We start from the raw sequence: 115,343 nt of genomic DNA, 5'->3' as shown, positions 1-115,343 counted from the left end.
CATAAAGGTAGAGTCTCAAACTTTTAAATTTTTATTACTTTATGTGAGCCATCAAATGTATAAGATAAATTGGTCAATTCAGCTAGAAAAGAAATACCATAATGATTCATGTAATAGAGAGCATTTAAAATTCTTTCCTGAGGTGCTCCTAAAGGATGTAATTTGTGATTTACTCTACTAAATTTCTTCAAAACTACATCATGCTTTTCCATTAACATAGAGGACACTTTTTCTTCCATGAATTCAATTTGCTTCAATATATTAGCTTGGTTTTTTTCAAATAGCGGAGATAAACCCTTATCAATCCTAAGTTCAATCAAACGATAATTCTCAAGCAACTGTTCTTTTGTATGTTGAAATATACACTCGAACTCTGGATCTTTCACAGATAATAAATAGTCATCCTGCTGTTTTTCCGTCCCTTTTGCTAACACATCCTCAAGTGATAACCCGAGTTCTTGAAGATCTGTTTGAACTGATCGATCTAATAGTGTTATGTTTAGTCTAGGGACAATTGGTGGTAATTTTATGGAAAATCTTTCAAACGCTTGCTTTAATTCCGCCCAATAAGCGATTTCACCAGGACCGGCAATAAAAGCAAGAGTTGGAAACAACAATTCTTGCGTCATCGGACGAGTCACCACATTATTGCTTAACTTATCTGGAAATTCAGATGCAATCTGCAGTAATTCAACTCGCGAAAATTGCAGCTCTCCATTCTTGCCGATAAAGCACTGTTTTACTGAATCAAATTCAAGTAGGATCCGTTCTTTATGTTGTTCATCATAATAAAAAAGATTAGCCGCTTGATCACTAATATCAATTGAACGATGAAAACCCTCATCAGCAAGTTCGTGTTGAACTTCTTTCACACAGCTTGTAATTTGGGTAACTTGTTCAATTTGTGAAACGAAAATTTCCTTTTCTAGACTACGAAGTCCAGAGTCAGCAGAATCAATCACGAGTAAACCATCGTCTTTAAATAATGCCATAACGATATGGGCAAAAAAATCAACGAATGTATTGGATTGCGAAATAGATGTTCTCATAAACGCCAGCAATTCTTTTGTATGATTCGTCTCACCTAATGCTTCAATAATTTCTTCTACCCATTCGATACAGATTTCTTTATCTATCGTAATATCAGAAACCATTTTCTTCTCGAGTACTTTTTCTGGATAAACGACCTTTTGGACATCCCCCTCCTTTTCTAAATAGATATGATTCACTTCCTGAAAATCATGATCTTCACCGGCAATCCAAAAGACCGGAACGACCGGTATATTCAATTCAGCTTCCTTCTGCCGTGCGAGAGCAATGATGGATATAATTTTATGTATAGAATAGAGTGGTCCTGTTAAAATTCCCGCCTGTTGACCACCAATCACAACTACACTATCCTGATTTGTTAATTTTGTTAGTGAAGCTTTCACTTCTTTTGAGCTTGGAAAACGTTCCATATATTTTTCGATACACCCAGCAAGTTCTTTTCTCATAAATGTACGATTTTGTAATTCTAATAGTCTAGCTTCGTAATCCGTTGAGTCCTGATAACGATAATGAAAAAAACGTTGTATCTCAGGTGCACCAGCCAAATATCCAGTGGCAAAACGATTTGTCGCCGGTAGCGAGAGATTTAACATCTCCATTTATGACTTCCTTTCTCCTAACCATATTTCGATAAATATCATGTCTTACATCTTATTATCGATTAAAAAGGTCAAAATCCATTCTTATCATGATAAAATCAGCATCTATATTTTCATAAACAAGAATTCATTATGATGCCGCAGCCGTAATAGATAGACTGACACGTAGAATAAGACCATATACAAGTAAAATAATATAAACAAAACTAAATAGCAAAAAATTAAACCGCCAAAACCCTTTAAATATCTTTTTAAATTGGATTTCATGTTTAAGTTTCCAATGGACAAGGACAAACACGATAGCAATTATAATCATGATTAGTAGGATAACCCAAAGAAGGGACCTGTCCCAAATAGTCATAATAAAATAATGAACAGAAATAACTAATAATAGCGTAGTGACATCAATCGCAATTTGGACGGAGATTCGGTGCTTTTTCGTCACCAACTTACTAATTACAAACACGATTATATACCCTAATAGTGGAATAGTCACGAATGTTGCAATGATTGAAGAAAAAAATCCTGGCACATCTATTGCTCCTCTACCTTACACTCCTTCCCTTTGACTGCTCGATAGAAAGTTTCAATGATCGGAGTGTTTATTTCTCTTTCTGCTGCTTTTTCCAAAATATAGCCGAGTATTGCATCCACTTCTGTTGGTCGACCTTCCTCTAAGTCGCATAACATGGATGAATAGTTGTGAGCTGTTTTCTTACATACTAGAATAACATTTTCAAAGTACTGTGCTTTATTTTGTAATTGTAAACCTTGTTCAATTTCAATAAATATCATTTTAACTAATTGATAATAATATGGATTTTGTATCAATTCACCATTTTCCACTTGTAAAATAGCCGTTAATGGATTAATAACAGCATTCACGATCAACTTTTTCAAAAGCATTACTTCATAATCTTCTTCTATGATAAAAGGAAATCGTTCATGATCGATCGATTGAGCAAACTTTTGAAACTGTGAATGAGAATTTTGATAAAGAGCTATTTTTGTCAATCCATCCCCTGTATGAATGACGTGATTAAAGTTTGTTCGCATCGCTCCGTGTTCTACTGTCCCTATATATACTTCCCCTTCTATTCGGTCAAACCATTTTAAATGACCCATTCCGTTTTGCAAAAATAAAATGGCCTTATTTGACCGACTGTAGGCGTAGAGTAACTCAATTAATTCTACTAAATGATATTGCTTAACCGCTATTAACGATATATCTTCATCTCCACGCCATTCGGAATATAACTTTACATCGAGAAACCTTTGGCTTTTCTCACCATCTCGTTCTAAAAATAATCCCTCTGATTGTAGAAGTTCCATTTGTTCTTTTGAACGTACATATAAACAGACAGACTGCTGTTCACTCAAATAGTAGGCGTATAATAGACCAATTGAACCTCCACCAATAATTCCTATTTTCATCGAATACACAAATTCCCTTCTTCCCAATTTTAACAGAACTTTATACTCATTTTGTTAATCCTCTTATTTTATTATAATGTATCTTCTTGTATTGGAATAGTCCATTAGAAAACTAGACGAAACCAATGATTAAACTCCCAGTTCACAAAGTAAAAACAGGGCTTCTTGGATTATACAGGATAAATAGGATGTTTCCGTGTGCTAAAATTCATTTCTTTCGTTTCATACATAGAGAAGCGAGAAATGAGTACCTTTCTTAATTCATTTGGTGGCACAATATCATCAACAATGAGCTCTGCTGCTAACGTATAAATATCTATTGATTCTTTGTATTCTTGCTGTTTCCTCATCATAAAAGCAACTTTTTCCTCTGGATCTTTGATTTCATTCATTTTATTTGCATAAACGGCATTGACTGCCGCCTCAGGTCCCATAACAGCAATTTGAGCAGTTGGTAAGGCAAGGCAACAGTCAGGCTCAAACGCCGGTCCTGCCATTGCATACAAGCCAGCTCCATATGCTTTTCGAACAATAACAGAGATTTTCGGTACTGTTGCAGAACTCATTGCTGCAATGAGCTTTGCACCATGGCGAATAATTCCAGCTCTTTCTACTTTTGTTCCAATCATAAAACCCGGAACATCGGCTAAAAAAAGGAGCGGAATATGAAACGCATCACAAAGGGTAATAAACTTTGCTCCTTTATCTGCAGAGTCAACAAACAGGACTCCCCCTTTCACTTTTGGCTGATTCGCCACAATCCCCACCACTTTTCCGTCCATTCTTGCTAATCCTGTAATCAATTCAGAGGCAAACAACTTTTTTATTTCAAAAAAGCTGTCTTCATCAATCAATGCCTCTACACAATCATACATATTAAATGGAGCATTTTGATTAGGCGGAATTAGTTTTTCTAAATCGAATCCTTCTCTCGGGCTTACTCCTTTTATAATAGAAGGCCTTTCTTGAAAATTAGTTGGAAAATAACTTAGGTATTTTTTTACTTGGATGATGGCTTCTTCTTCATTATCCACTAACACATCCCCGCACCCACTGACCGTACAGTGCATTCGCGCACCGCCCATTTCTTCTAAAGTAACTTTTTCGCCAATTACTTTTTCTGCCATTCTTGGAGAACCTAAATACATAGAAGCATTTTGATCAACCATAAAAACAAGATCACAAAAAGCGGGAATATAAGCGCCTCCTGCTGCTGATGGACCAAATAATAAACAAATTTGTGGAACGATACCGGAAAGTTTCACCTGATTATAAAAAATTCGACCTGCTCCCCGTCTATTAGGAAACATCTCAAGTTGGTCGGTAATTCTTGCTCCTGCTGAATCAACTAAATAAAGAATTGGTACTTTCAATTTTTCTGCCGTTTCTTGAATACGAATAATCTTTTCAACCGTTCGCATCCCCCATGATCCAGCTTTAACAGTCGAATCATTAGCCATTACACAAACAGTCTGCCCGTTCACTCTCCCGGTTGCTATTACAACCCCATCAGCTGGTAGATCACTATCTGTACAATTAGCAAACATTCCATCTTCCACATATTCTCCCTGATCAAACAATAGTTCGAGTCGCTCTCGGACAAAAAGCTTATTTTGCGATTGCAACTTTTCATGGTATTTTCTATTTCCACCTGTTTCAATTAGTTCTTTCTTTTTTTGTAAACTTTCTGTTAAGGATCGTTTCGAAGACAAACTATCCCCTCCTTATTAAGCGTTCTTCTAAATGTGAGTCTTCTATCTACTCCAAGTTCATTAATACATCATTTTCATTAACAAAATCACCTATCTTCACGTTGATTCTAGCAACTTTTCCTGTTTCATTGCTTTCAATCGGAATGGCCATCTTCATAGACTCCAAAATTAATACTTCTTGACCTATGGAGATTTGTTCACCTGAATGTACATGTATGGATAGTACAGTGCCTGCCATGATCGCTTTAATTTCTTTCATCTTCATTCCTCCTACATTGAATCATTCTATCAAGTGAATATTCTAAGCCGTTAAAGCATTGTAAACGTTTTCTTTTATATTACTGACTTTTTTTAATAAATGTTATATAATCATGTTAAAAATAATTAAAATTTTTAAATTTTAAAAAAGAAATTATTACTATACGTATTCACGCTAACTAATGATCATGCAATTTAGCTTTAAAAAAGGGGGATTATAAATGCCATTGGAAATCGTAAAATTAAAAGTAAATTACAAAACACTTGAGGAATTTAAAAAATTTAAAGAATACGGAATTCAAGAACTCTCTATGAGTGAAGATCTCGAAGCTAATATTATTGAGAATGATAGCGAATCACCTTTTTATGGAATTTACTTCGGTGATAAGCTTGTTGCAAGAATGAGTATGTATCAAGTCAATGCCAAATACAATCGTTATTTTGAACCACCTTTAGATTATATCGAGATTTGGAAGTTAGAGGTACTTACTGAATATCAAGGAAAAGGCTATGGCACAGCACTTGTCGAATATGCAAAAGGATTTAATATGCCGATCAAAACAAATCCTCGTGTAAAGTCAAGAGAATTTTGGGGGAAAATGGGTTTTCAATCCGTTAACTATGAAATGGAACGTGATCTAGGTGAAAATCCGCTTGTTTGGTTTCCCGATGGTGTAAAAGAAGCACATTCATAGAAAAGTATAATTACATTCAGATCAAAACGAACTTCATTCTACTCCAAGAACATTTTTAAGAAAGATTTTCTTTAACAGTTCTGAATAGTTATACTTTCTATAAATAAATCCAAAAAACAAGCAGACAAGGCTATTGTCCGCTTGTTTTTTATTTATCCATTTTTTCCAAATTTCCGTTTTTATCCATTTGAAACCTTGCCTTTTGGGCATCTTCCTTTAAAACAACCATTTTACGGGCTCTCTCCATAATTTCTATCAATGCTTTATAATCATGCTCCATCGAATGCATTTCTTTTTCCAACCTCTTATTCTCAACAGTCATATCTTGTATTTGTTGTTCAAGTTGTTTCACTTTTTCTTCATATAACGAAAGACTCTCTTGATAGTCTGTTGAACTTTTTGCTTGATCATATAGCTTATTCAAATAGACTAACAAATCTTCAAAGGTTAATTCCTGCACAACTGATATAGAACCTTCTTCTGTTTTCATAATAGGATCGAAAGAAGATTCTAGCTCGTCAACGTTGTCAACAGTCTCTACAACACTTTTCTTTATTTCTTTTCTTTGTTTCTTTGCCAGTTCTATTCCAGATTTATATTGTTTTCTAATAGATGAATTCCAGCGAAACCCACATGCTGCAGCCGTTCTCGACAGTCTTTTTCCAACTTCTTCAAACGCTTGAAGCTGTGTCCCACCTTCACGAATATGACGCAGTACAACCTCTGCAAGAAGTAAATCCTCATCTTGTGTCCAAGCATCCTGACGTGTCATCGACATCTGAAAATCCCTCCTAGTGTTTTTATTATTCATACATATGCTTCTACTAGAAAAGATAGACTGACATCGCGTCAGTTTCGAGAATATTCACTTAAATACTAGAGACCCGTCCAAGTATTTTTATACATAGACAGCTCCAACTTCATCCCTTCCAATTGTTATATGCCTATATATTGATTAGATTTTTTTATATTTATTCCATTTGAATTCAAAATAATTTACTAATAAAAATGACAAAAGCACAAGAACAATTTGTTCTTGTGCTTTTTATCCCCAAGGGAAAATTAGTTGTTTACTATTTCTTTTCCTTTGTATGTTCCGCAAGCTTTGCATACGCGGTGAGCAAGTTTCATTTCACCACAGTTTGGGCATTCTGTCATACCTGGCACCTGTAATTTAAAATGCGTGCGACGTTTTCTTTTCGCCGTTTTTGATGTTCTTCTAAAAGGTACAGCCATTATTCCCACCTCCTTAAAGAGTATTAAGAAAGTATGAAGGCGTGTATAAACGATGCCTTCAATTGCTTCTTATAAATCCCCTGATTATGTATCAGAAGATTGATCGTTTTGATCGAAAAACTTGGCAAGTTCAGCAAGACGCGGATCGATTTTATCTGTCTTATCTTGCTCGTGAATTACTTCCCAATCCTTACCAGATTGAGGAGCACCTTCTTCACCGCTATCTTCACAGAAAACTTGCATCGGAACTTCAAGTAATAATATTTCATGAATAACCGGCATTACGTCGATCACGTCACCTTTTACTTGATGTACCTCCTCTTCGCTTTCATAATCGAAGCCATTCAGAAGGAAAGTTTCTGTTGTGTCAACATTAATTGGATACTTCACGTCAACTAATGTACGAGAACAAGGAAGAATTAGATAACCTTTTATCGTTAAATGAAAAGTCACTTTCGTTGAATCAATGTCAGCCTTACCTGTAATATGCATCGGAGAAACACTTCGGATCGTTTGATCAATCTTCATAATTTCATCAGCATTAACCACTTCATCAATTGGAAATTCCTTGCTTCGATACTTCTGTAACTGACTTAATGTCCATTTCATACAAATCACCCCAAGGCAACAAAAGTAATTATAGCTTTCAACTAATTATTTGTCAATATTTTTTCTTTACACCCAAAAGGACATTTTGTCCGCTCAATTACCTGTTTCATAAAGATACTCTTAGTATTCTATCCGATTTTAAGCAATTTGCAAACTTTAATAGTTTAAACTTTATTATCTTTTGCTAAAATAAATAAAATAATCCTGTTACAATGAATAAAGGAGTTTTTACATTATGAAAGCTGTTGGAGTGATCGTTGAATATAATCCCTTTCATCATGGTCATGCTTACCATATTAAAAAGGCAAAGGAGGCTACCGGTGCTGATATTGTCATTGCTGCAATGAGTGGTAACTTTTTACAAAGAGGTGAACCTGCCCTTGTCTCCAAATGGACGAGAACAGAAATGGCGTTAAATGGTGGAGTTGATCTTGTTTTTGAGCTCCCCTATTCATTTGCCGTACAAAAAGCAGATACATTTGCTAATGGGGCTGTTTCAATGCTCGCTGCAGCCGGTTGTGATTCGATCTGTTTTGGCAGCGAATCTGGAAACATCGAAGATTTTCATCACACCTATCACTTTCTCGAAAACCACCAGTTACAATATAATCAGGCAATACGGCAATACATCGACCAAGGTCACAGTTATCCAAAAGCATTATCACTTGCTTTTCAAAGTCTAGAACCCAGAAAAAACATCATTGACTTATCGATGCCAAATAATATTCTTGGTTTTCAGTATGTAAAAGCAGCTGAAAAACAACAGTCTTCTCTAAAAATGGTCACGATAACAAGAAAAAGCGCCCACTACCATGATGAGCATTTTACCTCAGCTACTATTGCCAGTGCAACAAGTATTCGAAAAGCCCTTTTTTCTAAGAATAATGATATTGCGACAATTCAATCATATGTAGCTGATCACACATATAAATTATTACTTCAATATAAAAAAAACTATGGCATTTTTCATGATTGGAACCTATATTGGCCTTTCATTAAACTGCGGCTTCTGCAGATAAGCTCGGATGAATTAAAAGAAATTTACGAAGTGGAGGAGGGGTTAGAAAACCGCCTGATTTCTCTTGCCATAAAATGTGAAACTTTCAATCAATTTATGAAGGAATTAAAAACAAAACGCTATACATGGACTCGTCTACAACGGACTCTGACCCATATCCTTACTCATTCAAAAAAAGAAAAGATGCAAATGAATGAAGAAAAAGTGTCCTATTTACGTCTGCTTGGGATGACAGAAGCAGGACGCATGTATTTAAACCGTTTAAAAAAAGATTGTCCTTTACCGATCATCGCAAAACGTTCTTCGTTTGACCATCAGCAACTTGCAATTGATACGAAAGCAGCACGGATTTATGCAATGGGAATACCTGCCCAGTACAGACAAAAAGCCATTGAATTAGAGTTTACCCAACAACCCATATATGTACGAAACTAATATAACAATAAAGCGACTAACTGGTCGCTTTATTGTTTCATTTCTAGATTTTCTAGATAATCGATCGCCTCATCAAACGTATTAATCGGAATAATTCTCATATCCGTACCAATATCCTTTGCCGTTTTAACAGCTTCTTGATAATTGGAATCCTTTGCATCATTTTCATTTGGAGCGAGAAAAATATCGGCACCCGCTTTATCTGCTGCAATAATTTTTTGCTCAATTCCTCCAATCTTCCCAACCACACCATCCGGTGAAATGGTTCCAGTTCCTGCAATCTCATACCCTTTCGTCAAATCTTCTGCCGTTAGTTGATTATATATTTCAAGTGAAAACATAAACCCAGCGGATGGACCACCAATTTCATCCGTTTTCACCGTAACATCCGGACTTACATTTAATTCTTTATCATCGACAAGCCCAATTCCAATGCCAACTCGATCTTTATTTTCAGGGTCGTTAAAAGCAGCAACATTTACGCTTACATCCTCAACCTCACTATTTCGCTCATATGTAAGATGAATACTTTCACCCGCTTTTTTACTACTCACATAATCAATAAACTCAGCGGAAGAAGTAAATTCAAGCTCATCTACTTTAAAAACACGGTCTGCTGGTTCTAATTTCCCATCTGCTGGCATTTCAGGAACAACATTTAACACATAGACCCCATTATACTGATAATCGATTGGAATAGCCGCTTTTTTATAGGCCACTTCAATGGCAGCAGATTTAGAGGAATCCATTAAATGCAACTGGCGGACGTTATACTCTTCATCTGTTTCATCCTCCCCTTTAATTTCATCCATCGGATAAATTTCCTGATAGTCACTAAACTTTGCTATCAGATATGAGTAGATATTCGCTCTTCCCATTCTGACAGTTGTCAGCATAAAATTTCCTTCTTCATCATATCCATCTTCCACTTCTATAATCGGCCGTAATTCCTTTGCCATCCCTGGCTTCGAAACATAGTAGGGTAGATAATAAAAAGAAATTGCCAGTAGAATAATCGCAATCCATAATAAGTACCGTATCCTTTTTTTATTTTTCATTCCTTATGAAGCTCCTTCCACTGGTCCATCGTCTGTTTTATTTGATTAATGTGTTTTCTGGCTTCCTCTTCTCCAATTGAAATCAATTCATCAATATTCGTAAAAGCTCGTGAACTGTACATTTCAACATGGGGGCGAATCATGACATCTGAAGCTATTTGGCGATTTTCCATAAGCTCCATCTGCATGATATCTAAACTTTGCATAATCACATCATAAATAGTCGTAATTTCCGCATTCGTTTTTACACGAGAAACATCAACAGCAATTACAAGATCTGCTCCCATCTTTTTCACAACTGATACAGGCACTCGATCAATCACCCCACCATCAACGAGGAGGCGTCCGTTTAGTTTTTCAGGTACAAATATCCCTGGTATCGAAATACTTGCACGGACTGCATCAGCAATTGATCCTTCCGTAAAAACAACTTTCTCGCCTGTCATCAGATCTGTAGCAACAACTGAAACTGGAATCATTAGTTCTTCTAATCTTTTCCCCTTTGTAAAAACACGAATGAGTTCCTTTACTCTTTTTCCTGAAATAAAGCCCATTTTAGGTACGGTAAAATCTAAATAATATTTTCTTTTAAAAGCTGTCGATATTTTATAGAGACGATCCATTTCTATCCCGGCTCCATAAAAACAAGCAACTAATGACCCCATACTGCTCCCCGCAATATAATCAATGGGAATTCCATTTTCAATTAATACCTTTATGACTCCAAGATGGGCGAACCCACGTGCCCCTCCTGATCCAAGTGCCAAACCAATTTTGGGACGAACCATAAAACCCCTCTTTTCACTAAAATGCGTAGGTGACTTGACCAGGGGAGACACAGCTTAAGACCTCGAGCTCCTAGCCGCCGAAGCTGGACAATTCGAAACGCACAAACGACTTGATCAAACCCTACAAGATTTTTTCACCTTAATTAATCTTATGGTCTATTTTGATGTTCTATGAGTATATTGATTTATACGAGGACAAGTCCGACACAGGTAGTTTATTCTTTGATTATTTTACCATTGTTTGAATAAGATGAACAATTCGTTCACCTTGAGGGAGGAAAAGCGAGTGTTTCGTTCTAAATTAAAAACAATCATACTAGCTTTATCTGCCACATTGATGGCGTTGTCACTTATTGCCTTTCCTCAAGAATCCGTATCTGCTTCCATTCGAGGATTGGATATGTGGCTTGAAATTGTGTTCCCTTCACTTCTACCCTTTTTTATAGTATCTGAAATGTTAATAGGATTCGGAGTTGTAAAATTTATGGGGATACTGTTAGAACCACTTATGAGGCCCTTATTTCGTGTCCCAGGTGTTGGAGGGTTTGCTTGGGCAATGGGTATGGCTTCTGGTTATCCTGCTGGTGCCAAGTTAACAGCTAGGCTTAGACAGGAGGGACAGTTAACAAAAACAGAAGCAGAACGCCTCGTCTCCTTTACCAATTCTTCTAATCCACTTTTTATTTTTGGCGCAGTTTCTGTTGGATTTTTCAACAATGCAAAGCTTGGAATTATGTTAGCTTTAGCTCATTATCTAGGTAATATTACGGTCGGTCTCATCATGCGGTTTTACGGAAAAAATGAGCCTCCAAAAAAATGGGATAAAAAACAAAATTCCCTCAAAAGTGCATTCTCTGCCCTTCATCAAACAAGAATTAATGACAATCGACCTATTGGAAAACTACTTGGCGATGCTGTGATGTCTTCTGTACAAACGTTATTAATGATCGGAGGATTTATTATTTTGTTCTCCGTTATTAACAAGCTGTTATTTCATCTTCATATTACAGCTTTTTTCGCTGAGGCCACCGAAGTTATTTTGAAATTTTTCCATTTGCCTGTTGAATTAAGCATCCCATTCATTTCAGGCTTATTTGAGATCACTTTAGGTAGTCAATTGATCAGTCACATTCAGGAAGCTACTTTAATGGAACAAGCCATCGTTACAAGTCTAATCCTCGGTTTTAGCGGTTTAAGTGTTCATGCGCAAGTTGCCAGTATTCTTGCCCAAACGGACATTAGATTTAAACCCTTTTTCGTTGCTAGAATGATGCAAGGTATTTTTGCAGCCTTTTATACTTTTATACTTTGGAAACCAATATATGAGCGTTTTTACAGTAATGAACAGCCATCCAATGCAATTCCTGTAAGCTTTTTTAGTGAAGGATCTGTACTGCATAGACTGACGACCGGATTAGCAGACATAGGTGCTTTGATTACCATTTGTATGCTGGCTCTTTATGTTATCATTTACGGAAAAAGAATCGTATTTATGAAAAAGTAAGAAAGACGAGCACACTATGAACGTCTTTCTTACTTTTTGAGAGTTATTGTATCCCATTTTAAAGAGCTAGATTATTCATAGCTGTTTTTCTTATTTCTAAAATGACTATGAATCGTTCCTCCAAATGTAATAAAAATCAGAAGGAAGAACATTTCATGACTAATATGAATATCAACCACACTTAGCAACATCTTTACAGCAATAATTAAAATCAGTATATATGCTGATGTTTCTAATTCTGGAATATGATCAATTAGTTTCAGAAAAACTCCAGCTACTCCGCGCATCATTAAAACACCTATCATACCACCCAATAAGAGAATCCACACTTGATTACTAATCCCAAATGCCGCTAGAACACTATCAACCGAAAAGGCAATATCCATTAATTCTACAGAAACAACAGTGCCCCAAAAGGTTCCAAATATACGAATAAGAATACTATTTTTGCTAATCCCCTTTGCTTCCATACCTTCGGATGGCTCCTCTTTTTTATGATCTGAGAAATACTTAATCGCTAGCCAACCTAAGTAAGCTGCACCAAGCACCTTAATCCACCATAGTTTGATCAGGAATACACCGACTCCAATCGCAATAAAACGAAAAGTATAGGCACCAAGAAGACCATAAAATAAAGCTTTACGCCTTTGTTTTTCTGGTAGATGTTTCACCATAACCGCTAATACAAGTGCATTGTCAGCTGATAATAATCCTTCTAAAACCACAAGTGAACCAATTAACCCCCAACTAACCGGATCTGTTAAAACCTGAACCCACATCTCCCAATCAAAAAACTGAGCATATGTATCAATAAAACCTTGTAACATTCTAGATACACCCCTAACAATAATGAAGAAAAGCGCAAGACTCGAGTCCCTAGGAGTCGCAACTAGCCATGCTTGTGACCTCGAGCCGGTGGCGTCTCGAGCTAGACCGCTATCTCAGTTCAGAAAAGCTATACTTTTTTATTAATGAAGAAAGACCCGCATATGCGAGTCTTTCTTGTACATTAACCTACTTGTAAACCAAAGTTTGTTGCTAGAGCACCTAATCCACCTTGGAATCCACTACCAATCGCACTAAATTTCCATTCAGCATTATGTCTGTATAACTCACCTACAACAAGTGCAGTTTCTATAGAAAAATCTTCACCTAAGTCATAACGAATTAATTCAGAATCAGAGTCCCCATTTAAAATCCGTACATAAGCGTTTGAGACTTGTCCAAAATTTTGACTTCTTGACTCGGCATCATGAATCGTAATCGTGAATGTAATACGCTGAACACTGGCAGGTACATTTTGCAAGTCAACATTAACTTGTTCGTCATCACCGTCACCGGCACCTGTACGGTTATCTCCTGTATGTACAACAGAACCATTTCCACCAGTTGTATTATTGTAAAAAATAAAATCGCTGTCAGAGTTAACTTTTCCAGTTTCCCCAAGTAAGAAAACAGATGTATCTAAGTCAAAATCATTTCCACCATCATATTTGTTCGTATCCCAACCTAGTCCTACTACCACTTTTGTTAATCCTGGATTTGTTTTTGTTAAGTCAACTTTTTGCCCTTTTGATAGACTAATGGCCAAATTCATTACCTCCATTTTTTTACTTTTTTTCAAATTATCAGAAAGGGTTAAGATACCCTATTCTATCTTTTCATATTTTTCCTTTTGTTTCAAATCATATCAACTCATCCAATTAGGAGGAGTATTTTTGTTCCAATTTATGATACCTAAATCGTAATGAGATTGAAATTGATCATGAACAGTATGATAATGGAAATTAAACGCAAATGATTCTTGGGGTGGATGATCCCTTCTTACATGAAAACGAATAACATCTTTTTTCGTTTGTTTATTCAAGATATGGAAAATTTTTTCCGATGTACCACCACTTGGAACTTCACTTACAATTAATTGACTTAAATCCTCTTCAGGGTACTGCAGCGCTACTTCGGCAATCACTTTTTCAATATTAGGTAGTATTGCTTCTTTAAATTCATTTTCAATTACGGGTTTAATTCTCGTTCCAAACTTCATAAAAGATTGTTCTTCGGCTTTTTTAACCATTTGATCGATAAACTTGTCCCGATCTAGAATTTCTTCAGAGTCAAAATACGATTCTTCTTCAATAGATGGGGTAGATTCATAAATATCTCTTTTCGCCTGTTTATCTTCATTTGGAGGATCAGCCAGAAGCGCTTGTGGAGTTACAAGTCCGAATGTTGCAACTGTAACCACAACCAAAAGCGATTTCCGAAGCCATTTTGGCATATGTACTCATCTCCTAATTACTCCAGCACCAGAGTCAGTATGGTCTGTTTCTATTATACAGCGATGAATAGAGCTCTGTCATCTTACAACTATAATTGTTCTTCTTCTGACGAACTTCATCACAAGTGAATATAGATCTCTATCATTCTTGTATGATATTACACTTATTTACTACGAATAAAATGAAATATGGTTTCATTTTATTTACTTTTGACCATAATAATTAATATAGAATAACACTTTAATCTAAAATTTTTACCTCGTATGAATCGGTAAAATGAAAAGGGGGTTTTTTAATGGATTGGATGTTAGAGATTTCATTTGTTTTATTCATTTTGTTAGGGTACTTTATATGGCTCTGCATAACTGATTAACCATTATAAATTAAATGCCAATCGGTACTTTACTTTTCTAAAATACCAAAGTGGAATCTTGCTGTTTTTCGAACTTGTACACAAAAACCAAATTGTTCAAATCTCGAACTACGGTAATGATCTTTTAGTACAACACGTTCCTTGGCTACTCGATGAGCATGATAAATCGTTTTTTCGGATAGGGACTCGTAAACAGCAAGTCCCTTAATCCCTTTAATGCCATTAGATTCAGAAATATCTTCTTCAAACATCGGATCAAAATAAACGCAATCAAAACTATTATCAGGTAATGATTGTAGAAGGTTCAATGCTAAGCTAGTTTTTAGTTCGATGCGTTTCATAGCATTTAATATGGCTGATTCTCCATCATTCCATGTCTGTAAGCCTATTTTCATCATATAGGCAAGAAAGCAATTGCCTTCACACCCCATAGTATAGCCCTGTTCTCCAACAATATAGCTTGCAGTAATACTGTCAGAACCTAGACCAAATGTACAGTCAAGAAATTTCTTTCCTGATGATAATTTTGTAGCATCGATAAATGGATCACTTTCTCCATTTTGGAGTCGTTTTATACGAAACATGGCTGAATTCGGATGAAAAAAGCATGGTTCCTTTTCACCAAAGGGATATAATTCAAGTCTCTGTTTACCGACAACAAGGCAATCGTCACCGACCTCTTGTTGAATCACATGAATAGAACGTTTTCGTCTTGGGATAAAAGCGATTTGAAGCTGTATAGCTATTCCCTTCGCTTCTTCAATCATAGCCATATTTGTTCTTCCAGCAGTTGTTATGATCATTGTATTCATCCTTTTTAATATCAACTTTTTCAATCCCCAACTAGTTTGTTACCAAACAAGCATGTTTAACTAAGTATAGCTGATCATTACCTCTCTAAAATAAAAAAAGAGCGCTACAAGAGCACCCTTTTTATTGAACCTCGTTACTATTGTTAATTAACAGTTTCCCGCAAATGCTACTTGTAAGTTTTCCATGATCACTTCTAAAGGTTGACCTTCAATATCATGACGGTGTATAAAGTGAACGACTTCTTTTCCTTTTAATAAAGCCATTGAAGGAGAAGATGGTGGAATGTCACCAAAATACTCACGCATTTTAGCTGTTGCTTCTTTATCTTGACCAGCAAAAACGGTTACTAAATGATCTGGTTTATGTTCACTGCTTGCAACAGCATGTGTTGCTGCAGGACGAGCCAAACCAGCAGCACATCCACAAACGGAGTTTACAACAACAAGTGTTGTTCCTTCTGCGCCCTCCATATACTCTTCTACATCTTCAACTGAAACCAATTCTTTAAAACCAGACTGCACTAATTCTTCACGCATCGGTTTAACCATTTGTTTCATATATTCTTCATATGCCATTGACATACATTTATTCCTCCTCAAAATCCTTTTTCCATCTTAGCATACTATAAAGTATTGTTAATAAGCAATGTTCGCGACTCATTCTAAAAGGTACGAACATTAAAATACTTCCTCTCGATTGTTACTGTTTCGTTCTCACATCGGTCATTTGCTTCCAAACTGATCCTTTTGCTTCTTCTCCTTGCTCAATTCGTTCAATCGCCAACTTAATTTGTAAACTTACTTCAAATTCCGGATCATTTTCAGCCTCTTTTAAAGCGACTAGAGCTTGCTCATTTCCTACTTCGTATAAAAACATCGCAGCTCTCCAGCGAACAAGCTTACTCTTATCCTGCAAGGCTTTCATCATTGCATTCATTGCTTCAACATACCCTAGATCTGACAGCGTATCTCCTGCTGTCCGTCTAACCGTTACACTCTTATCCTCTAGGGCCTTATACAGCAATGCTAATACTCTTTTATCTTCTATCATGCCTAAATAGACAACAGCTAATCTTCTAATGGATGCTTTCTCATCCTGTAAGGCTTTTTCGAGAACAGGTAAATCTGCTATACTTGGGTCATCCATTTGTTCTAACAACTGATAACGAATTCTCCAATCAGACTCGCCAAAATCAGAAAGACTAACTTTTAATCTATTTCGGGGTTGCTTCATTTTTTTACTTTCTGGATTTTTAACTTGCTCAACAATCATATTCAAACGTTCATTTGGGTATGCCGCAAGTAACTCCTCTACAATGATGTCTCCAACTTGCTCTAGTCCACTTTCCCCATAGCGGTTACCATAATCTTTCCATCTTCTTTCCATCACCACATTATCGCCTGGAAGCTGTACTTGTTTGACCGCTTCCACAAATTGTTCAGGTAATCCGAATCTCTTTTCTTCCTGTCCGTTCGTTAATTTCACTTGCATGGGGATTCCTTTGTATAATTGAACGAGCACCTTGATTTCACCAAAATGTTCATTTATTTTAGGGCCTTCATTTAGGTCTGCTATGCTTTCACCAAAGGCCTGCCTAATTTTTTGTAAAAGCTCCTTCCAATCAAACTTCGCATTTCGTTCCACTGCCAAAAAATCAGCAACATGGTATACGCCTTTAACGCCTTCTATTTGTAAAATATCCTGAATGATACTAGGGGCACCTTCTGCCTGACCCTTTTTATAGTTATTACTTTTTCCCATAGACAATTCCTGATCTAGATTTATTTTCATTGTATTAGGGCTTGGAGTGGGTTCAATCGACTTTATTCTCAAATTCAATCATCCTTTTTCAACATTATCATATTGTTAATTACATTAATTCTAACACAAGCTATTTTTAGGAAAAAATAAACAGCCTGAGTTACATCAGGCTGTCATTCACTTTATCCTATTCAAAATAGAATGATTCGTTGCTATGAACAGAATCAACGAAAGATTTATTTATAGATTAACTTTCCGCTAATTCAGTTAAATACGTCCATCTTTCCATCATATATTCAAGTTTCTCATTTAATTCTGTTTCCTCATCCGCTAGCTTTTGCGCTTTTTCAAAGTCACTCCCTGTTTTGTTTAATTCTGTAGCGATTTCCTCTAGTCTCTCTTCCACCGCAGCAATGTCATCCTCAATTGTTTCAAATTCCTTTTGTTCTTTATAAGTCATTTTCTTTTTCTTTGGTTTTTCCTGAACAGAAGCTGTTTCCTTCGTTTCTACTTTCTTCTTTTCGATGCTTTGCGTTTGCTTTTCAAGAAATTCAGAATAATTACCATAGAAGAAATCTATTTTACCTTCCCCTTTTAATACAAGTAACTGCTGAGCCACTTTATCAAGAAAATAACGGTCATGGGACACAGTAATCACGACACCTGAGAATTCTTCCAAATAATCTTCTAGTACTGTTAAGGTTTGCGTATCAAGATCATTCGTGGGCTCGTCCAATAAAAGGACATTCGGTTCGAGCATAAGAATTTTCAATAAATATAATCTTCGCCTTTCCCCACCCGATAGCTTACGAATCGGCGTACCATGCATATAAGAAGGGAACAGGAATCGCTCAAGCATCTGTGCAGCTGAAATTGTCTTTCCATCAGATGTCTCAACAACTTGAGCCGTTTCCTTCAAGTATTCGATCATTCGTTTATTCTCATCCATATCTTCGCTTTCCTGTGTATAATAAGCGACTTTTACCGTTTGACCGATGACTCGTTCACCAGTATCAAGAGAGATTTTCCCAGCTAAAATATTTAAAAGTGTTGACTTCCCTGTGCCATTCTTTCCGATGATTCCGATCCGATCTCCTGGTTTCACAAGCAAATCAAAATGGTCAATAATCGTTTTCTGCTCGTACCTTTTCGAAGCCTCTTTTAGTTCGAAAACTTGTTTCCCTAACCGACTACCTTTAAGAGTAATATCCAGTTTTTCAGTCGATTTTACTGACGATAGATCTTCGTCAAGCTGATCAAAGCGCTGTATTCTTGCTTTCTGCTTTGTGGAGCGTGCCTTTGCTCCTCTACGAATCCATTCAAGTTCTCTTCTAAATAGATTCTTTTGCTTATCAATTGTTGCTGCTTCATTCTCTTCTCGAATTGCTTTTGCTTCCAGAAAAGCCGCATAGTTACCGTTATAGCTATAAAGATTCCCACCATCAAGTTCAAACATACGATTAGTAACACGATCAAGAAAATAACGATCATGGGTAACAAGAAGGATGGCACCTTGGTAGCGGCTTAAATATTCCTCAAGCCATTTTACAGACTCAAAATCAAGGTGGTTGGTAGGCTCATCTAAAATCAATAAATCGGGCGATTGAATTAAAACTTGAGCGAGTGCCACCCGTTTTTTCTGTCCACCAGACATTGCCCCAATTTTATGATTGAAATCTTCAATCCCCAATTTTGTTAATATCGTTTTGGCGTTTGTACTAACGTCCCAGCCATCTAATGCATCCATTTCTTTTTGTAGCTGAAAAAGCCTTTCCTGAATAGCCTCGTTTTCCGGTTGTTCGTTTAAGTCCATTAACGTCTTTTCGTAATTCTTTAGTAATCGAAAAACGGGAGCATCTCCAGCAAATATCTGTTCTAGGATTGATAAATCTGGATTCAGATCAGGATGTTGCGCTAAATAAGAAATACGATAATCCTTTGGAAAGATAAATTCTCCCTCGTCAGGGACATCAAGACCTGCAATTAATTTTAATAAGGAAGATTTCCCTGTACCATTTACACCAATTAGACCAATCCGCTCTTTTTCAGAGATTGTAATAGAAATATCATGAAATAATGTTTTCTCACCATATGTTTTTGAAACATGTTCAATCGAAATTGTTTTCATCTGGACCATTCCATTCGTTAAGATTAAAAAATATGCTTAGTCCTTCCATTATAACAGTTCGTAACGAAAGGAGCGCAAATACCCTGAATTTCTTATAAAGAAGACTTCCATCAGTGGGGGTTAGTCGCACTTATCGGATCTTTACGGGCAGTAAGACGGGATAAAAATAACAGCAATCACTACTGCCTCAATAAATTGTATCATTTTGACTTTTCTTGTGTCGTTTAGAGTCCTTGTTTTAATAAGGATACCATGCCCATATTAAAAAAGGCAGGAATAGGTTTCCTGCCTTTGCTATCATTCTTGCATTCTATTAGTTCATGACTCTCATAACACGACCATTAAATGTGTCAGCCCAATATCCGCTTGACATATTGGCAACCGCTACACCAGTTGAACTCTGAGAACCAATAAATTTCCCGCCGCCAATATAAATTCCAACATGCCCGTCCGTTTTATATGTGTTAAAGAATACCATGTCACCCGGTCTCATTTCACTTACTGAAACACGTGTACCAGTATTTTTCAATATATCCGTACTTGCTCCTACACGAACACCAGCTTGTGAAAATGCCCAAGAAACAAAGGCAGAACAATCAAAACGTCCATTAGCAATATCAGATGCTGTTCTTCCACCACCAAATACATAAACGGAGTTTCCAATATATTTGTAACCAGCATTAATGACAGTTGAAAGACTACCTGAAGCTACGGTTGTGTTTGATACACTCGATCCACCGCTAGATTTTTTAGGTGTAGATGAAGTTTCTTGTGAACGGCTCGTTTCCTGTGAATTACTAGTTTCACTAACAGCATCTCTAGTAGCAGCTTTAACTGCTGCTTTTTGTGCGGCTAAGTCAGCATCTCGTTGTTTTAGACCAGCAAGTTCTGATATATTCTCTTGCTCTTGCTGTACTAATTGGGCCTTCATTTCTTCACTTTGTGCTTTTTGTTCAGTGATTTGCGCTTGCATTCCTTCGAGCTCAGTTTTCATATTATTCAAATCAGTTAGTTTTACCTGAACTGAATGTTGTTTTTCTTCTAATTCGTTTTTATCCGCTTCATGTTCTTTTAAGATTCCTTGGTCTGCTTCTACAATTGTCGCAACAGCTCCAACTCGATCAATAAAATCACTAAAACTTGAAGAACCAAGAATAACTTCTATATAGCCTATTTGACCACCGTTTTCTTGAAATGAAACAGCACGCCCCTTCAATATTTCCCTTCGGTTAACAATTCGTTCTTCAATCACAGCAACCTCACTATTTAAACGTTCAATTTCTGCTTGTGTTTCTGTTATTTGTGCATTGGTCTCTTCCATTTTTAAATTGTTATCTTTTATTGCTTGTTCAATACGATTAATTTGTGCTTCTATATCAGTACGTTGAGCTTGCAAACTGCTAAGTTCATTTTCTGCTTGATCAATACTACTTTGAATTTGTAAACGCTGACTATCGACGGATTCTGCTTTTACGGCTGGAACGGAAAATAAGCCTCCCATTCCTATCATAACTGTTGCACTAATTGTAATAAATTTTGTTTTCAATTGTTATCCTCCTACTTCTTTGCGGCCAAACCCTGTACTACAAATCAGGTATTTGAACATTCAAACTTCTTATTTATTCAACAATTTTATGTATTTTCATCATCAAGCTATGTAAAAAATCAATCCTTGTCTATTAAAAAACGAATCATCTCATTAACTTTTAAACTAAAAAGCTATTTATTGCACAAGCCATAGTATAACATCTCAATTTGTCAGTTATGTAATAGAAATATTACAATTATATTTCAAATTCTACTAGATTCGACAAAATGCGTCATAATTAAAAGCTTGAACGGTTGATGTTCAAGCTTTTCACTAAAGAATTATAGGTAAAAAGTAATCAGAGGATATGTTCCAATTTATGAAGTGTCTTCATCATGTATTCAGTCATTTCTGTCAAATCATCTACCTGATCTTCTCTAATGATTCGTCCAAATGAAATATGAGCAGTATATTTTGCTTTTTGTAATGAGATAAGAGGTTCACGACAAACCATCAACTTAATCGTCCTTTCCTCCCCCCATATTTGTTTTAAAACCCGTTCTATTTCAATTAAGAAAGACTCATCATCATTATGTTCAAATAAAAATTCAATGGTTACCATGCAGCCAGCTACCTTATTAGAAAATGCAGATGAAAGTAACTCAGCTGTAAGATTTTCAATATCTGCCTTTAATTTCATCCTACAGATTACTCGAGATGAAGGAGATGTAGATAATTGAAAAGAAAGGTCATATATCCGTGACAACTTCGCCGTATTTATGATATCATTTCGATCAACAATCATGATCTCTCCACTTAAATCCTTATCATAAAAAATCCCTTCCAACACTACTCTCATGTTTTCATACGCGGTTGGATCAAACATTAAAACCCCTCATTTACTTGATAGTTTATGCTTACCTAAAAGAAATGTAATTCCTCTATTTTCCTCGATTGTAGCATGCTAAGCAAAATGAACAAACGTTTTTGGATGATTGTGATTGCTACATTTAATAAAGCTTATTATAATGAATTTATTGAAAAACGGAAAAGAGGGATGATACTTTGCCTATAAAACTGCCAAAACTTCTCCCAGCCCGGGAAATACTTGAAAAAGAAAATATTTTTATTATGGATGATGAACGAGCAAGCCAACAAGATATTCGTCCATTAAATATAGTTATTTTAAACTTAATGCCAGAAAAAGAAAAAACGGAAACACATTTACTACGACTGCTTGGAAATACTTCCTTACAGGTAAATCTTTCCTTTCTCAAAACAGCAACATATGATTCCAAAAATACTAGTCCCGCTCATTTAAAGCAGTTTTATACTACTTTTTCTAGCATAAAAGAACGGAAATTTGATGGGATGATCATTACTGGAGCTCCTGTTGAAATGATGCCTTTTGAAGATGTTGAGTATTGGGATGAACTAATGGAAATTATGAGCTGGACAAAAACGAATGTAACCTCCACTCTCCATATTTGTTGGGGAGCCCAAGCAGCCCTATTTTATCATTTTGACATTAATAAATTTGAGTTGCCGCAGAAATGTTCTGGCATTTATTCACATGAAGTAAATGATCGATCAGAAAAATTATTGCGTGGGTTTGATGATGTATACCTTGCTCCCCATTCAAGATACACAGATGTTTCAATAGAAGCATTAAAAAAATGTCCGGAAATTAAAATATTATCTTCTTCCCCTAAGGCTGGTCCATTTATCATGTGCGCAAATGGTGGTAAACAAATTATGATTACAGGTCATTTAGAATATGAGGCACAAACTTTAGCGGAAGAGTACAACCGTGATCGTCAAAGAGGAATTAATATACAAGTACCAGAGAACTATTTTCCAAACAATAATCCAGAGAATCAACCATTAAATCGTTGGCGTTCCCATGCCCATCTCCTATTTTCAAACTGGCTCAATTACTACGTTTATCAACAAACTCCATATGAATGGAATTAAAAAACGGTCCGGACTCTCGGACCGTTTTTAATTAGCCTTGCTAGCTTGTTATTAAGATTAAAGCAGTTTTAACTTTGTTTGACAGGCTTTCTTTTTATGATTGCTGTTGCAAATAAACTTCTTCAAACGGTTGTACGACAACAAACCCATTACCAGTAAATTTCATTTGAATCGATTCACCACTCCCTCTTCCAATAAACGTTTTAAAGGAAACATCGGTAACAAATTCAGGTTGCAGATTACCTGACCAAGCAACCGTTGCATTAGGATCTGTAAAAACAGGGCTATCTGGTGTCACAATTAACGTCAATGGCTCATAATGAGAAGTGATTGCGACCATCCCTTCCCCCTCCAACTTCACATTAAATAATCCACCTGATAACATGCCGGCAACCCGTTTCATTAATTTAATATCCCAATTGATCGACGGCTCAAAAGCCAATAAATCATTACCATTCACAAATAACGAATCACCGTTTAATTGTAAAATGGAAATTTTCTTTCCTTGATCCGCTATATATAACTTCCCTTGACCTGTTGCTTTCATTAACGTTGCTCCTTCGCCAGTCAAAGCCTTTTTGAACAGTTTCCCCAACCCATGTTCAAAGACACCTTCTCTTTCAAACTTAATATTTCCCCGATATGAAACCATTGCACCTGCTTTCGCCCATATCTGATCTGTTAAATTGATTTCTAATAATCTCGCTGTTTCTAATTCAAAAAGCCCTTCTCCTTTATCTTGTTGTTTTGTTTCATTAACAAACTCTTGAATTGAATATCGTTCCATATTAATGCCACCTTTTCTATAATAATCATTTACTCTCACCTAATAAAACACAATTAGTTGTTTAGCTTTCATCTCTTACCTTATATATTCGTTAAGCAATCATTTTCTTCCTTTATCGAATGAACCTAAAGATTTTTGTCCAATATAACCTAATGAATAGTTCAAAAAGAAAGAAGGAGAAACAATGGCTGAACAGTTAGTGGCGATACAACGAAATTATATGGGTGACATTATCAGTTTTCAAACATCAGGAGGAAGAATTATCTCCTATCGGAAAGCATTACAAGAAGTGGAAGAAGGAAATATTGACGGAGTCAATATTCTAGAGGGTCATGATGGGAGTGCCTATCTAACACCTGGGATGATTAGTTCTTTTAATGAATATCCTTTATTTTAATCTGCTTTAACATCTGAGTATGATGTCAAATGAAAAAATCCACCTTTTCTAGCTGAAAGGCGGATTTTTCATGTAGGAATATTCACTTAACTACTCATGATGCTCTTTGTTTTTATGTTGAATTTTTCTTAATTCAAGGACTCGATTTTCATCTTCTTCAAAATATTGTACTAAATCAACAATACGATCAATGGACTCCCAACTTAGATGATGTTCAATTCCTTCTACATCTTCATAAATAAGTTCTTCCTTCACCCCAATGACACGCAAAAACTGTTCAAGAAGTTCATGTCTGTATACTAATCGTTTCCCTATTTTCTTTCCTTTAACCGTTAGATATAATCCCCTATATTTTTCATATACAAGATACTCATCTTTATCTAACTTTTGGACCATTTTTGTTACGGATGAGGGATGAACAGATAAGTTTTCAGCAATATCAGAGACCCGTGCATAACCTTTTTCTTCAATTAATATGTATATTTGTTCTATATAATCTTCCATACTCGGTGTTGGCATCTGTACCCCTCCAAATTAGAGCCAGATCTCCTTTGAAACTAGAAGTACAATTCAAAAGAAGTAATCCTCTATGCTCTACCCTGACATTCTTTCTATACTTTAAATATTACTATAGAAGCAGAAACGAGACAAGATAATATCCAATTACTTAATTATAAGAAAAATGCTATCATTATTCTTATTATAAAGCTATGTGAATAATGATAGACTGAAAAATCCCCTCTAGTATGTGTACAACATGTGTTTTATTCAAATGAAGAACTCATCGCCAAATATACTAAAGGCTTTTAAAGCATCAACACGATTGTTTAATAAAACTAATGATACAACAAAGAGGTTGACTCACACGCCATGAGTCAACCTCCTTTCAACATTGGTTACAACAAAAATCACTCTCAAGAAAAGCTTGACTCTAACCGGTCTCTTCCTAGACATATTTACTCCATTTTATCTGAATGATGCTCTTTTGGTTCCTCAAACCTAAAGTGCATTTCTCCATTAAAAGGAAATAATTTTAATTTTTTTGCTTTTTCGTGGTGATTGGCTAGGATTTCGTCCACTATTTCATGTGTTGTTTTATCCTTTGTCTCAATTCCTAATTTTTCAGCTGCTTCCATAATTCTTTTTTCTCTAACCTCATGGGCTATTTGATGTAACTCTTTACCTTCTGTTGTTATTCCCAATTCCTTGGCTTGCTTCATAATAGAGGCTTGGTGTACTTCATGTGCAAGCTCACGAAGCTCCTTCCCTTCTGTCGTAATCCCTAGCTCTTTCGCTTTGTTTTTGATAATCGTTTCCTTCACTTCTTTTGCTAATTCTTGAAACTCTTTGCCCTCTGTTTCAATTCCCAATTCCTTGGCCTTATCCTTGATATAGACTTCCCTCACTTCTTTTGCTAAGGTGTCAGTGTCTTTTCCAGCTATATCAATGCCTAGTGCTTGTGCTTGCTTTTTAATATAATTTGCTTTTATTTCCTTGAGAATGGTCTCTGTATCCTTTCCTTTTGTATCAATCCCTAATTCCTGAGCCCGTTTTTGAATAAACTCACTATTCCGCTCAAATTCTCCTTTTTGAAACGATTCTTCGCTCGATTTTTCACTTAATTCCTGATTGGTTGTGGCATTAGTAACTTGTAAAAATGGGGCTCCCAAAGACAAGCTACCAACCAATATAAACAAAATAGACAATCTTCTCATTCTGTAAAAAACCTCCTGAATTTGGTTTATTGATTACAGATGATAGATTGCCCAAAAATGGTGAATAAATGATAAATAAAGTGTTAAATCTTATATTTACATAAAGAAGACTTCCATCAGTGGGGGTTTTCTTCATCCACACTGATGGTTAGTCACGCGGAGCCCGATTGAATTTTCTAAGGGCCTAAGCCCAAAGAAAATTCTTATCGCACTTATCGGATCTTTTCCCCAACAATCCTTCCTCGATTTTCTCGAAGTCTTGAGGTAGGGGTTTTACTGCCCGTTAAGACGGGCTAAAAAATGCTGTTAATTAGCTGTTAGTGTATTCTCAATTTCAAGGCTCTCTCTTTTATCAGTAATCCAACTCGTATACTCTGTTTGAATCGCTTCATCAAATAAAATTTGTTTTATTTCCTCTTTGTGATCTTCATAAACAGCTTCTGTTGCCTCTTTTTTATCGGTTACATGTATTATATGATATCCATAATCTGTTTGAACGGGTTCACTGATATCACCAATATTCATCGAAAAAGCAACGTCTTCAAATTCAGCAACCATTTCTCCTTGTCCAAAAAATCCGAGTTCTCCCCCATTTTCTGCGTTTGACGTATCAGTAGAGTATTCCCTCGCTAAATCTGTAAAATCCTCTCCAGCTGATAACTGTTCTTTTACTTCTTTCGCAGTCTCCTCCTCTTCAACAAGGATATGACTTGCTTCAACTTGCTCCGCTTCATTATAAGATTCCTTATTTTCCTCAAAGTACGTTTCCATTTCTTTATCCGAAATTTCAATATCTGATTCTAACAGTTTCACGATTTTTAAATAATTAACAATATCAGTCTCAATATCCTCTTTCGACACACCAGACTGCTCTAAAATCGAATTAAAAGATTCTTCTCCTCCGTATGAATCCATATAAACTTGCATTTCCTCATCGATTTCTTTATCCGAAATTGCGATATTTTGCTTATCTGCCTCGATATCAACAATTTTATTATCAATTAAATAGCTAAGCGTTTCGGTTCCATATTGCTTGACTAACACATTATATAAATCATCTTTACTAATCGATTCACCATCGATAATTGCTACTACCTCACCTTTTGAAAAAGCAGTTCCAAATACAATTGCTACAATAATCAAAGCAACTGCTGCTAAACCTAAATACACTTTTTTATTTGCTAATTTCTTAAGCATTCTGTCCCTCCATTTATTCGTGCTTTCATTTTTAAGCTTGTTTCTATCTTAACGTGAAATTATGAATAAACGATTAACAAGCTTTGAATAGGATATGAAAAAAAGTGTCTAGTACCTATTTTATTTTTTCTATACCTTTTTATTAACCGAGTCACTTTATCTTATGGGAAAAGCCGTGGGAAAAGTAAGAAGAACCTCTTCTTTCACCACGGCTTACACGATCCAAATTCCTTATTACAACGTTTCGATTTTTGTCTTTTTTGTGGAGCCACTATAACAAAATAAGTTAATGCTGCACATGCTTAATTGGAAAACGAATCACAAACTTTGTTCCTTTTCCTTTTTCACTCGTCACTTCAATCTCACCATAATGAAGCTGAACAAGCTGTTTAACAATCGATAAGCCTAATCCAAATTGTCCGTACGGATTTGTCGTTCGGGAAAGATCAGCTTTATAGAAACGGTGCCAAATATTTTCTACTTCTTTTGGATCTATACCAATGCCCGTATCTTCAATTTCAATAATCGTTTCTTTATAGCCTGCTGCTCCTCGCAAAGAAATAATTCCATTTTCTGTAAATTGAATACTATTTTTCGTAATATTAATAAGAATTTGAACGAGCCGATCATAATCAGCGAAAACCCTCAAATTTTCTTCCACTTCAACGACAATCTTATTATTCTTTTCCTCTGCAAGGATTTCTAATTGATCTTGAATGATTTCCAGTATTTCAACCAGTTCGATGTCTTCTTTCATCAGTTTTACTTGGTTCGATCGGATTTTTTCATAATCTAGATTTTCGTTCACAAGTCGTATTAAGCGATTTGTTTCTTTGCTCACTAACTGTATACTTTTTTCTTTTTCCGTCTCTGGTATCATGTCATTTCTAATTCCTTGAATCACACCGTTAATGGTCGTTAGTGGTGTGCGAAGTTCATGAGACACATCTGCCATAAACTGACGTCGTTTATTTTCAAGACTTTCAATTTCTTCATTTGATGTATATAACTTCTGGACCATATTATTAAAGTCCTCCGCTAATTCACCAATTTCATCAAAGTTGGAAGAGGGGAGTCTGACAGTATAATCTCCTGCTGATACTAAAGAAGTAGCCTCTTGGAGCCGTTTGATGCGATTCACATGAATTTTCGATAATAACCAGCTAAGCAATAGGGATACGATGAGGGCAATTAAAACAGCATACAATAAATATTGATTGATTTGTGAAACCATCTCCCTTGATCCACTAATCGGAGAGGCAAGCAATATTCCTCCGATAAACAACCCATTTCTTATATATGGCAACAAGACAAAGGTAACCGCTTGATCAAACCGATTCAGGTCTTGTTTCACTGTTACTGTCTGTCCTGCTTTTATCTTATTCCATTCTTCATCTTTTAAAAAAATCCGTCCACCTGTGGGGTAAATGATTCTCCTATTTCCATCAAACATCATATATTCAATTTTCCTGCTATCTAATACACGACTATACTCATTTAAAGTTCGTTCTCCCCCGTCTCTACTCCGCTCTATATCTCTAATAATATTTTCACCATAATCTGATAATTCTTGCGCTTTATTCGTATAGACCAATGTTTCCACATAATGAGCAAACAACAAACTTAAGACTAAGAATGCTACAATAATAATGCTAATATGACTACTAATTTGTTGATAGATATACCTAAATTTCATTTTCAACAACTACCTCGTCAAATTTATAGCCTATCCCCCAAACTGTATGAAAAAAGGGCTGATCCTGTGTACCCACTTTTTTCCGAAGTCTTTTTATATGTACATCAACCGTACGTTCATCGCCGTAAAACTCATAACCCCAAACTTGTTCAAGCAGTTGTTCTCTCGAAAATACTTGTTTTGAGTGCTGAGCGAAATAATACAATAGATCGAATTCTTTTGGCGTTAGATTCTTAACGGATTCCCCATTAAGCAAGACTTCTCTTGTATCCTTATTAATCTGAAAATGTTGTGTTTTTAAGAGACCACTTTCAGCTTGATATCCATTGTTAGACTGATAACGCCGTGTAATAGCTTTTATTCTCGCCATCAAGGCAAGAGGGCTAAATGGCTTTGTGACATAATCATCCGCACCCATTTCAAGACCAAGTACTTGATCCGATTCTCTATCTTTTGCTGTCAACATAATAATCGGAACTGTGCTTTTCTCTTCTCTAATTTTTCGGCAAATGGTAACCCCATCCATTCCAGGCAGCATCCAATCAATAATTAATGCATCCCATTCACCTGACTTGTAGCGACTATAGCCTTCCAAACCATCTGCAACAAACTCTCCCTCAATGCCTTCTTTTAAAAAGAACATCCCAATCATTGAAGCAACACTTTCATTATCCTCTATCACTAAAATCTTCATAAGACTCCATCTCCTGTCTAAAAATCAAACAATCACGTCTATATTATCATCAAACTAAAACGAAATGGAGAATTAAAGGACTACTTCTCAATCAAAAAAAGGAAGCAGGATTTCCTATTTCCTCCTTCTCCTACCTCTTTACTTTTCGCATTTATTTCTTTTAACTCTATCACTTTTCCCCTAATTCGAACTACTACTGCTTGTCAGTGTAAGTTCAATCGTCATTTGTTCACTTCCACGATAGATCTTGAAGATTGCTTTGTCACCAACTTCAAGTTCTGTGTATAAATATTTTCTTAATTCATCAGAGCTCTTTACATTTGTATCATTAATCGAAACAATTACATCTTGTACTTGTAGTCCTGATTTTGCAGCAGCTGAGTTGGGGTCAATATTCTTTACGATCGCTCCACCTTCCACACTATTAGGGAGATTTTGTACATACGTTTGTGGAATTTGTTCAAGACTTGCTAACCCTACTCCGATATAAGGTCTATCCACTCGACCATTTTCTATCATTTCATTAATGATTGGAACAAGATCATTACTTGGAATGGCAAACCCTAAGCCTTCCACTCCATCTTCAGAAATTTTCAAGCTATTCATTCCAATTAATTGACCTGATAGATTGACTAGCGCACCACCACTGTTTCCTGGATTAATCGCAGCATCTGTTTGAATAACGTTTAAGTCCCAATTACCAGCTGATGTCGAAACAGCAACCGTACGGTCAACCGCACTAACAATCCCTTGTGTCACAGTATTCGATAAATCAAGACCAAGCGGATTCCCAATCGCGAGTACTGTATCACCCGCTCTTAAACTACTAGAATCTCCAAACTCTAATACAGATGTGGCATACTTAGCATCAATTTTTAACACTGCCGTATCTGTCAATGGATCTGTACCGATCAACTCGGCTGTCGTTTCCTCTCCTCCATATACAGTAATATGAATTTCTTGTGCATCTTCAACTACATGATTATTTGTTACGATATAAGCACTGTTCCCATCAATTTTAAAAACAACTCCAGTTCCAGAACCACTTTCAACTACATTCGAACGATTCGTATTTAAATTTGGGAAAAAGTAACCTTGAGTTTGAGTTTGCATATTAACAATCCCAACGATCGATTTTGAAGCCTCGTCTACCATATCCGCTACCGATGTAGTAGCATCTGAAGTGCTTGTAGCGGTTTTTTGCGCAGTTATTTCTCCAGATGAAATACTATTATTCTCAGTTTGTCCTGAAATTTGCGCTACTTTGTTTTCAACCGCTGAAAATAAAACCTCCATATAATCAGTGTGTGGAATAATTGTTAAAGTAAGAGCAGATCCAATAATTCCACCTGCGATCGTTTTCATAAACCCTTTTAGTCTTGATTTTCCTTGTCTTCTTTGTTTCTTTGGCGCTTCAATTGAATTAGGAGTGTGGCCATTATAATCATTCATGTTTGTTTCCTCCCCATAAGATTCAAGTTCTATCTTGAAAGTAAATGTATATTGATTAAGTTACCTTTATCTTACTAAGTAGATATGAATAAATTGTTAACAAACTTTTACTAGAGAGAGAAAAAGTAATAGAATGTGGACATTTTATTTCATTTATAAAGAAAATGACCATTTCAAAAATTTTTAGCAAGTTCTACCTCGTCTTTATTCACTTCATACGCACAAAAAACCGGATAGTCTCATATCCGGTTTTTTCGATTCTTTTATTAGATTGATAAGCAACCTATTTATTTACGTAGTTCACTTCATCATTCACACACTGAGGTAATCTTTTCTTTGTTAATCCTGCCAGCAAATTATCTGCTATCAATTCAGCCATTTTTGTTCTCGTTTCAACGGTTTCACTTCCAATATGTGGATTAATGAATATATTGGGTAACGAAAGAAGTGGATGATCTGGGTTAATTGGTTCTGGATCTGTTACGTCTAATGCGGCATAAACAATTTCTTGATTCACCAACGCTTCATAAAGAGACTCCGAGTCCACTACACCCCTGCGTGAAGTATTGATAAAATAAGCAGATGTTTTCATTTTAGAAAACTGTTCTTTACTTATTCTCATTTCTTTAAGAAATCCCCTTTAAGACATTATGTTCTTTGTTTTTATATTACTATTCTTTCTGATCTTGTCCTTGAGAAAGTCTTTTTTCCATCAAGAAAATAAAAACTGAATTTTTTTCTGTTTTTCATCCCATGTAATTTTGGCAGAAAAGTCTTTTTCCTTTCCTTTAAATCCCTCAATAATATCGGATGTGCCTTCGCTGAGCAGTTTTTTTACTTGTTTTTGTGTGATTGACTTTCCTTTTATTTTTTTCGATACCGTAAACTGGCAGCCTGTTTTTTGGTAGTTGGAACACCCATAAAAACTACCTTTATCAATAACCGACCCACCACAAAGTTTACAAATACCCAGTTTAGTTGGGACCGTTTTTTTATATTGTCTTGGTACAAAGGAAGCCTTTAGCTCACCATCAAATGTCCATCCATCAGACGCCTTAACGGCTACCGATATAAGATGTGTGATCATTTTATTGGATTGATCCATGAATTGTTTTGGTGAAGCGAACCCTTCCGAGATTTGTTTCAATCGTTGCTCCCACTTTGCCGTCATTTCTGGCGATGCAAGTATTTCGTCTCCTACAGCATTCATTAATATTTTTGCTTTCGCTGTTGCATAAACAAGATTTTTTTTGACATCTATATATTTTCTATCCTTTAGCATCGTAATAATCCCAGCACGTGTTGCTTCCGTTCCAAGACCTTCTGTTTTCGTTAACACTTTTTCAAGTTCCTTATCTTCCATATGTTTTCCAGCTGTCTTCATTAACGTAATCAACTGTCCTTCGGTGTAGCGTTTAGGTGGCTGTGTTTTACTCTCTTTCACTGACACTTTCGCCACTTTTCCTTTTTCTCCTTTTATTAATACTGGAAGAATAGGATCTCCTTCCTTTTCATATGGTTTGATCACCTTACGCCAACCTTCTTGCAGCTGAACCTTCCCCTTTGATTGAAATGCGGCCCGTTCATCCACAAGAGTAGTAACTGTTGTATACTCTGTAATTGATTTTTCATAATGTGCTGCAATAAGACTTTTGACAATTAAATCATAGAGTTTTTGATCGTCCGCACTTAAAGCCGCCATATTCGGGACTTGTTCAGTGGGAATAATGGCATAGTGATCGGTTACCTTTTTTTCATTCACGTAACGCTTGTTATTTAGGATGGACTTGTTTGGTAACGGAAAAAGATCTTCATACTGTGGGATGACTGCTATTTTTTGCAAAATATCAGGAAACATGTCTGCTTCTCCAGGCGTTACATACCGAGAGTCAGAACGTGGATAAGATACGATCCCTTTTTGATAAAGCTTTTGTAAAACATCCAACGTTTTTTTGGGTGGAAATTTAAACAAACGGTTTGCTTCAGCTTGTAAAGCAGATAAGTTATACAACAATGGAGATAAATAATCTTTTCTTTCTGCTTGTACCTCAATCACTTCTGCTGGTTTTTGTTCACAAAAGTGAGCAATTTTTTCTGCCATTTCCTTTGTTTTAATACGTGTTTCTCCGTCTTTCCCCCACTTCCCTTTATATTTTTTTCCTTCCATATTAAAATCCGCTTGTACTTCCCAAAAAGGTTCTGATACAAATTTTTCAATTTCTTGCTCTCTTTTTACGATTAGAGCAAGTGTTGGAGTTTGAACCCTACCAACAGAAAATACATCTGAAAAGCCTTTTTGTTGTAGAAGGAGGCTGTATAACCTTGAGGCATTCATTCCAACTACCCAATCGGCACAGGCTCGTGTATATGCTTCATAATACAAATTTCTTGTATCAGCTTCAGATAAAAGGGACTGAAATCCTTCTTTAATTGATTTTGGTGTAAGAGAGGAGATCCATAATCTTTTCATGGGTACACGGGCATTTGTTACTCGGAGTATATTTCTGACAATTAACTCACCTTCTCTCCCAGCATCTCCTGCATGAATCACTTCATTCACTTGTGGATTGGAGAGAAGTTTTTTAATGATAGCGAACTGCTTTACTTTATCTTTTGTTACTTCGTATTTGAATTGATCCGGAATAATAGGCAGTGCTGAAAGCGACCACTTTTTCCATTGAGGATCATATTGCTCTGGAGCCACTAGTTGACATATATGTCCAACCGCCCAAGTAACATAGGCTCCATCTGTAAAAATTTCATTTGGAAGAATTTCAACAAAGCCCTGCGATTTTTTCGTTTTAAAAATAGATGCAAGCGTAAGTCCTTGGTCAGGTTTTTCTGCAATTATTAATTTCATTGCGCGATCTCCCTATTATTTTAAAGTGATGGATATGATTATAACTGATTCATTCTAGCATAAGTTATACGATCTATGTAACTTGGAAATGAATTTTTGTTTTATCATGTCATTAAAAGTGAAAAAAGAACTGTTTGTCCAACAGCTCCTCTGTATCTAGCAAACATTCACAGTTAAACATCTTTGTTGATAGCTAATTTATTCTCGATTTATTTTTTATATAATAACATGAGCCGTTTAAAAACCCACCTCAAATAAACATATGATGTTTGTTTGAGGTGGGTTTTTCTTGTTTTTTGCTATGTTGAATGTTTTGTAATTTCATATGTAAACCTTGACTGTAAGCGGTTTTTTATGTATAATGTAGTCATCATTTAACAGAATATATTTCCGCTATTTCTAGATTTAGCCATGTTATATTTTGTATAATGGTAATATTTATTTTTTTAGACGCTCAGGTGTCTTGAAAGGCTTAGGAGGAAATGTTAATATGCAAAACGGTAAAGTAAAATGGTTTAATAACGAAAAAGGTTTCGGTTTTATCGAAGTTGAAGGCGGAGACGATGTATTCGTACACTTCACTGCTATTCAAGGTGAAGGATTCAAATCTTTAGAAGAAGGTCAAGAAGTTTCTTTTGAAATCGTTGAAGGAAACCGTGGACCACAAGCTTCTAATGTTACAAAACTGTAATCATACCATACAATGAATGATACTCCAGGCTGACGAAATTTCGTCAGCCTTTTTTATTTTATAATCATCATATCAGCGTGTAAGTTTTTCACCATATTGTCTCAGTTTCTCACCTACTGTACACGATGAAATACAAAAGCGATGAGCAGAGCTACGCCCCTTGTCTTTTCTATTTTGCTTATAAAGAAAACAACCGTTGCAGTAGTTATTCATAATCGCTTCCACTTTATGATAAATTTCCTTACGCTTCATATCCTTACCATCTCCATTTTTTGTATAACCTGTTCTATTCATTATAGTACGTTATTCTTTTATTCATTTTATAAACTCGTTTTAATCACACAGAATGATTCTGTATTATATAATCTGCATTTTACTATAAATCGTCTTTCCTTCTAACGCCTGTGTTGCAAGTTTATCCGCCTCTTTATTATCATTTCTAGGAATTGGTTGATAACGTGGTTTAAGTCCTAAACCCTTCATTCTTTCTTCAATCCGGTCCAACCAACGGTTTAAATTTTCTTCATAACAAGGCCATTCTCCTTCAAGCTGTTTCAAAACAACTTGTGAATCTCCCTTGAAATCACAAGGAACATGGTGAACACCAATCTCATTCAATAAATTTAAGGCATAATGCAGAGCTGCATATTCCGCTTCATTATTCGTTTCCATTTCATCGATTAATTCATTAGCTCGTAAACGATATTTCTTTTTTCCTTGTCTAAAATAGATCACTACTCCAAGTCCAGCTTGATAAGTATCTAGGTTAAATCCCCCGTCAAAATAAACCAGGACGTCATGGGGATCCTCTTCCACTTCCACAACTAATTTTTTGACTTCCTTTAAATTCCATGACTGCCCCATTTCATCATAAAAAATGAGCTCACTTGCTTTTCCTGTTTTTTCAATATCCTCTCCACCTATTATAGCTAATTCTGTATCCACCCAATCAGACGTAAAATAAATGCCTTCTTTTCCTTTTAACTTATAGGTCCATTCTATTTTATATTTCATCTATTCGTGACCTCCTTCTCTATAAACGATCCATAATTAGCTATTTCCTATATATTCCCTGTCATGCTTCACTGCTATTATTTATCAAGATTTTCACTTTCATTATCCAGTATGTAAAATTAGTTTCCCATTATGTTTAAAGTTTTACTCTTTTATGATCATCCTATTTAGTTTATACTTTTTTCATTAAGTAAATGCCCTATAATATGATGATTTCAAGATTTTATTCTAATGGCATTATAGAGAAAGCATATTATGATCACTCTATTATTCTCCTTTTCAGCACTTGCTATTGATTGAATACTGTACTAATAACAATAAAGGGGGCTTTTTAATTTGATTGAAGTTTATTTTGACGGTGCTAGTGCAGGTAATCCCGGTCCAAGTGGTGCTGGCGTTTTTATTAAAGAAAACGGTCAAGTGGAACGATCCTCTATTCCATTACCAGTCATGAGCAATCATGAAGCGGAATTTCATGCCTTTATCTCGGCCTTGGAGATCTGCTTACAAAAAGGATTTAAGACCGTGTCTTTTCGAACCGACTCCGACCTTGTTAATCGAGCTATCGAAAGAGAATTTGTGAAAAACAAAGCGTACACTCCATTACTTGAAAAAGCTTTAAACTTAACAAAGCAATTTGACTTATTTTTTTTAAAATGGATACCAAGTAATGAAAATAAAAATGCTGATGAGTTAGCAAGAAAAGCGATTCATCAATCACATAAATGAAAAGTCGAAACTTTCAATAACGCCAGATGATTGTCATGCTACTGTTGATTAATTTGCACAAGGATAATCGTATATTTTATCCTTCTTATAAAGTTATATATGAAAAGACGTGCTAATTAATTAGCACGTCTTTTCATATATAACTGTGGAATCAATTAAAAACAATTCAGATGACCCAGTCATTTTTCTTGATTAGATCGCTATAAGTTCTTGATCCTTTATGAAACGAATCGCAGCCCCACGTGTGCTAATTTTGCCTTTTACAAGCGTTTCCAATAATGAAAGGTAGAAACTGCCATCAAATTCTTTTTGTGCTTTTAATGTTAATTCGATCGCTGTGTTTGTTAATTCATCTGATGCATTCGTATACTGCTTTCCGAAGTGGATGAAATTAATTGCATCCTCTTGTAAATGAAATCCCTTACTATCAAGAAAGTCGACATACTGTGCTACTGTTTTCAATGTTTTATCCATTCCCCTCGATAACATTTGTCAATTAACATATTACCCGAATTTTAGACAAATTTCTACCTTTTTTTCGTTATTATATGACCTATTGTACCGGTTATTATTCCTAGGAGTGCTCCGCCAATAACTTCTTCGGGTTGATGGCCGAGCATTTCTTTTAACTTTTCAGGTGTTTTTTCTTCAAATTTTACCGTTTCATCCTTATGGACTTTATCGATTAGATCACCCATGCTGTTGACTTTTAAGGTTAATTCACCAGTTTGACGGCGGATTCCCTGTGCATCATACATGACAATAAGTCCATAAATGAGTGAAAGTGCAAAATCAATTGTGGGGGTGCCTCTTTTTAACGCAATAAAAGTAGTCAGTGATGAAACTCCAGCAGAGTGAGAGCTTGGCATTCCACCCGTTTGAAAAAATAAACCTGGTTTCCATTTCCTTGTTTTAACAAAATGTATCGGTATCTTTAATGCTTGTGCCATTCCAATACTTAACAAAGCAACATATATCCCCTTATTCATATATCCTTCACCTCTATCATTAGTGTGAAGAATGAAGAGTGAAATTATTCTTGATGGAGATACTAAGTTCGGAGGTGAAGGAAGATGGGTAAAAACGATCATAAAAATCGAGGAAAAAAAGCCCCTGGTGTTACTCCACAAGGGTACGGTCAAGATGCTGAGTTCGCAGAAGAACCAAAAAGCAAACTCGAAAACGCAGCAAAAAAGAAAAATACTAAATAATACATCAAAAAAGACAGATTTGCCAAATCTGTCTTCTTTGATGTATATATTATACTTATGCTCCGATGAAAAACATATGGTTACGTTTCCTAAGCTAATTCTTTTTCAAAATTGATAAAACGATAAAGTCCTTTCATTTCCACTTCATTGAATTTATCAAGAACCTTTTGTTGATCAAGTTTAAAAGTCGCTTGTTCAAGATCATATTGAACAGGTACGTCACATTTGATCTCAGCTAATTGCTTACTTAAATAAAGCATATCAAGATCCGATTCAATTTTTGTTTTCTGAGATTTTGTCAATTGATCTAGATGTTTGACAACTCCATCCACATGTTCATATTGCTGTAGCAATTTGAGAGCCGTTTTTTCACCAATGCCTTTAACACCTGGATAATTGTCGCTTGGATCGCCCATAAATGCTTTCAGATCAATCATTTGTCTTGGCCTAATTCCTTTTTCTTCATAAAAAGTATCTTGATTATGCACAAGATAGTTACCGAAGCCCTTTTTTAAAAGAATCACAGAGATATGATCATCAATAAGCTGTAAAATATCTTGATCCCCAGTCAAAATGGATACATTGGCTTCACCTTTAGCCTGTACAGCAATTGTTCCTATACAGTCATCCGCCTCAAAACCTTCCATACCGACGTTTGGAACATCAAAGGATTCTACGACTTCTTTTACAAGATCAAATTGTGGGATTAATTCCACTGGTGCTTCGCCTCGATTCGCTTTATAACCGTCAAATAACTCATTTCGAAACGTTTGGCTCCCCATATCCCAACAAACAACTACATGGCTTGGTTTAAATGAAGAAACGGCCGTAAAAAAATGCTTCACAAAACCATTAACCGCATTAGTCGGAACCCCTTTTGAATTAATCATAAATTGGCCTGACACAGATGTTGCAAAAAAAGCCCGAAACAAAAGCGCCATACCATCGACAAGCATTAATGAAGGTTTATTATTTGAATCCAATCATCTCACACTCCCTAAACAGATCAAGTTCACTTAAACATGAACACTATTATAACATGATTCACCTTAAGAAGGATTGGTAATCACCTAGAAGATTGGGTGAATTAGGCAAACATTGCACCCCTCCCATTTTTATATGTTCTTTACAAGTGGACAGATATAAGGAAAGTGTCTTTTTATGGTGCCTGACACCGAAGTTAATTAGTTTATTAATACGTTAGCCTTTTTATTCATTTCGATGATCTCAACAAGATTCCCATCTTTATTGATAATCGTTTCTTCTTTTGAGATTTCGAAATCATAAGATCGATAAAACTGTACATTTTGCGGAGTATCCTTCCGAACACGACAAAATATTTTATCTTTCCCCTTCTCTTGTGCATATTCCCCCAACCACTTGATCATGGCTTTAGCAGTCCCTTTTCCTCTTGCCTCAGGTACAACAGATAGTCTCGAAAAATAGAGTGAGTCTTCATTCATTTTAAAGCGAACAGATCCTAAAGCTTTCTCCTCAACGAAGCAAAGAATTGCCTTTTCAGAACCATTTTGAATTAATTTTTTTATAGAAGAAACGGGTTCATTCATAGCACTTGATGGAATATCATAGCTATCATATTCAGCAAATGCTTCCAACATGATTTGATGAACACTGATAATATCTTGATCTTCTTCTGCTAATCTAATAGTAAAATCCATGTTGTCACCTCATATTCTATTACATTGTTCTTGTTTCATTAGGAACCGAGTTAGGTGTAACATTTCTCGATTCCTAACGATCTTCTTCACACATACAATTATATCAATTCTGTCCTTTTTCGGTAGCTAACACCAGATTTTCTTCAATTTTTTTAAGCTCTTCTATTGGTAGTTCATTTGAAATAGAGGCAAGTGCTCCTTGATAGTACTCTTCTACCTGCTCTGTCAAACGGGCCAACAAGAGACTAAAATGTGCTTCCAGCTGTTCACCATAATGCTGTTTCAAACGTTCTTTTCCTTCTAGTAAATAATCCTCTGCTGGCTGCTCTAAATTCACTTCTAATTCATCACTTAAGAGCTTGCGTTCATTTTTCTCAAAAAATGTTTTTGGGTTTTTAAAATAAGATAGTGCTTTTTTGAACCTTTGCTGATCCAGCGTAACAAAAGCTGTTTGGAAATCAATACTTGTTGGTTTCCCTGCCTCATACGGACTAAAAGAAAGCTCTGCATTGTGTTCCTGTAACGCAGTAATGATCGATTGATCAGTCTGTGCTAAAAGCTTTATAATAAAAGCTTCTATTCGTAATGTCGTTGCCCGTAACTCCTGAGCAAAATCATAACCAAAATCTCCTAGAAATCCATCGAGTGCAGATTGCAGTGCTTTCTTCAAATTTCTACCGTCATCCTTCAGCAGTGCTGGATTGAAAGCTTCCTTCAAAAAGTCGCTAAATCGTAAAAATACACGTTGCTTTATATAAAAGACAAGCTCATCTGTTTCTTGTTCTAATCTTTGACGTAAAATTGTACTAGGTTGATTCTGAATATGTTCAATCAATTGCTCTTTTTCTTCTTCTAGTAAAACTCGTTTTTTTGCCTTTGTTTCTTGATCAGCCTCAGCAGAATGAATAAAGCTTTGTAACTGCGAGAGTACTCGCTGCCACTCCAATTTTGCCGAATTAACAGCGATCTCCATTAAATCATGCTCGATAAAAGAATAAAATCGTTCTTCAAACTGTCCAATACCAGAAGTGGTTGTCAGCCCACTCTCAAGTTTTTCTTTTATCGCCTGCAAACTTGAAACTGGATATAAATGAGGCTGTCTAATCCCATAAGTCACAAGTTGATCTTCCACGTAGTCAAGTACCGCATTCATTTCTTCTTCGTCTTGCGCTAAATCAATCGCATTTACAATAAAAAACATTTTATCAAGTGCAAACGTATCTTTGACGCGCCCTAATTGAATTAAAAACTCACGGTCTGCTTTTGAAAAAGCATGATTATAATACGTGACAAACAGAATCGCATCCGAATTTTTAATATACTCAAAAGCTACCCCTGTGTGACGAGCATTAATCGAATCGGCTCCTGGAGTATCAACGAGCGTAATCCCCTTTCGAGTTAATTGACAATCATAGTATACTTCAATCCACTCTACAAGACATGATTGCTCTTCATTGGCAACAAAACCAGAAAACTCGGTCAAATTGGTATGAATCGTCTCCCCTAACGTGTTCCGATAAGTATCAATCCCACGAACAAACGCTTGCAAAAAAGCAAGATGTGTCTTCTCAAAGGCATCAACATTACTCCTATTCCCAATAACATGTTGAGCAAAAGAAACTGCATCATCGAGGGTGTTCGCTTTCATCTCAAACGCTGCTAATGATCGATTCACATCTTCCATTAACGTATCATAGCCCTTTAACTTTACTAATACAGTCCCATGATGATGTTCGGAATCAACCGGCATAATCTTATTTATAGCTGCCGTTGTAGGATTAGGCGAAACTGGTAATAACTTATCACCGATTAAAGCATTAGCAAACGAAGACTTTCCAGCACTGAAAGCACCAAATAAAGCGACTGTAAACGATTGATTCTCAAGCCTTTCTGCTTTTTGCTTAAGTTCTTCCGCTATTTTTTTAAATCCAGGCACGCTTTTTACTTGATCCGAGGCAAACCGTAAACTAGGAATAAGTCGATCTAACTCCAAATGATTCTTCTGATCATTTTCAACAACCGGACGAGCCGAACGATTCGAAGCTACCTTTTCACCAGCCTTCACATTTTCCTCCACACTAGTAACAATTACTTCTGCCTCTTCTGTTTCATCGATTGCTAATTTTATAGCCTGATCTTGTAAAGCTTCGACATTTATATGTCCTGTTACTATTTGTTCAAGTTGAATATTGACAATTGTTTGCTTTTCTTCAAACTCAGCAATTTCTTTAAATGCGGTTAAGTAAACATTAAGTCGTGACAATTCCTTCTCAAGCTTTTGTTGTTTTTCGATTTGTTTTCCCTTTAGATGATTGAAGAAAGCCGAAAGATGGGGTGCTAGCTGGTCTTTCGCTATTCTTTTAATCGCATCCACAACATCCTTTGTATAATTCAATACATAATCACCAGATAAACGGGCACCAGTCTTAACCGTATTCACTAGTAATTCTTTATCAAAATGAACTTGAAAACTTTGTACATCTTCCAACAACTGTGCGTCTTCAACTTCACTTTCTCTCAACATTTTTATGAGCAATTCTTTCATATGCCAATCGATTTGCGATGTGACTTTTTCTGCAAAGTCAGTATAAAACTGATCCAGCCTACTCTGTCGCTCTTGTTCCGTTTTCTGCTTTGAAAAAAATAACCCCACTTTGAAATCAGGTTGTCTTGCGGCAAGATATTGTTCAGCTAAATCTCTTGTTTGAAAAGGCATTAAATACGCATTATCTAATACACGATCAATCTCATCATACATACTCTTTTCTTTACGTTTGAGTAAACCATGTAACTCATCTAGTCTAGTGGTTATTTCCGCAACTGTTTCTGGGAGGCTCCTCTTCTCCTCTTCCGAAAGTTCTGCAAGGATCTGATTCCGTTTATTAATCTCTTCTTCATCTTTTGAAGCTAAAAAGGTCCTATGCTCTTCAACTAGTTTTTTTAACGATTGAAAAATAGATTCAGGTAAGGCATGCAACCGATCCCCCACTTTTTCTTCCATAAATTGTCTCAAAATCGCAAATTGATTATACGGATGATCTAACTTTTTTAAAGAAGTGTAGAAAATTTTTGCTGGTTTTACGCCCCATGAAGCAAAAGAGTTTTTGACACTTTCCTGAAATTCTGTGAAACTCAATTCCTCATCGCGATGCTTATCAATCTGGTTAATGACTAAATAAACGTCCTTACCTGCTTCAGTCAATTCTTTTGTAAATAAAAAGTTCAATTCACTCTGAACGTGATTATAATCCATTACATAAAAAACCAAATCCGCAAGATGCAAGGCAGACTCCGTTGCAATTCGGTGAGCATCATCTGTTGAGTCAATTCCTGGTGTATCCATAATAATGGTATCTTTCGGAATTAACGTTTTTGAATAGCTAATTTCAATTGACTGAATCTGGTCTCCATCCTTACAATATGATTTCACTGCTTCATAATCATATGGAGCAGGGTACAGACGAGGACGGTCTTCTTTGAAAAAAACCTTGGCATAATCATCCCCTGACTTGATTTTCACAAGATTAGCACTCGTTGGTATTGGACTTGAAGGTAAAATATTCTCGCCCATTAACTGATTAATCATACTCGATTTTCCAGCTGAAAAATGACCACAAAAAGCAATAGAGTATTCTTGCCTTTCAAGTTTAATCGCTAAATCCTTTGCTCGCTCCGCTGACTGTACATTTTCTTGTTGATAAAACTTTTCATAAAGCGCTGCTATTTGTCCACTTAATAACACTGTCTCTTGTTGTATTCCAATTTTGACCATGAATTGTTATCCCCTTGTTTTTTCAATATACCCACTATTTTAAACGATTTTATGTCTATTTCCTACTTAAAAAACTGAAAGTATTTTTAATAATTCATAAAATAAAAATAAATCTTGAAAAACTAAACATCTTCACCCCTTACATTGTCATATGTTATTTACCTTAAGTGTATAGATGTATTTTTAAACTTTTAAATCTCCTAAAAGTCAGAGTTCGAAAAATTCAATAGTAAGAGGAAATTATCTACTTTCCCAAAAACGAACCATTTTAAATTTATTTTAGATATGAATTTTATGGTATGATGAATAAAAAGTAAGGACAGTTAGGAGAGTGTGCAATGTTAATTGGGTATATTAGACCTTTTCAAGAAGACCTAAACTGTGAAATACAACATCAGAATATAACAAAAACCAATTGTGACACGATTATCATAGAGGATCATTCATCCGCAAAAAAGAGAATAAAGCTGAAAAATATGATCGACAACCTTAATCAAGGAGATAAAATAGTCGTTACTAAACTTTTTACCTTTGCTGATTCCACGCGACATCTAGTTGAGCTATTAGATGCTATTGACGCTAAAGGCGGCTATTTTCAATCTCTTAAAGAGGGGGTTGATACAAGTAATGATTCTGGATATTTTTTCAAAAACACCGTCAAACACCTTGTAGAATTCCAAAGTGATGTCATTAGTGAAAAAACAAAAAAAGGATTATATGAAGCAAAACAAAAGGGAGTTATTACAGGACGACCAAGAAAATCTGACGAAAATGTGGATCGTGCTATTACGATGTATCAAAGTAAAAAGTATACTCTGGCTGAGATCAAAAATGAAACAGGAATTAGTAAATCTACCCTATATCGATATTTAGAAAATTAAAATAATCCATAAAAAAAGCTCCCCTCCAGTACACAGATTTTTATTTTTTCATCTGTCTACCTTATCGGGAGCATATCAAGAGAAGAATCGACTTTTTTTATGGATTCTCGTTGAGTGAATGTAACCCTTGAATAGCTATTACTATTTAGTTGGCTGTGTTCTTCATGATGATTGTTGATAAATGACCTTTATATGTGATCCTGTGTTTGATTCAGTATGAATCACTTAATGGACGCGTATACCAAAGTCCATTGGAGCATCAACACGATTGTTTAACACAGCCATTTCGTTTATAGTTACTTAACAACTTTGTGTTTTCAATGCTGGTTGCTTTAAACACGTATTTAAGGATTTAAAGGTATTTCTGATAACATCCCCTCTACTAATGATACCAACTAATACTCCGTTCCGCTCTACCGGTAATCTTTTGATTTGCTTTTTCCCTAAAATCGCTGCGATATTCTCGATTTTCTCATCCCATTTAACTTTATATACCGTTTTTTGAGCAATCTCCATAACGTTTAATTCCCTTACTTTTTGTGCCCTTTCCTCAAACTCATCTTCATCCACTTTGAATGCCTGTGCAAAGAAAAGTGTACCAATGACAATATCATTAGGCTTTCCGATAAAACGCATGATGTCTCCATCGCTGATATAGGCAACAATTTTATTCCTATCATTAACAATAGGAAGACCGCTAATATCGTATTCCATAAATTTCCTAATAACTGATTGTACACTATCGTGTTCCTTCACTTTAATTACCTGTTTTTTCATGATTTCATGAGCTCGCATGTTTACCCCTCCACATTCGTTAGATTTGGTATCCTTCTACATACACAATGATAATCGTTACATTCTATCAATCACTTACCACTGATGTTGTACATAGTTGCTACGCTCGTTTAATTCCTTCAAATGTGTTATATTCACCTTTAACTTTTGCTAAATAACGGACACTTTAAAGAATCTTTTCATCATCATAAAAAACAGAAACCTATTGTTATAATCCATAGGCATAATTAAAATGCAAAGGGGTATGAAGATTTGAATCTACTAGTTAGACTATCTCACCCATTTCAAGCACTTGTTTCTACTTTTACGTCTTTCGTTTTATCTGGCTTTGATCGAAACGTAAAATGGTCTTTTTCAACTAAAAAAGAAACGAATAAACTTCCGATAATTGCCCACAATGGAGCACCAATGTTGAAAAAATTCACACCTGACATCCCAATAATTAAGGCAAAAAAAGCACCCATTTGAAATTTACTAGCGGAAAAAGCTGTTTTTAATGAATTGATAAGAACACCTAACATCGCTAGTCCGGCTATTACAGTAACAATCACACTCGGCATAGCGATAACAAATGGAACAACTAGTGCTGCAAATAGGCCAAAAATAGAGAAGAACACTCCATTCGCAACCGATGCTGCATAACGACTTTCTTTCTTTCCTACTTCTTTTGCCGAACAAATAGCTGTCATTGGTCCCGCGATATTGATCGCATGAGCACCGAAGAGTGAAGCGATAAGACCAACGATAGAACCGTAAGTAGCCATTGCGCTATTCGGTGGCTTGTACCCTTGAGCCATTAATACCCCTGTTGCTTGAGCATTTTCTGTACAAATGATGAGCAACGCAAGTGGAATACCAATTGATACAATAGCATCAAGACTAAATACTGGCATCACTAATTGTGGAAGTACAAATGTATCCTGAATATTTTGAATTTGAAATGCATTTGTAAAGATAGCCAACAAAACAGCTACGATTAAAGCAGATAAAACAGGTGGGAATTTTTTAAAGAATCTTGATGAAAGTAAAAACACTAGAATAGCTGAACCTGCTAATAATGGTGAAAGGGTAACAGATGTGATCATTTCCGTCGCAAAACGGATCATCACTCCAACAATCATCCCCATGACAATTGGAAGCGGTATCCATTTCATCACTTTGTCGATTAAGCCTGATGCACCAAGAATAATCACAAGGATATTAGCTACTAGATAAGCCCCTATTGCTTCATTTAATGAAAAATGGGTTAAAGACCCCGCAACTAATACAGCTCCTGCAATGGAATGTGCACCTGAGATCGGCTGACGATACTTTAGCGCTAAAAATATACCAAGTAATCCACTAAAAAAATAAACAGCGAATATCCAGCTTATCGTTTGAGCATAAGTCAATCCGCCACCCGTAGCGCCTCCAATAATAATTAATGCTGGGCCCGTACACCCAAAAATAGCTGAGACTAAACCGGCGCTAATTGTATTTACATTTAGATTCTGACGTAAATCTTTAAGATTTGTACGTAAATGGTTCTCTCTCATTGCTATCTCCTTTCGATAAAAATCGTTTAGTGTTAATCTGTAATTATTATAATAAATCAAAAAACTCTTTTTGTACTCATCCAATCGGATTATTTAGAACTAATCCAATTATAAAGAAGACTAACTATCAGTAGGGTTTTCTTCATCCCCTACTGATAGTTAGTCACGCGGAGCCTGATTGAATTTTCTAAGGGCTCAAGCCCAAAGAAAATTCTTATCGCACTTAGCCGATCTTTACGGGCAGTTGATCCCTAACAATAATCCTTCCTCGGTTTTCTCGAAGTCTTGAGGTAGGGGTTTTACTGCCCGTCAAGACGGGATAAATATATTAGCATACCAATCAATGATTAATAGTGCAGAGGTGGATCAATAATGGAATGGAAAGTGAATCGCGAGGCTACTAAACCTCTCTATCAACAAATCTTCGAATATATCGAAGAAAAAATTTCATATGGAGAATTTCCTCCTGGCAGCTTACTGCCTTCAGAACGCAAATTGGCTGAACAATTAAACGTCAATCGTATGACCATTGTCCATGTGTACGACGAACTTCAAGCATCCGGTTTAGTAGAAAGAAAAAAAGGAAGTGGAACCCGTGTTAGCACACATAAATGGGGGATTCTTCCTAAAGGAGTAACAAATTGGAGAAAGTATATAGAAGGTGGCTCATTTTTACCTACATACCCTTTAATTAAGCGTATTCGTGACGAAGCCAAGCAGATGAAAAATGGCTTTAATTTGGCAAGTGGTGAATTGTCAGCTGACTTATTTCCAACTCGTTTTTTACAAGCTTCTTTTACTGAACAAACGTTTTCTAACGACTTAGGCTATGTGCACCCGCAAGGACATTTAGCCTTCCGTGAGACGGTAGCTGAATATGTGAAGGATTATCATAATATTCATACAACCAGTTCTTCCGTTTTGATTACATCAGGAGCTCAACAAGCTTTACATCTCATTACCCAGTGTTTGCTTAATCCAGGCGATGCTGTCGCTATTGAAGCTCCTTCTTACTGTTATTCACTCCCACTGTTTCAATCAGCTGGTCTGCGTATATTTGGTTTACCAGTCGACGCTCATGGAATTAATCCGGACGATATCGTGACTTTACATCGCAAACATCAAATTCGTATGATTTTTTTAAATCCAATATACCAAAGTCCAACTGGGACCACACTTACAGATACACGTCGAAAAAAAATATTGGAAATTTCAGCAGAGTTAGGAGTTCCCATTGTTGAAGATGATCCAGTTAGCCTACTATCCTTCGAAGACGCGGGTCACTATCCGATTAAATCTTTTGACCGAAGTGGCAACGTTCTGTATATTGGATCGCTTTCCAAAGTGATTGCCTCTAGTTTACGAGTTGGCTGGATTATTGGTCCTCAATCGGTTATTAACCGTTTAGCTGATGCAAGGCAACAAATTGATTTTGGATTAAGTATTTTTCCACAGTTAATTGCGAATCAGTTTTTACAATCGACTGAATATCCGAACCATCTTACATTCCTGCGTCAGGAGCTAGTGGAAAGGCGAAATGAAATGATTTCTGCTTTACAAGACACTTTAGGCGAAAAAGTCGATTTTATCATCCCTCAAGGTGGTCTTTTCATCTGGTGTAAAATAAACCAGAAAGTTGATGACCAAAAGTTAGTAGAGGAAGGAATCAAAAGCAAAATTCTGTTTATGCCAGGAAGTGTATATGGTTCTCCAAATGGATATGTTCGTTTCACTTATGCCCGATTAAAACGGGAATCAATAAGGGAAGCGATTTTGCGATTTGCTGATGTTCTATCTCGTGTATAAAAGGTACTATAAAAGGTGCCAAGCACCTTTTTCTTCCTTCTTCATTTACATATAAAAGGATTTAAAAATCTATTTTTTAATTGTTATCCTTGTTATATTCGGAAGGGAAATATTTATATCCCTAAAAGGAGAAATGCTAGATGAATATTGTTACGTTAAACAATGGTTTAAAAATGCCTCAGTTAGGATTTGGTGTTTGGCGCGTTGAAAATGACCAGACAACTAACGCTGTTGTGAAAGCGCTCGAATTAGACTACAGATCTATTGATACATCCATAATTTACCAAAATGAAAAAGGAGTTGGAAAAGCTCTTCGACAAACATCTATTCCACGTGAAGAGCTATTTATTACCACGAAGGTTTGGAACAGTGATCAAGGCTTTGAAAACACATTACGTGCCTATGAAGAGAGTCTAATATGTTGATTTATATTTAATCCATTGGCCTACTCCAAAATATGACCGCTATATAGATACATATAAAGCATTAGAAAAGCTCTATCATGATGGACGTGTGAAAGCGATCGGTGTCTGTAATTTTGACATCGATCACTTGGAACGCATTTTAGCAGAGTGTGAAGTAAAACCTGTTTTAAATCAAATTGAATGTCATCCGTATTTTTCACAAAATGAAATGAAAGATTTCTGTGCAAAACATGATATTTTTGTAGAAGCATGGGGTCCACTTGAACAAGGTGGAGATGTATTAAAAGATCCTGTTATTCAAAAGATCGCCGAAGCACATGGTAAATCACCAGCAAAAACGGTATTACGTTGGCACTTACAAAACAACACAATCGTCATCCCTAAATCTGTCACACCTTCCCGAATGGAAGAAAATTTTAACGTTTTCGATTTTGAGCTATCCCCAAATGAAATGGAAGAAATCAATCAATTAAACCGTAACCGTCGTAAAGGAAGAATACCAAGCGAAATGAATTTACTACAATTATGATGAAAAAAGGAGCGATGATTACGTCGCTTCTTTTTTTCATCACTATACTAACCTAAATCCGCACTAATATCGAACTCAGGATGTGCGGACTATTTTTTATTCTGCTCCTACTTGATTGATTCACTTCACTTTTAAGTATCCTTTATTACTAGAACTCTTTCGCCCATCTATAACTACTTTTAACAACTTAATCTATCTCTAAGTTGTTCAATTCAATTCGATATAAGTCACGTCGTCGATCGCGTAACTGTCGTACAGAACCACTGTTCCTAGAACGCCTTAACTTCTCAAGGTCCACATCACCGACAACAACTGTATCAACATTAGCATCACATTCTCCTACAATTCCATCTCTCGCAAACCCAAAATCCGAAGGAGAGAAAATTCCAGATTGTGCGTACTGAATATCCATGTTTTCGACATGTGTCAAGTTACCTACGGTTCCTGCAATACACGTATATACTTGATTCTCAATCGCTCGTGCCTGGGCACAGTAACGAACACGAAGGTATCCCTGACGGTCGTCCGTACAAAACGGAACAAAAATAATATTTGCACCTTTATCGACGGCAATACGTGCAAGCTCCGGAAACTCAATGTCATAACAAATTTGGATAGCAATTTTTCCACAATCCGTGTCAAATACATTAATTTCGTTTCCTTCTGCAATCCCCCACCATTTCCGTTCGTTAGGCGTTACATGAATCTTCGATTGTTTCTCAATCGTACCATCGCGACGGAATAGATACGCTATATTATAAATATTCTCATCCTCTTCCACAAAATGCGATCCTCCGACAATGTTTACATTATATCGTACAGCCAGTTCTGTACACAGTTCAATATACTGATCTGTATAAGTTGCAAGCCTGCGAATAGCCTGATCTGGCCTTTTTTCTTCGAGAAACGACATCAATTGGGTTGTAAATAGCTCTGGGAAAACAGCAAAATCCGAACCGAAATCAGCCGCAATATCAACATAATACTCAACCTGCCGAGTAAAATCTGTAAACGAATCAATTTTTTTCATCATATACTGTATGGCGCAAATTCTCACAGGGAAAGATGTGCGATAGACGCGCCTGGACTTCGCCAAATAATCAATGTTATTCCATTCCATCAAAGTTGCAAAAGCATCAGATGCCTTGTCGTCTGGAAGATACCTCGTGTTGATACGTTTAATAATAAAACCCTCAAGGAGTTGGAAGGACAATACCGGATCATAGATGCTGTGCATCTCAACTGCTGATACATACTCACGTGGTGTCATTTCATTCTTGTATTTATGGTAATTTGGAATTCGTCCACCGATAATAATGCTTCGAAGATTTAATTGACGAGCAAGTTCCTTGCGCACCTCGTAAAGACGATGTCCAATTTTCATACGACGGTATTCTGGGTCAACCATTACTTCAATTCCATATAAGTTAAATCCATCGGGATCATGATTAGTAATATAACCATTGTCTGTGATTGCATTCCAAGTGTGTTGGTCGTCATATTCATCAAAATTGACGACGAGACTTGAACAAGAACCAACAATTTTGTCCTCATATTCTACACAGAACTGACCCTCGGGGAAAATCCGAATATGACTTTCCAATTGTTCTCGCTTCCACGGCACCATACCGGGGAAACACTGGCTCCATAACTTCATAATTTCATCAATATCATCCATCTTTATATTGCGAACAATAATTTTCTTTTCGTATTTCGACATATCTGTCTCTGACATGTTCTCACGTCCTTGTCTCTCAGTTATCAAACTTACCATCTTACTCGTTTTTCTTCATATAATAATCAACGTCTTTCCCAATTGACTCGTTCATGATTATGATACCTCATTTCCCATTACCTTTTCATCTTCTAGCCATCCCTCTTTGAGTCATGTATGATTTTGATGGAACTCTTTCAGTGCTTCAAATTGTTCAATTGTACCTAACTTTACATTCACCTTTTTGCCTCACCCTTTCATTCTTCTTGTATGGACTTAGAGTGACCAAATGACCATAACACTTTTCATTTTTTATTACAGTTTTATGTACATATTCCTTTTTTATTCAAAATAGTGGATAATCCGACTCTTCAGTTTATTTGTTCATTTAAAAGTTGTTATGTTACTTATTTTCTGATAATATATTATTATGTAACATTATATTTTAGGGGGATGTCCCGTGGAATATGTTAATCCCATTAAAGATGTCGAACAAATCAATGCTATAAAAGTCATTTTACAGAAACAATCACAAAGAGATCTATTGTTGTTTGTATTGGGCATTAATACAGGTGTTAAAATTAGTGATTTACTTTTCTTAAAAGTTGAAGATGTATGGGATGGAACACAAATGAAGGAATTTCTTTATATTAAGGATGAGAAAAGCGAAGAAAAACAAGCATTTTATTTAAATAGTCGGGTAGAAGTAGTACTCGAAACTTACTTATCTCGTTTCAATTATAGTAGTAAGGATTTTCTTTTTAAATCAAAAAAGAATGATCAACCGATTACAAGACAGCAAGCCTATCGAATTATTAATCATGCTGCTAAAGAAGCGGGTATTATAGGAAAGATCGGCACCCATACCCTCCGAAAAACGTTCGGCTATCATGCTTTACGCAAAGGAATTGCCATATCTATCCTAATGTCTATCTACCATCATCAATCACCAGCAGAAACTTTACGTTACTTAGGAGTAGATAAATATGAAAAACACCTCATAAAAGTAGATGTCAACCTTTAAATATTTGAAAGCTACCTAAACTAACCCACCCTTTTAATAAAAAATCTCCCCATGTGAATATATGAGGAGAAGAATAAAGGTTTAAAACAATCTATTTGCTAGTAATCTAATGATTAAATATCATCTATTTCATCAGGGACAGTTATTTTTACATTTGTAAAATCTTTAACATAGTCCTCTGTTACATGAACATATATGGTTTCTTTATTTTTCATAAATTTGAACAAACCATTATTAAAATCTGTACCGATATCCTTGAAGAAAATCCCTTCAAATTCAGCATTCTTTGTATGTTTAAATCGAATACGGTATTCTTCGTTTTCTTTCACAAGATAGGCACGAACCCCCTTCTCAAACTGGCCTTCTTGATCTCTAACTGAACGAGAAACAGAAATAATATGAAGGTCTACGAATGGGATCTCCTGCAACAACGTGTTAATAATCGAACCCTTTGTCATTTGCTCCCAACGACTTTGAGCGGTTTGACCGAGTACAATTTGCGTAATATGTTTCTCTCTAGCTACATCTGCTATCACTTTTGAAATAGGGCGTTTTTCATTATCCAAAACAATAAATTCTTCAGCGTTATGCTTTTCCGCTAATTGTTGCCAACTACTAATATAGAAGGATTTCTCAGCATCCAGTTCATCAAAAGGTTTCCGGTCAATGGTCAAGATATAGAGTGGGCAATCAAGCATACTCGCTATCTTACACCCACGCTGAATAAGTCGCGCACCATTTGGCCCATAGTATACGCAGACGAGGATGCTTTCGTCCATACGACCTTTTATTTTCTTCATTATTATGGTCACCTCAATATCAATGTAAAAAACAAGTCTTATTCTATCAAGCTATGTACGACTATATCTTATGCTACAACTTCAGTCAATCTTTATAAAGAAATCTTCAATAATGCCTAAACTCAAAATTAATGAATGAATATTTAACATAAATCATTTTCATAAAAAGTGAAGAGTTATTAGAGACTTCACAGTTAATAATAAGCCCACAAATGACTATAAAGAAAAAAGGAGGGAACCTGCTTGTCTTGGTTACCAATCATGATTGTCATTCCATTTATCACTACCATTTTTATTCCCATACTGTATAAGTTGTTTATACCACGTATTCATACGGGTTGGTTTGTATTTCCAATACCATTACTCATATTCATCTATTTATTAACCTATATCCCTGCTGTTTCTAGTGGAAACATGGTTAAACACACTCTACCTTGGATACCTTCTCTCGGTATTAATTTCACAAACTACTTGGACGGTTTATCGCTTGTTTTTGCTTTACTCATTACAGGAATTGGTGTGTTAGTTATCCTTTATTCTATTTATTACATGTCAAAAATGCGTGAATCACTTCATAACTTTTATGTGTATTTAATGCTCTTCATGGGTGCAATGCTCGGTGTTGTTTTCTCTGATAATATTCTAGTATTATATGTATTTTGGGAACTAACAAGCATCGCTTCCTTTTTATTAATCGCCTACTGGTACCAACGAAAACAATCTCGTTATGGTGCACAAAAATCATTACTGATTACCGTTTTTGGCGGACTCGTTATGCTAACGGGATTTATTATGCTGGCGATGATGACAGGTACATACAGTATTCGTGAAATGATTACATTAGTAGAAGGAATTCAGACAAATGCATTATTTCTTCCAGCTATGATCTTAATTCTTGTAGGGGCCTTTACAAAGTCTGCTCAATTTCCATTCAGCATTTGGTTACCTGATGCGATGGAAGCTCCTACTCCAATTAGTGCTTATCTCCATTCTGCAACGATGGTGAAAGCAGGAATTTATTTAGTGGCTCGTTTCACACCTATTTTTGGCGGACATGCAGAATGGTTTTGGCTTGTTTCAGGAATCGGAATTCTGACTTTACTATATGGTTCTCTTAATGCTGTGAAACAAACAGATTTAAAAGCATTACTGGCCTATTCCACCATAAGTCAACTTGGTTTAATTATGAGCCTCCTCGGTTTAGGATCTGCCTCCATGTATTTTGGATTAGGTGACGAATCAACAGTGTATGCTGTAGCAGTCTTTACATCCATATTCCACTTGATTAATCACTCAACGTTTAAAGGTTCTCTCTTTATGCTTGTTGGGATTATTGATCATGAAACCGGAACCCGAGATATTCGAAAGTTAGGCGGACTCATGAATCTCATGCCAATCACTTTTACACTGACACTTATTGGTAGTTTTTCAATGGCAGGCTTACCTCCATTTAATGGCTTTTTAAGTAAGGAAATGTTTTTTACTGGTTTGTTAAATGCTTCCCAATTAAATGTGTTTAACATGGACACATTAGGTATCCTATTTCCCATTATCGCTTGGATAGCCAGTGTCTTTACCTTTATTTACTGTATGATCCTTGTCTTTAAGACGTTTACAGGGAAGCATCAACCTACAAAACTTGAAAAAAGTGCTCATGAGCCTCCAATTGGAATGTTGATTCCACCAATGATTCTAATAGTTTTTGTTATCCTTATTTTCTTTTTCCCGAATGTGCTAGCTAAGTATATTATTCAGCCTGCTTTTACTTCTATCTTACCCACCTATGTGGGGAATGGTGGGATCGACATAAAAATTAGTGCTTGGCATGGCTGGACACCAGAATTATTTATGACCATTGGAGTGATTGTCCTTGGTGCTCTCATGTACCGATATATTAGAAAATGGATTGTTATTTATCGCTATTACCCAAAGGCATTAACACTGAATAACCTATATAATGAAGGAATTACTAAAATGGAGTCATTTTCATTCGGGTTAACCAATCGTTATATGAATGGCTCTATTCGAAGCTACTTCATTTATATATTTGCCTTCTTCATTCTAGTACTCGGTAGTGCAAGTTGGTTATTAACCGGAATCTCCTTTGATTCCTCACAGGATGCACCCATTAATTTCTATGAAGGTGGTCTAATTGCTGCAATGATGATTGCCGCATTTACCGTGCTACTGTCAAAAACAAGAATCGTCTCCCTTATTGCAGTCGGGGCACTAGGATATCTTGTTTCTATGTTCTTTGTCCTGTTTCGGGCACCTGATTTAGCCCTTACACAATTGGTTGTTGAAACCGTAACAACCGCACTATTTCTATTATGTTTTTATCATCTACCTGAATTTAGCAAACATATGGGTAGAATGCGTTTTAAAGCTACGAATCTTATTATTTCAATCGGTGTGGGAACTATTGTTACATTACTGGCTTTGGCTTCAAATGGACACAAGCTTTTCGAACCAATTGTTAACTATTTTGAAAATGCCTATGAGCTTGCAGGTGCAAAAAATATCGTAAATGCGATTCTTGTTGATTTTCGGGGCATTGATACAATGTTAGAGATTGCTGTTCTATGTATTGCAGGCTTAGGCGTTTATACATTAATCAAACTTCAATTAACAGGGAGGGATAAAAATGAAACCAAATGATGTCATCTTGCATACAGTTACGAAAATGGCAGTTATTATCATTTTCACATTCTCCGTTTATTTGTTTTATGGTGGTCATCATAATCCCGGTGGAGGATTTATAGGCGGTCTAAGTGTTGCTTCAGGTATCACTCTTTTATTTCTGGCGTTTGATATTGAGACTATTAGAAAGAATATCCCATTCGATTTTAAGAATGTTGCTGCGATCGGTGTATTAATTGCGATTTTCACGGGGATGTGGGGACTCTTCTTTGGTCAGCCCTTTTTAACGCAAACATTTGGATATTTTGACCTTCCTATTTTCGGGAAAACTGAGCTTGCAACCGCCCTCCTATTTGATACCGGTGTTGCATTAGCTGTCATTGGAACCGCTGTTACCATCATTTTAACGATAAGTGACGATCGTTCATGATGGAAACGATTATGTCTATTCTTGTCGGCTTATTTTTTGCGATTGGCACCTATTTAATCTTGTCAAAAAACATGTTAAGAATCATCTTAGGCACGTCTGTCATTAGTCATGGGATTAATCTACTGATTATGACGATGGGAGGACTTAAAACGGGCTCTCCTCCATTATTAAGCGAGAAAATCCTCTCGTTTACAGATGCAATACCACAAGCCTTAATACTAACCGCCATTGTTATAAATTTTGCTGTGACAGCTCTTTTATTAGTGTTAGGTTACAAAATATATAAATTATACGGCACGGATGATTTGGAACAGTTGAGGGGAAATGAAGATGAATAATTTAGTCTTAATGCCTATTCTTATACCACTAACGATTGGGATGATTTTAGTTCTCTTTCGAAAAAATATCGAACTGCAAAGAATAGTAAGTAGCGTAGCAATTATTGCCATCGGATTTGCTTCAGTCTTGCTGATGAAGCAAATCCAAACAGAAGGAATTCAAACACTTCAATTAGGCGGTTGGCAAGCACCATATGGGGTAAGTATGGTAGCAGATATGTTTTCTGCCTTGCTACTTCTAACAACAAGCCTTGTCGCATTCTGTTGTTTAGTTTACGCCTTTCGTTCCATTGGTAAAGAACGAGAATCCTATTATTTTTATCCATTATTTTTATTCCTTATTACAGGGGTAAATGGCTCTTTTTTAACAGGAGATTTATTTAACTTATACGTTTGTTTCGAATTGATGCTCATTGCCTCTTATGTATTAATTACACTTGGAGGAACAAAAATACAATTACGTGAATCTATAAAATATATTTTCGTTAATGTCGTTTCTTCCTTTCTATTTCTGGTAGGTATTGCCTACCTATATTCAATCACAGGGACGTTAAATTTAGCCCACCTTTCCGTCCGTGTCGCTGAGGCTGGACAAGATGGTTTATTAACAACAGTGTCCCTCTTATTTTTAATTGTCTTTAGTCTAAAAGCGGCCCTTTTCTTATTTTATTGGTTACCTGGATCGTATAGTGCACCACCAACTTCTATCTCTGCCCTGTTTGCAGCTTTGCTAACAAAAGTAGGAATTTATGCGATGTTTCGCATGTTTACGCTCATCTTTTATCATGAGCAACAAATCACACACCTATTCATTGGAATACTAGCAGCGTTAACCATGCTACTTGGTGCCATCGGTGCGGTAGCTTATTGGGATATAAGAAAAATACTCACTTATAATGTCATTGTTGGAGTAGGATTAATCCTCGCAGGATTAGCTTCCTTCACTACCCATGCTTTCGTTGGATCCATTTACTACCTCATTCATGACATTATTATTAAAGCGCTCCTCTTCCTTTTAGGAGGAATCGTTATTCATTTAACTGGTACTAGTAAGCTTAAAGACATAAGTGGACTTATTGGCACACATCCCTATCTAGGATGGATCTTCTTTATCTCTGCCTTATCTTTATCAGGTATTCCCCCACTAAGTGGCTTTCTAGGTAAAGTCTTTATTACAAGAGGCACGTTTGAAGCCGAATACTTTTGGTTAGGGGCCATTGGAATATTGACCAGTTTAATGGTTTTATATTCTGTCATGAAAATCTTTATGAACGGATTTTGGGGTGAAACAATTTTAAGTGAGGAAATGGAAAAAGGCACAACAAAAGGACTGATGTTCCCAATCGTTCTTTTAACCGTTGCCACAATAGCACTTGGTTTTGGCGCTGAAGGAATTAATGAGTACATTCAAATAGCAGCTGAAGGCTTATTAAATCCTGATCTTTATATTAGCGCCGTATTTGATGGTCATTCAATACCTTAAAAAAGATCTTATTTTTTGAAAGGGGTGGTTCTATTGCCCATACAATTATTAATCAATTTATCCGTTGCTCTATTGTGGATGTTTTTTCAAGATCAGTGGAGCGTATTATCCTTTTTCAGTGGATATTTAGTTGGAGTATTTATTGTTTTTAGTATGCGTCGTTTTTTTCCAACCCGTTTTTATTTGCTTTCTTTACTTGCCATCTTAAAATTGATACTCGTTTTTATACGCGAATTGATTTCTTCTAGTTTACTTGTTGTACAACAAGTAATACGACCAAAAATTAACATTACACCTGGTATATTTTCACTAGAAACGGAATTAGAAGATGATTTGGAAATCACTCTCCTATCATTACTTATATCATTGACACCAGGTTCTGTCGTAATGGAGGTTTCAGACGATGCAAAAGTCTTATATATTCATGCCATGGATATCCCAGAATCTAGTAATGCCGTAATAAGATCAAAAAATGCATTTGAAAAGGCCATTAAGGAGGTGACCCGTTATGTTTGATTTCATTTTGATTACTTCATTAGTTTTATTAACCCTATCTATTTTGGCGGCGATTTATCGAATGGTAAAAGGCTCTTCCGCACCTGACCGTGTACAAGCATTAGATTTCATCGGGATTAATTTAATTGCAGGAATTGCGATTGTTTCTGTTCTTCTTCGAACCCATGCTTTTCTTGATATTATTCTATTACTTGGGATTCTGTCTTTCGTTGGGACCATTGCCTTTGCTAGATTTATCGAAAGAGGTGTAGTTATTGAGCGTAACAGCAAGTGAAATCATCGCAGCCTTTCTTATTCTGATTGGAACCCTTTTCAGTTTCTTGAGTGCAATAGGACTCATACGTTTACCTGATGTATATACTCGCTCACATGCAGCATCAAAAAGTTCTACTCTAGGAGTGCTTTGTACTTTAGTTGGAACATTTGTCTATTTTTTAATCACTGATGGGTATTTTAGTATCCGACTACTTCTTGGTATTTTCTTTGTCTTCCTAACAGCACCTGTGGGGGCACACGTTATTTGCCGCTCAGCCTATCGTTCACATGTTAAGCTTACTGAAAACAGTGTGCAAGATGATTTAAAGCACTATTTAACAGAAAAACAATCAAATTGCATGGATCGTGAATAATCATGAGATATGAAAATAAGAAATAATCTTTTCTATAAATAAAGCCAAGTATTCTTATCATAAGAATACTTGGCTTTATTGTGTACTTAACAAAATCATAATCTTTTAGCATCCTTTCGGTAAAAAAGATTGGAAACGCTTACGAGTTATAATAAATAAAAAGGTAATTTAAGATTATTTATGAACTGGATGTGGTTTTGATACATGATTCAGCACATGCTTCATTACTAAGGAATAAACACCAACGGTCATTACAATTAATACGGCTGTCATATTTATGCACCATCCTTTTATCATTTGTAATGATAATAACTATCATTTACAATTAAAATATAACATGAGTGATAATAATTTTCAATAGAAGAATGGATATTATCAAACTTTTTTGAGACTTTTAAGATTCAATCGTTTCTTCGTTAATAAGGAGATTGGATACTCTGTTAACTCGTTTAACGCTTTCTCCTCTGCTGGTATGCGGATGGATAAAATAATTCCATTTAAAATGGTAAAAAAGAATGCTGTAAAATAAGCTTCAAATAGCATAGGAATGACGATAAATTCAATTGTAACGACCAAGTAATTTGGATGTTTCAGAAACCGGTAAGGTCCTTTTTGTACAATCGTTGCCTTAGGAAGAACAATAATCTTTGTATTCCAATAATGCCCTAGTGAAGTCAATGCCCAAATACGAACGACCTGAGTGACGATAAAAATACTTAGTAAAACAGGCCAAAGGGCTGACAATTTTGTTTGCCATGCCGTTACTTCAAGAAAATAAACAACAAAGAACATCGCATGAACAAAAACGATAAGACGATAATGGGCTTGACCAAACTCAATGGCTCCCCTATTTTTCATCCATCGTTCATTCCATCTAGCTATAACTAGCTCACAGAGTCGTTGAATCACAATCATCAGAAAGAAAAGATAAAATATGGACATTCTTATTCCCACCTCAACAATAGCAGTTCTGAGCTAAACCCAGGACCAAGCGCTGTACAAAGTCCCCATTCGCCAGGATTGCCTCTTCGTAAGAATTGTTTTAATACAATAAGCACTGTTACGGATGACATATTCCCATAATTCCTCAACACTTCAAGTGACAATTCAATCATCGATGGATGAAGCTGTAATGATTCTACATAGGCATCCAATACCTTCTTACCTCCTGGATGGGCAATAAAATGATTCATCTGCTCTATAGCAAGTTGATAACCCTGCAGAAAATCCGAAACATTTGGCTTTAGCCATTTTTCTACAATCGCAGGAATGTCTTTCGAAAACAAAACATATAACCCCTTATTTTTCACTTCCCAGCCCATCACATCAAGAGAATCACGCATCATCGTTGATTGGGTAGCTATTATTTTGGGTAACGATGCCGATAAGCTTATTTGACCGATCTCTACTTCATCACCTGTGACAAGCACACAAGCAACACCATCAGCAAACAGTGAAGTCCCTATTAAGTTACTTTTCGAGAGATCATCACGCTGGAATGTTAAACTACAAAGCTCGATCGCTAAAACAAGCACTTTTGCCTTAGGATATGCCATGCAGTATTCGAATGCTCGTGATAAACCAGATGCCCCACCCGCACAACCTAGTCCCCAAATCGGAATTCTTTTTGTTCGTTCTGAAAACGGTAGGATATTCATAAGTCGCGCTTCAATGCTTGGCGTCGCAATCCCTGTACTTGTGATGAAAAAAATAGCTTCAATTTCCTCACAAGCAATTTCTCGCTTTAAGAATTCTTGATTGTTCAAACAGTCTGTAATAGCCGCAGTTCCAAGTTGAATCGCAGAATCAATAAACGCATCATTTTTCTCAGAAAAAGTATGATTCTCTTTATACCAATCCAAATTTTTAACAAAGTATCGTTTTTCCACCTGTCCATTGTGGAAAGCTTTTAACAATCGGTCAATGTCTTTAAATGACTCAGAAAAGAGCTCTTGCGAAAAATTTTTTACATCCTTTTGCTCTAACACATGAGGAGGAACTGCTTCTCCTACAGAAATAATGGCTGGCATCTCTTTTTCTCCTATTTTTGGTTTCATACCATTACTTTCTCCAAATAAGGGATTCATATACTAACACATCTTCACTAGGAAATGACTCATTTTTACAATAATTTAGTAAATTTTTTATAAAAACTGCATATTCTTCAGCGCTATTATGCTAAAATTATGGTGAATTGATTGAATGTTGGGGGAATGTAAAGTGGCACTAACAAAACATGTAACCGATATTTTAAACGGTACAATTGAATCAGTAAAAGGCGTTCTTCCATTTGAAATTTCAGTAGAAAAACCATCCTTATTTACTCAACCCTATTTACAAAAAGGCGTTGGTGTACTCATTGGAATGACCGGTGATGTGAGAGGGCGACTTATGATCGATGGGGACGAGCAGACTTTCGGGAAAATTGGTGAAGGAATGTTTGGCATGATGGTTGAAGGAGAACTGTTAGAGTCCTTTGCTGGTGAACTAGGTAATATGGTTGCCGGAACGTTATCGACGTTTATTTCACAGCAAGGGATGGAGATGGATATCACTCCTCCTACTGTACTCGTTGGACAAACAAAAATATATGGATTTGAAAAAGCCTTTCGCTTACCCGTTACCATTCACAATGCCGGTAACCTTACGATCGTCCTTATGATTGAGCAATAAATAAGGAAAAGCCATAAGGCATCCGCAAAAAAAGGAACTCTCTCAGTTATTGGCAGAATTCCTTTTTTATTGCAGACCTTTTTCATTCTTCCTTATCGATTCAACTGATAAACTCGACTGTATTTTTCTGTTAAATACTCTACTAAATATTTTGCATTAAGACCTTCTCCAGTGACGTCATTCAAAATTTCAAGTGGCTTTTTCATTTTTCCATATTGATGGATATGTGACGTGAACCATTCCTTAATCGGCAGGAGGTTACCCTCTTGCAGCAACTGATCATAATTCGGCAAATCCTCAAGCATCTTCTGTTTAAATTGGGCAGCGTACATATAGCCTAATGCATAGGATGGGAAATAGCCAAAGCTTCCACCTGCCCAGTGTACATCTTGCAGTACTCCTTCCCCATCATTTTCTGGCCTTACACCCAAGTATTCTTCGTATTTATCATTCCACACTTGTGGAAGATCCTTTACTTCAATTTCATCATTAAATAAGCCTTTTTCAATTTCATAACGAATCATGATGTGAAGTGAATAGGTAAGTTCATCTGCCTCAATCCGTATAAGCGATGGTTTTGATTCATTAATCGCTCGATAAAATTCATGAACCTTTACATCATCAAATTGTCCATTCGCAAATTGCTTTAGCGATGAATAATTTTTTTTCCAAAAGGAAGGGTGACGACCGACAAAATTTTCATAAAAAAGTGATTGTGACTCATGAATCCCCATTGAAGTACCTGTGCATAGTGGTGTTCCGATTAACTCTTGTGCAATGTTTTGTTCATAAAGGGCATGACCTCCTTCATGGATGGTACCAAAAACAGCCATACGAAAATCAGATTCATCGTACCTTGTTGTAATACGTACATCCCCACGATTGATCCCTGTTGCAAATGGATGTACGGTGTCATCAAGACGCCCTGCCTCAAAGTTATATCCCATTTGTTTTAATATTTTTTCAGTAAATGCACGTTGCTTATCCTTTGGAAAAGGTTTAAATAAAAAATCTGTTACTGGCTTATGTTGAGAATCAGCTATTTTTTGTACAAGCGGTACGATATTCGCTCGTAATTCACTAAATACTTTATCTAATACATCCACTGTCATTCCTGGTTCATATAAATCGAGTAAAGTGTTGTATTTATTGCCCTCGTAGCCCCAATACCCAATAAAACGCTTATTCGTTTCAACGATCTTTTCTAAATACGGTTTGAATAGATCAAAATCAGCCTTTTCCCTTGCCTCTTCCCAAATACTTTCTGCTTTTGATTGCAGGATCACATACTCTTTATACTCTTCTGATGGAATTTTTCGCTTGAAATCGTATTCCCTTTTACATTCTTCCACTAATTTTTTTGTTATCTCAGAAATGATCGGTTGGGCGTCTGCACTTGATAAGTTTGTTATGTATGTGGCCATCTCTTCTGATACAGACAAATGATACACTTCTGATGATAACACTCCCACCACTTCTGAACGCTGCTGTACCCCTTGTTTTGGTGCGCCTGTACGTAAATCCCAATAAATAAGTGCAAGAGCTTCATGATAAGCACTTATTTTTTTCGCATATTCGATAAAGTCCTTTTCCATCTGTAAAATAGACTGACTCATGTTATAACCTCCAATAGTAAATAGTTTCCATCATATTAACATATTCCACTAAATTTAGTGTTAAAACTAATCTTTAATAAAAAAGACAACAGCCATGATAACTGTTGTCAAAAATTTGAGAAATAGGTTTATCGTTCATTATTTCTTACTGATTGTAACCTTCCATATTTCAGGACCTTCTTCAGTGTACTCCCATGTAAATTGATCGGCGCGTTCTGCCATAAATTGATAGTATAATGGCTTTGGATCGTGATCATTTATGAGCTGCATGGACTCCCCTGATTGTAAAGAATCAAATGTATTAAAAATAATAGGATGTTTTTCACGTGGTGGATAATCTGGCGCCATCACAGTAGCTGCAAATGTACTCATATGCTTCTCCTCCTTTTGATAAGCCTAGTTTACCTTTTTTGGCTTATCGATAGAGTGATTACCCTCACAGATAAAAAAATTTCTGATTCAAAATATTTCCTATTTATATAAAATCTAGTTGCTTGTTTCTTTTCATTCATGTGAAACCTTTGTTGGTAGAATGGACTCAACAGCCCCCATCACATGTCTATTTTCCTCTTTGTTGATCAAAATATGCACAAACCCTTTGTCTCCATGCGCTCGAATCAAGCGACCAATTCCTTGTCGTAAACGAAGCAGCATATAAGGTAAGTCAACTTCAGAAAATGGATCAAGAACCGCTTCTCTTTTTGCCGTAAATACTGGATCATTTGGAGGGAATGGCAATGAAAAGATAATAACATTTTCAAGTGCCTCTCCTGGTATATCAAGACCTTCCCACAAATGAACCGCACAAAGCACCGAATCTACTTCATTTTGAAAACGGGAGACAAGTGTACTCATTTCTGCATCTCCTTCAAAATAGACAGGTACGGAAATTTCCCCTTCACAAAACTGTTTAAACGCCGTTAATTCTAACTGTGTATTGAATAGAACAAGCGTATGACCGCTCGTTTTCTTAATTTGTTCAAGTGTATAGGTCCATTTTGCCTCCTGTTCATCCTTTGCGAATGCAGGCATTACAATCGTCATATTCTCATCATAATCAAATGGTGAATTCACCGTAAAAGAAAGATAATCCTTAATGCCTAACGAATTAGCAATATAATCGTAGGACTTATTTTCAGAAAGAGTCGCTGAAGAGAAGATATAAGGTTTCTTTTGTGAAAACACTTCATCCTTCATAATTTCTTGTACGAGTCGTGGCATAATGACTAAAGTTCGTTCACCATTCTGATCTTCAAACCAGGTGATACCATTTAATTCCTTTAAAAATAGCGATAAAGAGTAAGAAATTTGTTCAAGATATTCTTCGACAATTCTAAGTTCATACTCATTAATCGTAAACATTTCACTTTCTAATACAAGCTCCTCTTCAAGAGAGTTAATCAAATCCCACAGCTGTTTTCCGGAAGACTTTACAGCACCTGTTTTTTCAATTGTTAGCTTGTCAGATCCTTCATGCACAAAGGATACCTGAGATAACTCATTAAAGAATTGTTCATTTTGTAAAATAGTATCTTCAATGATATATAGCGTTTTTTCTCTCACATCATTAGCCAATAATTTCGTTAACAACGTCTCCAAAATCGATTCGCTAAACCGGTAGGTAAGTGCCTTTTGACTTGCGTATTCCAATAAATGACCTTCATCAAAAACAACACAGGAATGTTCTGGTAGCAAAGCTAACTGTCCTTCACGTTTTCGTGATTCCTTTGTCCATACATGTTCCATATAAAAATCATGCGAGCAAATAATTAAGTCGTTTGCATGTCGATACCAATCACGATGTAGCGTTTGACCACAGCGATGTCTATTTTCACATGTAAAACAATCCTCAAGAGAATCCCAACCAACCTTTTCCCATTGTTCATCTGTTAGTTCGGGATAATCTTTGCGATCTCCATATCGTTCGAAGGACTGCATCGAATGTCCCCCATGAATAAAACTAGGAAGCCGCTCATGAATATTATGGAAATGCGGTTCATCACTATCTATAATAAACTTATCCAATTTATTCAAGCAGAGATATTGATCCCTCGATTTAGCCAATCTAACATCTATATCTAATCCTAATGCTTTTTCAAGCTTCGCGATGTCTCCTTCTTTTTTCACAAGTTGTTCAATTAATGTTTCATCCGCACAAGCAATGATTGCAGGTTTGTTCGTATAACGAGCGTAACAAATGGCGTACAACAAATACACAATTGTTTTCCCTGTTCCAACTCCTGCTTCAGCAAACATCACTTTTTTCTCTTTAAACGCTTTTTCAAGCTGAAAGGCCATATAGATTTGTTCATCTCTTAATTCGAAACCAGCTTCTGGAAGCAAATCATAAAAAACATCTCCAATCCAATCACCTAATTGGTCAAAAAATGATTCTGTTTTCGTTAACTCAAAAGGTATACGATTCTGCATATCAATTCCTCCATATATGAAAAGCGAAAGCGCTATGTTAGTAGACGCTTATCTTCTATATTCAAAACGAAAGCGTCTTTCCCTGAAAGACGCTTTCGTTCGCAACTTTTTTATTATAACAAACTGGTGAATGGAAATACATGTTTTGAGTGTTCATTTTTTACTTTCTTTCTTTTTTCCGTTTCGCATGTTTTTACTTCCACTATATAGACCCGTTGCCGATAGCCCTGTCATAAGGCCTATAATAATTCCCGCTTTAAATGACTCTACGTAAAAAACCCCAAAAAACAAGCCTAAAACTAGTGACACCAATGGGGAGTACTTTATGGGCAATCCTGCCCTTTTTATGACTTCTACAATTCCAATAATTATAGGGATTACGACTAAGTTAAAGAACTCAAACATCTTATTCCCTCCATCGATCATCTTCCAGGTTTTCTCTTAATTTATTATAGTAAGAAAAATCGAGAAGGGAATGGCATATACCCATTTTTTAAATAAAGGCTTTGTTAAACAATATTGTTGATGCTTTAAATGCCTTTGATGTATGCTCCATTAAGTGATTCATACTGAATAAACACATAGCCACATCTACCAAAGGTCATGTATCAACATTTAATATTAATATAGACAATAGAAAAAGCGATACACAAAAGGCATCACTTTCTTACTTGTCACGAGGTGGTCGTTTTCCCCAGTATTGATAATAATCTGTCCGGATAAATCCATTGAAAAGTTTCCGTTTTTTTGTCGCTTTTTTTCCATAAACCATTTCAAACTCTTCATCAGATGTCAACATATAAATAGACCATGTATCAAGCTTAGCAAATGCTTGTCCCATTTCACGATACATCTGTTGCACCGCTGATTTCTCACCTAAACGTTCCCCATATGGAGGGTTCCCTACGATGACCCCATACTCTTTTGATGTAGTAAAATCTTGGACTCTCATTTGTTTAAAGTTAATTAGTTCCCCTAAGCCCGCTTCAAATGCATTTTCTTCAGCGGTTTTAACGAGACGGTGGTCAATATCACTTCCAGTAATATCTAATGGTTGATCATAGTTAGCTAAGTCCTCTGCCTCTATCCTTACTTCATCCCAAACCTTCGTATCCATCCAATTCCATCCCTCTGAGACAAACTCACGGTTAAATCCAGGCGCAATATTTTGCCCGATTAAAGCTGCTTCAATAGGCAATGTTCCTGATCCGCAAAAAGGATCGACAAACGGACGATTTGGAGTCCAGTTGGTCAATAGAACGAGAGCCGCTCCAAGAGTTTCCTTTATTGGTGCTTCCCCTTGCCCCGTTCTGTAGCCTCTTTTATGAAGCCCACTCCCACTTGTATCAATCGTGAGTAGTACAACATCCTTATGAAGACCGACTTCTATTTTAAAAAGTGGGCCATTCTCTTCAAACCATCCTACCCTTTTATAATGATGTTTCATCCGCTCAACGATTGCCTTTTTTACAATGGCTTGACAATCAGATACACTAAAAAGCTTCGATTTCACAGACTTCCCTGACACCGGAAACTCTGCATTTTCAGGCAAGAAGTTTTCCCATGGCAAGGCTTTTGTACGTTCAAATAGTTCATCAAAACTAGTTGCTTTAAATTCTCCAACCTTTAGTTTAATCCGATCTGCTGTTCTTAGCCAAAGATTACTTTTTGCTATCGCCTTTTCATCGCCTTTAAACGTAATACGGCTGTTTTCCACTTCACATTCATAGCCTAAAGATCGCACTTCTTTTGCGACAAGTGCTTCAAGCCCCATCGCCGAGGTTGCAATCAAATCATATTTTGTCATTATTTCACCCTTATCCTATTACTTCATTTTTTATCAATGTTTCATATGTATGATCTTTTGATTCTTTCCTTTTTCAGTGTACCAAAAAAACATCCGTTCATGAAGAAGCAATGCTGATCTTAACATTATTTCTTATAATAGTTACTTTAAACGCAAATCACACTATTTTTCACTAAAAATAGTCATATGAATAAAATGCTTAATCATAAGAAAAGCTCTCCTATACGGGAGAGCTTTGAGCTTTATTCATCAGTCATTAATAACGTTCTGTAAGCCATGTTTTGTTCCTTTGTACTGCAAGCGACCCAAAGTCTCGTACTCAGGTGGTAATCATCTATCTACAGATGAAAAGTCATCTGTCCTTCTCTTTGTTCATTTTCTCTGAGAAAGTGCCCCTACCATAATTTGGGTTTCTCGCTCGTGGGGTTTACCTCGTTCCACTCTTTACATTTCTGTAAAGACTACGTCACTGTGGCACTTTCAAGGTATTCATACCATATCCATATCGGACTTAGATATTTTCCCTGCCGTCAACCCGTACAAGACCGGCTGCCCTGGCTTATGACTTCGCCAGGCACGAACACTACAAGCATCTCAGCCTGTGCGAGCATGGACTTTCCTCTGCATATTCAAGACATACAGCGATTACCCGAACGCTATTAATGATCACAGTGAACATTATAATGAATCTCTGCTAATTTAGCAATGGAAATTCTTGTTACTCGTACAATTTACTTCCAAAAACATGTTTTTCTAAATTAGATAGTCGTTTTAAAATATCAAAATTTGTTGTACCAGCCGTTTGCGTTTGCATTTGCGGACGTTTAGCAGCATCCTCGACTTGCTTTTTCAAACGCATATTTTCCTGCTGTAATTCTTCAATTTCTTGATGAAACGTTTCATAATCTTTTATGATATAATCAAGAAACTTATCAACGTCTTCCGGTTTATAACCCCGCATCGCTGTTTTAAATTCTTTCTCCAATATATCCTTTGCCGTTAATTTCACTTTATCAGAAAGCATTATTCTCACCTCAACAATAGCCCATCATCACGTATATTTTCTCGAATATATCGTCTTTTGTCAATTTTTCTTTACTATTTAAGATAGAAAGCCTTTAAAAAGAGTCATTCCCAGTGCTCTTCTTCTACAAGAGTCTGAAGATCATCAAATTGAATTAAACGAATATCATAATCATATTTTTCTTTATAGTTTCGTGCTGTATCGTACAAAAACTTAGGACTACCTTCTTTTTCTGTATCATAAAACAAAAGAAGTGCATCACTTTTTTCTACAAGAAATTTATTTTTTAAACGAAATTGCCATGGTTTCTCGTATGGCTTATGGGTGACGGAATCAATAAAATCAGCTTCTAATAAAACCGACTCATACCATTCCTTATTTGGCTCACTCCAGGACACTTCTTGATCCAAGAAAGGAGTAGTCACAGCCAACTTTAAATCACTATATTCACCTGCACGTAAATCATAAACGACTTCAGCTGCCCATAATTCCGTACCGAGCTGTCCTGAGATCAATACCCATTCAAGACCTTCATCAAGCATCACTTGCAAACTATTACAAATTGCTTTCTTTATGTATGGCACTGCCGGATGATTTTGTCCGAAAACTCCAAGTTCAAATGGTTTATATCCCGATATTGTCGCAACCTTAACCAACCCTATCCCCCTATTCCTACCTAATTTATACCATGTCTAAATAGAAAACACTAAAATGGACCTTTAAAAGAAATTTACTCTCATCTATGAAGAAACAAGGGCACAAAGAGCCCTTGTTGCTTTACACTATCTGAAAAATCCCGGCCTTGGTCTTGGTCCGAATCCTGGTCCGAACCCTGGTCCAGCACCCGGTCCAAATCCTGTTGTTGGAGCCGGGACCGGCCCTGGAACAGGACCAATATCTGAACTCGTTACATTATTCACTACAGACTGTGTGTGCGGATAATGATGTTGATGCTGATAGTTCGTGTGGTTAACATTTGTTGTGTGTGAAGGATGGACAACTGGAACGACGATATTTTCAAATTGATGGTTTACACAACACTTTGTCGGACAAACAATTGCTGGTAAAACCTTGTTAGGTCTACAATGCATATTATTATCTCCTCTCATCATAATTTGCTTTACACTAACAACCTATGATAAAAGAAAGAATCTTGTACTAATGAATACACCTAAATTTAGTGAATAAATCTACTTTTCAGTCAACGATAACCGCTTCTTAAAATAGTGAATAAAAACTATCTTTAAAGCTTGTAAAAACAATCGCTGTTAAACCAATAACCACAAAAAAGAGATACAAAATTGCTTTATACATTATTTCCCGCCTCACTCATTTATTACGTACGACTTCATACAATTCACTATTTTACTATTTAACAGATATCCAAACAACTTATTCATTAAGAATATTGACGGGAATTATAGAAATGACACTTTTCAGACATAATTATTCTTTTAATGCCGCTTGTTTCTGATAGAGACGGGTCATTCTTTTGGCTAATTCATCATACCGATGACCTCTTTGCTGTGAATGAATATCCAGTGCCTTTTCAGTATATCCAATAGCTTTCTTAATCTTTTTTAAACGGTGCTCAAATATTTTAGCTAACTCAATACATGCTTCAATTTGTACAAGCGAACTACCTCTTTCGACAACCTCCTCAAATAAGAGGACAGCTGTGTGCCAATCCTGTTTCTTTTTTGCTTGAAAACCAAGAGCGTGCTTTGCCTTTATCGCTTCTTCTTCGTCCCCCTCAGCTAACTTAGAAAAAACAGTCTCCGCTACTTCCTTTTCACCAAGATATGAATACCAGCGACCTATTTCATACGTTTCTTTTACCGTTTGCTTATGATCTATACCTAAAAGTTGAAAAGAAAGATGAGTATATAATGTAATTAACGATAAAATATCCATTTCATTATGTTTAATAATTCCCAACATGCCCTCTGGATCTTTTCGTTCGATAAAATCAAAATAAATCATAGGTGCCAAAAAGCCAGGGATATCGTCTTTGCGTTCAAATTCTAATATTTCTTTTTCGACCACCGAGAGCTTTAATCGTTCAAGTCGATGCTTCCACATCCTTCTTGAAGCATGGTACAGATCAAAATGTCCAAATGGCGGCAATTTTGGTACATGCTCCCGAATGAGCGTATGCCTTGTTTTCACTTGTGGCCAATCGAATGCTTTTCCATTGTACGTAACTAATTTTGCATAGTCGATGTTTTCTAGAAAGCTTTTATATAGCGGTACTTCAGATCCAGGATGAGGAAGGATATGTTGTCTTAGTACGATTTCCTTTTCCTTCACACTAGCTTGTCCCAGCAAAAAAATAGTATTTCCTGTTCCACCACTAAGCCCCGTTGTCTCTGTATCAAAGAAAAATAAATCTTCAGGATGATGACCAGAAGAAGATAATGGATGGTTGCGTTTACTTTTATTCCAAGCATCTACCGCTTTTAGAAAATCAGCAAAACGGTATTTTCCATGTATCGTATCTAGTGGGTAAGATACTTCTCGAACAAGACAAAAGTCATTATCCATATAATAAGGCACTACCCCTGCTTGCTTCCATACATCCATAAACGGAATCTCATCCTTCTTGATGGCAGATGCAGACTCTTCCTTTTTCATTTTGTCTTTTTCATTGCTTAAATGTGGTTTTAACCGATTTAATTTATTTTTAATTGACATCATTTCTATCACCTAGGAAAGATGAGTCGACTGAAACAGGGAAAGTAACCTCATTGCATCACTTTTCACTGTCCTAGTCGTTGCATCTGTTCCAATACAAGAGGGACAGCCCTCCTCACACGGACAATTCGTGAGCATTTTCTTCGTTTCCCAGAGTACGGTTTCAATCCCCTCATAAATTTTTTCACTCAATCCAATGCCACCTGGATAACGATCATAAAAAAAGATCGTCGGCTTCTCATTATGAGCTGCCTTCACTTGTGGGACAACATGAATATCTTGTGAGTCACACATCACAAATAACGGAGCAATATGCTTTAAAGCATGAGCCATGCCCATTAATCCTTGATCAAGTCTTTCTTCATTAAGATCACTGCTTTCTCGATTTAAAGAAATCCATGCAGAACTTGTATGCAATTCTTCTTCTGGTAAGGATATAGGACCAGATCCGATATTTTCATGTGTCTCAAATTTAATTTTTTTAAAAATCGTTGCCATAGCCACTACACTAACATCGCCATAACCTATTTCCATTTCTTGATTCATGCGAACCTTATCCACTTCAAGCACCTTTAGTTCAACTGCTAAATTAGCATCCGTGTAGTAATCAACTGCGACTTCACGGACAAACGCCTTTTTTTCCTCCCAATCAAGCTTTTCTACTTGATATTGAATCCCTTGATGCAGATAGATTGCTTCCTCATGCAAAAGAGTTAAGGCAGAAAAACGATCCATTTCTCCAATCACTTTTACATTTGCGATATCTGAATAATCAATGATTACAACATTTTCTTGTGAAGCCGATCGAAGTGAAATATTATGGGCTGGAAAAGAGTCATTCATCCAATACCATTTATCTCCATTTTTAAACAGTACTCGTTCCTCACTTAAATACTCAAGGACCTCTTCTGTTTCAAAACGACCAAAACTTTCACCTTCTGTAAACGGAAGCTCATATGCTGCACATTTCATATGATCAATCACAATAATCAAGTTATCAGGATTGATTCTCGCCATTTCCGGACTGCGATTGAAAAAATAATCTGGATGTTGGATGATATATTGATCAAGAGGATTTGAGCTAGCTACCATGATAACGAGAGATTCACTATGACGCCTTCCTGCTCTTCCTGCCTGTTGCCAAGCACTTGCTATCGTTCCAGGATATCCAGTCATAATACAAACTTGAAGTTGTCCGATATCAACACCTAGCTCTAAAGCGTTTGTACTCACAACACCATAAATATCGCCTGAACGCAATCCATTCTCAATCTCACGCCTTTCTGTTGGTAAATAGCCACCCCTATAGCCCCTAATTGCTTTTGGTCCAAGCTGATACTTAACAAGTTCCTTTAAATAAGTTAACAAAATTTCGACTCGAACCCTACTTCGGGCAAAAACAATCGTTTGAATTTTATTTTTTAATAGTTCAGAAGCGAGTTTTCGCACTTCAAGAGTTGCACTTCTACGAATATTAAGCGCTTTATTCACAATAGGAGGATTATAAAACAAAAAATGTTTTACTCCACTGGGTGCCCCGTTACGATCAATCAGCTTCATTGGCTTTTCCGTTAAATTCTCCGCAAGTTCTAGTGGATTAGCGATCGTTGCCGACGTACAAATAAAAATCGGATCACTTCCATAAAAATGACAAATCCTTTTTAAACGTCTAATCACATTTGCCACATGGCTCCCAAACACACCTCTATAGATATGAAGTTCATCAATAACCACGTATTTTAAATTTTCAAAGAGTGAGACCCATTTTGTATGATGGGGTAAGATAGCTGAATGAAGCATATCTGGATTCGTAATGACAATATGTCCAGCCTTTCTTACCTTTTGTCTGATGTTCGCCGAAGTATCTCCATCATACGTATAGCTATTAATATTTAAACCCGTTTCTTGAATTAATTCATTTATTTCGCTTTTTTGATCTTGTGCCAGTGCTTTTGTCGGAAAAATATATAAGGCCCTTGCATCAGGATTACGAATAACCGTTTCAAGAATGGGAAGGTTGTAACAAAGAGTCTTTCCAGAAGCTGTCGGTGTCACTGCGACGATGCTCTTGTTCTCCATGACCGTTTCATAGGCCTCTCGCTGATGGGAATACAATGCATGAATGCCTCGTCTTTCAAGTGCAGCTAGAAGTGAAGGGTGAATAGATTCTGGAAAATCAGTTGTCTTCGCATCCTTGGATTCCAAAACTTTCCAATTGACGATATTTTCATTATATTTATCTGTCAGTTTCAGTTGTGTTAACAAGTCTTTTAAACTTTTTCGCATATTCATTTATTCTCACCTCATACATTTTATTTTAACGAATAAACGTTCGCAATAAAAGAACTATGATTATTTTACAAGAAAATAATTATTAACATGAAGTATAAGACGTGTCCTATCTTTTTTGTTACAATGATAGAATGATTAATATTGAGGTGACAAGATGAACAAAGAACAAATAAAAGATGTACTATCTGAGTTTTCATTGTTTCGTGAATTAAGTGAACATGAAATTTATAAAATCGTTGATATTTCTATTTCAAGAGAATGGAATAAAGGGAGCCACGTTTTTTTACAAGATGAACCTCTTGAAAATGTTTATTTTATTTATGAAGGTAGGGTAAAAATATACAAAACTGATGCAAACGGGAAAGAACAAATTGTTTCCATATTAAAAAAGGGTGAAATGTTTCCTCATGTAGGCTTTTTCAGGAAAGGTAGCTACCCTGCATTTTCTGAAGTATTGGAGAATGCGATGCTAGTCGTTGTGCCTATTGCACCATTTGAAAAAGTATTAATTGAAAACCCCGAGCTGTGTATCAAAGTCTTTAAAGTATTAGGTGAAAAAATTGTTGATTTACAAGAACGACTTGAGTCACAAATCTTAAACAATACGTATCAACAAATTATTAAACTGCTCATTAAACTTGGAAAAGACCATGGACAAGAACTAGCAGACGGTCGCACCCTTCTAAAAAGTGAATTCACAAATCGTGATCTTGCCAATATGATCGGAACAACAAGAGAAACCGTTAGCCGCACGTTGACAAAACTTAAAAAAGAACAACTCATTGAATTAGGGAATGATCATGATTTAATATTTGATTCTACTATCTTATCTGAGGAACTACTAGTATAACAACCTTCTTTCTATATAAGAATGAGCGTTTTTTGATCGAAGTAACCCCCTGCTGTTAACAGCAGGGGGTTACATTTGTTATTAATTCAATTGAAGCATTTCGTTCATGTCTTCTTGTGCTGTACCAATTAATTTTAAGTTAAATGTTTCTTGTAGGACGTTCATAACACCTTCAGAAATAAATTCTGGTGGTTTTGGTCCAATACGAATATCTTGAATACCAAGGCTGAATAAGCCAAGTAAGATTGCTACCGCTTTTTGCTCGAACCAAGAAAGAACGATACTTACAGGTAATTCGTTAATTTCACATTCAAATGCGTCTGCAAGAGCTTTAGCAATTTTAATCGTAGAACCAGAGTTATTACACTGACCTAAGTCAATATAACGAGGAATTTCTGTTCCTGGAACGGTTCCATAATCAACATCGTTAAATCGGAACTTACCACATGAAGTCGTTAAAATAACGGTTTCAGGAGGTAGTGAAGTCGCTAGTTCACGGTAATATTCTCCACCTTTTCCTGGAGCGTCACAACCAGCGATGACGAAGAAACGCTTAATCTTTCCGTCTTTTACTGCTTGGATGACTTCTGGTGCTAGTCCAAGAACGGTTTCATGGTGGAAACCTGTTAATAAAGTTTCATCAGACTCAATATTTGCTTCTGGAAGTTCTAAAGCCCGATTAATTAACGGACTAAAATCATCGTGAACAATTTTTTCAACGTTTTCAAGACCTGCTACTTCATAAGAGAACATTCTATCTGCGTATGTACCTTTAATTGGCATTACACAGTTTGTTGTTGCCAAGATAGCCCCTGGGAAGCTTTCGAATAGACGGCGTTGATCATACCACGCTTTCCCAATATTTCCTTTTAGATGTGAATATTTCTTCAATTGTGGATATCCATGTGCTGGGAGCATTTCAGAGTGCGTATAAATATTGATGCCCTTTCCCTCTGTTTGCTTTAACAATTGCTCAAGGGCAAATAAGTTATGACCTGTAACAACAATACATTTTCCTTCAATTTTATTTTGCGATACACGAATAGGCTCAGGAATACCAAGTAGGTTCGTATGTGCTTCATCTAGTACTTCCATAATGCGTACTGCGGATTTACCGACTTTCATCGCCATGTCGATATGCTCCTGCACATTAAAGTTCGAGTTGGTTAATGTCATATATAAAGCTTCATGTGTAGTTTCGTCAACAAATGGATCTGTGTACCCTAATTGATTAGCATGTGTACGATAGGCAGCAATTCCTTTTAAACCGAAAATCATCGTATCTTGCAAGCTTGCAATCGTTTCATCTTTTCCACAAACACCGATTTCTTTACATCCCCCGGTGGGTGTTTGTTCACATTGATAACAAAACATAAAAACATCTCCCCTTTTCATAATATGTATCTAGTTTAACTTCCTACCTTTTCCAACCAAGTGATCTAAATCACTAAATCACAACTGTCATAAACTGTTCAAATATTTACGATAACAAGAACAAATGTACACGTGTCTGTTTCATATCAATCTATGATTTCCTAAACAACAAAAAAACGGTCTTTTCAAAAGACCGCTCGCTTACGCTTTGAACATTCCACCAAATCCTTTTACTACTGAAGAAACTTGACTCACAGCATTCATCATTTGTCCAGCTGTATCCACCATTTTATTGATATCTAATGAACCATCCTGTGATTTAAAGGAATTAAGTACCGTTTTCATGCCTGATGGCGGTTTCGTGATAAAAGACCCCTTCGGATAAGGATTCATATATGGATAGCTATTCGGTTGAATATGTTGCTGTTTTTGTGAATAAGACTCTTCTGATGAATGTAATGGATTTTGAAAAATGGTTTGCGAATATGGTTTATTTGTTGAAGATTGAGACATTGGCTGTTGTTGATGATACCCCTGATCCTCTTGTTGGAAAAGATAAGGGTTCATTCCTTGAATCGGCTGGTTATTCTGCATAAAATACGGATTCATATAAGGATCCCAATTTTGTTGATGAACTCCATTCATACCCTGCATGAGCGGGTACGGATGTTGTCTTATTTCTGAATTCATGAATTTATTAGAATGATATGGCATAGACTGGTATCCAAAGTAATGAACATTTCCGGGCATCTGTCCATACATGGGCATTTTTCCTCCTTAAAGATTCGTCATTATACCATATGATTCATTTGCCTAGTTGGTGACAATGTCATCTAATGGAAAATTCTGTCGGAAGTCTAAATTTTTGGAAAACGGGAAACATTTCTAATTCATGTTAAAATAAAATAAAGGGCGAAGGGGGAATATATTAATGACTATTCACGAACTAAAGTTAAAGTTTCTTCAAATTAGAGATTACTTGACTGATGATGTTAATGAATTATTAGACTTTACAAAGAAATCATATGTTCACAACGAAATTTCAATCTGTGAATATCGAAGTCTTGTTCGTGAACTAGAAAAATTAGGAGCGAAAATTCCAGATATTTTTATTGATAATTCCCTTATCAATTAGTAGACAAAAATAAAGAATACTCTTGTGCTCTCTTATCAGTTATGAATAAACAATCAATTAATGACCTATCACACCAAGACAAAGTGAGGATTAAGACCTTAAAAGTCTAATCTGCATTAAACAAACAGAAAAAATGGAACTCCTCTTACAGTGAACTCCATTTTTCTGTTTCTTTTTTATGATTCTATCTGATCTTTTTCCGTTTCAAGCAGTACTGCTGTTAATACATACTCTACAGATTGTGCAGTATTTATAAAACGTGTTCTACTTGTTTGTGGAAAAAAAGCTTGTACGGCGATCATTCCCAGTTGTTCAACAACCGAGTCCATTTGTTGTGCATGAATATTCCTCGGACGACAAGTATTAATCCAAGCTATTACTTCCACTAGCCATTGATCCATTATATCTTTCACTTCGTTAGAAAAAGGCCTTACTTCTTGAAAAAAATCTCCCTCTATTTTAGCCTCTTTTGTTGCTTCAAACTTTTTCAGTATTTCGCCATGATAACCGAGTAATTTCTTGGTTAAGTAGATTAGCTCTTGATTCTTCATCCTATCATCCTTTTAAAAAATACGTGATATCTATTCATTTTACCTTATTATTATTCTTTTACCTAAAGATCGAACTCATTTTCTTTATTTCCCCGTTTGAATATAAAGAAAACTTTCATCAGTGGGGGTTTTCTTCATCCACCACTGATGGTTAGTCACGCGAAGCCTTGTCGCACTTATCGGACCTATACGGACAATAAAAGTGGAATGAATTTTGTACAAACAAAAAAGCCTAGAATAAAGGCTTTCTTTAATAACTAAGTTTAAGACGTAGTGTCGTTGTATTATTAGGATCGTTACGCTCTTTGATGGAGGACATTTTACTTTCTAGTGATTCCAACTGTTTTCCACAAGAGTCAATTTGCATTGCTTGTTTTCGTTGCCATTCATTCTGTTGTTTCGATACATTGATCATGATTGAAGTTTCCAATTGTTCTAGCTGATCATTGATACTTTCAAACATATCTATCAGTTCTTCTCTTCCAATAACAGTTGTTTTCATTCTATCCTGCCTCCCCTTTGAAAGTGTTCTAAATAAAGGGATTCTCCCTTTTGTCTCTACCTCCTTCCTGCTTGACAAAACTAGAAAATATTCGGCAAAAAAAAGAATATTTTTAGTTGTTCACCTCTTATTTCGACAAAACAAAAGGATGAAACGCTCCACTTTGAGCAAACTAAAAGTGGAGGTGTTTAGCATGGTGCAAAAAAATAAACAAAACAAAGTCCAACCAAAAAAACAAAATGAAACAAAATCTGGCTATGGTGACAAGAAACTTGAAGGTCCTGACCGGCCTTCTACTTAACAGATAATGCAATTGATATACTTCTTAGACGTATCAAAGAGGCTTTCCCAAAAGCAAAGGTGTCAGACACCTTATGGGATAGCCTCTTTGACTTTTCAATCAACTATTAAATGTTTTATTAAGACGGCCTTATGAAGTTGCTTTTGCTTATGTTCAAACCATTTGTTTAGCACAATAGGATCGAGTTGTGACATTTTTTTATACCATTTTTTTGATATTTTTTTCCTTTCTGACCAATCTTCATATGCATGAATGTGATGCTGTACGACTGGGTACACCATTCGTAAAAAAGGAGTATCTCTTCTTTTTCTATTCATAAAATAGCATTCATAATCATATCTTGAACCTGTGTGAACGGTTTTAAATGCAAACTCATAAAACAATGGATATAATTGCTCATTAAATAAAATAGTTGCAATTTTTTTACCAAGATTAATGCGTCTATGGACATCCTTAAAACCACTCACACTCGCCCCATATAATAAACCATTACAAGTTGGTAGAAGTACAGAACTAAAATGGAGCCAATCTTGAAAGAAAAAAGTGAAAGATCGAAATACTTTTTGTGAATAGAAAGGATGATGAATGACCGGTTTATGAATAACATGCTGCTCATTGATAATCAATGAAATGAGCAAACGTCGATAGTCTTTATGTAACCAAAAATAATTCCACTCACCTTCCATAAAGGATGAAACATGAAAACATTTTAGTAAATGAAACATTGGCTGCATTACTTTCGTCGAATATTGATAGAGCAATAATTGTGGAAATGCATCTTGGAAAATAATCCAGTTCGCCCTTTCATATGTAATAAATAATCGATCTCTTGTTTCTTTTCGTAAAAGACTCGGGAACCATTTCCCTTCAAGATCACACATATTCCATCCAGCATTTCGGGACACCATGCTCGCTAGAAAAGACCAATGTATTTCTCTATGCTGTTGATAAAATCGAAAATAAGCATCTGTACGTGAAATATTATCAAGATTATATTTGTTCGTCTCATTCAAGATTAATTGTACAAGTCTATGATCATTATTGGATAACTTTTTAGATATTTGATTTCGTTTCATCATTTTATCACTACCTCTTACAGCTTTCTATTCCTATCGTTTGTTAAATGGTTCTTTTTATTCAACATTGAATTACTGAAGTTTGGTATTATTAATAGTAGTATGTGAGGTGAATGAAATGACTTTCCATTATCCAAATGGCAAGCGCTATACGGCGGAATTAACAAAAGCAGCTAGTACCTATAAACCAAAGGACGTTAAATGGTCATATGGAAAAAGAGGAATGACATTAGAGGAGGACATAAACGAAACAAATCAATATTATTTAGATCAAGAGATTGCAGTCATTCATAAAAAACCTACACCCGTTCAAATCGTCAATGTGGACTACCCTAAAAGAAGTGCGGCCGTTATTAAAGAGGCCTATTTTAAACAAGCATCCACAACTGATTATAATGGTGTATATAAGGGGAAATATATTGATTTTGAAGCAAAAGAAACGAAGCAACAAACATCATTTCCACTGAAAAACTTTCACAAACATCAGATTGAACATATAAAAAAAGTATTAAATCAGAAAGGTATTTGCTTTGTATTACTTCGTTTTTCTATGACTGAAGAAGTCTATTACCTTGAAGCAGATCAACTCCTATCCTTTTGGAAAAGAATGGAGGATGGAGGAAGAAAATCAATTACAAAGCAAGAAATTGATCAATATGGTCGCTTGATCCCACTAGGATTTCAGCCAAGAATCGATTACATAAAAATAATTGATTCTCTTTACAAATTTTGAATAATCTATCATATTTAATAGAAGGTTAAAAAACCAAACAATCTAATCATTTTCGAAAGATAAACAATAAACCACCTGTTTTAATAAGAAAGGAAGGAATGAATCATGACAGAAAAATATCAATCAAGGGAGGAGCGTCGGAAACAAAAGGAAGAAGCCAAAAGCAAGAAAAAAGGCAAGAAAAAATCTACAGGTTTATTATTTAAACGTATTTTTCTTGTGTTAGTTGTCCTCGGTATTATTGGAATTATTACCGGAGCGGCAACATTTGCTTTCATGGTAAAAGACGCTCCACAGCTCGATGCTGATACATTAAAAGCCGCAATTCCATCAGAAATCTATGGATTAGATGGTGAGCTTATCACCGAAATTGGTACCCAAAGGCTAGATTATGTCGAATATGATGATATTCCAGAACTGGTTAGAGATGCTGTGATTGCAACTGAAGATTCCCGTTTCTTTAAACATCATGGAGTCGATCCGATTCGCCTAGGTGGTGCCGTCATTGCAAATGTTACAGATGGATTTGGAGCAGAAGGTGCAAGCACAATCACTCAACAAGTGGTTAAAAACTATTTTTTAACTGCTGAAAAAACAATATCCCGAAAAGCTCAAGAAGCATGGCTTTCTATTCAATTAGAGAGAAAATATACAAAAGAACAAATTTTTGAATTATATATAAATAAAGTGTTTATGTCTGAAAGAACGGTTGGGATTTCGACTGCTTCACAAGTCTATTTTGGGAAAGAGTTAAAAGATTTAACCCTGCCTGAAGCAGCTTTACTTGCAGGAATGCCACAAAGTCCGAATAACTATAACCCGTTTGACAATCCGGATAAAGCGGAAAAACGACGGAATGTTGTCCTATCTTTAATGCATCAGCATGGCTATATTTCAGAAACTGAAAAGAATGAAGCACAAGCAGCAAGTCTGACCGATTCACTTGTAAAAGAGGAAGACCGCATACATCAAAGTGAAATTCCTTATGATGATTTTATTGGTCAAGCTATTAAGGAAATTGAAAATAAGTATCCTGAATTGAATGTCTATACCGATGGTCTTAAAATATACACGACTCTCGATACAGATGCGCAAGATTATGTTGATAAAATTATGTATGAGAATGAAATCATTCCATTCCCTGATGATAAATTCCAAGCGGGTATCACCCTTCTTGATACAAAAACAGGGGAAATTCGTGCTATTGGCGGAAGCCGCGATAAAGATGTTGATTTTGGTCTAAATTTCGCTACCTCTGTCCCGCGTCAGCCTGGATCCACCATCAAACCAGTTCTTGATTATGGACCGGCAGTCGAACATTTAAAATGGGGAACCTATCAAAATATTGTCGATGAGCCTTATCAATATTCTACAGGTCAAACGATTAATAACTGGGATCGTTCACATCAAGGTTCGATGACTATACGCGAAGCTCTTGCAAAATCAAGAAACATTCCTGCCTTAAAAGCCTTGCAGGCGGTAGGACTCGATAAAGCACAAGAATTTGCCAATGAACTTGGGCTTGGATTAGACGAGATTCACGAATCTTATGCCATTGGTGGTTTCAAGAATGGAGTCACATCTTTACAAATGGCTGGGGCCTATAGTGCATTTGGAAATAACGGGTATTACACAGAACCACACGCTGTGAAGGAAATTGAATTTCGTGATGGAACAAAGATTAATATGAAACCTGAAACAGAAGTGGCCATGAGTGATTATACAGCCTTTATCATTACTGACATGCTAAAAAGTGTCGTAAACTCGGGTTATGGCACAGGACAAGCCGCAAATGTATCAGGCGTTCCTATAGCAGGTAAAACAGGAACAACTAATTATTCTGGTAGTGATATTAAAAATTTAGGAATCCCTAACGGTGCTGTTCCTGATATTTGGTTTGTTGGTTATAGTACGAATTACACGGCGTCCGTCTGGACAGGGTATGAAAAAAGAAAGGATGCCATAGCTCGTGGAGAAGACCAACAAATAGCCAAGAAAATCTTTAAAACCTTAATGGAACATGTTTCAAAGGATAAAGAAACGGCAGACTTCACGATGCCAAAAACAGTGCAAAGAGTAACAATTGAAAGAGGAACAAACAAACTTGCTAGCGATTATACTCCTAGCAATCAAATGAGTTATGAGTATGCAGTTAAAGGAAATGTTCCAAGTGTCGTATCTGAAAGGTTTAAAAAGCTAACCAGTCCTTCTGGTTTGTCAGCAAATTATGATGAATCAACCAATGAAATTGTTTTATCATGGCAGTATGGTCAAGATGAGGGTAACACTCAATTTAACGTATCCTATTCTCTTAATGGTGGTGCCGAACAATCGCTTATGACTACTGCGGAAAAAGGAGTAAAAATGGCCAATCCTGAATCAGGTAGCAAGTATACCTTTAAAATAATCGCGGTGAAAGACGGTCGACAGAGTGATGCAGCAACAGCCGTTGTGACCATCCCAGCTGGCAACACTGAGGATTTAGATAACAATACTGATAACAATGAGAATGGTCCTGACGACAACAATGAGAATGACAACAGTGATGGTAACGGTAATAATAATGCTAATGGCAATAAACCAACTGAAGTACCGGAACCAACCGATAAAAAGGAAACTGAAGATAAAAAGAAGACTGAGGAAACTGAGGATAAAGAGGAAACTGAGGATAAAGAAGAAGTTAGTGATGAGATTCAAGATATAGAAGCACAAACTGATGCACCACAGGATGACAGCCAAAACAATACTGATAACGACTAAATTAAAAATCGTCTAAAGCTAATGATTAAGCTTTAGACGATTTTTAATTTAGTCATAATAATAAAGAAAACTAACCATCAGTGGGGGTTTTCCTCATCCCCATTGATGGTTAGTTGCACTTATCAGACCTTTACAGGCAATGAGAGTGGGATAAACTACTTAAGTTGTTTTCGCTTTTCTAGTAACTTGCTGAACCCTAAATGTTTTTTCTATTTCCGAAAAAAGTTCGGTCAGTTGAACGTAGGAGTGATACTTATATGGATAAGAAAGGATGAAATGAAGCCGTTCCTGTAAATTAACTGGCTTTATCCTTAGTCGATCATCGTCCTTGTTTAGAGATACAGCAGGATACTCGTTACACCAATAAAGAACTTCGATAAATAAACCTATTCCCTTTCTCATTGGCTGCTCTACTTCCATTAACTTACGTTTCGAAAATTCCTCATGCAATTCCATTTTTACAGTTTCCCATTCCTTCATCACAACCGGTACCGTGTCAACAGACATTTTCCACGGCATTAACGTTTTAAGACCATACAAATAGGCCGCTTCATACATGAATGGAGTTTGTGGATTAAACACTTGATCATACTCATTATGCCAACTGATTTCTTTATGTATAGAAAACTTGAAGTATTCTTGCGGAAAAGGAATTTTCTGGTCAGCCATCAAACCTTCACTCTCCCTTTCATTCGTTTCTTTCCTTCTCGACATAGTTCTAGTAGAGGACAAGAGGGACATTGAGGATTTTGTGCCTTGCAATGATATCGTCCAAAGAAAATCATTCGATGATGTGTCACAGACCATTCCTCTTCTGGAATTTTTTTCATTAATGTTTTTTCGACTTCAAGCACGGAGTCTTTCCACCGACACAATCCAAGTCGCTTACTCACTCGCTCTACATGCGTATCAACAGCAATAGCTGGAATACCAAAAGCAACAGAAACAACGACATTCGCCGTTTTACGCCCTACTCCAGGAAGATTTATTAATTCATCCCTTTCTTGTGGAACTTCCCCCTGATAATTCTCTAATAGCATTTTACAGAGCTTTTGAATATTATTCGCTTTATTTCGATATAAACCGATCGAACGAATATCCTGCTGTAATTCCTCAAGTGGAACCTTTAAGTAATCTTCAGGAGTTTTATATTTTTCAAAAAGCTCTTGTGTTACCTTATTGACAAGCACATCTGTACATTGTGCAGAAAGAGCTACAGCAATTACTAATTCAAAAGGGTTTGAATGAATTAATTCACAATGAGCATCAGGAAACATCTCCCCCATTTGATCTAAACAGTACCTTATTTCACGCTTATTCAACATGTTCTTACCCTTTCTATCCTAGTCACTTTATCCTATTCTACTGTTTTTTGAAACCTTCACCAAGCGAATGTTTTCCAATCAGGTGGAATACACCCTCCAACTAATTCTTTAATCATTTATCATAAAGAGCTTAGTCATTAAGCCAGTTATAAAACGGAAGAGAATCCTTTTTTGTTTCTATCTCTTTTGGCTTATTTCTTTGATAGGACCTAAATTTTTGTCCATAACTTTTTGCTTGTTCGATTGTTTTAATACCATTTTTCTTCCATTCAAATAGAATTCGATCAATATAACGAAAATTTAATTTTCCAGAAATCACAGCTTCTCTTAATGCCGCTTTAATAATAATCGTATCATGATGATCTTCATCCAACCACATAGAAAGCGTTTCACCTTCAAATGGTGACAAGGGTCTACCAAATTCTTTCTCAAAACATGTATATAAATTTGTTTCTTCTTGTTCATGCACAACTACGTCTTTTTGCTTTTTCTTTAATAAGAAATGATCGATTAATTTTTCCCACAATGGTTCAAGTGAATATTTTTCAAAGCGTATCCCATCACTTGTAAAGCCGTCATTGATTTCAATTAATCCTTTTTGAATTAATTTACGCAGTAACTCTGAACAATCTGACGCCGTGATGGTCATAGAAGAAGAGAGTTCAACCGGTGTAGGAAATTCATTTCCTTTTTCGATAAAAGAGATGATGTGTAGTAAAAGCACAAGCTCGTATTCATCTAATTTCATTTCTTTATATTGTGATATTAATGTGGCTGGAATTGTAATTTGCCCTTCCTTAAGCCATTGTAATAAATTTGCTTTACTCATATTTCGACACCTCTCTTTTAGTATATCATATGAAGCATTTTTTTACGTAAGGAGAAATGAAAGGTATTATTGGCAAAATTTTTTTAACATCAATGTTTAAAATGAAGGCCCTGTTAAACAATCGTGTTGATGTTCTAACAGTCTTTAGTGTGTATAGCCAATACACCAAAAATCCTTTATCAACAATTATCATTAATATCGCCAAAATGAAAAAACCCGCATATAAAAATGCGGATTTTTCTACCGATACTAAGAAATTTATGGGTATAGACGATTTAATAAACGTGGGAATGGAATCGTTTCTCGAACATGTTCAACACCACTAATCCAAGCGACTGTTCTTTCAAGACCAAGTCCAAATCCTGAATGCGGGACCGAACCATATTGTCGAAGTTCTAAATACCATTTATAAGCATCTAATTCCAACTGATGTTCTTCTAATCGTTTTCTCAGCAATTCTGCATTATGAACCCTCTCAGACCCTCCAATAATTTCCCCATAACCTTCTGGTGCAATCAAATCAGCACAAAGCACAACGTCTTCCCTGTTTGGATCTGGTTGCATATAAAACGGCTTTAACGAAGTAGGATAATGAGTGATAAAGACTGGTTTCTCATAACTTTCTGCAATTAAGGTTTCATGTGGTGAGCCAAAATCATCTCCCCACTTGATATCTTCAAAGCCATTTTTATGTAAAAAGGTAATCGCATCATCATACGTGATACGCGGGAAAGGTGCTTTAATCTTTTCAAGTTTGCTTGTATCTCTTCCAAGTGTCGTTAATTCAAGTGAACAGTTTTTTAACACCGATTGGACCACATACGAAACATACTCTTCCTGAACTTTTAAGTTATCTTCAAATTCATAAAAGGCCATTTCAGGCTCAATCATCCAAAATTCAATTAAATGACGACGCGTTTTTGACTTTTCGGCTCGAAATGTAGGACCAAATGAAAATACTTTTCCTAGTGCCATGGCAGCAGCTTCCATATACAACTGTCCACTTTGCGATAAATACGCATCTTCATCAAAATATTTGGTAGCAAAAAGCTCTGATGTTCCTTCAGGGGCACTGCCTGTTAGGATAGGAGGATCAACTTTAGTGAACCCTTGATCATTGAAAAATTCATATGTGGATCGAATAATTTCATTTCGAATTTTCATCACCGCATGTTGACGACGTGAACGAAGCCACAGATGACGGTGATCCATTAAAAACTCTGTTCCATGCTCTTTCGGGGTAATGGGATAATCAATTGCATGGTGAATGACTTCAATCCCTTTTACAAGCAATTCATAACCAAAAGCGGAACGTTCATCCTTTTGTACAAACCCTGTTACAAATAAAGAGGATTCCTGTGTAAGAGACTTAGCGGTTTGAAATACTTCTTCCGTTACATCAGTCTTTACGATAACACCTTGCATAAAACCTGTACCATCCCGTAGTTGTAAAAAAGCAATTTTCCCACTTGAGCGTTTATTCGCAACCCAAGCACCTATTTTCACTTGTTGATCAACATACTTATGTACTTCAGCAATTGTCGTTTTCATCACGATAATAATCCCTCCAAAAAACAATGAAAATCATATATGTATTATCCTTCATTATACCTTGCACCGTAATGACAAGCAAATTACTTCCGGTGTCAGGCACCGCAAAAGGACAGCTGTCTATATAGAGTGTACATTTAACATAAAAAGATATAGAAAATAAAACAGTGAAAAACCCATAGGCTTTTCACTGTTTTAAATGATCATCACTTACTTATTTAGCGTTATTTTCAACAAATTCTTTTATACGAGAGACTGCCTCTTCTAATAATTCAAGAGATGTCGCATAAGATAAACGGATATTTTCTGGTGCACCAAACCCGGAGCCTGGTACAACCGCTACCTTTGCCACTTCAAGCAAAGCAGTTGAGAACTCAGCAACATTCTTAAACCCTGTAAATTCTGCTGCTTTCTGTGCATTCGGGAATAAATAGAAAGCACCTTGAGGTTTAATGCATGTAAAGCCTGGAATTTGTACAAGTTGATCATAAATGGCATCAAGACGTTTTTCAAAAGCTCCACGCATCATCTCAACATCATCTTGTGGACCACTGTATGCTGCAATCGCACCGTATTGAGCAGTAGTGGTAGGATTTGATGTACTATGACTCGCAAGGTTCGTCATGGCTTTAATGATTTCTTTGTTACCTGCTGCATAGCCAATTCTCCAGCCTGTCATCGAATGAGATTTCGAAACTCCATTAATGATAATTGTTTGCTCTTTTAATTCAGGAGATATTTGTGCAATTGAAACATGTTGACTTCCACTATAGACTAACTTTTCATAAATTTCATCTGATACAATCAGTATATTCTTCGCTAAGCAAACTTCACCTAAGGCAGCTAACTCTTCTTTTGAATAAATCATCCCTGTTGGGTTGCTAGGTGAATTAATAATAACCGCTTTCGTCTTATCCGTAACTGCTTCTGCAAGCTGTTCCGGTGTGATTTTAAATTGATTACTTTCAAAACCTTTGATATAAACAGGAACTCCGCCTGCAAGCTTTACCTGCTCAGGGTAACTTACCCAATATGGTGTTGGAATGATGACCTCATCCCCATCATTAAGCAATACCTGAAATAAAGTATAAAGAACATGCTTCGCTCCACTACCCACCATTACTTCAGTTGCTTCATAATTAATTCCTTGATCATGCTTGAATTTTTCTACAACCTCTTGTTTCAAGGCTGGTAGGCCTGCTGATGGCGTATACTTTGTGTGGCCTTCATTCATTGACCTAGTAGCAGCATCAATAATATATTGAGGTGTATTAAAATCAGGCTCACCGGCACCAAGTCCAATTACATCATGACCTGCTGCTTTCAATTCTTTCGCTTTTGCCGTAATTGCTAACGTTGTGGATGGTGTTAATGCTTTCACTCTTTCTGCCAGTTTCGGTTCCATTTTTTCCCTTCTCCTTCATTCATCAATATATATGTGACCTGCTTTAAAAGCAGATTTTCCCCTTACAAATTTTCAATTTTCTTTAACCATTCTCCTGTCTCAAAAACAAGGAAATGGTAATTCAATAAATTTTCTTTTGTTCGAGAATGGATTTCCCAAAGAGGAATATCGTTCTCCATACCGGGCTTAACTGAAATTATTTCATCAGAACCTATTTCTTCTAATACCTTTTTGATTGCCTGTTCACGCGAAATACCTTCAGATTCTTTTTTAACCACTACTTTTCCTTCTTTTTCTGGAACCCAAATAATTATGTTTGTCCCTTTACGATCTTGACCTTGAACGATATAAAAAGATTCTTCCCCATTGTATAAATTAAATTCATCCACTTTTGTTAAGTCTGTTTCTTCTTTTGCCATCATAATCGCTTTTTCTTTAGCAGCCCTGACTGGTTCGACGGCATTTAAATAGACAGCAACAGAAATGGTCGTGATTATGATCATAAATATGCTGATAATAAATATCCATTTTTTCATTTTAATCACTCTTTTTATGTACGATAGATGGTGAAAACGGCTTTATTTTGACCTTCTTGATCTAGTGATAATCCGAACATAAGATCCCTTCTTTTTAATGTTCGGTTTAAGGAATCAACAATTTTATATAAATCCGGACTATACTGGATTTTCACGGTGGATAAGACTTCAATTTTACTTTCCATATTGGAAATTCCTCCTCAATCTCGACATAATTTACTACTTATATCGTCACTTTATGAAGGGTAAAATAACGAAACAGAATAGTCTTAAACATTATTATAACAGCTTATAAGCAATTTAGTTCAAGTTTTTCATTAAAATATATTCTAGTTCAAACCGTCTCTGGGCTGCGACCGAAGCAGCCTTTTTTGATCATAGCCATTTGTTAATGAGATCAACGGTTTTATCAATGTTCATTTCTTTTACATGAATTGTAGGTAAAGACTCTAGAAATACCTTGCCATATTGTGTAGAGACAATTCGACGATCAAAAATGATCATAACGCCCTTATCATTCTTCGTTCTTATAAGCCGACCGAATCCCTGTTTAAAACGGATCACTGCTTCAGGCAGAGAGTAATCATAAAAAGGATTTCCACCGCTTTTTTTTATTTCCAAGCATTTCTCTTCAGTCAATGGTTCATCAGGTGGAGAAAATGGAAGTCTAACCATCACTAGACAGGAAAGATCTTCACCAGGAATATCGATTCCTTCCCAAAAACTACTTGTTCCAAGTAGGATCGCCTTTTCAAAGCGTTGAAAATTCCTCACCAGCCTTGTTCTACTTCCACCCGTAATTCCTTGAGCTAATAGAGAATAGTCTTGTAAAAAACCACTTTCTTTTATCAACTCATAGGTTCTTCGAAGCATGTCATACGACGTAAATAGGATAAGCAGACGACCTTTTGTCGCTTCTGCAATTGAAATAATATGTTCGCCTATTTCAGCTATATAGTCTTGAAGGGAGACTGTATTAATTTCCGGTAAATCATTCGATATGACCAACTGTACTTGCTGATCATAATGAAACGGAGATGGAATTTGTTCAAAATAGCACGTTGCTGTTTGTAATCCAAGGCTATTCATCGTGTATTGAAACGATCCCTTAACAGATAAGGTGGCTGACGTCAAAACAACACTCTTTTTTTGCTGAAATAATCGATCATTTAATTGAGTTGAAATTGAAACAGGCTGTGAATACACGGTTGTTTTGTTTTGCCATACACGTGTATCAATTTCAATCCAAGAAACATCTTCGGTTTCCGGCTGCAATAAAACTCTCCTAATAGATCCTACTATTTTTTCAACATCTTCTAACCATGAAGCTACATCACTCATTACAGTTTGCTGCTTATTGCTATTCTTATCCATTTTATCTAGTAAAAATTCGTAACGAATAGTAATAGCCTTCCTATAATCTGTTAACAAAAATAAAAATCGTTCTGCTACCGCTTTCAATGCCTTTAATTCCTTTGTCATATCAAAAGCTAATGAACACTTAATTCGACTTTGACTCTTATTTTTCACTTTCTTTTTCGCTATTAATGCGATGGTCTTGAACAATTCATCCATTTCAACTAATAACTCTCCCATTAATCCGTTCAGTTGAAATGAATCTGATAAATCTATCCCATTAACACCTTTTTCTTCAAGTTCCTTTTCTAGTTTATACGCAAGCTGTTTCTGTTCATATATACCCATTTTCTGAAGTAGAAAACGGGTTGTGGCATAGTCAATTTTGCTACCAAAATATTGCCCTGCCACTTTTTCAAAATGATGACCTTCATCTATAATAATGTAATCGGACGGTGGGAGAATTGGTCGGTCTGCAACAAGATCTGAAAGCAATAAACTATGATTCGTAATGATTAAGTCCGCCTTTTTACCATCATTTCTTGTTTTTAAATAGTAATCATGTTCTCTTGAAGAAAAATCTCGCCCAAAAGTATTCTCATCATGTTTGATTTTATGCCAAAACAGCTGACCTCCGCTCGATAAGTTGAGTTCATCACGATCACCAGTTGTTGTTTCTGTTAACCAAACCAAGATTTGCATTTTCGTTAAAATGGTATCGTAATTATCATCTGTTTCTCTTAAGGAATGCACAAACTTATCAAGACTGATATAATGGCTCTTTCCTTTCATTAAGACCGTTGTGAAGGGAAATTGGACGGCTCTTTTTAATATAGGAATATCTTTTTGCAGCAATTGTTCTTGAAGTTGAGTTGTATATGTACTAATAACGACAGGCTCATTATTAGAAACAGCTGTATATACAGCAGGCAGTAAGTAGGCCAGGGACTTTCCAACACCTGTCCCAGCTTCGATCATTGCATGGTGTTCATTTTGAAAAGAACGATGGACAATATCCATCATTCGAAACTGCCCACTGCGCTTTTCATAATTCGTATAAGCATTACTTAGTAATTGTTCTTTATCCTTTTCATCCGTTGGGTAGGCGATTTCTTGTGATTCTTCTAGTTGATCGTTTTCTTGAGACTTTTTGATATAGACACCATGGTACTCTTCCAGCTGGAGAGAGAGTTCTTCAATTTTGCGCTCCTTATCCTTTAAAAGCTCTTCCAAAACCTCATTCAAATCACCTTTTAAACCGTCTGATAATTTATAAAGTTTCTTGATTGTCTTAAACGGTAGCTCTCTCAATCGTGCAAAGAGAATCAGTAAAAGTTCACCTGTTGCATATGCGTCGCTGTCAGCTTGATGGGGTCTCTCATGATTTACCCCTTCTTGAGTAGCAAGGTCTGAAAGTTTATAGCTATCACTTGATGGAAATAAGATTCTAGCCATTTCAACCGTATCTAGTACCGATCCATAAAAGCCTTCAAACCCTGCCATGATTAATTCTTCTTGTAGGAAAGATAAATCAAACAAAACATTATGAGCAACAAAACAAGCTCCATCAAGCATTTCTATCACTTTTGGTGCAATTTCAGCAAATAGAGGTGCACCTTTCACCATCTCATCTGTAAGACCTGTTAATTCTTCAATAAAAATAGGAATAGGCTTTCCGGGACAGAGCAAAGAAGAAAATTGATCGACAATTTGATCATTTTCAATCACAACCGCCGCAAATTGAATAATTTTATCTCCCTTTTTTGCTGAATTACCAGTAGTTTCTAAATCTACCACTACATATTTACTTTTCATTTATTAACACCTCGAACATTCCGTTCAGTGATCTAAACGAGAATGTGGTTTTACCTGATCATTTGTAAACCGTACCATATTTTACAAAAAAGAAAAAGTCTTGTATATAAGGTCATTCCCATTGATAGAATATACCATCTGATATACAAATAATTGTATTATTTCATTAAAAACATCCAATGTAAAAGCTGACCCTAGAGTAGAGTCAGCTTTTACATTTACATGATTGTGTTTTCTGGCTCAGCATGAATCAAGTCTTTGATTTGATTTCCTTCGCCCATAATTGCCACTTTCGGATAATGCTCTGCTAGTTTCTCTTCAGCCACTAAAGCATAAGAAATAATAATGACAATATCCCCTGGTTGCACTAGACGAGAAGCTGCTCCATTTACACAAATTGTTCCTGAGCCACGTTCACCTGGAATAATATACGTTTCAAAGCGGGCACCATTATTATTATTAACAATTTGCACCTTTTCATTTGCAATCATTCCAACACGATCAAGGATGTCCGAATCAATTGTAATACTTCCTACATAGTTTAAATTTGCTTCTGTAACCGTTGCTCGATGGATCTTACCATTCATCATGGTGCGAAACATGTTGTTTCCTCCTATTCCTCCGTTAAAATCACATTATCGATTAAACGTGCTTTCTTAAATTTAACTGCTAAGGCAATGATATAACTCCCTGTAATCTGATCTACTTTTTCTAGTCCCGGATAGGTCAATACGCTCACATAATCAATGATTCCAGATGTTTCAGTTTGTATCTTGTTTTTAATACTAGAAATAATTTTTTCTGGATCCTCTTCCCCAGCTTCAATCATATCTACACCCATTTTGAGACTATGATATAAAGCAGGCGCTTGATCACGCTCTTCAGTTGATAAATAAACATTCCTCGAACTTTTCGCCAATCCATCTTGTTCACGAACTGTATCCACAGGTACAACTTGTAATGGAAAATTAAAATCTTTCACAAGCCCATCAATAACGGCAAGTTGCTGCGCATCTTTTTTTCCAAAATACGCATGATCAGGTTGTATAAGATGAAAAAGTTTCGTCAATACAGTTGCGACTCCATCAAAATGACCTGGACGAGAACTTCCACAAAGGACATCTGTCCGTTTGTTGACTTGAACCGTCACTGAAAGTTCATTTGGGTACATTTCAGTAACAGAAGGATAAAAAATAATATCAACCCCTGCTTCTTCTGCCACTTTTTGATCATGATCAAAATCACGTGGATAACTAGATAAATCTTCCTTAGGTCCAAATTGCAAAGGATTGACAAACACGCTGAGAACAACGATATCATTCTCTTGACGTGCATTCGTTAATAACGCAACATGACCTTCATGAAGATATCCCATTGTCGGTACAAAACCAATTGTTTTTTGTGCTGATTTTTCAGCTTTAATAACTTCTTGTAATTCTACTATTGTTGTGATGACTTTTGTTGCAATGGCTTTCATGCTTTTCCTCCATAAAGTGAGTGTAGTTCTTCCTCTTTCATTGTGAAGCTATACTGATCAGACGGAAACTCTCTTGTTTTTACCTCACTCACATATTGTTTTAAACCAGCAACAATCGTTCCATCGATTGAACCATATTGTTTAACAAATTTGGCAACCCGTTCAACACCATAGCCCACAACATCATGATAGACAAGTACTTGCCCATCTGTCCCATCTCCTCCACCAATCCCAATAGTAGGTATTGATAGCAAGTTGCTTATTTTGGATGCCAATTGTTTAGGTACACACTCAAGCACAATCATAAAAGCTCCTGCTTCTTCACATTTTTTTGCATCTTCAATTAGTTTTCTAGCGGCATCCGCACTTTTTCCCTGTACCTTATAACCACCTAATACGGCAACAGATTGTGGTGTTAAACCAAGATGAGCACAAACTGGGATTCCAGCATTGGTTAAGGCAGAAATATGATCAAGTACGCCATCCGCTCCTTCCACTTTCACAGCATGTGCTCCTGCTTCTTGCATCATTTTTGCCCCAGCTAAAAGCGTATCACGAATAGATAAATGATAGCTCATGAATGGAAGATCAACGACAATAAAGGTTTCTTTCGCACCCCTTTTTACCGCTTTTGTATGATGCATCATCTCTTCCACAGTAACCGGAATGGTTGAATCGTATCCAAGTACTACCATTCCAAGTGAATCACCCACAAGAATAATATCAGATTCTGCTTGTTGTGCATGCTTCGCTGATGGATAATCATAAGCCGTTAACATCGCAATCGGTTCTCCATTTTTTTTCATTTTAAAAAAATCAGTTGTTTGTTTCATTCCATTTCCTCCAGTTAGGAAGAGGTAAAAGACGTTTTATAGCATAAAAAATCCTTCTACAGCGCAGAAGGATTTGGATTTCGGTTCACGTGTCTTATCCCTCTGTCCTGGTCCATATTTTTGGATCTAGGCAGATATTCTTATTGATTCAATTTTGTTACAGTGGTGCAGTTCACAATAATGATACCGCCCATGAAAGAAATTATAACAGATTAAAAGAATTTTTGGCTATAATAAAGTTTAAATTTCTAAATAATTAGAAATATTAATCTTGTAACTCAATATCAGCGGAATAAATAAAATGGATTTTCCCTTGTTCATCTTCCACCATTAGAACACCATCATCCGTTATACCTACTGCTTTTCCATAAATATTACCTTGCAACATTCTAGCTTTAATCATTTTGCCAATGCTTATAGCATAACTTTCCCATAAAATTTTAATTGGATAGAAACCCTCTTGTAAGTATAGGTCATAAAGGTGTTCGAGTTTTGAAAGCACATGTTGAATCAACTCGGCACGATTGACTTTCATTCCTGTTTCCATCAGCAGGGAAGTAGCAATCGAACGAAGATCCTCTGGATAGGACGCTTTCTCTTGATTGACATTCATTCCAACCCCAATAATAACAGAATTGATTCGATCACTTTCAGCCTGTAGCTCAGTCAGTATTCCCGTCATTTTCTTACCATTAATTAACAGATCATTTGGCCATTTAATTTGTGGGTGTAGTGTCGTTAATTCTTCAATTGCTTGGACAACAGCCACTGCCACAACCAAAGTTAACTGAGGTGCTTTCTGTGGCACAAGATTCGGGCGTAAAATAACGCTCATCCATACACCTGTATATTTCGGTGAATGCCAAGAGCGCTCCATTCTCCCTCTTCCTGCTGTTTGTTCTTCTGCAATCACGACCGTCCCTTCAGGAGCACCATCAAGACTTAGCCGAAGAGCGATTTTTTGTGTAGAATCAACACTTTCTTCATAGTGAATATGTTGGCCAAGACGTTTCGTCGTCAACCCAAGACGAACTTCGTTAGCCGTAATTTTCTCAGGTACCTTTACAATCCGATAACCTTTTCGTCTTACTGCTTCTAGTTCATATCCCTCTTTGCGCAGCACCTCAATATGTTTCCAGACAGCTGTTCTTGTGCATCCAATTAACTCTGCTAAATGCTGACCTGACAAAAACTCTTTCTCGCTATCGGTAAATGCATCAAGCAATCGTTTCCTTAGCTCTGATTGCATGTTTGCAGCCACTCCCTTATTTTTTCTTTTTCATTGCTTACTTGACCTGTTAAAACGGCTTTTTCTATAGTAGCAAGTTTTACCTTTATCCACGGACCGCCTTCTTGATTATCCCAGACCATTAAATCACGACCACTAACGGCGAGTTCATGACGGTCTTTTATTACGAGACGGTGATATTTTTCTTTTAATTCCGATATGGATTGGTGGACTGGTCGATGGGAAATCGTATTAAATAATATTTCAGTATGTAGAACATTTTCAAGTCCAGCTCTATACAATGTTTCCGTCTGCCACTCAGAGCAAAGCCTCACTTGCAACCAACTTAGGATCGATGTAATTTGTTTTATTTTTTTTACAGGTAATGTCCATTTCCTTAAAAATAATTCAACCTTATCTTGTTTCATATCCATTAAATAAAGAAGTAGGGACCACACCTCAACTGTAGATAGTGATTCGATATGGTACTGTATGAGTTGTCTTAATGCTTGTTCATGCTTCATAAGCCCTGGTAAAAACAAAAATAACTCCGTATCAAGTAAGAGTTGAAAGGCCTGCTTTCGATTTTCACCTTGAAGTAATTTCTCGAATTCGATTGTTTTTCTTTCCGTCGCAATTTTTTCTAGAAGAGAGGCATTTGTTTTTAATGCCTTTTGTGTCTCATTTGCAATTGTAAATGATAATTGACTAACAAATCTAACAGCCCTCATCATCCGTAGTGCATCTTCATGAAAACGTTCTTTAGCGGAACCAACCGTTTCAATTAATCTATTTCTAATCGCCTCTTGCCCAGAAAATGGATCAATTATTTTTCCTTCTTTATTCATGGCCATACTATTCATCGTAAAATCACGCCGTTTTAAATCCTCTTGTAAAGAACGAATAAACATCACTTCAGATGGTCGGCGAAAATCTGTATAATCTCCATCGGAACGAAAGGTTGTTAGTTCATACGTTTCCTTATTCCATATGACAACAACCGTCCCATGTTCAATCCCCACATCAATTGTTTTTGAAAAAATACTTTTGATCTCTTGTGGTGTTGCGGATGTAGCAATATCAACATCCGCAATCTTTTTTTTCAGTATGTAATCCCGAACACAACCACCAACAAAATAGGCTTCAAAACCAACTTCTTCAATTTTTTCTAAAAGAGGGATGGCTCTTTTAAATATGGGCATCATCCCTTTTCACCGCGTTTCATAAGTTGATAGTAAATTTGTTCATACTGTTGAACGATTTTTTCTCCATGAAAATGCTCGTTTACGATATGAGTGGAATGTTGAGAAAATCGCTGATGTAATTGTTCATCACTTAAGAGATGTATGGCTTTGTCTGCAACACCCTCAGTATCGCCTAAATCACAAATAAAGCCACTTTCCCCATCTATAATCACTTCAGGAATGCCACCAACATTTGTACCAATACATGGAACCCCACAAGCCATTGCTTCAAGAGCCACGAGTCCAAAGCTTTCTTTTTCTGATAAAAGAAGCATAAGATCACTAATAGAATAGAGTTCTTCTAAGTTTTCCTGCTTCCCAAGAAACAAGACATGATCTCGTATATGTAATTCTTCAACAAGTTGGCTAACAATTGAAATTTCTGGTCCATCTCCAACGAGTAATAATTTAGCCGGTATTTTAGCAACAATATTAGCAAATGATTTCACCACATCCGGTACCCGCTTCACACTACGAAAATTAGAAACATGAATAATGACCTTTTCATTAGGCATAATTTCATATTCTTGTTTTAAATGATGGGATGGGATTTTATGATAAACCCGTTCATCAACGAAATTATATACCGTTTCAATTTTCTTCTTAGGTTTGATTACATCATAGGTTTCAGCAATTAATGAATGAGATACAGCAGTGACAACGTCAGATTCTTCAATCCCAAATCGAATAGCATCTGATAAAGACGCATCATAGCCGAGTACGGTAATATCTGTACCGTGTAAAGTAGTCACAATTTTAACATCTTTCCTTGCCATTTGTTTAGCCAAAATAGCACATATAGCATGGGGAATTGCATAATGAACATGTAGTAAATCAAGATTTTCTCGTTTAATCACTTCCGCAATTTTACTAGCGAGTGCAATATCGTAAGGTGGATATTGGAAAACAGAATATTGATTCACTTCAACTTGATGATAGTAAATATTATGATACATTTTCTTTAATCGAAAAGGCACACTTGATGAGATAAAGTGGATTTCATGCCCTTTTTCCGCCAGCATTTTTCCTAATTCTGTTGCCACAATACCTGAACCACCAACAGTTGGGTAACAAGTGATGCCAATTTTTAATTTTGTTTTCATCACAGTCTTCTCCTAATATATCGAAATTCACTGTCAGCTTCTTTTTTATATTTGAAATATACCATTCACTCGTGTTCTCCTAACCCAATTCAATACATTGATCACTTTGTTCATGGTTCTGACACAATGTTTGTACTTGTTTTTCCTCTAACAATATTACGCCAAGAGAAATCACCACGCTCTAAGCCTCTGATAAGTACCTCACCTGTTCCCATATTCGTTGCAAGTGGTACTGCGTAAACATCACATAAACGAATTAATGCCGTTACATCTGGTTCGTGAGGTTGAGCCGTTAACGGATCACGGAAAAAGATAACCATATCCATCTTGTTATTTGCAATTAAGGCACCTATTTCTTGATCTCCACCCAGTGGCCCAGATTGAAAACGATGGATAGAAAGTCCCGTTGCCTCCATAATTTTAAGACCTGTAGTACCAGTTGCATGTAATGTATGATCCTCTAAAATAAATTTATAAGCAGTTACAAAACGAACCATATCATCCTTTTTCCTATCATGGGCTATCAATGCTATATTCATTTTATCTTCCTCGCTTTATTCAATAATATTTTCTAATCCGTATACAAGAGTATCTATGTTCATAACTGTATCAATAGCAAGCTTAACTCCTGACATAAAAGAGGCTCGATTATAAGAATCATGACGAATCGTCAAGGTTTGTCCATCTGCACCAAACATAACCTGCTGATGGGCAATTAATCCTGGTAACCGAACAGAGTGGATATGCATTCCGTTATAGTCTGCTCCTCGCGCACCTTGAATCGTTTCTTTTTCACTTGGATGTCCCTGTATTTTTTCTTCTCTTACTTCAGCAATCATTTCAGCTGTTTTAACAGCTGTTCCTGAAGGAGCATCCAATTTTTGATCATGATGTAATTCAATAATTTCAACATCTTGGAAATATCGCCCTGCTAATTGAGAGAACTTCATCATCATAACAGCCCCTAAAGCAAAATTAGGTGCGATGATGCAGCCACGTTCTTTTTGTTGACATAACACTTCAAGATCTTGTAAGTTTTCCTTTGTAAAACCAGTGGTACCAACAACAGGTCGCACACCAAATTCTAGTGCTGTTTTTGTATGATACATTCCTACTTCAGGAGTAGTTAAATCAATTAACACATCTGCTGTTACTTCAGTTAAACAGGTCGCAATATTATCATAAATCATTACCGGTAAAGATGATATACCTTCTAATTCATTTAATCGCTTACCACCATGCTTATGATCGACCACTGCAACTAACTCATAGTTGTCTATTCTCTCGACTAACTTTACTGCTTCTAAGCCCATTCTTCCTCTCGGTCCTGCAATGACTATTTTTGTTTTTTCCATTTTTAATCCCCTCTTATTCTTCAATTTTTGTCCAGCGATCTTTATCTCTTGTATTAAATTTTTTCATTACTCGATTATGAGCTTCTTCAAGATCAATATGTAAGGAGTTCGCAAAACAAATAAGAACAAACAATACATCCCCTAGTTCTTCCTCAATCGTTTTTTCATCCTCGGTCGACTTTTTTGGTTTTTCACCATAATAATGATTGACCTCTCGTGCCAATTCACCTAATTCTTCTGTCATTCTTGCGGTTAAGGCCAGTGGACTGAAATAACCTTCCTTGTACTGGCTTATGTACTCATCAACTTCCTTTTGTAATTCTTTCAACGTCTTATCATTTGACATAACATCCACCTCTAACAAACAATATGATGAAATTGAATTTCTTCTTTCATGTTAGCTAAACTAGACGGTTTTTACAAATGTTTTTCATTTTTTTCGAAACGTCCGTATGATTACCTTCAATTGGTCCATCTTATATCATTATAGGCATTTCAAGGTCAAATTTGGAAGCGGAGGAAATAAAGTGGTTTATGGGCTAAAAATAAAAAATATCTTTTTTATTCTTTTCGGTGCTTGCATCTTTTCTTTTGGTATTGTTCATTTTAATATGCAAAACAATCTATCAGAGGGTGGTTTTACCGGTATTACTCTACTCCTCTTTTTCCTTTTTAATTGGGATCCCTCCTATGTTAATTTAATTTTAAACGTCCCGTTATTTTTTATTGGTTGGAAATTACTTGGACGAAATGTTTTTTTGTATACCCTTATTGGTACAGTCAGTGTTTCCATTTTCCTTTGGATTTTTCAACGTTACCAAATCGAAATGCCTTTAAATAATGACATGACACTTGCGGCATTATTTGCTGGTGGTGCCATTGGAATTGGGCTTGGCATCATTTTTCGTTTTGGTGGGACTACCGGGGGTGTCGATATTATTGCCCGTCTCGCTTATAAATATGTTGGTTGGAGCATGGGAAAAACGATGTTTATTTTTGATGCTTGTGTGATTACAGTTTCATTAATTTTTTATTTAACCTATCAAGAAGCTATGTACACGCTTGTTGCTGTTTTTATTGCTTCAAGAGTGATTGATTTTATGCAAGAAGGAGCTTATTCGGCAAGAGGGGCCATGATCATCTCTGAACAAAATGAGGAAATCGCTGATAAAATTCTACAAGAAATGGAACGAGGTGTGACGGTTCTAAAGGGTTATGGTTCGTATACGAAACAAGATCGTGAGGTTCTTTATTGCGTTGTTGCCAAAAATGAACTTGTTCGCTTAAAAGGCGTCATCACTTCTGTAGACCCTAATGCCTTCGTATCTGTTACCATCGTCCACGACGTGCTTGGTGAAGGGTTCACTCTTGACGAAAACAAAAGACCCATTATGCAATAATAAAAAGAAAAAACATGTAAAAAAGGGTTTAGACAGAAGTCTAAAACCCTTTTTAATCATCACTTTGCATTCCTGTATAGATTAACACTAGACGTAGTAATTCTAAAACAGCAATGGCCGCTGCTGCCACATAAGTTAAGGCTGCTGCACTTAACACCTTTTTTGTTTCCCGTTCTTCATCATTTCGAATAATCCCAAGTGATACACATTGCTCCATTGCACGACTCGAAGCATTGAATTCAACTGGAAGCGTAACAAGTTGAAATAAAACAGCCGCTAACATAAACATGATACCAATCAATACAAAGTTAGCCATACCAGCAAGCATTCCGATAATAATTAAAACCCACGAAAAATTCGAACCGATATTCGCTACTGGAACAAGAGTGTGACGTAGACGCATAAAACTATATGCCTCTTTATCTTGAATAGCATGCCCCACTTCGTGAGCTGAAACTGCTGCTGCTGCTACCGAATGTCCATGATAATTATCAGATGATAATCGAACTGTTTTGGTTCTTGGATCATAATGGTCAGATAGTACGCCATGAGCTTCTTCAATATTCACATTGTAAAGTCCATTTTGATCAAGAATTTTTCGTGCTACTTCAGCACCCCTCATATTAGATGACGAGGCAATATTTGAATATTTCTTATATGTTTTTTTCACTCGTATTTGCGCCCAAATCGGAATGATAATGATAATCGCAAAATAGATTAAGTAAATCATTGTCTCCTCCATCCATCCATCAAATTGTTACTTATATTGTAAAAGGTATTAGCCAGACATGTCAAACATTTAGCTGATTAATAAACCATATGATTTATCTGGAAGGGTTTTTACCTTTCTCTCTCTCTCCTTTATATTTTCTCCAACCAACATAGGATAAGGTGAGAATAATGATACTCCCTGTTGAAATAATCACCCACCACAGTGAAGGATCTGCTTCGTCCTCTGTTAGATCCTCAAAAATAGTCTGCAATTCCGTTTCAATATTAAGAAACGTCTGCCTTGCGTCTTGTTCTGTCAACACCTTTTCCCGGTAATGATCAGCAAAATGAACTCTTGTATCAAGTTTTTGAATTCTTTCCACCGAAACGTCTATCTTCATACTTGGATAAACAATTTCATATAAGGCTAAAAATGTATTGAGGTTTTCGTGAAAGGATTCTTTCTCTCCATTCAAAACAGCCTCCTTCGCCTCATTAAAAACGGATAACATCGGCACCTCCATTTCAGTCCAAAGAGGCTGTTTAGTTGAAGAAATGGCATCAATAACAAGTCGGAATTTCGTCACTTGGTTAATTCGTTGCTCAGGATTCATAGTTGCATTTGTTGTAGCCTCCACAGCGTCATTGTGGGCAATGCTCACAATTCTCAACTCATCCATCGAAAAGGTGCGTTCCTTCACAGTTACAGTTGAAAATTTATCAGAAAAGGTGTCCAATATTTTTTTAGCATCTTCATATCTATGTGATTTTGTTAATTGAAGCGCCTCATCAGATAAATAGTTAAGCTGATCAATCGGCGACGTTTCTTCATCAGCAAAAACAATAGTAGGTATTAATAGAAAACATATCAAAACCATCATCCATTGCTTGGATTTCATGCTTGTCCCCCCTCCATTAGTATCAATGTATGAGAAACTGGACAAGGTTAGACCAATAATTATCGCTTAATCCTTAGTTCATAACGACCTTTTTTTAAACACAAGGAATACGCTATTAGTAAAGAAGCGATGCTTAACCAAAAGGTAAAATAGCCAATTTGCGGAGTAAATTGATCGAGCATACTGTAGCGCGGAAGCATAAAGAATACATAATCAATAACATCATTATGTAATGTCCAAATCCCAGTCACAACAAGATGCCACAGCTTAAACCGATAAAAAGGTGCATATAAAATCCCCTGTATGGCCATCCCTGCATGGGAAAAAATAAGCATCCAGCCAGCAAAGTTCAGCTCCCCTGTCTGAAGATAAACAAGAAAGTTCATGACAACAGCCCAAGTACCATACTTAAACAACGTAACAACAGCCAGTGCTTCTAACAATGGCCAGTTTTTTCCCATTAAAAAAGCCACTAGCACTAAAACGAAAAATAAGCTAGCAGTCGGACTATCTGGGACAAATGGGAGGAAAATAGCAGGAGTGTCTACTAATTGCCGTTTATACCAAATATAACCGTAAATAGTGCCAAAAAAGTTGATTATCAATAGCAATAACAAAAAATGACGATTGCCTAAAATGGGATACAACCACTTCATATTCTTCTTTCCCCTCATCTCTTTCTAAATGATTCATTCACTCATCTATCTTATCACAGCCGATAAATATTTGATGAGTAAAAAAGCCGACGAAATTTCGTCGGCTTTTTTACTCATCATTATTCACCTTCAACACTTGAAATAAACTCTGATAATTTTGTTAACTCTTCATCCGTACCTGTGAACATACCTGGTAACATTTTCCCACTTTCTGTTCCATTTATTGCAATATCAGCAACTTCCTCAGGAGTTAAACCAGTGCCAACTAAACTTGGTGCAGCTGGACCACCTTCAAGTTGATTGCCATGGCAATTAATGCAACCGTTTGCTTCATAAATCTGGTAGCCTTCAGATGAAGTATCTATATCTACTTCAGCAACAATTTTCCCTTGTTCTGCTGCTGCCTCCCAATCATGAGTAACGACAGATTCCCAAGTTAAATAAGTAACCCCAGCAATGGCAAGCAACATAAAACCCGTTGCTAATGGACGTTTTGCTGGGTGTCTTTCAGGCCCACGGTCTAAAAATGGTGCTAATAACAAGGCACCAAAAGCTAATCCTGGAATAACAAGAGCACCTATTATATTATATGGACCTGATGCATAACTATATTTTAATAGTTGATATAAAAATAAAAAGTACCAATCTGGCATTGGAATATACGCCGTGTCACTTGGGTCCGCAATTTTTTCAAGTGGAGACGGATGCGCAACTGTTAAACATAAAAAACCAACAAGAAATACCGCACCAACCATCCATTCCTTTAATAAAAAGTTTGGCCAGAAAGCTTCTGTTTTACCTGGATATTCAGAATAATCTTTTGAAATATTAGGCTTGCGATGCCCAGCCGCAGGTACACGGGAATCTCCTACGAATTTCATACCTTTTCCACGATGCATGAATAGTCTCCCTCCTTTTTAGAGATAATAAGTACAAAGTAAAATTTTACAGTGGACCGGAAATACCTTGTTTACGAATCATCATGAAGTGGGCAGCCATTAAACCAAATAAAGCTGCAGGCAGGAAGAACACATGAATCGCAAAGAAACGAGTAATCGTTTGAGCTCCAACAATATCGGAACTACCAGCCATCAAGATTTTTAAATATTCTCCGATAAACGGAACGGATTCAACAATTTGAATGGTTACCTTTGTTGCAAATAACGCTTTCATATCCCAAGGTAATAAATAACCAGTAAGACCAAGGCCAAGCATAACAAAGAAAATTAATACCCCAACGACCCAGTTTAACTCCCTTGGCTTTTTGTAAGCACCTTGGAAAAATACACGTAATGTATGTAAAAACATCATGACAATAACTAGGCTTGCGCCCCAATGATGCATTCCTCGAACAATTTGTCCAAATGCTACTTCATTTTGTAAATAATAAACAGATTCCCAGGCATTTTTTATATCTGGAACATAGTACATGGTTAAAAACATACCTGATAGAATTTGAATAACCGTAATAAAGAAAGTCAAGCCACCAAAGCAATAGACAAATGCTGAAAAATGATGAGCGGGGTTTACATGCTCAGGAACTTCGTGATCAGCAATATCCCGCCATAAAGGCGTAATGTCTAAACGCTCATCTACCCAGTCATAAATTTTGTTTAACACTGATTACGCCTCCTCTCGCGGTTCAGCTTTACCTAAATAGAGGTAACCGTCTTTTTCTTGAAAAGGATACACATCTAACGGTGCAACTGGTGGTGTCCCTTTTACATTTGTTCCATCTTTCGTATAAAGACCTCCATGACAAGGACAAAAATAATGGTTCGGATTTGCCTTGTCCGTATTCCAGTCAACTGTACAACCTAAATGTTTACAAACTGGAGAAAGGGCACTAATCTCGCCATTTTCATCTTTAAAAACCCATGCTGAATTCGTCACCTCTGACTCATACCAAGCATCCGTCTGTGTAAAAGTAAAATCCACCCTTGTTGGCACATCAGTAATCTCACTAATCTTCTGCGGTGTCGCCTTGAAATCACTTGTACCAGTATGTTTTAACACTGGGTCAACTGCAAAACGCACCATTGGCATTAACATTCCCGCTGCCATAAATCCGCCTACACCTGTTAACGTATAATTTAGAAATTGACGTCTAGACACACGATTTTTGCTCATATTTCTCCCCCCCTTTAAAACAATTTTAAATTAACATAATTTTCATACTAGGACATACCAATAATATATCAATATTTCAGTAAGGTCAATATAATCAGAAAATTTAAGTGATTTTTATCTCTCTTATTCACCCGTTTGCCATCTCTGTACAAACAATGAAAATAACTGCTTTACTTGATCTTCCAATATAGTATTTCGATAGTGTTCGTCCATTTGTTGAAGAGGAATGGTTGGAAGCCAAATAAGCGATCCCTCGAGATTATTTTCGATTTTTTTCCAATCACTATCAGAAGTTATATAGTACACATGTTTAAAATCATTTTCAAAAAACTCTTTCTCCCATTCTAAGAGATCTTTATATAGCTCATCTTCACTTTTTGATTTTAGATAAGTAAAACCTGGTAACATCATCAGTCTTCCTTTAAATTGTCTTTCTAGTTGACCTGACAATAGTGTAATGAATTCAGTCATCTCCGCCGTTTTCTTAATTTGATCATCAAGGGAAATGGGATATAAAGGTAAAACAATTGTATCAACGTACTCTTTCGCCTTTATATACACATCAATATCTTCTGTATTCCACTTCATTTTCTTCACTCCAAATCTATATTTTTCTATATTCTAACATGTTAAAATATAAAATAATGATCCTATCTCCTATTTTTTCTTTAAATCAAAGCTGTGTTAAACAATCGGGTTGATGCTCCAATGGCCATTATCAACTACCATTATTAACACAGCCTAAATCAAAATAAAAGACCTGCTCTATACAGGTCTAATTTTTTACCTACTAAATTTTTTTAATTGGGCAGCCAACTGTTTAAAAGTCTCTTCATCATGATTATCAAGAGCTTCATCTATTTGTTGGATAAGCTTCTCTTTTTGAAATTTCTCAATACTCGAGGTTAAGAATTGTTCCGCCATCATCCGATCTTTTTCACTAATTTGAATCATTTTCGGCATATACGGATTCTCTTCTAACACAGCTGCGAATTGTGGAGCTTTAAAGGAGGCATGGAAGTTTAATTGAATAAAAATATCCTCCTCCCGATTTAATCGAATGTCATGAAACGATTTCTCTGCATCTGTTGTCATTACGTTTTCTTTATAAAAACGGAACGGTACTTCATCTACACAATGGGTTGACATCACAATGCCTCTCGGACAATATTGTGCTTGTTCCACAAAGTGTACCTTTTCCATTAGCTGATCATGACTCATTAAATAGTTTAGGATCCAGACGCATTCCCGTCTTTTTAATTGATAATGATTAAGAAACCAACGAATAAAATCTTTTTTCTCCATGACAGATACAGGGGCGTTCATGTTTAAATCCCTCCTCTGCTTTTTAGCAAATTTTATAGAGATCACCCAACATCATCTGATAGTCTTTGACATACATCTTGAAATTCTTCATTACTAGGATCATTTTTTAATAACTCTTTAAAAATTTCGACAGCCTGCTCTCGTTTTCCTTCTTCCATTAAAAAATATCCATAATCCACTAGAAAATCAGTTGTGTCTTTAAAAAAAGTATATGCACTTTCATATCGATTTAATGCCTGTGAATATTCTTCTAATTGTTGATAGGCTAAAGCAGCATCCCAATGAAAACGAGGCTCAATTTCATCTCCCTCTTCCATTATTTCCACAATTTCTATCACACTTTCGTATTTTTCCTGATGCAGCAGAAGTTTATTCAATGTTAAAGCAGCTTCCGTCAATTCAGGATCTAGCGCAAGAGCCTCTCTAAACATTTTTTCTGCTTCTTCTTCATTTCCAAGCTTTAATGCCAGTTTACCTGCATAGAAAAATAAGTCTTTATTATATTCATCGAATTGTATTCCTTCTTTTAAAACTTGATAACCTCTTTCCAAATCCTCTTCCCGCTCATATGCACGTGCTAAATGGATATATAGTGAATAATACTCAGGATCCATTTCTTTCAATTCAAGGAATTTTTCAATAGCTTTTAAGTTGTAGCCAGCCTGCAATGCTGTAAAACCGTAATTAAACAGGGTATTAATCTCTAGTTTATTTGACAATGCCTTTTCATAAAAAGGAAGTGCCTCTTCAAATGCTCCTCCAGCACTTATGGCATCTGCCATTCTTTGATTTACATTCACACCAGCTATTTCATCCTCGGTTTTAAGCACATGTTCATAGCATTTAATAGCTTGGACAAATTTACCTTCTTCTGCGTAAAGTTCACCAAGTGCAAAATCAATAATCACTTCGTTTGGTAGTAGTGATTTTGCTTTTAATAATTTTTGCTCACTGACTTCGTAAAGCCCTTCCATTTGATAGAGGTCTGCAAGTAATACCATGGACTCTGGATAACTTGGATCCATCTCACGGATCTTTTCAAGTTCCAATATCGCTTCCTCTTCTTTTCCAAGCTCGATTAACGTCTCTGCCAATAGAATAAGCAATTCTCCTTCTTCAGGATATACTTGTAACAAACACTGAAACAAGTTCTTTGCTTCTTCAAGAAAACCATATTGAAACAGTTCTTCCCCTAATAGAAATCTCTCTTCATTTGATCCCGTTGCTAAAATCTGTTCATATTCATTTAACGCTTCTTCATGTTGACCATTCTCTAATAGTGTAATTATTTTATTAACTGATTTCATATTTATGACCCTTTCTACGTATCATCTGTTTAAAAAGTTTATTTTTAATTAGACTTTATTAAATAATATTATTACTACTCTGTAAGCCTTTGGTATACGCGGGCATTAAGTTATTCACGGAATAAAATGCATGCCCACATACACCAAAGGCAACTTTTCAATATTTATTATTAACGCGCCTTTAATTATAACAAGCATAGTTGATATTGTTCTTCTTTTACATTGTCAATGAAAAAATAAAAAACTGCAAATTTTGCAGTTTTTTATAAGAAACATATTTACATTAAGTTATCTAAATCCTCGAAAAAATGTGGATAGGAGACAGAAATAGCTTCTTTTTGTTCAAGCGATACTTCGTCTTCACATATTAATGCCGCAACAGCTAGCATCATGCCAATGCGATGATCTCCAAAGCTGGAAACAACACCACCACCTAGCTTATTTTTTCCATGAATGACCATTCCATCATCCGTAGCCGTAATGGTTGCCCCTAGTTTAGATAATTCATCAACAACAGTATCAATCCGATTTGTTTCCTTTACCTTTAACTCATGAGCATCACGGATAATTGTCTCTCCCTCTGCCTGAGTAGCAAGTAATGCGATAACAGGTAGTTCATCAATCAAACGAGGAATTAGTTCTCCACCAATCGTTGTTCCTTTTAGATTCGAAGTTTTTACCGTTATATTTCCTACCGGTTCTATTTGTCCTTCTTCTAAAATTTCTATCGTAATATCAGCGCCCATTTCCTTCATAACATCTATAATTCCTGTTCTAGTCGGATTCAATCCAACGTTTTTCAAAGTAATAGAGCTATTAGGAACAATGGCTCCTGCAACAAGGAAAAAGGCTGCAGAAGAAATATCACCTGGTACTTGAATCCTTGTACCTTTTAATATTTGACCACCTTGAACAGACACAACGGAACCTTCTGTATCAACCGTACCACCAAACTGCCGAATCATCCGTTCAGTATGATCCCTTGATTGTACTGGCTCAACCACAGTTGTCTTTCCCTCTGCCTGAAGACCAGCTAGCAAAATCGATGATTTAACTTGCGCACTTGCTACAGGGGGATGATATTTGATTCCATGAATTTCACCACCGCGAATGGACAATGGAGTATACTCCCCATTTTGTCTACCCTCTATTTTTGCTCCCATTTCAGTTAGCGGCTTAGTTACTCTTGTCATCGGTCTTTTACCAATTGATTCATCACCAATAAGAGTAGAATGAAAATCACAACCGGCCAAAATACCCATCATGAGGCGGATTGTCGTTCCCGAGTTCCCTACATTCAACACTTCCCTAGGTTCCTTGAGTCCATTCCACCCTTTTCCGTGTATGATCAATCGATCGTCTTCTTGTTCAATTTCTATTCCTAGTTGCTTAAAACAGGATACAGTACTTAAACAATCATCGCCCAATAAAAAACCAGTAACCGTCGTCACACCTTCTGCCACAGCACCAAACATAACAGAACGATGGGAAATGGATTTATCACCGGGAACAATAATTTCTCCTTGCAGTGAATTAATCTTTGTTTGTAATTTATATGTACCCATCTAATCCCCCTTTCTCAGTTTCCACAAATCAATTACGGACCAATCGAAATATCAAAATTTGTATAATGCTCAATACACTTTTTCGCACGAACGCGATCAGCTTCTGTTTGAAAACTAATGACAAGCACACCAATGATATCTTCTCGAGTTTCTCTAATTTGAATATTGGTAATGCTTATTTCTTCTTTAGCCAAGTACCCTGTTACTTCTGAAATGATCCCTGGATAATCGGGAACATCGACAAATAAATCGTAAAAAGCAGGTATGGCTCCCATTTGTTTTTGGGGTAATTCATCTCGGAAATTTTTTGCTTTTAAAAAGTATTGGTATATTTCCTCTTCATCTTGTTTTTCCAACATATCGACAACTTCGTTCATTTCTTGCTGCCAATCTGTGAGCAATTGAAGTAAAATTTCTTTATTATGTAAGAGAATATCTCTCCACATAGTAGGACTACTTGATGCGATCCGGGTAATATCGCGAAACCCACCAGCTGCTAAGCGAGTAATGAGATTTTGCTCTTGATTCGATTTTTCTGCCTGATGGACAAGCGAAGCTGCAATAATATGAGGGAAATGACTAATGACTCCTGTTAAATAATCATGTTCTTCAGGAGAAATCGTTATAAACTTGGCACTTGTACCTTCCAACCATTCCTTAAGCAGGTTGATCTTATCTTCCCCGGTGTACTTATCCGGAGTTAAAAGATAGAACGCATTCTCAAACAAAAGTTCTCTAGCAGCAGATACTCCACTTTTATGCGAACCAGCCATCGGATGACCACCAATAAATGTCATTCCTTTAGCTGTTAATTGTTCTGCTCTTTTCACAATAGTAGATTTTGTACTCCCTGCATCAGAAATAATGACCGAATCTTTTAAAGGAATCCGAGAAAGAAGATCCAAAATTCTTTCTGCTTCTCGAACAGGGGTCGTAATTAAAATTAAATCAGCCTCTTTTGCTCCTTCTTCAATGCTGTAGACCAAACTATCTACTACACCAAGCATTTTAGCTAATTTCCCTTGTTCATCATATATATCATATCCTGTAATATGACAGTCCCGATGCTGTTTTTTCACACACAATGCGAGTGAACCGCCAATTAGGCCCAAACCAATCACAAATACACGGCCTTTCAAACCGGATCACCCCTCTTTTAGCATTCACATTGTTTCATTAGGCACAGATGTTTTTTCTTGTAAATATTGTTTCATCATCTCGATTAAACCGCTATTTTGTTCTTTAGATCCAATCGTAACCCGGATAAATGTTGGAAAACCTAATGCATTACCAGAACGTACAATATAGCCTTTTTCTAGTAAGTATTGAAATACTTCATCCCCACTGCTTCCAAAATCAATCAAGATAAAATTCGCTTGTGATGGATAATAATGCAATTGATGTTCTGCACAAAATTGCTCTAACTGCTCCATTCCTTCACGATTCCTCTGTTTGCACTCATTCACAAATTCTTGATCTTCAAGAGCAGCTATTGCTGCTATTTGGCCTAATGTATTGACATTAAAAGGCTCTCTAGACGGCTCTAAGACACGAATAATATCTTTATGAGCTACACCATAACCAACTCTAAGGCTAGCGATACCATAAATTTTTGAGAAAGTCCTTAATACAATAACATTATTATATTTTTTCACAAATTCAAGTGAATCATAAAAATCATCCGCTACTACATAATCATGATAAGCATCATCAATAACGACCAATGTTTGCTCAGGTACTTTTTCAAGGAAGGCAGTCAACTTCTCTTTTGTTATATAAACACCTGTTGGGTTATTGGGACTACACAACCATACTACAGCCGTTTCATTATCTATCGCTTCAAGCATTGCATCTAAATCATGTTCTCCATTGACTAATTCAATTTCCCTAATTTCAGCTCCGTCTATAATGGCATTATGTTTATACTGAGAGAAAGTAGGGTTAGCCATTACCGTATTTCTTCCTGATTGAAGAAAAGAACGAGAAATAATTTGAATTAAATTATCTGCACCATTCCCAAAAATCAATTGTTCCTTTTCAACTTGTAAAAAGTTAGTCATCGCTTCCCTGAGATTCGTTGCATATCCATCAGGATAAAGAGCAAAGCCTGAAATAGCATCCTGTAATGCTGAAACTACTTCAGAGGATGATCCAAAAGGATTCTCATTGGAAGCAAGTTTAATAATCTTTTCAAGACCGTATTCCCTTTTCACTGAATCAATTGGTCTTCCTGGCTGGTACGGAGTTAAGGTTAGTAATTGTTCTTTCCATTTCACTTTACATACACCTCATACATTTATCATTTTACTTCCTAGTCATACGTTTTGTTACTTTTCAATGGATAAATCTGGTCGTAGGGAAACAGCATCTTCTAGATACACATGGACAATTTCCTGTTGACTTTTGGCTGTATTGATATGCATCATGACGCGAATACATTTTTTCAAGGCTGACTGAACCGTAATTTCCTTCATACACATAACTGGTACGTAGTTCCATCCTTCTATCGATCGTAACGCTTTAGCCGGAAATACTCCCGTAATGTCATCCGTAACAGAAATGAATACAGATGCTACTTGTTCTGGTACTAATTCATTATCTTGAATGATTTTTCGAAGTACTCGATCTGTTGCCTGCATAATCTCTTTTTCTGTATTTTCTTGAACAGTGATTGCACCTCTTACCCCGCGAAACACCACGAATTCCCCCTTTTTTAGAAATTTTTTAATTCTAAAAGAATATCTTCCTCTGCTATTTCATACAAATGAGGAGACCCGATTTCTTTAAGAAGGACCATTCTAATTCTTTGACCAACTGATTTCTTATCATTTTTCATTCGCTCAATTAAGCGATCATATGATAAACCTTCTGGTATTGTAGTCTGATACCCAAGCTCTTGAATCCATTCATATAAAGAATCCGTTTCTACTTCAAACCCTGCATACTTCTTACTTAATTGTAGCGCAAACAGCATTCCAATTAAGACAGCCTCACCATGCGTCATTTTTCCATAACCCATTTCAGCTTCAATCGCATGTCCAAGTGTATGTCCAAAATTCAAATACGCTCTAACACCGGTTTCCTTCTCATCTTCCCCTACAATGGCACTCTTTATTTCCATTCCTCTTGCTAAACATCGTACAAGGTCTCCCTCGTTTATATTGTGTAAGGACGAAATATGATCTTGAAGCCATCTATAAAAAGCAAGGTCCTGAATGAGTGCATGTTTAATCACTTCAGCAAATCCCGAACGTTTTTCATGCTGGGGTAAACTTACTAAAAAGTTGGTATCATAAATAACCGCTTCTGGTTGATAAAATGCCCCAATCATATTCTTTCCTGCTGGATGATTAATGGCTACCTTCCCGCCAACAGCACTATCATGTGCAAGAATAGTAGTCGGAATTTGGATAAATGGAATCCCTCTCATATAGGTAGCAGCAACAAAGCCAGCTAAATCCCCAACGGCTCCGCCTCCAAGTGCAAGAATAAGGGAATGACGATCTAATTTATAGTTTAGAGCTGCCGTTTGACACTCATAATAGACTTCAAATGTTTTCGCCTTTTCTCCACAAGGAACTTTGACATATTCAACTTGAAAGTCAGTTAATGACTGAAGAACAGAAGATAAATATAGCTCCCCTACAATTTCATCCGTTATAATAAGAATTTTCGTAAGACTCGATTGTGTCTTCCTAATAAAATCAGGAAGTCGCCCTGTGGCTCCTTCACCTATATAAATCGGATACGTTTTTAAAGAAGTCTTTACTACTTGCTCAATCATTAAAATTCCCTCGCATATTTGCGTTGTTCAGAAATAATTTCTTGTAAAGCTTCAAAACGGTCCGCATAAAATTGATCAGTAATTGCGGCCGCAAGTTCCCAGGCAATAACACTTTCTGCCACCACTGCTGCAGCTGGAACAGCACAACTATCTGACCGTTCAACACTTGCAGAGAATGCTTCTTTCGTTTCTATATCCACGCTTAACAGTGGTTTGTATAGAGTAGGAATTGGCTTCATAACCCCTCTTATAACAAGTGGCATACCTGTTGTCATTCCACCTTCTAGACCACCTAGACGATTCGTTTTTCGGTAATAACCCTCTTCAGCACTCCAAGCAATTTCATCATGAACTTTACTACCTGGTTTATGTGCTGCTTCAAAACCAATACCAAATTCAACACCTTTAAAAGCATTGATACTACAAATGGCTGCAGCAAGCTTCCCATCAAGTTTACGATCATAATGAACATAACTACCTACTCCTGCTGGCATACCTTCGACAATCACTTCAACAATACCACCAATCGAATCACCGTTTTCTTTTGCTGTATCGATTGCCTTCATCATTTCCTGTTCCGCTTCCTTATCAAGACAACGAACAGGAGAATTTTCTGTTACTTCTTTTAGTTGTTGAATCGATTCATAGGTCGATATAGTAGATTTTACTCCACCAATTTCAACCACATGTGATGCCACTTCAATACCGAGTAAAGAAAGCAATTTTTTCGCTACTGCCCCCGCGGCTACTCTAACCGTCGTTTCCCTTGCTGATGAACGTTCTAATACATTTCGCATATCACGATGACCATATTTCATTGCACCATTTAAATCTGCATGACCTGGTCTAGGACGTGTGATTTTTCTTTTTACTTCCTCTTCATCGCCATCAAATGGTTCAGAGCCCATGATTTTCGTCCAGTGCTTCCAGTCATTATTTTCAACAACTAGAGCAACGGGTGACCCAAGTGTCGAACCATGTCTAACACCGCTCGTAATATTAACAGTGTCCTTTTCGATTTGCATTCTACGCCCACGGCCATGACCTTTTTGTCTTCTTGCAAGTTGTTCATTAATATCTTCTTGCAATAGAGGCATCCCCGCAGGTAATCCTTCAATAATAGTGGTTAATTGGGGACCATGTGATTCCCCGGCTGTTAAGTATCTCATTTTTTTCTTTCTCCCTTCAACTCGTTAAAGGATTATATATCAATATAACATATGAACATAAATTAGAATAGTAAGTTTTTGAAAATTGACAGGATAATTCCTTTCCTTTAGACGAGGTTTTTTTAAGTTTTATGTAACTTTTATTATTTCATAGTTCATTTACTTTTTTTATAAAAAAAAGTATCTTCTATTTCAAATCCATATTTTGTCGCATTGAAAATTTGTTCTGTACTTCCAACAAAAAAAATACCTTGTGGATTTAATGCTTGAGAAAACTTATTATAAAGAATATCTTTTGCATCTTCAGTAAAATATATAAGTACATTTCGACAAACAATCAAATCATATGGTCCACCATACGAGTCAGCTAATAAATTATGTTTTTTAAAGGTAACCGTTCGCTTAATCTCATCTGAAATTTTATATAAGCCACCTTCTTGAGTGAAGTGTTTCTTTCTCATCTCATTCGGGACTTCTTGAAGTGACCTTTCGGGATATATTCCGAGCTTTGCTCTAGCAATCACATCTTCATCAATATCCGTTGCTACTATTCTTACATCAGAAAGAGGCATAAACATGGATAACATCATTGCCAATGTATAAGGTTCTTCCCCAGTTGAACAAGCCGCACTCCATATTTTTAGTTTTTTATTTCTTTCTAGGATTTTCGGTAGTATTCTCTTTTCTAATACCTCCCATCTCTTATAATTACGATAAAATTCAGATACGTTTATGGTTATACGATCCAAAAATCCATTCAATAGTTCTTGATTACGATTCAGCTCTTGAAAATATTCTTGGAAAGAATTATAACCTTTTTTTTCGTACAATGAGGTTAATCTTCGTTTCATTTGTGCTTCTTTATATAGAGCAAGATCAATCCCAGTTTTCGCTTTTATTTGAGTAATAAATTGTTCATAGTCGATAGACATCGCCTTACTCCTCTTTTAAAGATAATCTAAGTATAGCTGAAAACGCAGAAGTTGGAGACTATTTTGATTAAATTGAATAAAAAAAAATAAAAAATGTCTAAACTTGTCGTCTGAAACTAGCCGATTTTGCTTTTTCTATCCAGCTACAGCGTCTTAGGATCCCTGATCGAACCTCTCCCTCTCTAAAGTGAACACGTTTGCAAAAAACGACACTTGCTTAAGCAAGTGTCGTTTTTATAAATTAATTGATCCAATCATTGATTAATTTACTATACTCTACAACTTCACTTTCATTAAAGAATAATCCAATTTCACGCACAGCACTTTCTGAAGAATCTGAGCCATGGATAACATTTTTACCAACAGTAATACCAAAATCACCGCGGATGGTTCCAGGAGCTGCATCTTTCGGATTCGTTGAGCCCATCATTTGTCGTGCTGTTGCAATGACATTTTCTCCTTGCCATACCATTGCAAATACAGGACCAGACGTAATAAAATCAACAAGTTCCCCAAAAAAAGGACGTTCTTTATGTTCCCCATAATGCTCTTCAGCTAATTCTTGTGAAATACTCATCAGTTTACCACCAACAAGCTGAAAGCCCTTTTTCTCAAAACGAGAAACAATCTCTCCGATTAAATTCCGTTGTACTCCATCAGGTTTTACCATTAAAAATGTCTTTTCCATGAAATCAACTCCCGTTACAATATGTATAGTAAATATCTTTTTCAAGAATTGCGAATTTTTCCATTTCTCAAAAAAGATAATCCCAAAAAATAGTATCATTTTTTTAGAATTTTCGCAACAAATTAAAATTTCCGTTTCCCTATGTATTTCGCAATACTCTTTAATGTTGCTTTCGCTTCATTTTGTGGAAGTTGTTCTACAATCAATAAA

At 36.2% G+C, this 115,343-nt stretch carries 115 protein-coding genes, 1 other RNA gene and 1 pseudogene (1 of these 117 running past the window's edge); 25 read left to right on the top strand and 92 right to left on the bottom strand.

Annotated features, from left to right (window positions below; translation table 11 throughout):
* Positions 1-23: 23 nt before the first annotated feature.
* The 5 genes from bshC to JMM81_RS03220 form a co-directional block, all read right to left on the bottom strand.
* Complete coding sequence (gene bshC, locus JMM81_RS03240; RefSeq protein WP_256240055.1) at positions 24-1,649, bottom strand: bacillithiol biosynthesis cysteine-adding enzyme BshC; 1,626 nt, start codon at positions 1,647-1,649, stop codon at positions 24-26.
* A 130-nt stretch (positions 1,650-1,779) separates the two neighbouring features.
* Positions 1,780-2,181 (bottom strand): DUF3397 domain-containing protein, encoded by a 402-nt coding sequence (locus JMM81_RS03235; protein WP_256240054.1) that lies wholly within the window; start codon positions 2,179-2,181, stop codon positions 1,780-1,782.
* A gap of 2 nt (positions 2,182-2,183) precedes the next feature.
* Complete coding sequence (locus JMM81_RS03230; protein ID WP_256240310.1) at positions 2,184-3,083, bottom strand: 2-dehydropantoate 2-reductase; 900 nt, start codon at positions 3,081-3,083, stop codon at positions 2,184-2,186.
* A 170-nt stretch (positions 3,084-3,253) separates the two neighbouring features.
* A complete protein-coding gene (locus JMM81_RS03225; RefSeq protein ID WP_256240053.1) occupies positions 3,254-4,795 on the bottom strand; it encodes an acyl-CoA carboxylase subunit beta in 1,542 nt (513 codons plus the stop codon).
* Between the two features lie 46 nt (positions 4,796-4,841).
* The gene (locus tag JMM81_RS03220; RefSeq protein ID WP_256240052.1) at positions 4,842-5,054 is read right to left on the bottom strand and encodes a biotin/lipoyl-containing protein; all 213 of its coding nucleotides are present in this window, start codon (positions 5,052-5,054) and stop codon (positions 4,842-4,844) included.
* A 220-nt stretch (positions 5,055-5,274) separates the two neighbouring features.
* Here JMM81_RS03220 and JMM81_RS03215 point away from each other — a divergent pair, with 220 nt between their 5' ends.
* A complete protein-coding gene (locus tag JMM81_RS03215; protein WP_256240051.1) occupies positions 5,275-5,748 on the top strand; it encodes an N-acetyltransferase in 474 nt (157 codons plus the stop codon).
* A gap of 148 nt (positions 5,749-5,896) precedes the next feature.
* Here JMM81_RS03215 and JMM81_RS03210 read toward each other — a convergent pair whose 3' ends face one another.
* The 3 genes from JMM81_RS03210 to JMM81_RS03200 all read right to left on the bottom strand — a co-directional run bounded on the left by JMM81_RS03210 (position 5,897) and on the right by JMM81_RS03200 (position 7,593).
* Complete coding sequence (locus JMM81_RS03210) at positions 5,897-6,526, bottom strand: RsfA family transcriptional regulator (protein ID WP_256240050.1); 630 nt, start codon at positions 6,524-6,526, stop codon at positions 5,897-5,899.
* Positions 6,527-6,810: 284 nt separating this feature from the next.
* Positions 6,811-6,984, bottom strand: a complete 174-nt coding sequence (gene rpmF, locus JMM81_RS03205) for a 50S ribosomal protein L32 (protein ID WP_256240049.1) — start codon at positions 6,982-6,984, stop codon at positions 6,811-6,813.
* Positions 6,985-7,068: 84 nt separating this feature from the next.
* On the bottom strand, positions 7,069-7,593 hold the full coding sequence (locus JMM81_RS03200) for a YceD family protein (protein ID WP_256240048.1): 525 nt from the start codon (positions 7,591-7,593) through the stop codon (positions 7,069-7,071).
* A gap of 235 nt (positions 7,594-7,828) precedes the next feature.
* On the opposite strand from JMM81_RS03200, the gene JMM81_RS03195 reads away from it, so the two are divergent.
* Positions 7,829-9,046: a nucleotidyltransferase gene (locus tag JMM81_RS03195; RefSeq protein WP_256240047.1), complete on the top strand. Its 1,218-nt coding sequence runs from the start codon at positions 7,829-7,831 to the stop codon at positions 9,044-9,046.
* Positions 9,047-9,075: 29 nt separating this feature from the next.
* On the opposite strand, the gene JMM81_RS03190 is transcribed toward JMM81_RS03195, so the two are convergent.
* A complete protein-coding gene (locus JMM81_RS03190) occupies positions 9,076-10,104 on the bottom strand; it encodes a SepM family pheromone-processing serine protease (protein ID WP_256240046.1) in 1,029 nt (342 codons plus the stop codon).
* Entirely contained in the window at positions 10,101-10,892 is a 792-nt protein-coding gene (locus JMM81_RS03185; protein WP_256240045.1) for a patatin-like phospholipase family protein, read from the bottom strand. Before JMM81_RS03185 ends, JMM81_RS03190 begins: the two co-directional genes overlap by 4 nt.
* 286 nt (positions 10,893-11,178) lie before the next feature.
* Between JMM81_RS03185 and ylbJ the strand changes: the two genes are divergently transcribed.
* Positions 11,179-12,396: a sporulation integral membrane protein YlbJ gene (ylbJ, locus tag JMM81_RS03180; protein ID WP_256240044.1), complete on the top strand. Its 1,218-nt coding sequence runs from the start codon at positions 11,179-11,181 to the stop codon at positions 12,394-12,396.
* Between the two features lie 71 nt (positions 12,397-12,467).
* Here ylbJ and JMM81_RS03175 read toward each other — a convergent pair whose 3' ends face one another.
* From JMM81_RS03175 to JMM81_RS03135, 9 genes are all read right to left on the bottom strand, one after another.
* A complete protein-coding gene (locus JMM81_RS03175) occupies positions 12,468-13,223 on the bottom strand; it encodes a TerC family protein (RefSeq protein ID WP_256240043.1) in 756 nt (251 codons plus the stop codon).
* Positions 13,224-13,405: 182 nt separating this feature from the next.
* Entirely contained in the window at positions 13,406-13,987 is a 582-nt protein-coding gene (locus tag JMM81_RS03170; protein ID WP_256240042.1) for a TerD family protein, read from the bottom strand.
* A gap of 99 nt (positions 13,988-14,086) precedes the next feature.
* Positions 14,087-14,674 (bottom strand): YpjP family protein, encoded by a 588-nt coding sequence (locus JMM81_RS03165; RefSeq protein ID WP_256240041.1) that lies wholly within the window; start codon positions 14,672-14,674, stop codon positions 14,087-14,089.
* Positions 14,675-15,077: 403 nt separating this feature from the next.
* Positions 15,078-15,851, bottom strand: a complete 774-nt coding sequence (locus tag JMM81_RS03160; RefSeq protein WP_256240040.1) for a class I SAM-dependent methyltransferase — start codon at positions 15,849-15,851, stop codon at positions 15,078-15,080.
* Positions 15,852-16,007: 156 nt separating this feature from the next.
* Positions 16,008-16,442: a BrxA/BrxB family bacilliredoxin gene (locus tag JMM81_RS03155; RefSeq protein WP_256240039.1), complete on the bottom strand. Its 435-nt coding sequence runs from the start codon at positions 16,440-16,442 to the stop codon at positions 16,008-16,010.
* A gap of 118 nt (positions 16,443-16,560) precedes the next feature.
* On the bottom strand, positions 16,561-17,694 hold the full coding sequence (locus JMM81_RS03150; RefSeq protein WP_256240038.1) for a conserved virulence factor C family protein: 1,134 nt from the start codon (positions 17,692-17,694) through the stop codon (positions 16,561-16,563).
* A 175-nt stretch (positions 17,695-17,869) separates the two neighbouring features.
* A complete protein-coding gene (locus JMM81_RS03145; protein WP_256240037.1) occupies positions 17,870-19,750 on the bottom strand; it encodes an ABC-F family ATP-binding cassette domain-containing protein in 1,881 nt (626 codons plus the stop codon).
* Between the two features lie 313 nt (positions 19,751-20,063).
* Entirely contained in the window at positions 20,064-21,296 is a 1,233-nt protein-coding gene (locus JMM81_RS03140; protein WP_256240036.1) for a coiled-coil domain-containing protein, read from the bottom strand.
* Positions 21,297-21,636: 340 nt separating this feature from the next.
* The gene (locus JMM81_RS03135; RefSeq protein WP_256240035.1) at positions 21,637-22,164 is read right to left on the bottom strand and encodes a hypothetical protein; all 528 of its coding nucleotides are present in this window, start codon (positions 22,162-22,164) and stop codon (positions 21,637-21,639) included.
* A gap of 179 nt (positions 22,165-22,343) precedes the next feature.
* On the opposite strand from JMM81_RS03135, the gene metA reads away from it, so the two are divergent.
* Positions 22,344-23,252 (top strand): homoserine O-acetyltransferase MetA, encoded by a 909-nt coding sequence (gene metA, locus JMM81_RS03130; RefSeq protein WP_256240034.1) that lies wholly within the window; start codon positions 22,344-22,346, stop codon positions 23,250-23,252.
* Positions 23,253-23,346: 94 nt separating this feature from the next.
* Here metA and JMM81_RS03125 read toward each other — a convergent pair whose 3' ends face one another.
* Positions 23,347-24,039, bottom strand: a complete 693-nt coding sequence (locus JMM81_RS03125; RefSeq protein ID WP_256240033.1) for an AIM24 family protein — start codon at positions 24,037-24,039, stop codon at positions 23,347-23,349.
* Positions 24,040-24,223: 184 nt separating this feature from the next.
* Here JMM81_RS03125 and JMM81_RS03120 point away from each other — a divergent pair, with 184 nt between their 5' ends.
* Positions 24,224-24,436 carry a DUF3892 domain-containing protein gene (locus JMM81_RS03120; protein ID WP_256240032.1) on the top strand — a complete coding sequence of 71 codons (213 nt, stop codon included), beginning with the start codon at positions 24,224-24,226 and terminating at the stop codon, positions 24,434-24,436.
* A gap of 90 nt (positions 24,437-24,526) precedes the next feature.
* Here JMM81_RS03120 and mntR read toward each other — a convergent pair whose 3' ends face one another.
* The 8 genes from mntR to JMM81_RS03080 form a co-directional block, all read right to left on the bottom strand.
* The gene (mntR, locus tag JMM81_RS03115) at positions 24,527-24,955 is read right to left on the bottom strand and encodes a transcriptional regulator MntR (RefSeq protein ID WP_256240031.1); all 429 of its coding nucleotides are present in this window, start codon (positions 24,953-24,955) and stop codon (positions 24,527-24,529) included.
* A 437-nt stretch (positions 24,956-25,392) separates the two neighbouring features.
* Positions 25,393-26,151, bottom strand: a complete 759-nt coding sequence (locus JMM81_RS03110; protein WP_256240030.1) for a hypothetical protein — start codon at positions 26,149-26,151, stop codon at positions 25,393-25,395.
* A gap of 306 nt (positions 26,152-26,457) precedes the next feature.
* Positions 26,458-27,348 (bottom strand): foldase protein PrsA, encoded by an 891-nt coding sequence (locus JMM81_RS03105; protein WP_256240029.1) that lies wholly within the window; start codon positions 27,346-27,348, stop codon positions 26,458-26,460.
* Between the two features lie 286 nt (positions 27,349-27,634).
* Positions 27,635-29,044, bottom strand: a complete 1,410-nt coding sequence (locus JMM81_RS03100; RefSeq protein ID WP_256240028.1) for a sensor histidine kinase — start codon at positions 29,042-29,044, stop codon at positions 27,635-27,637.
* A complete protein-coding gene (locus JMM81_RS03095; protein WP_256240027.1) occupies positions 29,034-29,738 on the bottom strand; it encodes a response regulator transcription factor in 705 nt (234 codons plus the stop codon). The genes JMM81_RS03100 and JMM81_RS03095 overlap by 11 nt, the downstream gene beginning before the upstream one ends.
* A gap of 180 nt (positions 29,739-29,918) precedes the next feature.
* Positions 29,919-31,190: a S1C family serine protease gene (locus JMM81_RS03090; RefSeq protein ID WP_256240026.1), complete on the bottom strand. Its 1,272-nt coding sequence runs from the start codon at positions 31,188-31,190 to the stop codon at positions 29,919-29,921.
* A gap of 283 nt (positions 31,191-31,473) precedes the next feature.
* A complete protein-coding gene (locus tag JMM81_RS03085; RefSeq protein WP_256240025.1) occupies positions 31,474-31,812 on the bottom strand; it encodes an NAD(P)-dependent oxidoreductase in 339 nt (112 codons plus the stop codon).
* A gap of 90 nt (positions 31,813-31,902) precedes the next feature.
* Entirely contained in the window at positions 31,903-34,050 is a 2,148-nt protein-coding gene (locus JMM81_RS03080; RefSeq protein WP_256240024.1) for a DNA topoisomerase III, read from the bottom strand.
* Between the two features lie 490 nt (positions 34,051-34,540).
* Here JMM81_RS03080 and cspD point away from each other — a divergent pair, with 490 nt between their 5' ends.
* Positions 34,541-34,741 carry a cold-shock protein CspD gene (gene cspD, locus JMM81_RS03075; RefSeq protein WP_256240023.1) on the top strand — a complete coding sequence of 67 codons (201 nt, stop codon included), beginning with the start codon at positions 34,541-34,543 and terminating at the stop codon, positions 34,739-34,741.
* Between the two features lie 72 nt (positions 34,742-34,813).
* Here cspD and JMM81_RS03070 read toward each other — a convergent pair whose 3' ends face one another.
* Entirely contained in the window at positions 34,814-34,993 is a 180-nt protein-coding gene (locus JMM81_RS03070) for a zinc-finger domain-containing protein (RefSeq protein ID WP_256240022.1), read from the bottom strand.
* A gap of 105 nt (positions 34,994-35,098) precedes the next feature.
* Positions 35,099-35,755 carry a ribonuclease H family protein gene (locus JMM81_RS03065; RefSeq protein WP_256240020.1) on the bottom strand — a complete coding sequence of 219 codons (657 nt, stop codon included), beginning with the start codon at positions 35,753-35,755 and terminating at the stop codon, positions 35,099-35,101.
* A 336-nt stretch (positions 35,756-36,091) separates the two neighbouring features.
* Here JMM81_RS03065 and JMM81_RS03060 point away from each other — a divergent pair, with 336 nt between their 5' ends.
* On the top strand, positions 36,092-36,484 hold the full coding sequence (locus tag JMM81_RS03060; RefSeq protein WP_256240019.1) for a reverse transcriptase-like protein: 393 nt from the start codon (positions 36,092-36,094) through the stop codon (positions 36,482-36,484).
* A 192-nt stretch (positions 36,485-36,676) separates the two neighbouring features.
* Here the strand turns inward: JMM81_RS03060 and JMM81_RS03055 are convergent, their stop codons facing one another.
* Together JMM81_RS03055 and JMM81_RS03050 are read right to left on the bottom strand one after the other, a co-directional pair.
* A complete protein-coding gene (locus JMM81_RS03055) occupies positions 36,677-36,958 on the bottom strand; it encodes a DUF6123 family protein (RefSeq protein WP_256240018.1) in 282 nt (93 codons plus the stop codon).
* A gap of 53 nt (positions 36,959-37,011) precedes the next feature.
* Positions 37,012-37,473 carry a divergent PAP2 family protein gene (locus JMM81_RS03050; RefSeq protein WP_256240017.1) on the bottom strand — a complete coding sequence of 154 codons (462 nt, stop codon included), beginning with the start codon at positions 37,471-37,473 and terminating at the stop codon, positions 37,012-37,014.
* A gap of 84 nt (positions 37,474-37,557) precedes the next feature.
* Between JMM81_RS03050 and sspL the strand changes: the two genes are divergently transcribed.
* Entirely contained in the window at positions 37,558-37,695 is a 138-nt protein-coding gene (gene sspL, locus JMM81_RS03045) for a small, acid-soluble spore protein L (protein WP_256240016.1), read from the top strand.
* Between the two features lie 89 nt (positions 37,696-37,784).
* Here sspL and JMM81_RS03040 read toward each other — a convergent pair whose 3' ends face one another.
* The 3 genes from JMM81_RS03040 to JMM81_RS03030 all read right to left on the bottom strand — a co-directional run bounded on the left by JMM81_RS03040 (position 37,785) and on the right by JMM81_RS03030 (position 43,146).
* Complete coding sequence (locus tag JMM81_RS03040; RefSeq protein ID WP_256240309.1) at positions 37,785-38,651, bottom strand: 5'-3' exonuclease; 867 nt, start codon at positions 38,649-38,651, stop codon at positions 37,785-37,787.
* 228 nt (positions 38,652-38,879) lie between these two features.
* Positions 38,880-39,374, bottom strand: a complete 495-nt coding sequence (locus tag JMM81_RS03035) for a GNAT family N-acetyltransferase (RefSeq protein ID WP_256240015.1) — start codon at positions 39,372-39,374, stop codon at positions 38,880-38,882.
* Positions 39,375-39,477: 103 nt separating this feature from the next.
* Positions 39,478-43,146 carry a dynamin family protein gene (locus tag JMM81_RS03030; protein ID WP_256240014.1) on the bottom strand — a complete coding sequence of 1,223 codons (3,669 nt, stop codon included), beginning with the start codon at positions 43,144-43,146 and terminating at the stop codon, positions 39,478-39,480.
* A gap of 338 nt (positions 43,147-43,484) precedes the next feature.
* Between JMM81_RS03030 and JMM81_RS03025 the strand changes: the two genes are divergently transcribed.
* On the top strand, positions 43,485-44,027 hold the full coding sequence (locus JMM81_RS03025; RefSeq protein WP_256240013.1) for a recombinase family protein: 543 nt from the start codon (positions 43,485-43,487) through the stop codon (positions 44,025-44,027).
* 300 nt (positions 44,028-44,327) lie between these two features.
* Here the strand turns inward: JMM81_RS03025 and JMM81_RS03020 are convergent, their stop codons facing one another.
* Together JMM81_RS03020 and JMM81_RS03015 are read right to left on the bottom strand one after the other, a co-directional pair.
* Positions 44,328-44,822, bottom strand: coding sequence for a CBS domain-containing protein (locus tag JMM81_RS03020; RefSeq protein ID WP_256240012.1), 495 nt, complete (start codon positions 44,820-44,822; stop codon positions 44,328-44,330).
* Between the two features lie 284 nt (positions 44,823-45,106).
* Positions 45,107-46,357 (bottom strand): benzoate/H(+) symporter BenE family transporter, encoded by a 1,251-nt coding sequence (locus JMM81_RS03015; protein WP_256240011.1) that lies wholly within the window; start codon positions 46,355-46,357, stop codon positions 45,107-45,109.
* A gap of 372 nt (positions 46,358-46,729) precedes the next feature.
* On the opposite strand from JMM81_RS03015, the gene JMM81_RS03010 reads away from it, so the two are divergent.
* On the top strand, positions 46,730-48,163 hold the full coding sequence (locus tag JMM81_RS03010; RefSeq protein WP_256240010.1) for an aminotransferase-like domain-containing protein: 1,434 nt from the start codon (positions 46,730-46,732) through the stop codon (positions 48,161-48,163).
* 140 nt (positions 48,164-48,303) lie between these two features.
* A pseudogene (locus JMM81_RS03005) lies at positions 48,304-49,117 on the top strand (aldo/keto reductase).
* A gap of 187 nt (positions 49,118-49,304) precedes the next feature.
* Here the strand turns inward: JMM81_RS03005 and JMM81_RS03000 are convergent.
* On the bottom strand, positions 49,305-50,852 hold the full coding sequence (locus JMM81_RS03000; protein WP_256240009.1) for a bifunctional GNAT family N-acetyltransferase/carbon-nitrogen hydrolase family protein: 1,548 nt from the start codon (positions 50,850-50,852) through the stop codon (positions 49,305-49,307).
* Positions 50,853-51,291: 439 nt separating this feature from the next.
* On the opposite strand from JMM81_RS03000, the gene JMM81_RS02995 reads away from it, so the two are divergent.
* Complete coding sequence (locus tag JMM81_RS02995) at positions 51,292-51,855, top strand: tyrosine-type recombinase/integrase (RefSeq protein WP_256240008.1); 564 nt, start codon at positions 51,292-51,294, stop codon at positions 51,853-51,855.
* 113 nt (positions 51,856-51,968) lie between these two features.
* Here the strand turns inward: JMM81_RS02995 and JMM81_RS02990 are convergent, their stop codons facing one another.
* A complete protein-coding gene (locus tag JMM81_RS02990; RefSeq protein WP_256240007.1) occupies positions 51,969-52,655 on the bottom strand; it encodes a universal stress protein in 687 nt (228 codons plus the stop codon).
* 243 nt (positions 52,656-52,898) lie between these two features.
* Between JMM81_RS02990 and JMM81_RS02985 the strand changes: the two genes are divergently transcribed.
* The 7 genes from JMM81_RS02985 to JMM81_RS02955 are packed head-to-tail and all read left to right on the top strand — an operon-like array spanning position 52,899 to position 58,691.
* Positions 52,899-55,313: a Na+/H+ antiporter subunit A gene (locus JMM81_RS02985; protein ID WP_256240006.1), complete on the top strand. Its 2,415-nt coding sequence runs from the start codon at positions 52,899-52,901 to the stop codon at positions 55,311-55,313.
* Positions 55,300-55,725: a Na(+)/H(+) antiporter subunit B gene (locus tag JMM81_RS02980; RefSeq protein WP_256240005.1), complete on the top strand. Its 426-nt coding sequence runs from the start codon at positions 55,300-55,302 to the stop codon at positions 55,723-55,725. The genes JMM81_RS02985 and JMM81_RS02980 overlap by 14 nt, the downstream gene beginning before the upstream one ends.
* Positions 55,725-56,063 (top strand): Na(+)/H(+) antiporter subunit C, encoded by a 339-nt coding sequence (locus JMM81_RS02975; RefSeq protein WP_256240308.1) that lies wholly within the window; start codon positions 55,725-55,727, stop codon positions 56,061-56,063. Before JMM81_RS02980 ends, JMM81_RS02975 begins: the two co-directional genes overlap by 1 nt.
* Positions 56,056-57,546 carry a Na+/H+ antiporter subunit D gene (locus tag JMM81_RS02970; protein WP_256240004.1) on the top strand — a complete coding sequence of 497 codons (1,491 nt, stop codon included), beginning with the start codon at positions 56,056-56,058 and terminating at the stop codon, positions 57,544-57,546. Before JMM81_RS02975 ends, JMM81_RS02970 begins: the two co-directional genes overlap by 8 nt.
* 33 nt (positions 57,547-57,579) lie before the next feature.
* Complete coding sequence (locus tag JMM81_RS02965; RefSeq protein ID WP_256240003.1) at positions 57,580-58,062, top strand: Na+/H+ antiporter subunit E; 483 nt, start codon at positions 57,580-57,582, stop codon at positions 58,060-58,062.
* A complete protein-coding gene (locus JMM81_RS02960) occupies positions 58,055-58,336 on the top strand; it encodes a Na(+)/H(+) antiporter subunit F1 (RefSeq protein WP_256240002.1) in 282 nt (93 codons plus the stop codon). Before JMM81_RS02965 ends, JMM81_RS02960 begins: the two co-directional genes overlap by 8 nt.
* Positions 58,317-58,691 carry a Na+/H+ antiporter subunit G gene (locus JMM81_RS02955; RefSeq protein ID WP_256240001.1) on the top strand — a complete coding sequence of 125 codons (375 nt, stop codon included), beginning with the start codon at positions 58,317-58,319 and terminating at the stop codon, positions 58,689-58,691. The genes JMM81_RS02960 and JMM81_RS02955 overlap by 20 nt, the downstream gene beginning before the upstream one ends.
* A gap of 375 nt (positions 58,692-59,066) precedes the next feature.
* Here the strand turns inward: JMM81_RS02955 and JMM81_RS02950 are convergent, their stop codons facing one another.
* Together JMM81_RS02950 and JMM81_RS02945 are read right to left on the bottom strand one after the other, a co-directional pair.
* Complete coding sequence (locus JMM81_RS02950; protein ID WP_256240000.1) at positions 59,067-59,633, bottom strand: isoprenylcysteine carboxyl methyltransferase family protein; 567 nt, start codon at positions 59,631-59,633, stop codon at positions 59,067-59,069.
* Positions 59,634-59,635: 2 nt separating this feature from the next.
* Positions 59,636-60,721, bottom strand: coding sequence for a type III polyketide synthase (locus JMM81_RS02945; protein WP_256240307.1), 1,086 nt, complete (start codon positions 60,719-60,721; stop codon positions 59,636-59,638).
* Between the two features lie 190 nt (positions 60,722-60,911).
* Between JMM81_RS02945 and JMM81_RS02940 the strand changes: the two genes are divergently transcribed.
* The gene (locus JMM81_RS02940; RefSeq protein ID WP_256239999.1) at positions 60,912-61,364 is read left to right on the top strand and encodes a chemotaxis protein CheX; all 453 of its coding nucleotides are present in this window, start codon (positions 60,912-60,914) and stop codon (positions 61,362-61,364) included.
* Between the two features lie 92 nt (positions 61,365-61,456).
* Here the strand turns inward: JMM81_RS02940 and JMM81_RS02935 are convergent, their stop codons facing one another.
* The 11 genes from JMM81_RS02935 to JMM81_RS02885 all read right to left on the bottom strand — a co-directional run bounded on the left by JMM81_RS02935 (position 61,457) and on the right by JMM81_RS02885 (position 73,227).
* The gene (locus JMM81_RS02935; RefSeq protein WP_256239998.1) at positions 61,457-62,980 is read right to left on the bottom strand and encodes a carboxypeptidase M32; all 1,524 of its coding nucleotides are present in this window, start codon (positions 62,978-62,980) and stop codon (positions 61,457-61,459) included.
* A gap of 138 nt (positions 62,981-63,118) precedes the next feature.
* The gene (locus tag JMM81_RS02930) at positions 63,119-63,352 is read right to left on the bottom strand and encodes a DUF2249 domain-containing protein (RefSeq protein WP_256239997.1); all 234 of its coding nucleotides are present in this window, start codon (positions 63,350-63,352) and stop codon (positions 63,119-63,121) included.
* A 132-nt stretch (positions 63,353-63,484) separates the two neighbouring features.
* Positions 63,485-65,410, bottom strand: coding sequence for an ATP-dependent DNA helicase (locus JMM81_RS02925; protein ID WP_256239996.1), 1,926 nt, complete (start codon positions 65,408-65,410; stop codon positions 63,485-63,487).
* 153 nt (positions 65,411-65,563) lie between these two features.
* Positions 65,564-65,815 (bottom strand): hypothetical protein, encoded by a 252-nt coding sequence (locus tag JMM81_RS02920; RefSeq protein WP_256239995.1) that lies wholly within the window; start codon positions 65,813-65,815, stop codon positions 65,564-65,566.
* A gap of 262 nt (positions 65,816-66,077) precedes the next feature.
* Positions 66,078-67,217 (bottom strand): THUMP domain-containing class I SAM-dependent RNA methyltransferase, encoded by a 1,140-nt coding sequence (locus tag JMM81_RS02915; protein WP_256239994.1) that lies wholly within the window; start codon positions 67,215-67,217, stop codon positions 66,078-66,080.
* 265 nt (positions 67,218-67,482) lie between these two features.
* An RNA gene (rnpB, locus tag JMM81_RS02910) (RNase P RNA component class B) lies at positions 67,483-67,874 on the bottom strand.
* Positions 67,875-67,935: 61 nt separating this feature from the next.
* On the bottom strand, positions 67,936-68,241 hold the full coding sequence (gene gpsB / locus JMM81_RS02905) for a cell division regulator GpsB (RefSeq protein WP_256239993.1): 306 nt from the start codon (positions 68,239-68,241) through the stop codon (positions 67,936-67,938).
* Positions 68,242-68,345: 104 nt separating this feature from the next.
* Positions 68,346-68,897, bottom strand: coding sequence for an SLOG family protein (locus tag JMM81_RS02900; RefSeq protein ID WP_256239992.1), 552 nt, complete (start codon positions 68,895-68,897; stop codon positions 68,346-68,348).
* A gap of 126 nt (positions 68,898-69,023) precedes the next feature.
* A complete protein-coding gene (locus JMM81_RS02895) occupies positions 69,024-69,332 on the bottom strand; it encodes a CotD family spore coat protein (protein ID WP_256239991.1) in 309 nt (102 codons plus the stop codon).
* A gap of 355 nt (positions 69,333-69,687) precedes the next feature.
* A complete protein-coding gene (locus JMM81_RS02890) occupies positions 69,688-70,935 on the bottom strand; it encodes a ribonuclease H-like domain-containing protein (protein ID WP_256240306.1) in 1,248 nt (415 codons plus the stop codon).
* Positions 70,936-70,947: 12 nt separating this feature from the next.
* Positions 70,948-73,227, bottom strand: coding sequence for a DEAD/DEAH box helicase (locus tag JMM81_RS02885; RefSeq protein ID WP_256239990.1), 2,280 nt, complete (start codon positions 73,225-73,227; stop codon positions 70,948-70,950).
* Between the two features lie 154 nt (positions 73,228-73,381).
* Between JMM81_RS02885 and JMM81_RS02880 the strand changes: the two genes are divergently transcribed.
* A complete protein-coding gene (locus JMM81_RS02880) occupies positions 73,382-74,077 on the top strand; it encodes a Crp/Fnr family transcriptional regulator (protein WP_256239989.1) in 696 nt (231 codons plus the stop codon).
* Between the two features lie 81 nt (positions 74,078-74,158).
* Here JMM81_RS02880 and hcp read toward each other — a convergent pair whose 3' ends face one another.
* Positions 74,159-75,451 carry a hydroxylamine reductase gene (gene hcp, locus JMM81_RS02875; protein WP_256239988.1) on the bottom strand — a complete coding sequence of 431 codons (1,293 nt, stop codon included), beginning with the start codon at positions 75,449-75,451 and terminating at the stop codon, positions 74,159-74,161.
* A gap of 201 nt (positions 75,452-75,652) precedes the next feature.
* A complete protein-coding gene (locus JMM81_RS02870; RefSeq protein ID WP_256239987.1) occupies positions 75,653-76,219 on the bottom strand; it encodes a YppG family protein in 567 nt (188 codons plus the stop codon).
* 163 nt (positions 76,220-76,382) lie between these two features.
* Here JMM81_RS02870 and JMM81_RS02865 point away from each other — a divergent pair, with 163 nt between their 5' ends.
* Positions 76,383-76,586, top strand: a complete 204-nt coding sequence (locus JMM81_RS02865) for a YppF family protein (RefSeq protein WP_256239986.1) — start codon at positions 76,383-76,385, stop codon at positions 76,584-76,586.
* A gap of 176 nt (positions 76,587-76,762) precedes the next feature.
* On the opposite strand, the gene JMM81_RS02860 is transcribed toward JMM81_RS02865, so the two are convergent.
* From JMM81_RS02860 to JMM81_RS02850, 3 genes are all read right to left on the bottom strand, one after another.
* Positions 76,763-77,137, bottom strand: coding sequence for a YppE family protein (locus JMM81_RS02860; RefSeq protein WP_256239985.1), 375 nt, complete (start codon positions 77,135-77,137; stop codon positions 76,763-76,765).
* A 250-nt stretch (positions 77,138-77,387) separates the two neighbouring features.
* A complete protein-coding gene (locus tag JMM81_RS02855; RefSeq protein ID WP_256239984.1) occupies positions 77,388-77,639 on the bottom strand; it encodes a hypothetical protein in 252 nt (83 codons plus the stop codon).
* Between the two features lie 396 nt (positions 77,640-78,035).
* Positions 78,036-79,019 (bottom strand): DUF2515 family protein, encoded by a 984-nt coding sequence (locus tag JMM81_RS02850; RefSeq protein WP_375162342.1) that lies wholly within the window; start codon positions 79,017-79,019, stop codon positions 78,036-78,038.
* Positions 79,020-79,134: 115 nt separating this feature from the next.
* Between JMM81_RS02850 and recU the strand changes: the two genes are divergently transcribed.
* Together recU and JMM81_RS02840 are read left to right on the top strand one after the other, a co-directional pair.
* Positions 79,135-79,749 carry a Holliday junction resolvase RecU gene (gene recU, locus JMM81_RS02845; protein WP_256239983.1) on the top strand — a complete coding sequence of 205 codons (615 nt, stop codon included), beginning with the start codon at positions 79,135-79,137 and terminating at the stop codon, positions 79,747-79,749.
* A gap of 105 nt (positions 79,750-79,854) precedes the next feature.
* Positions 79,855-82,509 (top strand): transglycosylase domain-containing protein, encoded by a 2,655-nt coding sequence (locus tag JMM81_RS02840; protein ID WP_256239982.1) that lies wholly within the window; start codon positions 79,855-79,857, stop codon positions 82,507-82,509.
* Between the two features lie 159 nt (positions 82,510-82,668).
* On the opposite strand, the gene JMM81_RS02835 is transcribed toward JMM81_RS02840, so the two are convergent.
* The 17 genes from JMM81_RS02835 to JMM81_RS02755 all read right to left on the bottom strand — a co-directional run bounded on the left by JMM81_RS02835 (position 82,669) and on the right by JMM81_RS02755 (position 98,912).
* Positions 82,669-83,178: a YpoC family protein gene (locus JMM81_RS02835; RefSeq protein WP_256239981.1), complete on the bottom strand. Its 510-nt coding sequence runs from the start codon at positions 83,176-83,178 to the stop codon at positions 82,669-82,671.
* Positions 83,178-83,834: an endonuclease III gene (gene nth, locus JMM81_RS02830; protein WP_256239980.1), complete on the bottom strand. Its 657-nt coding sequence runs from the start codon at positions 83,832-83,834 to the stop codon at positions 83,178-83,180. Before nth ends, JMM81_RS02835 begins: the two co-directional genes overlap by 1 nt.
* Positions 83,835-83,964: 130 nt before the next feature.
* Positions 83,965-84,663 carry a DnaD domain-containing protein gene (locus JMM81_RS02825; protein ID WP_256239979.1) on the bottom strand — a complete coding sequence of 233 codons (699 nt, stop codon included), beginning with the start codon at positions 84,661-84,663 and terminating at the stop codon, positions 83,965-83,967.
* 258 nt (positions 84,664-84,921) lie between these two features.
* Positions 84,922-86,214: an asparagine--tRNA ligase gene (gene asnS, locus JMM81_RS02820; protein ID WP_256240304.1), complete on the bottom strand. Its 1,293-nt coding sequence runs from the start codon at positions 86,212-86,214 to the stop codon at positions 84,922-84,924.
* 214 nt (positions 86,215-86,428) lie between these two features.
* Positions 86,429-87,619 (bottom strand): pyridoxal phosphate-dependent aminotransferase, encoded by a 1,191-nt coding sequence (locus JMM81_RS02815; RefSeq protein WP_256239978.1) that lies wholly within the window; start codon positions 87,617-87,619, stop codon positions 86,429-86,431.
* A 62-nt stretch (positions 87,620-87,681) separates the two neighbouring features.
* Positions 87,682-88,155: a cell wall elongation regulator TseB-like domain-containing protein gene (locus tag JMM81_RS02810; RefSeq protein WP_256239977.1), complete on the bottom strand. Its 474-nt coding sequence runs from the start codon at positions 88,153-88,155 to the stop codon at positions 87,682-87,684.
* Between the two features lie 14 nt (positions 88,156-88,169).
* On the bottom strand, positions 88,170-88,340 hold the full coding sequence (locus JMM81_RS02805) for a YpmA family protein (RefSeq protein WP_256239976.1): 171 nt from the start codon (positions 88,338-88,340) through the stop codon (positions 88,170-88,172).
* 190 nt (positions 88,341-88,530) lie between these two features.
* A complete protein-coding gene (dinG, locus tag JMM81_RS02800) occupies positions 88,531-91,326 on the bottom strand; it encodes an ATP-dependent DNA helicase DinG (protein ID WP_256239975.1) in 2,796 nt (931 codons plus the stop codon).
* Positions 91,327-91,544: 218 nt separating this feature from the next.
* Positions 91,545-91,928 (bottom strand): aspartate 1-decarboxylase, encoded by a 384-nt coding sequence (panD, locus tag JMM81_RS02795; RefSeq protein ID WP_256239974.1) that lies wholly within the window; start codon positions 91,926-91,928, stop codon positions 91,545-91,547.
* 11 nt (positions 91,929-91,939) lie between these two features.
* Complete coding sequence (panC, locus tag JMM81_RS02790; protein WP_256239973.1) at positions 91,940-92,803, bottom strand: pantoate--beta-alanine ligase; 864 nt, start codon at positions 92,801-92,803, stop codon at positions 91,940-91,942.
* Positions 92,800-93,636, bottom strand: coding sequence for a 3-methyl-2-oxobutanoate hydroxymethyltransferase (panB, locus tag JMM81_RS02785; protein WP_256239972.1), 837 nt, complete (start codon positions 93,634-93,636; stop codon positions 92,800-92,802). The genes panC and panB overlap by 4 nt, the downstream gene beginning before the upstream one ends.
* A 265-nt stretch (positions 93,637-93,901) precedes the next feature.
* A complete protein-coding gene (locus JMM81_RS02780; RefSeq protein WP_256239971.1) occupies positions 93,902-94,885 on the bottom strand; it encodes a biotin--[acetyl-CoA-carboxylase] ligase in 984 nt (327 codons plus the stop codon).
* On the bottom strand, positions 94,870-96,069 hold the full coding sequence (locus tag JMM81_RS02775) for a CCA tRNA nucleotidyltransferase (RefSeq protein WP_256239970.1): 1,200 nt from the start codon (positions 96,067-96,069) through the stop codon (positions 94,870-94,872). The genes JMM81_RS02780 and JMM81_RS02775 overlap by 16 nt, the downstream gene beginning before the upstream one ends.
* The gene (bshA, locus tag JMM81_RS02770; RefSeq protein WP_256239969.1) at positions 96,066-97,211 is read right to left on the bottom strand and encodes an N-acetyl-alpha-D-glucosaminyl L-malate synthase BshA; all 1,146 of its coding nucleotides are present in this window, start codon (positions 97,209-97,211) and stop codon (positions 96,066-96,068) included. The genes JMM81_RS02775 and bshA overlap by 4 nt, the downstream gene beginning before the upstream one ends.
* Positions 97,212-97,321: 110 nt before the next feature.
* A complete protein-coding gene (gene mgsA, locus JMM81_RS02765) occupies positions 97,322-97,750 on the bottom strand; it encodes a methylglyoxal synthase (RefSeq protein WP_256239968.1) in 429 nt (142 codons plus the stop codon).
* Between the two features lie 15 nt (positions 97,751-97,765).
* On the bottom strand, positions 97,766-98,566 hold the full coding sequence (dapB, locus tag JMM81_RS02760) for a 4-hydroxy-tetrahydrodipicolinate reductase (protein ID WP_256239967.1): 801 nt from the start codon (positions 98,564-98,566) through the stop codon (positions 97,766-97,768).
* Positions 98,567-98,579: 13 nt separating this feature from the next.
* The gene (locus tag JMM81_RS02755) at positions 98,580-98,912 is read right to left on the bottom strand and encodes a nucleotide pyrophosphohydrolase (RefSeq protein WP_256239965.1); all 333 of its coding nucleotides are present in this window, start codon (positions 98,910-98,912) and stop codon (positions 98,580-98,582) included.
* A 181-nt stretch (positions 98,913-99,093) separates the two neighbouring features.
* Here JMM81_RS02755 and JMM81_RS02750 point away from each other — a divergent pair, with 181 nt between their 5' ends.
* Entirely contained in the window at positions 99,094-99,966 is an 873-nt protein-coding gene (locus JMM81_RS02750; RefSeq protein ID WP_256239964.1) for a YitT family protein, read from the top strand.
* Between the two features lie 52 nt (positions 99,967-100,018).
* Here the strand turns inward: JMM81_RS02750 and JMM81_RS02745 are convergent, their stop codons facing one another.
* The 18 genes from JMM81_RS02745 to hepT all read right to left on the bottom strand — a co-directional run.
* A complete protein-coding gene (locus JMM81_RS02745) occupies positions 100,019-100,696 on the bottom strand; it encodes a zinc metallopeptidase (RefSeq protein WP_256239963.1) in 678 nt (225 codons plus the stop codon).
* Positions 100,697-100,790: 94 nt separating this feature from the next.
* The gene (ypjB, locus tag JMM81_RS02740; RefSeq protein WP_256239962.1) at positions 100,791-101,576 is read right to left on the bottom strand and encodes a sporulation protein YpjB; all 786 of its coding nucleotides are present in this window, start codon (positions 101,574-101,576) and stop codon (positions 100,791-100,793) included.
* 59 nt (positions 101,577-101,635) lie between these two features.
* Positions 101,636-102,232, bottom strand: coding sequence for a lipoprotein heptaprenylglyceryl N-acetyltransferase LhaT (lhaT, locus tag JMM81_RS02735; RefSeq protein WP_256239961.1), 597 nt, complete (start codon positions 102,230-102,232; stop codon positions 101,636-101,638).
* Positions 102,233-102,351: 119 nt separating this feature from the next.
* A complete protein-coding gene (locus tag JMM81_RS02730) occupies positions 102,352-103,131 on the bottom strand; it encodes a menaquinol-cytochrome c reductase cytochrome b/c subunit (RefSeq protein WP_256239960.1) in 780 nt (259 codons plus the stop codon).
* Positions 103,132-103,177: 46 nt separating this feature from the next.
* Positions 103,178-103,852 (bottom strand): menaquinol-cytochrome c reductase cytochrome b subunit, encoded by a 675-nt coding sequence (gene qcrB / locus JMM81_RS02725; protein ID WP_256239959.1) that lies wholly within the window; start codon positions 103,850-103,852, stop codon positions 103,178-103,180.
* Between the two features lie 3 nt (positions 103,853-103,855).
* The gene (locus JMM81_RS02720) at positions 103,856-104,362 is read right to left on the bottom strand and encodes a Rieske (2Fe-2S) protein (RefSeq protein ID WP_256239958.1); all 507 of its coding nucleotides are present in this window, start codon (positions 104,360-104,362) and stop codon (positions 103,856-103,858) included.
* Between the two features lie 123 nt (positions 104,363-104,485).
* Positions 104,486-104,950 carry a YpiF family protein gene (locus JMM81_RS02715; RefSeq protein ID WP_256239957.1) on the bottom strand — a complete coding sequence of 155 codons (465 nt, stop codon included), beginning with the start codon at positions 104,948-104,950 and terminating at the stop codon, positions 104,486-104,488.
* A gap of 195 nt (positions 104,951-105,145) precedes the next feature.
* Complete coding sequence (locus tag JMM81_RS02710; RefSeq protein ID WP_256239956.1) at positions 105,146-105,688, bottom strand: ReoY family proteolytic degradation factor; 543 nt, start codon at positions 105,686-105,688, stop codon at positions 105,146-105,148.
* Between the two features lie 41 nt (positions 105,689-105,729).
* A complete protein-coding gene (locus JMM81_RS02705; protein WP_256239955.1) occupies positions 105,730-106,995 on the bottom strand; it encodes a tetratricopeptide repeat protein in 1,266 nt (421 codons plus the stop codon).
* A 278-nt stretch (positions 106,996-107,273) separates the two neighbouring features.
* Positions 107,274-108,560 (bottom strand): 3-phosphoshikimate 1-carboxyvinyltransferase, encoded by a 1,287-nt coding sequence (aroA, locus tag JMM81_RS02700; RefSeq protein ID WP_256239954.1) that lies wholly within the window; start codon positions 108,558-108,560, stop codon positions 107,274-107,276.
* A gap of 32 nt (positions 108,561-108,592) precedes the next feature.
* Positions 108,593-109,699 (bottom strand): prephenate dehydrogenase, encoded by a 1,107-nt coding sequence (locus tag JMM81_RS02695; RefSeq protein WP_256239953.1) that lies wholly within the window; start codon positions 109,697-109,699, stop codon positions 108,593-108,595.
* 24 nt (positions 109,700-109,723) lie between these two features.
* Positions 109,724-110,836 carry a histidinol-phosphate transaminase gene (gene hisC, locus JMM81_RS02690; RefSeq protein ID WP_256239952.1) on the bottom strand — a complete coding sequence of 371 codons (1,113 nt, stop codon included), beginning with the start codon at positions 110,834-110,836 and terminating at the stop codon, positions 109,724-109,726.
* 51 nt (positions 110,837-110,887) lie between these two features.
* Complete coding sequence (gene aroH / locus JMM81_RS02685) at positions 110,888-111,256, bottom strand: chorismate mutase (protein ID WP_256239951.1); 369 nt, start codon at positions 111,254-111,256, stop codon at positions 110,888-110,890.
* 17 nt (positions 111,257-111,273) lie between these two features.
* Complete coding sequence (gene aroB / locus JMM81_RS02680) at positions 111,274-112,344, bottom strand: 3-dehydroquinate synthase (RefSeq protein ID WP_256239950.1); 1,071 nt, start codon at positions 112,342-112,344, stop codon at positions 111,274-111,276.
* Positions 112,344-113,513 (bottom strand): chorismate synthase, encoded by a 1,170-nt coding sequence (gene aroC / locus JMM81_RS02675; protein ID WP_256239949.1) that lies wholly within the window; start codon positions 113,511-113,513, stop codon positions 112,344-112,346. Before aroC ends, aroB begins: the two co-directional genes overlap by 1 nt.
* Before the next feature lie 155 nt (positions 113,514-113,668).
* Complete coding sequence (locus JMM81_RS02670; protein WP_305367674.1) at positions 113,669-114,445, bottom strand: CheR family methyltransferase; 777 nt, start codon at positions 114,443-114,445, stop codon at positions 113,669-113,671.
* Between the two features lie 241 nt (positions 114,446-114,686).
* Positions 114,687-115,133 (bottom strand): nucleoside-diphosphate kinase, encoded by a 447-nt coding sequence (gene ndk / locus JMM81_RS02665; RefSeq protein ID WP_256239948.1) that lies wholly within the window; start codon positions 115,131-115,133, stop codon positions 114,687-114,689.
* 122 nt (positions 115,134-115,255) lie between these two features.
* A protein-coding gene (gene hepT, locus JMM81_RS02660; RefSeq protein ID WP_256239947.1) for a heptaprenyl diphosphate synthase component II crosses the window boundary here: on the bottom strand, positions 115,256-115,343 show its 3' end. 875 nt of this gene lie beyond the right edge of the window; only the last 88 of its 963 coding nucleotides appear in the window; its start codon lies off the right edge, out of view; the stop codon is at positions 115,256-115,258.

The organism is Bacillus sp. V3B, assembly GCF_024494465.1.
Lineage (GTDB): Bacteria > Bacillota > Bacilli > Bacillales > Cytobacillaceae > Bacillus_BD.
This window is presented reverse-complemented; position numbering and strand designations above follow the sequence as displayed.

What these genes read in the sequence shown, in the direction of transcription:
- JMM81_RS03080 (WP_256240024.1), bottom strand. Translation starts at nt 34,050, where the DNA reads ATGAAATTAATAATTGCAGAAAAACCTGACCAAGGACTTACGCTTGCA.
- JMM81_RS02775 (WP_256239970.1), bottom strand. Translation starts at nt 96,069, where the DNA reads ATGATGCCCATATTTAAAAGAGCCATCCCTCTTTTAGAAAAAATTGAA.
- JMM81_RS02870 (WP_256239987.1), bottom strand. Translation starts at nt 76,219, where the DNA reads ATGCCCATGTATGGACAGATGCCCGGAAATGTTCATTACTTTGGATAC.
- ndk (WP_256239948.1), bottom strand. Translation starts at nt 115,133, where the DNA reads ATGGAAAAGACATTTTTAATGGTAAAACCTGATGGAGTACAACGGAAT.
- JMM81_RS03000 (WP_256240009.1), bottom strand. Translation starts at nt 50,852, where the DNA reads ATGTCAGAGACAGATATGTCGAAATACGAAAAGAAAATTATTGTTCGC.
- JMM81_RS03200 (WP_256240048.1), bottom strand. Translation starts at nt 7,593, where the DNA reads ATGAAATGGACATTAAGTCAGTTACAGAAGTATCGAAGCAAGGAATTT.
- JMM81_RS02730 (WP_256239960.1), bottom strand. Translation starts at nt 103,131, where the DNA reads ATGCATCGTGGAAAAGGTATGAAATTCGTAGGAGATTCCCGTGTACCT.
- JMM81_RS03190 (WP_256240046.1), bottom strand. Translation starts at nt 10,104, where the DNA reads ATGAAAAATAAAAAAAGGATACGGTACTTATTATGGATTGCGATTATT.
- JMM81_RS03105 (WP_256240029.1), bottom strand. Translation starts at nt 27,348, where the DNA reads ATGCTTAAGAAATTAGCAAATAAAAAAGTGTATTTAGGTTTAGCAGCA.
- panD (WP_256239974.1), bottom strand. Translation starts at nt 91,928, where the DNA reads ATGTTTCGCACCATGATGAATGGTAAGATCCATCGAGCAACGGTTACA.
- JMM81_RS02925 (WP_256239996.1), bottom strand. Translation starts at nt 65,410, where the DNA reads ATGCAGAATCGTATACCTTTTGAGTTAACGAAAACAGAATCATTTTTT.
- JMM81_RS03175 (WP_256240043.1), bottom strand. Translation starts at nt 13,223, where the DNA reads ATGTTACAAGGTTTTATTGATACATATGCTCAGTTTTTTGATTGGGAG.
- JMM81_RS02895 (WP_256239991.1), bottom strand. Translation starts at nt 69,332, where the DNA reads ATGCATTGTAGACCTAACAAGGTTTTACCAGCAATTGTTTGTCCGACA.
- JMM81_RS03035 (WP_256240015.1), bottom strand. Translation starts at nt 39,374, where the DNA reads ATGGATTTTACTATTAGATTAGCAGAAGAAGATCAAGATATTATCAGT.
- JMM81_RS02835 (WP_256239981.1), bottom strand. Translation starts at nt 83,178, where the DNA reads ATGGCTGACCAGAAAATTCCTTTTCCGCAAGAATACTTCAAGTTTTCT.
- JMM81_RS03050 (WP_256240017.1), bottom strand. Translation starts at nt 37,473, where the DNA reads ATGAATAAGGGGATATATGTTGCTTTGTTAAGTATTGGAATGGCACAA.
- JMM81_RS02970 (WP_256240004.1), top strand. Translation starts at nt 56,056, where the DNA reads ATGAATAATTTAGTCTTAATGCCTATTCTTATACCACTAACGATTGGG.
- JMM81_RS02935 (WP_256239998.1), bottom strand. Translation starts at nt 62,980, where the DNA reads ATGAGTCAGTCTATTTTACAGATGGAAAAGGACTTTATCGAATATGCG.
- JMM81_RS02710 (WP_256239956.1), bottom strand. Translation starts at nt 105,688, where the DNA reads ATGAACGCCCCTGTATCTGTCATGGAGAAAAAAGATTTTATTCGTTGG.
- JMM81_RS02915 (WP_256239994.1), bottom strand. Translation starts at nt 67,217, where the DNA reads ATGACAAAATATGATTTGATTGCAACCTCGGCGATGGGGCTTGAAGCA.
- JMM81_RS03155 (WP_256240039.1), bottom strand. Translation starts at nt 16,442, where the DNA reads ATGTCAATGGCATATGAAGAATATATGAAACAAATGGTTAAACCGATG.
- aroB (WP_256239950.1), bottom strand. Translation starts at nt 112,344, where the DNA reads ATGATTGAGCAAGTAGTAAAGACTTCTTTAAAAACGTATCCGATTTAT.
- dapB (WP_256239967.1), bottom strand. Translation starts at nt 98,566, where the DNA reads ATGGAAAAAACAAAAATAGTCATTGCAGGACCGAGAGGAAGAATGGGC.
- JMM81_RS03195 (WP_256240047.1), top strand. Translation starts at nt 7,829, where the DNA reads ATGAAAGCTGTTGGAGTGATCGTTGAATATAATCCCTTTCATCATGGT.
- JMM81_RS02950 (WP_256240000.1), bottom strand. Translation starts at nt 59,633, where the DNA reads ATGTCCATATTTTATCTTTTCTTTCTGATGATTGTGATTCAACGACTC.
- JMM81_RS02885 (WP_256239990.1), bottom strand. Translation starts at nt 73,227, where the DNA reads ATGAATATGCGAAAAAGTTTAAAAGACTTGTTAACACAACTGAAACTG.
- JMM81_RS03095 (WP_256240027.1), bottom strand. Translation starts at nt 29,738, where the DNA reads ATGAAGATTTTAGTGATAGAGGATAATGAAAGTGTTGCTTCAATGATT.
- JMM81_RS03065 (WP_256240020.1), bottom strand. Translation starts at nt 35,755, where the DNA reads ATGAAATATAAAATAGAATGGACCTATAAGTTAAAAGGAAAAGAAGGC.
- JMM81_RS03110 (WP_256240030.1), bottom strand. Translation starts at nt 26,151, where the DNA reads ATGAGAAGATTGTCTATTTTGTTTATATTGGTTGGTAGCTTGTCTTTG.
- hcp (WP_256239988.1), bottom strand. Translation starts at nt 75,451, where the DNA reads ATGTTTTGTTATCAATGTGAACAAACACCCACCGGGGGATGTAAAGAA.
- JMM81_RS02670 (WP_305367674.1), bottom strand. Translation starts at nt 114,445, where the DNA reads ATGTCTATCGACTATGAACAATTTATTACTCAAATAAAAGCGAAAACT.
- JMM81_RS02960 (WP_256240002.1), top strand. Translation starts at nt 58,055, where the DNA reads ATGTTTGATTTCATTTTGATTACTTCATTAGTTTTATTAACCCTATCT.
- JMM81_RS03010 (WP_256240010.1), top strand. Translation starts at nt 46,730, where the DNA reads ATGGAATGGAAAGTGAATCGCGAGGCTACTAAACCTCTCTATCAACAA.
- JMM81_RS02975 (WP_256240308.1), top strand. Translation starts at nt 55,725, where the DNA reads ATGGAAACGATTATGTCTATTCTTGTCGGCTTATTTTTTGCGATTGGC.
- JMM81_RS03230 (WP_256240310.1), bottom strand. Translation starts at nt 3,083, where the DNA reads ATGAAAATAGGAATTATTGGTGGAGGTTCAATTGGTCTATTATACGCC.
- JMM81_RS02860 (WP_256239985.1), bottom strand. Translation starts at nt 77,137, where the DNA reads ATGAAGAATCAAGAGCTAATCTACTTAACCAAGAAATTACTCGGTTAT.
- panC (WP_256239973.1), bottom strand. Translation starts at nt 92,803, where the DNA reads ATGAAAGCCATTGCAACAAAAGTCATCACAACAATAGTAGAATTACAA.
- JMM81_RS03090 (WP_256240026.1), bottom strand. Translation starts at nt 31,190, where the DNA reads ATGAATGATTATAATGGCCACACTCCTAATTCAATTGAAGCGCCAAAG.
- JMM81_RS03030 (WP_256240014.1), bottom strand. Translation starts at nt 43,146, where the DNA reads ATGGTCAAAATTGGAATACAACAAGAGACAGTGTTATTAAGTGGACAA.
- lhaT (WP_256239961.1), bottom strand. Translation starts at nt 102,232, where the DNA reads ATGAAGTGGTTGTATCCCATTTTAGGCAATCGTCATTTTTTGTTATTG.
- JMM81_RS02780 (WP_256239971.1), bottom strand. Translation starts at nt 94,885, where the DNA reads ATGCAATCAGAGCTAAGGAAACGATTGCTTGATGCATTTACCGATAGC.
- JMM81_RS02945 (WP_256240307.1), bottom strand. Translation starts at nt 60,721, where the DNA reads ATGCCAGCCATTATTTCTGTAGGAGAAGCAGTTCCTCCTCATGTGTTA.
- rpmF (WP_256240049.1), bottom strand. Translation starts at nt 6,984, where the DNA reads ATGGCTGTACCTTTTAGAAGAACATCAAAAACGGCGAAAAGAAAACGT.
- JMM81_RS02840 (WP_256239982.1), top strand. Translation starts at nt 79,855, where the DNA reads ATGACAGAAAAATATCAATCAAGGGAGGAGCGTCGGAAACAAAAGGAA.
- JMM81_RS02755 (WP_256239965.1), bottom strand. Translation starts at nt 98,912, where the DNA reads ATGTCAAATGATAAGACGTTGAAAGAATTACAAAAGGAAGTTGATGAG.
- ypjB (WP_256239962.1), bottom strand. Translation starts at nt 101,576, where the DNA reads ATGAAATCCAAGCAATGGATGATGGTTTTGATATGTTTTCTATTAATA.
- JMM81_RS02865 (WP_256239986.1), top strand. Translation starts at nt 76,383, where the DNA reads ATGACTATTCACGAACTAAAGTTAAAGTTTCTTCAAATTAGAGATTAC.
- JMM81_RS03135 (WP_256240035.1), bottom strand. Translation starts at nt 22,164, where the DNA reads ATGTTTGATCCAACCGCGTATGAAAACATGAGAGTAGTGTTGGAAGGG.
- JMM81_RS02825 (WP_256239979.1), bottom strand. Translation starts at nt 84,663, where the DNA reads ATGAGTAAAGCAAATTTATTACAATGGCTTAAGGAAGGGCAAATTACA.
- JMM81_RS03120 (WP_256240032.1), top strand. Translation starts at nt 24,224, where the DNA reads ATGGCTGAACAGTTAGTGGCGATACAACGAAATTATATGGGTGACATT.
- JMM81_RS02705 (WP_256239955.1), bottom strand. Translation starts at nt 106,995, where the DNA reads ATGAAATCAGTTAATAAAATAATTACACTATTAGAGAATGGTCAACAT.
- JMM81_RS02810 (WP_256239977.1), bottom strand. Translation starts at nt 88,155, where the DNA reads ATGAAAAAATGGATATTTATTATCAGCATATTTATGATCATAATCACG.
- recU (WP_256239983.1), top strand. Translation starts at nt 79,135, where the DNA reads ATGACTTTCCATTATCCAAATGGCAAGCGCTATACGGCGGAATTAACA.
- JMM81_RS03020 (WP_256240012.1), bottom strand. Translation starts at nt 44,822, where the DNA reads ATGCGAGCTCATGAAATCATGAAAAAACAGGTAATTAAAGTGAAGGAA.
- JMM81_RS02720 (WP_256239958.1), bottom strand. Translation starts at nt 104,362, where the DNA reads ATGAGCAAAAATCGTGTGTCTAGACGTCAATTTCTAAATTATACGTTA.
- sspL (WP_256240016.1), top strand. Translation starts at nt 37,558, where the DNA reads ATGGGTAAAAACGATCATAAAAATCGAGGAAAAAAAGCCCCTGGTGTT.
- panB (WP_256239972.1), bottom strand. Translation starts at nt 93,636, where the DNA reads ATGAAACAAACAACTGATTTTTTTAAAATGAAAAAAAATGGAGAACCG.
- JMM81_RS02815 (WP_256239978.1), bottom strand. Translation starts at nt 87,619, where the DNA reads ATGGAACCGAAACTGGCAGAAAGAGTGAAAGCATTAACACCATCCACA.
- JMM81_RS03185 (WP_256240045.1), bottom strand. Translation starts at nt 10,892, where the DNA reads ATGGTTCGTCCCAAAATTGGTTTGGCACTTGGATCAGGAGGGGCACGT.
- JMM81_RS02880 (WP_256239989.1), top strand. Translation starts at nt 73,382, where the DNA reads ATGAACAAAGAACAAATAAAAGATGTACTATCTGAGTTTTCATTGTTT.
- JMM81_RS03085 (WP_256240025.1), bottom strand. Translation starts at nt 31,812, where the DNA reads ATGAGAATAAGTAAAGAACAGTTTTCTAAAATGAAAACATCTGCTTAT.
- JMM81_RS02980 (WP_256240005.1), top strand. Translation starts at nt 55,300, where the DNA reads ATGAAACCAAATGATGTCATCTTGCATACAGTTACGAAAATGGCAGTT.
- aroA (WP_256239954.1), bottom strand. Translation starts at nt 108,560, where the DNA reads ATGGGTACATATAAATTACAAACAAAGATTAATTCACTGCAAGGAGAA.
- JMM81_RS03055 (WP_256240018.1), bottom strand. Translation starts at nt 36,958, where the DNA reads ATGGATAAAACATTGAAAACAGTAGCACAGTATGTCGACTTTCTTGAT.
- JMM81_RS02990 (WP_256240007.1), bottom strand. Translation starts at nt 52,655, where the DNA reads ATGAAGAAAATAAAAGGTCGTATGGACGAAAGCATCCTCGTCTGCGTA.
- JMM81_RS03100 (WP_256240028.1), bottom strand. Translation starts at nt 29,044, where the DNA reads ATGAAATTTAGGTATATCTATCAACAAATTAGTAGTCATATTAGCATT.
- nth (WP_256239980.1), bottom strand. Translation starts at nt 83,834, where the DNA reads ATGTTGAATAAGCGTGAAATAAGGTACTGTTTAGATCAAATGGGGGAG.
- JMM81_RS03040 (WP_256240309.1), bottom strand. Translation starts at nt 38,651, where the DNA reads ATGCTTGTCGATGGTATGGCGCTTTTGTTTCGGGCTTTTTTTGCAACA.
- JMM81_RS03015 (WP_256240011.1), bottom strand. Translation starts at nt 46,357, where the DNA reads ATGAGAGAGAACCATTTACGTACAAATCTTAAAGATTTACGTCAGAAT.
- JMM81_RS02855 (WP_256239984.1), bottom strand. Translation starts at nt 77,639, where the DNA reads ATGAAAACAACTGTTATTGGAAGAGAAGAACTGATAGATATGTTTGAA.
- JMM81_RS02850 (WP_375162342.1), bottom strand. Translation starts at nt 79,019, where the DNA reads ATGATGAAACGAAATCAAATATCTAAAAAGTTATCCAATAATGATCAT.
- JMM81_RS03145 (WP_256240037.1), bottom strand. Translation starts at nt 19,750, where the DNA reads ATGAAAACAATTTCGATTGAACATGTTTCAAAAACATATGGTGAGAAA.
- JMM81_RS02890 (WP_256240306.1), bottom strand. Translation starts at nt 70,935, where the DNA reads ATGTCAATTAAAAATAAATTAAATCGGTTAAAACCACATTTAAGCAAT.
- JMM81_RS02805 (WP_256239976.1), bottom strand. Translation starts at nt 88,340, where the DNA reads ATGGAAAGTAAAATTGAAGTCTTATCCACCGTGAAAATCCAGTATAGT.
- JMM81_RS02715 (WP_256239957.1), bottom strand. Translation starts at nt 104,950, where the DNA reads ATGAAGTGGAATACAGAAGATATTGATGTGTATATAAAGGCGAAAGAG.
- JMM81_RS03125 (WP_256240033.1), bottom strand. Translation starts at nt 24,039, where the DNA reads ATGGAACGATATTCAATTCAAGAGTTTGTTAATGAAACAAAACAACAA.
- bshA (WP_256239969.1), bottom strand. Translation starts at nt 97,211, where the DNA reads ATGAAAACAAAATTAAAAATTGGCATCACTTGTTACCCAACTGTTGGT.
- cspD (WP_256240023.1), top strand. Translation starts at nt 34,541, where the DNA reads ATGCAAAACGGTAAAGTAAAATGGTTTAATAACGAAAAAGGTTTCGGT.
- JMM81_RS03165 (WP_256240041.1), bottom strand. Translation starts at nt 14,674, where the DNA reads ATGCCAAAATGGCTTCGGAAATCGCTTTTGGTTGTGGTTACAGTTGCA.
- gpsB (WP_256239993.1), bottom strand. Translation starts at nt 68,241, where the DNA reads ATGCTTTCTGATAAAGTGAAATTAACGGCAAAGGATATATTGGAGAAA.
- JMM81_RS02930 (WP_256239997.1), bottom strand. Translation starts at nt 63,352, where the DNA reads ATGAGTACATTTGCAGCTACTGTGATGGCGCCAGATTATCCACCACGT.
- aroC (WP_256239949.1), bottom strand. Translation starts at nt 113,513, where the DNA reads ATGAGATACTTAACAGCCGGGGAATCACATGGTCCCCAATTAACCACT.
- mgsA (WP_256239968.1), bottom strand. Translation starts at nt 97,750, where the DNA reads ATGAATATAGCATTGATAGCCCATGATAGGAAAAAGGATGATATGGTT.
- JMM81_RS03025 (WP_256240013.1), top strand. Translation starts at nt 43,485, where the DNA reads ATGTTAATTGGGTATATTAGACCTTTTCAAGAAGACCTAAACTGTGAA.
- JMM81_RS03220 (WP_256240052.1), bottom strand. Translation starts at nt 5,054, where the DNA reads ATGAAAGAAATTAAAGCGATCATGGCAGGCACTGTACTATCCATACAT.
- JMM81_RS02745 (WP_256239963.1), bottom strand. Translation starts at nt 100,696, where the DNA reads ATGATTTACTTAATCTATTTTGCGATTATCATTATCATTCCGATTTGG.
- JMM81_RS03070 (WP_256240022.1), bottom strand. Translation starts at nt 34,993, where the DNA reads ATGAAGCGTAAGGAAATTTATCATAAAGTGGAAGCGATTATGAATAAC.
- JMM81_RS02920 (WP_256239995.1), bottom strand. Translation starts at nt 65,815, where the DNA reads ATGTTTGAGTTCTTTAACTTAGTCGTAATCCCTATAATTATTGGAATT.
- mntR (WP_256240031.1), bottom strand. Translation starts at nt 24,955, where the DNA reads ATGCCAACACCGAGTATGGAAGATTATATAGAACAAATATACATATTA.
- JMM81_RS03210 (WP_256240050.1), bottom strand. Translation starts at nt 6,526, where the DNA reads ATGTCGATGACACGTCAGGATGCTTGGACACAAGATGAGGATTTACTT.
- JMM81_RS03160 (WP_256240040.1), bottom strand. Translation starts at nt 15,851, where the DNA reads ATGATCATAACAACTGCTGGAAGAACAAATATGGCTATGATTGAAGAA.
- JMM81_RS03215 (WP_256240051.1), top strand. Translation starts at nt 5,275, where the DNA reads ATGCCATTGGAAATCGTAAAATTAAAAGTAAATTACAAAACACTTGAG.
- bshC (WP_256240055.1), bottom strand. Translation starts at nt 1,649, where the DNA reads ATGGAGATGTTAAATCTCTCGCTACCGGCGACAAATCGTTTTGCCACT.
- asnS (WP_256240304.1), bottom strand. Translation starts at nt 86,214, where the DNA reads ATGAAAACGACAATTGCTGAAGTACATAAGTATGTTGATCAACAAGTG.
- dinG (WP_256239975.1), bottom strand. Translation starts at nt 91,326, where the DNA reads ATGAAAAGTAAATATGTAGTGGTAGATTTAGAAACTACTGGTAATTCA.